At 63.2% G+C, this 113,926-nt stretch carries 101 protein-coding genes (2 of these 101 only partly in view); 57 read left to right on the top strand and 44 right to left on the bottom strand.

Features of this window, described 5'->3' with window-relative positions:
* Positions 1–365 carry the 5' portion of a glutathione transferase gene (yfcF, locus tag AC54AG_RS18735; RefSeq protein ID WP_496631247.1) on the bottom strand. Its footprint begins 274 nt before the window's first position, so the window shows 365 of its 639 coding nt (coding positions 1–365); the start codon lies at positions 363–365; its stop codon lies beyond the left edge, outside the window.
* Positions 366–473: 108 nt separating this feature from the next.
* Between yfcF and gcvA the strand changes: the two genes are divergently transcribed.
* Positions 474–1,379, top strand: a complete 906-nt coding sequence (gcvA, locus tag AC54AG_RS18730; RefSeq protein WP_034752490.1) for a transcriptional regulator GcvA — start codon at positions 474–476, stop codon at positions 1,377–1,379.
* Here gcvA and AC54AG_RS18725 read toward each other — a convergent pair.
* The 3 genes from AC54AG_RS18725 to AC54AG_RS18715 all read right to left on the bottom strand — a co-directional run bounded on the left by AC54AG_RS18725 (position 1,372) and on the right by AC54AG_RS18715 (position 4,454).
* Entirely contained in the window at positions 1,372–1,668 is a 297-nt protein-coding gene (locus tag AC54AG_RS18725; RefSeq protein WP_034752493.1) for a DUF493 family protein, read from the bottom strand. The genes gcvA and AC54AG_RS18725 overlap by 8 nt on opposite strands.
* 316 nt (positions 1,669–1,984) lie before the next feature.
* On the bottom strand, positions 1,985–3,709 hold the full coding sequence (locus AC54AG_RS18720; protein WP_496631246.1) for a DUF6600 domain-containing protein: 1,725 nt from the start codon (positions 3,707–3,709) through the stop codon (positions 1,985–1,987).
* A gap of 103 nt (positions 3,710–3,812) precedes the next feature.
* Positions 3,813–4,454 carry a LysE family transporter gene (locus AC54AG_RS18715; RefSeq protein ID WP_319991935.1) on the bottom strand — a complete coding sequence of 214 codons (642 nt, stop codon included), beginning with the start codon at positions 4,452–4,454 and terminating at the stop codon, positions 3,813–3,815.
* 193 nt (positions 4,455–4,647) lie between these two features.
* Between AC54AG_RS18715 and AC54AG_RS18710 the strand changes: the two genes are divergently transcribed.
* From AC54AG_RS18710 to AC54AG_RS18645, 14 genes are all read left to right on the top strand, one after another.
* Positions 4,648–5,595: a DUF808 domain-containing protein gene (locus AC54AG_RS18710; protein WP_034752497.1), complete on the top strand. Its 948-nt coding sequence runs from the start codon at positions 4,648–4,650 to the stop codon at positions 5,593–5,595.
* Positions 5,596–5,679: 84 nt separating this feature from the next.
* Positions 5,680–6,111, top strand: a complete 432-nt coding sequence (gene yiaA, locus AC54AG_RS18705; RefSeq protein ID WP_034752499.1) for an inner membrane protein YiaA — start codon at positions 5,680–5,682, stop codon at positions 6,109–6,111.
* Positions 6,112–6,156: 45 nt separating this feature from the next.
* Positions 6,157–8,265 carry an EAL domain-containing protein gene (locus AC54AG_RS18700; RefSeq protein WP_072456125.1) on the top strand — a complete coding sequence of 703 codons (2,109 nt, stop codon included), beginning with the start codon at positions 6,157–6,159 and terminating at the stop codon, positions 8,263–8,265.
* Positions 8,266–8,460: 195 nt separating this feature from the next.
* On the top strand, positions 8,461–10,128 hold the full coding sequence (locus tag AC54AG_RS18695; protein ID WP_331778142.1) for a methyl-accepting chemotaxis protein: 1,668 nt from the start codon (positions 8,461–8,463) through the stop codon (positions 10,126–10,128).
* Positions 10,129–10,152: 24 nt separating this feature from the next.
* Positions 10,153–11,601, top strand: coding sequence for an oxygen-independent coproporphyrinogen III oxidase (gene hemN, locus AC54AG_RS18690; protein ID WP_496631245.1), 1,449 nt, complete (start codon positions 10,153–10,155; stop codon positions 11,599–11,601).
* A gap of 9 nt (positions 11,602–11,610) precedes the next feature.
* A complete protein-coding gene (locus AC54AG_RS18685; protein WP_319991938.1) occupies positions 11,611–12,378 on the top strand; it encodes a sulfite exporter TauE/SafE family protein in 768 nt (255 codons plus the stop codon).
* 22 nt (positions 12,379–12,400) lie between these two features.
* On the top strand, positions 12,401–14,839 hold the full coding sequence (locus AC54AG_RS18680) for a heavy metal translocating P-type ATPase (protein WP_496631244.1): 2,439 nt from the start codon (positions 12,401–12,403) through the stop codon (positions 14,837–14,839).
* Between the two features lie 2 nt (positions 14,840–14,841).
* Complete coding sequence (ccoS, locus tag AC54AG_RS18675; protein WP_034752510.1) at positions 14,842–15,018, top strand: cbb3-type cytochrome oxidase assembly protein CcoS; 177 nt, start codon at positions 14,842–14,844, stop codon at positions 15,016–15,018.
* A 221-nt stretch (positions 15,019–15,239) separates the two neighbouring features.
* The gene (ccoN, locus tag AC54AG_RS18670; RefSeq protein ID WP_034752511.1) at positions 15,240–16,667 is read left to right on the top strand and encodes a cytochrome-c oxidase, cbb3-type subunit I; all 1,428 of its coding nucleotides are present in this window, start codon (positions 15,240–15,242) and stop codon (positions 16,665–16,667) included.
* Positions 16,668–16,682: 15 nt separating this feature from the next.
* Positions 16,683–17,297: a cytochrome-c oxidase, cbb3-type subunit II gene (gene ccoO, locus AC54AG_RS18665; protein ID WP_034752513.1), complete on the top strand. Its 615-nt coding sequence runs from the start codon at positions 16,683–16,685 to the stop codon at positions 17,295–17,297.
* Between the two features lies 1 nt (position 17,298).
* Positions 17,299–17,502, top strand: coding sequence for a cbb3-type cytochrome oxidase subunit 3 (locus AC54AG_RS18660; RefSeq protein WP_034752515.1), 204 nt, complete (start codon positions 17,299–17,301; stop codon positions 17,500–17,502).
* Positions 17,495–18,415, top strand: coding sequence for a cytochrome-c oxidase, cbb3-type subunit III (ccoP, locus tag AC54AG_RS18655; RefSeq protein ID WP_034752517.1), 921 nt, complete (start codon positions 17,495–17,497; stop codon positions 18,413–18,415). The genes AC54AG_RS18660 and ccoP overlap by 8 nt, the downstream gene beginning before the upstream one ends.
* 4 nt (positions 18,416–18,419) lie before the next feature.
* A complete protein-coding gene (gene ccoG, locus AC54AG_RS18650) occupies positions 18,420–19,802 on the top strand; it encodes a cytochrome c oxidase accessory protein CcoG (protein WP_496631243.1) in 1,383 nt (460 codons plus the stop codon).
* A gap of 54 nt (positions 19,803–19,856) precedes the next feature.
* Positions 19,857–20,381 carry a FixH family protein gene (locus AC54AG_RS18645; RefSeq protein WP_070303170.1) on the top strand — a complete coding sequence of 175 codons (525 nt, stop codon included), beginning with the start codon at positions 19,857–19,859 and terminating at the stop codon, positions 20,379–20,381.
* 3 nt (positions 20,382–20,384) lie between these two features.
* Here the strand turns inward: AC54AG_RS18645 and fnr are convergent, their stop codons facing one another.
* On the bottom strand, positions 20,385–21,143 hold the full coding sequence (gene fnr / locus AC54AG_RS18640; RefSeq protein WP_034752524.1) for a fumarate/nitrate reduction transcriptional regulator Fnr: 759 nt from the start codon (positions 21,141–21,143) through the stop codon (positions 20,385–20,387).
* Positions 21,144–21,382: 239 nt separating this feature from the next.
* On the opposite strand from fnr, the gene AC54AG_RS18635 reads away from it, so the two are divergent.
* The gene (locus AC54AG_RS18635; RefSeq protein ID WP_496631242.1) at positions 21,383–24,463 is read left to right on the top strand and encodes a response regulator; all 3,081 of its coding nucleotides are present in this window, start codon (positions 21,383–21,385) and stop codon (positions 24,461–24,463) included.
* Positions 24,464–24,554: 91 nt separating this feature from the next.
* Here AC54AG_RS18635 and AC54AG_RS18630 read toward each other — a convergent pair whose 3' ends face one another.
* The 4 genes from AC54AG_RS18630 to modA are packed head-to-tail and all read right to left on the bottom strand — an operon-like array spanning position 24,555 to position 27,527.
* On the bottom strand, positions 24,555–25,322 hold the full coding sequence (locus tag AC54AG_RS18630; protein ID WP_128140927.1) for a TOBE domain-containing protein: 768 nt from the start codon (positions 25,320–25,322) through the stop codon (positions 24,555–24,557).
* A 40-nt stretch (positions 25,323–25,362) separates the two neighbouring features.
* Positions 25,363–26,064 (bottom strand): sulfate/molybdate ABC transporter ATP-binding protein, encoded by a 702-nt coding sequence (locus AC54AG_RS18625; RefSeq protein WP_496631241.1) that lies wholly within the window; start codon positions 26,062–26,064, stop codon positions 25,363–25,365.
* A gap of 11 nt (positions 26,065–26,075) precedes the next feature.
* Positions 26,076–26,753 (bottom strand): molybdate ABC transporter permease subunit, encoded by a 678-nt coding sequence (gene modB, locus AC54AG_RS18620; protein ID WP_034752530.1) that lies wholly within the window; start codon positions 26,751–26,753, stop codon positions 26,076–26,078.
* Positions 26,754–26,768: 15 nt separating this feature from the next.
* On the bottom strand, positions 26,769–27,527 hold the full coding sequence (gene modA, locus AC54AG_RS18615; protein ID WP_496631240.1) for a molybdate ABC transporter substrate-binding protein: 759 nt from the start codon (positions 27,525–27,527) through the stop codon (positions 26,769–26,771).
* A gap of 137 nt (positions 27,528–27,664) precedes the next feature.
* Here modA and AC54AG_RS18610 point away from each other — a divergent pair, with 137 nt between their 5' ends.
* Positions 27,665–28,897, top strand: coding sequence for a putative DNA modification/repair radical SAM protein (locus AC54AG_RS18610; protein ID WP_034752533.1), 1,233 nt, complete (start codon positions 27,665–27,667; stop codon positions 28,895–28,897).
* Positions 28,894–30,357: a UdgX family uracil-DNA binding protein gene (locus AC54AG_RS18605; protein ID WP_496631239.1), complete on the top strand. Its 1,464-nt coding sequence runs from the start codon at positions 28,894–28,896 to the stop codon at positions 30,355–30,357. Before AC54AG_RS18610 ends, AC54AG_RS18605 begins: the two co-directional genes overlap by 4 nt.
* On the opposite strand, the gene AC54AG_RS18600 is transcribed toward AC54AG_RS18605, so the two are convergent.
* The 3 genes from AC54AG_RS18600 to AC54AG_RS18590 form a co-directional block, all read right to left on the bottom strand.
* Positions 30,309–31,322, bottom strand: coding sequence for a bile acid:sodium symporter family protein (locus AC54AG_RS18600; protein WP_496631238.1), 1,014 nt, complete (start codon positions 31,320–31,322; stop codon positions 30,309–30,311). The two genes, AC54AG_RS18605 and AC54AG_RS18600, sit on opposite strands and share 49 nt — an antisense overlap.
* 146 nt (positions 31,323–31,468) lie before the next feature.
* Positions 31,469–32,764, bottom strand: coding sequence for an L-rhamnose catabolism isomerase (gene rhaI / locus AC54AG_RS18595; protein WP_072456103.1), 1,296 nt, complete (start codon positions 32,762–32,764; stop codon positions 31,469–31,471).
* 52 nt (positions 32,765–32,816) lie between these two features.
* Entirely contained in the window at positions 32,817–34,925 is a 2,109-nt protein-coding gene (locus AC54AG_RS18590; RefSeq protein ID WP_496631237.1) for a bifunctional rhamnulose-1-phosphate aldolase/short-chain dehydrogenase, read from the bottom strand.
* Positions 34,926–35,238: 313 nt separating this feature from the next.
* Here AC54AG_RS18590 and AC54AG_RS18585 point away from each other — a divergent pair, with 313 nt between their 5' ends.
* The 7 genes from AC54AG_RS18585 to AC54AG_RS18555 all read left to right on the top strand — a co-directional run bounded on the left by AC54AG_RS18585 (position 35,239) and on the right by AC54AG_RS18555 (position 42,571).
* Positions 35,239–36,069: a DeoR/GlpR family DNA-binding transcription regulator gene (locus AC54AG_RS18585; protein ID WP_496631236.1), complete on the top strand. Its 831-nt coding sequence runs from the start codon at positions 35,239–35,241 to the stop codon at positions 36,067–36,069.
* Between the two features lie 103 nt (positions 36,070–36,172).
* Entirely contained in the window at positions 36,173–37,159 is a 987-nt protein-coding gene (gene rhaS / locus AC54AG_RS18580; RefSeq protein ID WP_374106851.1) for a rhamnose ABC transporter substrate-binding protein, read from the top strand.
* A 141-nt stretch (positions 37,160–37,300) separates the two neighbouring features.
* The gene (locus AC54AG_RS18575; protein ID WP_257620346.1) at positions 37,301–38,851 is read left to right on the top strand and encodes a sugar ABC transporter ATP-binding protein; all 1,551 of its coding nucleotides are present in this window, start codon (positions 37,301–37,303) and stop codon (positions 38,849–38,851) included.
* Entirely contained in the window at positions 38,839–39,837 is a 999-nt protein-coding gene (locus AC54AG_RS18570; protein WP_070303179.1) for an ABC transporter permease, read from the top strand. Before AC54AG_RS18575 ends, AC54AG_RS18570 begins: the two co-directional genes overlap by 13 nt.
* On the top strand, positions 39,834–40,871 hold the full coding sequence (locus AC54AG_RS18565) for an ABC transporter permease (protein WP_496631235.1): 1,038 nt from the start codon (positions 39,834–39,836) through the stop codon (positions 40,869–40,871). Before AC54AG_RS18570 ends, AC54AG_RS18565 begins: the two co-directional genes overlap by 4 nt.
* A 3-nt stretch (positions 40,872–40,874) precedes the next feature.
* Positions 40,875–41,189, top strand: a complete 315-nt coding sequence (rhaM, locus tag AC54AG_RS18560) for an L-rhamnose mutarotase (protein ID WP_496631234.1) — start codon at positions 40,875–40,877, stop codon at positions 41,187–41,189.
* Between the two features lie 8 nt (positions 41,190–41,197).
* Entirely contained in the window at positions 41,198–42,571 is a 1,374-nt protein-coding gene (locus AC54AG_RS18555) for an FGGY-family carbohydrate kinase (RefSeq protein WP_496631233.1), read from the top strand.
* A gap of 160 nt (positions 42,572–42,731) precedes the next feature.
* Here the strand turns inward: AC54AG_RS18555 and AC54AG_RS18550 are convergent, their stop codons facing one another.
* From AC54AG_RS18550 to AC54AG_RS18535, 4 genes are all read right to left on the bottom strand, one after another.
* Positions 42,732–43,094, bottom strand: a complete 363-nt coding sequence (locus AC54AG_RS18550) for a BON domain-containing protein (RefSeq protein WP_034752546.1) — start codon at positions 43,092–43,094, stop codon at positions 42,732–42,734.
* A gap of 267 nt (positions 43,095–43,361) precedes the next feature.
* Positions 43,362–44,729 carry a sigma 54-interacting transcriptional regulator gene (locus AC54AG_RS18545; protein ID WP_034752548.1) on the bottom strand — a complete coding sequence of 456 codons (1,368 nt, stop codon included), beginning with the start codon at positions 44,727–44,729 and terminating at the stop codon, positions 43,362–43,364.
* Positions 44,726–45,268: a hypothetical protein gene (locus tag AC54AG_RS18540; protein WP_496631232.1), complete on the bottom strand. Its 543-nt coding sequence runs from the start codon at positions 45,266–45,268 to the stop codon at positions 44,726–44,728. Before AC54AG_RS18540 ends, AC54AG_RS18545 begins: the two co-directional genes overlap by 4 nt.
* Positions 45,265–46,677 (bottom strand): HAMP domain-containing sensor histidine kinase, encoded by a 1,413-nt coding sequence (locus AC54AG_RS18535; protein WP_496631231.1) that lies wholly within the window; start codon positions 46,675–46,677, stop codon positions 45,265–45,267. The genes AC54AG_RS18540 and AC54AG_RS18535 overlap by 4 nt, the downstream gene beginning before the upstream one ends.
* A gap of 283 nt (positions 46,678–46,960) precedes the next feature.
* Here AC54AG_RS18535 and AC54AG_RS18530 point away from each other — a divergent pair, with 283 nt between their 5' ends.
* On the top strand, positions 46,961–49,831 hold the full coding sequence (locus tag AC54AG_RS18530) for an insulinase family protein (RefSeq protein ID WP_496631230.1): 2,871 nt from the start codon (positions 46,961–46,963) through the stop codon (positions 49,829–49,831).
* A gap of 60 nt (positions 49,832–49,891) precedes the next feature.
* Here the strand turns inward: AC54AG_RS18530 and AC54AG_RS18525 are convergent, their stop codons facing one another.
* Complete coding sequence (locus AC54AG_RS18525; protein ID WP_034752558.1) at positions 49,892–50,296, bottom strand: VOC family protein; 405 nt, start codon at positions 50,294–50,296, stop codon at positions 49,892–49,894.
* 57 nt (positions 50,297–50,353) lie between these two features.
* A complete protein-coding gene (locus tag AC54AG_RS18520) occupies positions 50,354–51,244 on the bottom strand; it encodes a helix-turn-helix transcriptional regulator (protein ID WP_496631229.1) in 891 nt (296 codons plus the stop codon).
* A gap of 128 nt (positions 51,245–51,372) precedes the next feature.
* On the opposite strand from AC54AG_RS18520, the gene AC54AG_RS18515 reads away from it, so the two are divergent.
* The gene (locus AC54AG_RS18515) at positions 51,373–52,404 is read left to right on the top strand and encodes a methyltransferase domain-containing protein (protein WP_496631228.1); all 1,032 of its coding nucleotides are present in this window, start codon (positions 51,373–51,375) and stop codon (positions 52,402–52,404) included.
* 117 nt (positions 52,405–52,521) lie between these two features.
* Positions 52,522–53,274 (top strand): SDR family oxidoreductase, encoded by a 753-nt coding sequence (locus AC54AG_RS18510; RefSeq protein WP_496631227.1) that lies wholly within the window; start codon positions 52,522–52,524, stop codon positions 53,272–53,274.
* Here the strand turns inward: AC54AG_RS18510 and AC54AG_RS18505 are convergent.
* Positions 53,271–54,170 carry a LysR substrate-binding domain-containing protein gene (locus AC54AG_RS18505; protein ID WP_034752566.1) on the bottom strand — a complete coding sequence of 300 codons (900 nt, stop codon included), beginning with the start codon at positions 54,168–54,170 and terminating at the stop codon, positions 53,271–53,273. The two genes, AC54AG_RS18510 and AC54AG_RS18505, sit on opposite strands and share 4 nt — an antisense overlap.
* Before the next feature lie 112 nt (positions 54,171–54,282).
* Between AC54AG_RS18505 and AC54AG_RS18500 the strand changes: the two genes are divergently transcribed.
* Entirely contained in the window at positions 54,283–55,548 is a 1,266-nt protein-coding gene (locus tag AC54AG_RS18500) for an MFS transporter (RefSeq protein ID WP_496631226.1), read from the top strand.
* Here the strand turns inward: AC54AG_RS18500 and AC54AG_RS18495 are convergent.
* Positions 55,545–56,204 (bottom strand): helix-turn-helix transcriptional regulator, encoded by a 660-nt coding sequence (locus tag AC54AG_RS18495; protein ID WP_496631225.1) that lies wholly within the window; start codon positions 56,202–56,204, stop codon positions 55,545–55,547. The two genes, AC54AG_RS18500 and AC54AG_RS18495, sit on opposite strands and share 4 nt — an antisense overlap.
* A gap of 123 nt (positions 56,205–56,327) precedes the next feature.
* On the opposite strand from AC54AG_RS18495, the gene AC54AG_RS18490 reads away from it, so the two are divergent.
* From AC54AG_RS18490 to AC54AG_RS18470, 5 genes are read left to right on the top strand one after another with little or no spacing between them, the layout of a single operon-like run.
* Positions 56,328–56,810, top strand: a complete 483-nt coding sequence (locus tag AC54AG_RS18490; RefSeq protein ID WP_496631224.1) for a DUF2165 family protein — start codon at positions 56,328–56,330, stop codon at positions 56,808–56,810.
* A gap of 46 nt (positions 56,811–56,856) precedes the next feature.
* On the top strand, positions 56,857–57,969 hold the full coding sequence (locus AC54AG_RS18485) for an efflux RND transporter periplasmic adaptor subunit (RefSeq protein WP_496631223.1): 1,113 nt from the start codon (positions 56,857–56,859) through the stop codon (positions 57,967–57,969).
* A 15-nt stretch (positions 57,970–57,984) separates the two neighbouring features.
* Positions 57,985–61,077, top strand: coding sequence for a MexW/MexI family multidrug efflux RND transporter permease subunit (locus tag AC54AG_RS18480; RefSeq protein WP_496631222.1), 3,093 nt, complete (start codon positions 57,985–57,987; stop codon positions 61,075–61,077).
* Positions 61,074–62,462, top strand: a complete 1,389-nt coding sequence (locus tag AC54AG_RS18475; RefSeq protein WP_496631221.1) for an efflux transporter outer membrane subunit — start codon at positions 61,074–61,076, stop codon at positions 62,460–62,462. The genes AC54AG_RS18480 and AC54AG_RS18475 overlap by 4 nt, the downstream gene beginning before the upstream one ends.
* A 24-nt stretch (positions 62,463–62,486) precedes the next feature.
* On the top strand, positions 62,487–63,062 hold the full coding sequence (locus tag AC54AG_RS18470) for a DUF1349 domain-containing protein (protein WP_331778167.1): 576 nt from the start codon (positions 62,487–62,489) through the stop codon (positions 63,060–63,062).
* A gap of 22 nt (positions 63,063–63,084) precedes the next feature.
* Here the strand turns inward: AC54AG_RS18470 and AC54AG_RS18465 are convergent, their stop codons facing one another.
* From AC54AG_RS18465 to AC54AG_RS18445, 5 genes are all read right to left on the bottom strand, one after another.
* On the bottom strand, positions 63,085–63,501 hold the full coding sequence (locus AC54AG_RS18465) for an Imm44 family immunity protein (RefSeq protein WP_034752584.1): 417 nt from the start codon (positions 63,499–63,501) through the stop codon (positions 63,085–63,087).
* Positions 63,502–63,574: 73 nt separating this feature from the next.
* Positions 63,575–64,471 carry a ZIP family metal transporter gene (locus AC54AG_RS18460; RefSeq protein WP_496631220.1) on the bottom strand — a complete coding sequence of 299 codons (897 nt, stop codon included), beginning with the start codon at positions 64,469–64,471 and terminating at the stop codon, positions 63,575–63,577.
* Positions 64,472–64,495: 24 nt separating this feature from the next.
* On the bottom strand, positions 64,496–65,404 hold the full coding sequence (locus tag AC54AG_RS18455) for a manganese catalase family protein (protein WP_496631219.1): 909 nt from the start codon (positions 65,402–65,404) through the stop codon (positions 64,496–64,498).
* Between the two features lie 29 nt (positions 65,405–65,433).
* The gene (locus tag AC54AG_RS18450; protein WP_436482132.1) at positions 65,434–65,790 is read right to left on the bottom strand and encodes a hypothetical protein; all 357 of its coding nucleotides are present in this window, start codon (positions 65,788–65,790) and stop codon (positions 65,434–65,436) included.
* A gap of 119 nt (positions 65,791–65,909) precedes the next feature.
* Positions 65,910–66,377 (bottom strand): hypothetical protein, encoded by a 468-nt coding sequence (locus AC54AG_RS18445; protein ID WP_496631217.1) that lies wholly within the window; start codon positions 66,375–66,377, stop codon positions 65,910–65,912.
* A gap of 77 nt (positions 66,378–66,454) precedes the next feature.
* Between AC54AG_RS18445 and AC54AG_RS18440 the strand changes: the two genes are divergently transcribed.
* Positions 66,455–67,765, top strand: a complete 1,311-nt coding sequence (locus AC54AG_RS18440) for an SDR family oxidoreductase (RefSeq protein WP_496631215.1) — start codon at positions 66,455–66,457, stop codon at positions 67,763–67,765.
* Positions 67,753–68,217 (top strand): DUF2269 family protein, encoded by a 465-nt coding sequence (locus AC54AG_RS18435; RefSeq protein ID WP_496631213.1) that lies wholly within the window; start codon positions 67,753–67,755, stop codon positions 68,215–68,217. Before AC54AG_RS18440 ends, AC54AG_RS18435 begins: the two co-directional genes overlap by 13 nt.
* 21 nt (positions 68,218–68,238) lie before the next feature.
* Here the strand turns inward: AC54AG_RS18435 and AC54AG_RS18430 are convergent, their stop codons facing one another.
* The 3 genes from AC54AG_RS18430 to AC54AG_RS18420 all read right to left on the bottom strand — a co-directional run bounded on the left by AC54AG_RS18430 (position 68,239) and on the right by AC54AG_RS18420 (position 70,323).
* Entirely contained in the window at positions 68,239–68,412 is a 174-nt protein-coding gene (locus AC54AG_RS18430) for a hypothetical protein (RefSeq protein ID WP_161781496.1), read from the bottom strand.
* Positions 68,413–68,500: 88 nt separating this feature from the next.
* Positions 68,501–68,905, bottom strand: coding sequence for a DUF4440 domain-containing protein (locus tag AC54AG_RS18425; RefSeq protein ID WP_496631211.1), 405 nt, complete (start codon positions 68,903–68,905; stop codon positions 68,501–68,503).
* A complete protein-coding gene (locus AC54AG_RS18420) occupies positions 68,902–70,323 on the bottom strand; it encodes an MFS transporter (protein WP_496631209.1) in 1,422 nt (473 codons plus the stop codon). The genes AC54AG_RS18425 and AC54AG_RS18420 overlap by 4 nt, the downstream gene beginning before the upstream one ends.
* A gap of 125 nt (positions 70,324–70,448) precedes the next feature.
* Here AC54AG_RS18420 and AC54AG_RS18415 point away from each other — a divergent pair, with 125 nt between their 5' ends.
* The gene (locus tag AC54AG_RS18415) at positions 70,449–71,351 is read left to right on the top strand and encodes a LysR family transcriptional regulator (protein ID WP_496631207.1); all 903 of its coding nucleotides are present in this window, start codon (positions 70,449–70,451) and stop codon (positions 71,349–71,351) included.
* Positions 71,352–71,466: 115 nt separating this feature from the next.
* Positions 71,467–72,282 carry a hypothetical protein gene (locus tag AC54AG_RS18410; RefSeq protein WP_496631206.1) on the top strand — a complete coding sequence of 272 codons (816 nt, stop codon included), beginning with the start codon at positions 71,467–71,469 and terminating at the stop codon, positions 72,280–72,282.
* Between the two features lie 25 nt (positions 72,283–72,307).
* On the opposite strand, the gene AC54AG_RS18405 is transcribed toward AC54AG_RS18410, so the two are convergent.
* From AC54AG_RS18405 to AC54AG_RS18390, 4 genes are all read right to left on the bottom strand, one after another.
* Positions 72,308–73,363 carry a bifunctional nicotinamide-nucleotide adenylyltransferase/Nudix hydroxylase gene (locus tag AC54AG_RS18405; protein WP_072456057.1) on the bottom strand — a complete coding sequence of 352 codons (1,056 nt, stop codon included), beginning with the start codon at positions 73,361–73,363 and terminating at the stop codon, positions 72,308–72,310.
* A complete protein-coding gene (locus AC54AG_RS18400) occupies positions 73,360–75,075 on the bottom strand; it encodes an NAD+ synthase (RefSeq protein WP_496631205.1) in 1,716 nt (571 codons plus the stop codon). The genes AC54AG_RS18405 and AC54AG_RS18400 overlap by 4 nt, the downstream gene beginning before the upstream one ends.
* Positions 75,076–75,171: 96 nt before the next feature.
* Positions 75,172–75,684 (bottom strand): ClbS/DfsB family four-helix bundle protein, encoded by a 513-nt coding sequence (locus AC54AG_RS18395; RefSeq protein WP_496631203.1) that lies wholly within the window; start codon positions 75,682–75,684, stop codon positions 75,172–75,174.
* A complete protein-coding gene (locus AC54AG_RS18390; protein WP_496631202.1) occupies positions 75,684–76,328 on the bottom strand; it encodes an ArsR/SmtB family transcription factor in 645 nt (214 codons plus the stop codon). The genes AC54AG_RS18395 and AC54AG_RS18390 overlap by 1 nt, the downstream gene beginning before the upstream one ends.
* Before the next feature lie 59 nt (positions 76,329–76,387).
* On the opposite strand from AC54AG_RS18390, the gene AC54AG_RS18385 reads away from it, so the two are divergent.
* Positions 76,388–76,876: a DUF2938 domain-containing protein gene (locus AC54AG_RS18385; RefSeq protein WP_496631200.1), complete on the top strand. Its 489-nt coding sequence runs from the start codon at positions 76,388–76,390 to the stop codon at positions 76,874–76,876.
* 10 nt (positions 76,877–76,886) lie between these two features.
* Here AC54AG_RS18385 and AC54AG_RS18380 read toward each other — a convergent pair whose 3' ends face one another.
* Positions 76,887–79,310, bottom strand: coding sequence for a DUF3772 domain-containing protein (locus AC54AG_RS18380; RefSeq protein ID WP_331778179.1), 2,424 nt, complete (start codon positions 79,308–79,310; stop codon positions 76,887–76,889).
* Positions 79,311–79,578: 268 nt separating this feature from the next.
* Between AC54AG_RS18380 and AC54AG_RS18375 the strand changes: the two genes are divergently transcribed.
* On the top strand, positions 79,579–81,246 hold the full coding sequence (locus AC54AG_RS18375) for a methyl-accepting chemotaxis protein (protein WP_496631198.1): 1,668 nt from the start codon (positions 79,579–79,581) through the stop codon (positions 81,244–81,246).
* 352 nt (positions 81,247–81,598) lie between these two features.
* Here the strand turns inward: AC54AG_RS18375 and AC54AG_RS18370 are convergent, their stop codons facing one another.
* From AC54AG_RS18370 to msuE, 3 genes are read right to left on the bottom strand one after another with little or no spacing between them, the layout of a single operon-like run.
* Positions 81,599–82,624, bottom strand: a complete 1,026-nt coding sequence (locus AC54AG_RS18370; protein ID WP_331778181.1) for a methionine synthase — start codon at positions 82,622–82,624, stop codon at positions 81,599–81,601.
* A 27-nt stretch (positions 82,625–82,651) separates the two neighbouring features.
* On the bottom strand, positions 82,652–83,629 hold the full coding sequence (locus tag AC54AG_RS18365) for a DUF1852 domain-containing protein (protein WP_331778182.1): 978 nt from the start codon (positions 83,627–83,629) through the stop codon (positions 82,652–82,654).
* A gap of 60 nt (positions 83,630–83,689) precedes the next feature.
* Positions 83,690–84,271 carry an FMN reductase gene (msuE, locus tag AC54AG_RS18360; protein WP_496631196.1) on the bottom strand — a complete coding sequence of 194 codons (582 nt, stop codon included), beginning with the start codon at positions 84,269–84,271 and terminating at the stop codon, positions 83,690–83,692.
* 127 nt (positions 84,272–84,398) lie between these two features.
* Between msuE and AC54AG_RS18355 the strand changes: the two genes are divergently transcribed.
* Entirely contained in the window at positions 84,399–85,280 is an 882-nt protein-coding gene (locus tag AC54AG_RS18355) for a LysR family transcriptional regulator (RefSeq protein WP_331778184.1), read from the top strand.
* A 13-nt stretch (positions 85,281–85,293) separates the two neighbouring features.
* The gene (locus AC54AG_RS18350; RefSeq protein ID WP_331778293.1) at positions 85,294–86,160 is read left to right on the top strand and encodes a methylenetetrahydrofolate reductase; all 867 of its coding nucleotides are present in this window, start codon (positions 85,294–85,296) and stop codon (positions 86,158–86,160) included.
* Positions 86,161–86,227: 67 nt separating this feature from the next.
* Here the strand turns inward: AC54AG_RS18350 and glmS are convergent, their stop codons facing one another.
* Positions 86,228–88,057, bottom strand: a complete 1,830-nt coding sequence (gene glmS / locus AC54AG_RS18345; RefSeq protein ID WP_331778185.1) for a glutamine--fructose-6-phosphate transaminase (isomerizing) — start codon at positions 88,055–88,057, stop codon at positions 86,228–86,230.
* A 161-nt stretch (positions 88,058–88,218) separates the two neighbouring features.
* On the opposite strand from glmS, the gene AC54AG_RS18340 reads away from it, so the two are divergent.
* Entirely contained in the window at positions 88,219–88,692 is a 474-nt protein-coding gene (locus AC54AG_RS18340; protein ID WP_331778186.1) for an Lrp/AsnC family transcriptional regulator, read from the top strand.
* 652 nt (positions 88,693–89,344) lie between these two features.
* On the opposite strand, the gene glmU is transcribed toward AC54AG_RS18340, so the two are convergent.
* A complete protein-coding gene (gene glmU, locus AC54AG_RS18335) occupies positions 89,345–90,721 on the bottom strand; it encodes a bifunctional UDP-N-acetylglucosamine diphosphorylase/glucosamine-1-phosphate N-acetyltransferase GlmU (protein WP_496631193.1) in 1,377 nt (458 codons plus the stop codon).
* A gap of 26 nt (positions 90,722–90,747) precedes the next feature.
* Here glmU and AC54AG_RS18330 point away from each other — a divergent pair, with 26 nt between their 5' ends.
* The 5 genes from AC54AG_RS18330 to AC54AG_RS18310 all read left to right on the top strand — a co-directional run bounded on the left by AC54AG_RS18330 (position 90,748) and on the right by AC54AG_RS18310 (position 93,970).
* Positions 90,748–91,644 (top strand): DUF6279 family lipoprotein, encoded by an 897-nt coding sequence (locus AC54AG_RS18330; RefSeq protein WP_496631192.1) that lies wholly within the window; start codon positions 90,748–90,750, stop codon positions 91,642–91,644.
* 69 nt (positions 91,645–91,713) lie between these two features.
* Positions 91,714–92,373, top strand: a complete 660-nt coding sequence (gene rsmD, locus AC54AG_RS18325; protein WP_139248451.1) for a 16S rRNA (guanine(966)-N(2))-methyltransferase RsmD — start codon at positions 91,714–91,716, stop codon at positions 92,371–92,373.
* Between the two features lie 112 nt (positions 92,374–92,485).
* Positions 92,486–92,983, top strand: coding sequence for a pantetheine-phosphate adenylyltransferase (coaD, locus tag AC54AG_RS18320; protein ID WP_034752633.1), 498 nt, complete (start codon positions 92,486–92,488; stop codon positions 92,981–92,983).
* A gap of 14 nt (positions 92,984–92,997) precedes the next feature.
* Positions 92,998–93,261 (top strand): YfhL family 4Fe-4S dicluster ferredoxin, encoded by a 264-nt coding sequence (locus AC54AG_RS18315; protein WP_070303217.1) that lies wholly within the window; start codon positions 92,998–93,000, stop codon positions 93,259–93,261.
* Positions 93,262–93,373: 112 nt separating this feature from the next.
* Positions 93,374–93,970: a chalcone isomerase family protein gene (locus tag AC54AG_RS18310; protein WP_070303218.1), complete on the top strand. Its 597-nt coding sequence runs from the start codon at positions 93,374–93,376 to the stop codon at positions 93,968–93,970.
* Between the two features lie 60 nt (positions 93,971–94,030).
* Here the strand turns inward: AC54AG_RS18310 and AC54AG_RS18305 are convergent, their stop codons facing one another.
* The gene (locus AC54AG_RS18305) at positions 94,031–94,336 is read right to left on the bottom strand and encodes a hypothetical protein (protein WP_034752641.1); all 306 of its coding nucleotides are present in this window, start codon (positions 94,334–94,336) and stop codon (positions 94,031–94,033) included.
* 206 nt (positions 94,337–94,542) lie between these two features.
* Between AC54AG_RS18305 and AC54AG_RS18300 the strand changes: the two genes are divergently transcribed.
* Positions 94,543–95,523 (top strand): LysR family transcriptional regulator, encoded by a 981-nt coding sequence (locus tag AC54AG_RS18300; protein WP_034752642.1) that lies wholly within the window; start codon positions 94,543–94,545, stop codon positions 95,521–95,523.
* Between the two features lie 51 nt (positions 95,524–95,574).
* Here the strand turns inward: AC54AG_RS18300 and AC54AG_RS18295 are convergent, their stop codons facing one another.
* Together AC54AG_RS18295 and AC54AG_RS18290 are read right to left on the bottom strand one after the other, a co-directional pair.
* Positions 95,575–97,134, bottom strand: coding sequence for a methyl-accepting chemotaxis protein (locus AC54AG_RS18295; protein ID WP_485880837.1), 1,560 nt, complete (start codon positions 97,132–97,134; stop codon positions 95,575–95,577).
* A 203-nt stretch (positions 97,135–97,337) separates the two neighbouring features.
* The gene (locus tag AC54AG_RS18290) at positions 97,338–97,793 is read right to left on the bottom strand and encodes an Lrp/AsnC ligand binding domain-containing protein (RefSeq protein ID WP_010393827.1); all 456 of its coding nucleotides are present in this window, start codon (positions 97,791–97,793) and stop codon (positions 97,338–97,340) included.
* A 207-nt stretch (positions 97,794–98,000) separates the two neighbouring features.
* On the opposite strand from AC54AG_RS18290, the gene putA reads away from it, so the two are divergent.
* Positions 98,001–101,654, top strand: coding sequence for a trifunctional transcriptional regulator/proline dehydrogenase/L-glutamate gamma-semialdehyde dehydrogenase (putA, locus tag AC54AG_RS18285; protein WP_496631189.1), 3,654 nt, complete (start codon positions 98,001–98,003; stop codon positions 101,652–101,654).
* A 75-nt stretch (positions 101,655–101,729) separates the two neighbouring features.
* Here putA and AC54AG_RS18280 read toward each other — a convergent pair whose 3' ends face one another.
* The gene (locus tag AC54AG_RS18280) at positions 101,730–102,488 is read right to left on the bottom strand and encodes a 5'-methylthioadenosine/adenosylhomocysteine nucleosidase (protein WP_496631279.1); all 759 of its coding nucleotides are present in this window, start codon (positions 102,486–102,488) and stop codon (positions 101,730–101,732) included.
* Positions 102,489–103,967: 1,479 nt separating this feature from the next.
* On the opposite strand from AC54AG_RS18280, the gene AC54AG_RS18275 reads away from it, so the two are divergent.
* From AC54AG_RS18275 to AC54AG_RS18245, 7 genes are all read left to right on the top strand, one after another.
* Positions 103,968–105,593 (top strand): GMC family oxidoreductase, encoded by a 1,626-nt coding sequence (locus tag AC54AG_RS18275; RefSeq protein WP_496631187.1) that lies wholly within the window; start codon positions 103,968–103,970, stop codon positions 105,591–105,593.
* A 143-nt stretch (positions 105,594–105,736) separates the two neighbouring features.
* The gene (locus AC54AG_RS18270) at positions 105,737–106,507 is read left to right on the top strand and encodes an ABC transporter ATP-binding protein (protein WP_034752653.1); all 771 of its coding nucleotides are present in this window, start codon (positions 105,737–105,739) and stop codon (positions 106,505–106,507) included.
* Complete coding sequence (locus AC54AG_RS18265; protein ID WP_034752656.1) at positions 106,507–107,235, top strand: ABC transporter ATP-binding protein; 729 nt, start codon at positions 106,507–106,509, stop codon at positions 107,233–107,235. Before AC54AG_RS18270 ends, AC54AG_RS18265 begins: the two co-directional genes overlap by 1 nt.
* 84 nt (positions 107,236–107,319) lie before the next feature.
* Positions 107,320–108,528, top strand: a complete 1,209-nt coding sequence (locus tag AC54AG_RS18260) for an ABC transporter substrate-binding protein (RefSeq protein ID WP_034752659.1) — start codon at positions 107,320–107,322, stop codon at positions 108,526–108,528.
* A 159-nt stretch (positions 108,529–108,687) separates the two neighbouring features.
* Positions 108,688–109,572 (top strand): branched-chain amino acid ABC transporter permease, encoded by an 885-nt coding sequence (locus tag AC54AG_RS18255; RefSeq protein ID WP_034752662.1) that lies wholly within the window; start codon positions 108,688–108,690, stop codon positions 109,570–109,572.
* 31 nt (positions 109,573–109,603) lie between these two features.
* Positions 109,604–110,584 carry a branched-chain amino acid ABC transporter permease gene (locus AC54AG_RS18250; RefSeq protein ID WP_496631184.1) on the top strand — a complete coding sequence of 327 codons (981 nt, stop codon included), beginning with the start codon at positions 109,604–109,606 and terminating at the stop codon, positions 110,582–110,584.
* Between the two features lie 76 nt (positions 110,585–110,660).
* Positions 110,661–112,721, top strand: coding sequence for a 3-hydroxybutyrate oligomer hydrolase family protein (locus tag AC54AG_RS18245; RefSeq protein ID WP_496631182.1), 2,061 nt, complete (start codon positions 110,661–110,663; stop codon positions 112,719–112,721).
* A gap of 46 nt (positions 112,722–112,767) precedes the next feature.
* Here the strand turns inward: AC54AG_RS18245 and AC54AG_RS18240 are convergent, their stop codons facing one another.
* Together AC54AG_RS18240 and AC54AG_RS18235 are read right to left on the bottom strand one after the other, a co-directional pair.
* Positions 112,768–113,559, bottom strand: a complete 792-nt coding sequence (locus AC54AG_RS18240) for an EAL domain-containing protein (RefSeq protein WP_496631181.1) — start codon at positions 113,557–113,559, stop codon at positions 112,768–112,770.
* 44 nt (positions 113,560–113,603) lie between these two features.
* Positions 113,604–113,926, bottom strand: the 3' portion of a protein-coding gene (locus tag AC54AG_RS18235; protein WP_496631179.1) for an iron-containing alcohol dehydrogenase. 835 nt of this gene lie beyond the right edge of the window; 323 of the gene's 1,158 nt are visible here — the last part of the coding sequence; the start codon falls outside the window, past its right edge; its stop codon occupies positions 113,604–113,606.

The raw sequence follows: 113,926 nt of genomic DNA, 5'->3' as shown, positions 1-113,926 counted from the left end.
ACGACGGTGGAATCGCGCTCGTTGCGCAGCGCCAGCAGATCGCTGCGCAGCCATGCCTGCACTTGCCGCGCCCGCGCCCGCTGGCGTACGTCGCGCGGCAGCACCGATGGATAGTCGGGCGCGGCAAAGACGTCGTCGAGATAGTCGGCGATCGCGTTTGATTCCGTCAGGACAAAGCCGGCATGCTCGATGGCGGGCACGCGCTGCGTCAGGCTCAGAGTGCTGAACGGCGGCTGGCGCGCCGCGCCCGCGTCCAGGTCGACGTCCTGCACGGTGAAGGAAACCCGCTTTTCGCTCAGAGCGACAAAGGCGGACAGGGCGTACGGGCTGATGCGGTTGCGGTCGATATACAAAATGAGGGACATGGCGGATTCCTGTGGATAAGTGAACAGGATTCATCATAAAGCGCCGTGTGAAGCTAACAAAACGAGTTATATTCGTTGTTGTTGTTACTTTTATTCACATCAAACGCCATGTCCAGACTGCCTAATTTTTCAGCATTGCGCGCCTTCGAGGCGGCCGCCCGCCACGGTAATTTTTCGCGCGCGGCCGAGGAGCTGCACCTGACGCATGGCGCCATCAGCCACCAGGTGCGCAAGCTGGAAGAAGAGCTGGGCTTGCCGCTGTTCCTGCGCAACGGCCGCCACGTGACGGTCACGCCGCAGGGACGGCAATTTGCGCTGGTGCTGGGCAAGGCTTTTACGGAGATCGCCACGGCGGCGCAAGCGCTGCGGCCCGCGCCCGCCAATACGCGGCTGACGATCACGGCGATTCCCTCGTTTGCGGCGCGCTGGCTGGCGCCACGCCTCGGGCATTTCATCGAACGCCATCCCGGCATCGAAGTGGTGCTGCAAACGAGCGGCGCCCTGCAGGACCTGGAAGGCGAGGGCATCGACGTGGGGATCCGCTTCGGCCGCGGCCATTATCCGGGCCTGCTGGTGCAGCCGCTGATGGGTGACGTGTATTACCCCGTCTGCAGTCCCCATTACCGGGGCGGCAACTTGCCGGCCACGCCGGGCGAACTGGCGCAGGCGACCTTGCTGCGCTCGCTCGAACCGTGGCGTCCATGGCTGGCGGCGGCCGGCTTGCCATTGGCCGAACCCGTGGGCGGCGTACTGTACGAGGATTTGTCGATGCTGATACGCTCGGCCATCGATGGCGACGGCGTGGCGCTGGTGCGCCATGTGGTGGCGCTGCAGGAGGTGGCGGCGGGGCGGCTGGTGCGCCTGTTCGACATGGCCGTGCCCTGCGCCGACGCGTATTACCTGGTCAGCCCGCCCGCTGCGGCGCAGCGCGAGCCCGTGCGCGCCTTCCGTGCCTGGCTGGGCGAAGAAATCGCCGCCTTCCAGGCACGCGAAGCGCCCACCTTGCTTACATGACGATCTTGACCATCGGGTGGCCCGACAGCGCCGTGTACAGGGCGTCGAGCTGCTCGCGGCTGATGGCGCGCACGGTGACGGTCAGGCCCGTGTAATTGCCCTTGCCCGATGGGCGCTCTTCCATGCGGCCCGCGTGGAAGGTCGGATCGTGGCTGATGACCAGCTCGAGCATGGTCGGCGCGAAATCGACATGCGTCGGGCCCATGATCTTGATGGGAAAATCGCTCGGGTATTCGATCAGCGATTCGCTAGGGGGAATCGTCACTTCGGTCGGTGGGGTCGTTTGCATGGGAAATCCAATCAGTGCCGGTCAGAACAGGCAGCGCTTATCGCGCGGCGGCTGCATAAAAGCGTATTGTAGCCAACTTTGAGGGCGGCTGCGCCAGCCGCCATGGCGCAGACGGCAAGGCAAAAAAAAAGCCAGCTGGGTAAGCTGGCGGAAAACTATTTCGTTTGGACAAAATAGCCGGAAAAGCGATGCTGTCACTTGGAGGATAAGCAGTGGTCGTACTGTAGACAAACGACGGCGGCTTTACCTCCGGTATGTGACGAACTGCGCATTTCGCGGCGTGAATGTCGATACGGGGCGACAGACGGCGCGGCCGTCAGCGCTCCACTTCCTGCATCCGGCCATTGCGGCCGGGACCGCCGCGCTCGTTGTTACGCTCATGGTTGCGCTCACGCGGCGGATTGGCGCGCTCGGCACCGCGCACCTCCTGGGACGGACGGGCGGCCGGGGCAGGCATCGGCGGCGGCGCAGGCCGCGGCTGGGCCACGGGCGGCGGGGCAGGCAAGGACGGCGGCGGCGCCGTCTGCAGCACCTCGCGGCGGGGAGCACGCTCGGCGCGGGGCCGCTCCTCGCCACGCCACCCGGGGCGGGCCACATGATCTTGCACGGGCGGCAAGGCCGGCATCGCCGGCATCAGGGGCTGCGGCGGCACCGGCGGCTGGGCCGGCACGGGCGGCCGGTTCGGCTGCATGGGACGCGGCGCCATGTGCGTCAGTCCATCGTCCGTCTGCAAGCGGCCGGGACGGTTCACCCAGTCGCGCCGGGGCTCCCTCGGCTCGGCGGGACGCTGCCAGTTGCCAGCCGGCGCAGGCGCCGTGCTCAACGGCAAGCTTTGCATGACGGGCGGCGGCATGGTGGTGCGGTTGCGGCGCGGCACGTCGACCGTGCGCGAGCCGCCAAAACGCTCGCCGGGCAGCATCGTCATGCCTTCGCGCCGTTCGCGCTCGCCCGCCATGGGGCGGCGCCCCTCGGCCATCCGGTTGATGCGGCGTTCATAGTCCGCGCTGGCGCGGTAGCCGGGCACGTAGCGCTCGTGCGGCGACAAAGGAAACCAGCCGACGCCGGGGCGCTGGCCATGCTGTGGTCCGTTATGTGGTCCATGATTACCGCCGACCCAGCCCACCAGCGCCGGCGCCCAGGGCACGCGGCCGCGTTCGCGGCCCGGCGCCCAGCCCCAGCGGTGGCCCAGCAGCACCCAGCGGCCGTAGTGCGAGGGCGCATAGCCCCACGGCGCATTGTCGACCCAGGTCCAGCCCCACGGCGCGATCCACGTCCAGCGCCCGTCGCTGTACGGCGCCCAGCCGGCCGGGACCGCGCTGGGCAGCCACAGGGGGCCGTATTGCGCGTCTTCCTGCCAGGCGCCGTAGCGGTCCAACTCTTCATAGCCGGTCGTATCGTCGGTGACATAGCGCAAGGCCGGCGCGGCGGCGGGCAAGGCTTCGGGCCAGTTGTCGAAGGCGATCCGGTGCAAGGCGCCCGTGCGCAATTCCTCGTCCGTCAGCTCGGCGCGCTTGCCTGCGCGCAAGGTCACGCTGCCTGTCGCGCCATCCACGTCGGCCGCGCCGTCGAGCACGCTGACGACGCTGGCGCCGGGCTGGCGGCCCGCCTCGATGCGCACCCAGCCCGGCTGGGTCAGGATCACGCGGGCCTGGGCGGTGGTCAGCTCGAAGCCGCGCAGCGCATCGGGATTGCGCACGCGCACGCTGACCGTGCCATAGCTGAGGTGCAATTTGAAACTGTCGTCATCGAGCTCGCTCACTTCCAGTTCGGAATCGCCATCGAGGCGCACGGCGGCCGCGCCCACGCGAAACTCGGCCAGCGCGCCGCGCATGGTGCTCAAACGGTTATCCGTCGTGACGGGCCAGTTCAGCAGGGCGTTTTGCGCGTCGCCATCGCCGGCGCGCACCAGCACCTGCCCTTCGACGGTGGAAATACGCCCCACGCGGGCGGGCGGATCCTCGGCCAAGGCCAGGGAACACGCCGACGACAGCAGCACGGCGCACACGGTGTTGAGCAGAGGGAAAGACAGGATAGGACGCATGGCAGCGCTCCAGGCAGGACTTACAAGGACAACATGCTCCGATTACATCCGCATCAGGCGGACATCGCAAGCGGGCTTACAAATGTTTGCATATTGACTTCGTTCAGGATGTCGTCTGGCCGCCGCGCTTGACGAAGAACAGGGCCGCGCCGACGGCCATCAGCAAGCCGCCAAAGAAGCGGTTCTGCTTTTTCACGGCCTTGGCGTCGCGGAAAAAGCGCTGCATTGACGAGGCGAGGAAGGCATAGCTGTGCATGACGATCTGGTCGATCGTGCACATGGTGACGGCCAGGATCAGCAGTTGCGGCAGCAAGGGCGCGGTAGGGCTGATGAATTGCGGCAACACCGCCACCATGAAGATGATGCCCTTCGGGTTCGTCACGTTCGTCAAAAAACCCGTCAGCACGCGCCGGCGCCAGGACGGCACCACGGCGTCGGCGTGCAGGTCGCCGGCCACCGCCACCTTGGCGCGCCACTGCGACAGGCCCAGGTAGATCAGGTACAGGGCGCCCACCGTCTTGACGATATTGAACGCCACTTCGGAAGCCAGCAGCAAGGAGCCCACGCCGGCGCCGGCGATACCGAGCACCACCAGCAGCCCCAGTTGCAGGCCGAGAATCGTGGCGCTGGCCTTTTTCACCCCGTACGACAGGCCGTGCGACATCGACAGCACGGCGCCCGAGCCGGGCGAGACGGCGATGATGGAGGCGGCGACGACAAAGGTGATCCAGGTGGCAAATGGCATGCGGTTTCCAAAAAAATGGGAATGAGAGGCAATTTTAACCCGCTCAGTGCGGCCTTGCCGGCCCGCCCTGAGGTAAGATCGCAGTCATGCCTTACCTAGGCCATCCCTTGCCGTACAACCAAGAATAACATCATGAAAAACAACACTTTCCTCGCTCCCCGATTCCCTGTCACCAAAGCGGGAGCGCGCTGAGATGGCCGGCTCCAGCCTGTTGGCCCTGCTCGACGACATCGCCAGCATCCTCGATGACGTTTCCCTGATGACCAAAGTGGCCGCCAAGAAGACGGCCGGCGTGCTCGGTGACGACCTGGCCCTGAACGCACAGCAAGTGGCCGGCGTGCGCGCCGAACGCGAATTGCCCGTCGTCTGGGCCGTCGCCGTCGGTTCGCTGAAGAACAAGGCCATCCTCGTGCCCGCCGCGCTGGCCATCAGCGCGTTTGCGCCATGGGCCATCACGCCGCTCTTGATGGTGGGCGGCGCCTACCTGTGCTTCGAGGGTTTTGAGAAGATCGCGCATAAATACCTGCATCCGGACGACAGCCACAAGGCCGAGCTGGCCCAGGCGCTGCGCGACCCGCAGGTCGACCTCGTCGCGCTGGAAAAAGACAAGATCAAGGGCGCCATCCGCACCGATTTCATCTTATCGGCGGAAATCATCGTCATCGCGCTGGGCACGGTGGCCGCGGCCACCTTCGCCGAGCAGGTGGCTGTCGTCGTCGGCATCGCCCTCATCATGACGGTCGGCGTGTACGGCCTGGTGGCCGGTATCGTCAAGCTCGACGACGCGGGCTTTTACCTGGCGGCGCGCAAGGGCGCGGGCGCGCTGATGGATGGCGTGCGCGGCTTTGGCCGCATGCTCGTGTCGGCGGCGCCGAAACTGATGAAATTTCTCTCCGTCGTGGGCACCCTGGCCATGTTCATGGTCGGCGGCGGCATTCTGACGCACGGCTGGCCGTGGGCCAGCGGCATGCTGCATCACGCGGAAGCAGCCGTCGGCGGCGTGGCCGGCATCGGCCCCGTGCTGGCAGCCGTCACGCCCAGCCTGATCAACGCGGTAGCCGGCCTCATCGCCGGTGGCCTGGTGCTGGCCGGCGTCACGGCCGTGTCGGCTTTGTTGCGCATGGTCAAGCCAAGCAAATAGGCTTTCTGGTCTGATGGGGCGGCAGGCGCATCCGTGCCTGCCGCCCCGGCCATGCCGGCGGCGCCGTCCGTCCATGGAGACCCTATGCAGACTTCCCCCATCCAACGCCCCAGTAGCGCCTTTATCGGCGCCTCCTGGGCGGCATTGCTGATCGGCGTCATCACCTATCTGTCCGGCCTGTGGAACACCAGCATGGCGCTCAACGAGAAGGGCTATTACTTCACGATCCTCATGTACGGCCTGTTCGCCGCCATCTCGCTGCAAAAATCCGTGCGCGACCGCGCCGAAGGCATCGCCGTGACGGGCATCTATTTCGGCCTGTGCTGGATTTCCGTCCTGCTGGCCTTGCTGCTGCTGACGGTCGGCCTGTGGAACGCCACCCTGCAGAACAGCGAGAAGGGTTTCTATGCGATGGCATTCCTGCTCAGCCTGTTTGCCGCCGTGGCCGTGCAAAAGAATGTGCGCGACGTGGCGCGCGCCTCGGCCGCGACGCCCGCCGAGATACCGGGAACTTAAACACCAGCCGCGTATCTATCCTTGTATCCATCTCAGGAGAGGACGATGAGCGACCAGCAAAAACGTTTGCAGATGGCGCTGGAGGCGGCGCACATGGCGATCTGGGATTCGCGCCTCATCGACGGCCAGGTCATCGACGGCACGGTCAGCTGGTCGGCCAAGGGGGCTGCCTTGCTGGGCCTGGAAGAGCGGGCCCTGACACAGCCATTTCGCACCTTTCTCGGCTTCGTCCATGTGGATGACCAGGGCCCGCTGCTCGAGGTGATGCAGGAAGCCGTGCGCCAGCGCGACGGCTACGCCCTGCAATACCGCGTCGTCTGGCCCGATGGCAGCGAACGCTGGCTGGCGGCCAAGGCGCAAGTGTTCACGGATGCGGATGGCCAGCCCGACCGCACCCTGGGCATCATCTGGGATATCACCGAGCACATGCTGCGCGAACTGCTGATCGCCGAGCGCAAGGAACTGGCCGAAGTGACACTCAGCTCCATCGGCGACGGCGTCATCACCACCGATCCGTACGGCAAGACACGCTACCTGAACCGGGTGGCCGAGCAATTGACGGGCTGGAGCAACGAACTGGCACGCGGCATGGATATCAGCCAGACCTTGCCGCTGGTCGACGAACGCACGGGCGAAGCGCTCGAACACGTGGCATACAAATGCCTGCAGCAGCGCCAGGCCATCGGCATTTCAGCGCATTCGCAGCTGGTCACGCGCGATGGACGGCACATCGCCGTGGAAGACTCGGCCGCGCCGATCTGGTCGCGCGACGGCGACATCCTCGGCGCCGTCGTCGTGTTCCGCGACGTCAGCCATGAGCGCAAGCTGAGCCAGCAACTGTCGTGGCACGCCACGCACGATACCCTGACGGGCCTGATCAACCGGCGCGAATTCGAACACCTGGTTGCCGGCGCCCTGCACACGGCCAAGCAGGATGGCCACGTGCATGCGCTGCTGTACCTGGACCTGGACCAGTTCAAGGTCATCAACGATACCTGCGGCCATGGCGCCGGCGACGTGCTGCTGCAGCTGCTGGCGAAAATGCTGCAGGCACAAATGCGCGACAGCGACATCCTCGCGCGCCTGGGCGGCGACGAACTGGGCGTGCTGTTGCCGCACTGTCCGCTCGACCATGCACGCCAGATCGGCGAACAGCTGCGCCAGTCCATCCGCGATTTCCGTTTCGCCTGGGATAGCCGCAGTTTTGAGCTGGGCGTGAGCATCGGCATGGTCGAAATCAGCCAGGACAGCAAGTCCATGAGCGAGCTGCTGAGCGCCGCCGACCAGGCCTGCTACCTGGCCAAGGAGCAGGGCCGCAACCGCATCCATGTCTACCAGGAGTCCGACGTCATGCTGGCCCAGCGGCACGGCGAAATGCTGTGGATTTCGCGCCTGAACGAAGCGTTCGCCCACGATTACTTCCGCCTGTACGCCATGCCCATCGTGCACCTGAACGACAGCCAGGAACACCACGACGAAGTGCTGATCCGCATCCGCAACAGCCAGGGCGACCTGATCTTGCCGGGCGCCTTCATCCCCGCCGCCGAGCGCTACGACATGATGCTGTCCATCGACCGCTGGGTCATCCGTGCCGTCTGCGCGCATATCGAGAGCGTGCGCGACAGCCTGCCGCCGATCGAAGCGATGGCGGAAAGCCGGCGCCGCGCACCGGCCCTGTATTCCGTCAACCTGTCGGGCATGTCGCTGGCCGATGCCGGCTTGCACGACTACATCACCGAGCAGTTCGTGCAATTCGCCATCGCGCCCGAGCAGCTCTGCTTTGAAATCACGGAAACGGCCGTTATCGCCAACCTGCCCAAGGCACAAGTGTTCATGCGCCAGCTCAAGGCCATGGGCTGCCGCTTCTCGCTCGACGACTTCGGCAGCGGCTTTTCCTCGTTCGGCTACCTGAAGGCCCTGCCCGTCGACTATCTGAAGATCGACGGCGTCTTCGTGCGCGACATCGCCAGCAACGCCATCAACCGCGCCATGGTCAAGGCCATCAATGAAGTGGGCCACGTGATGGGCTTGAAAACGGTGGCCGAATACGTGGAAGACGAAGCCACCCTGGCCGTCATCCGCGAGCTGGGCATCGACTACGCGCAAGGCTACGCCGTGGGCAGCCTGCGCCCGCTGACGGCGGGCGTGGATTAGCCACCAACGGCAACCAGTAGCTTTAAAACAATGCCGCATTGCTATCGCTAAATGCGTGCAAGCACGACCAATCTGGAGGATTTTGATCTACATCAATAAATTTGCGCAGGCGACTCCTTACACTGATCTCCATTCTTGCAATCGTGCAAGTCTTACTCACCAATTAGCTATTCAACTGATCAGGAAGCCGCGACCATGCGACAAAATTTGCCAGTGACTAACCGTGAAGTCCTCGTCCTGGACGATCAGGCCATCGTGTCGAAAACGGATATGAACGGCAATATCGTGTATGTGAATCCGTACTTCAGCCAGGTCAGCGGCTTCAGCGAGGCCGAGCTGCTCGGTTCGCCTCAGAACATCGTGCGCCACCCGGACATGCCGGCCGAAGCGTTTGCCGACCTGTGGGCCTCGGTCCAGGCCGGCACGCCGTGGACGGGCCTGGTCAAGAACCGCTGCAAGAACGGCGATTTTTACTGGGTGCGCGCCAACGTCACGCCCATCCGCGAAGCGGGCAAGACCATCGGCTACATGTCCGTGCGCGTGAAAGCGGACAAAGATCAGGTGAAAGCGGCCGAGGAAGCCTACGCGGCCATCCGCAACAAGGAAGGCGGCAACATCATCATCAAGCACGGCCAGATCGTGCGCCCGGGCTTGGCGCACCTGCTGCACAACCTGACGCACATGTCGCTCAACCTGCGCATCTGGGCCGCCACCTCCATCGTCAACTGTCTGCAACTGCTGGTGTGCGTCATCAGCCTGTTCGCCAGCGGCGGCAAGATCACCAATTACGCCATCTTCGGCGCCACCCTGTTCGGCTTCCTGATCAACGTCTTCCTCTGGTACACCTTGCGCATGTCCGTGCTCAAGCCGCTGGGCAAGGCCCTGAACGGCGCGCGGGCGATTGCCGCCGGCGACCTGTCGGGCAGTTTCGAGACGGACAGCACGGATGAAATGGGGCAATTGCTGCGCGCGCTGCAACAGATGAACAGCAACCTGATCGCCACCATCCGCGACGTGCGCATCAACGTGGAAACCATGGCCGTGGCCACCAGGCAAATTGCCGTCGGCAATATGGACCTCTCGGGCCGCACGGAATCGCAGGCGGCCAGCCTGGAAGAGACGGCTTCGAGCATCGAGGAATTCTCGTCGACCGTGAAACAGAACGCGGACAATTCGGTACAGGCAAATGAACTGGCCGTGGCTGCCTCGAAAGTGGCCGTGCAGGGCGGCGAGATCGTCTCCGAAGTGATCACCACCATGGACGACATCAACACCTCGTCGAAGAAAATCGTCGACATCATTGGCTTGATCGAAGGCATCGCCTTCCAGACCAACATCCTGGCCCTGAACGCGGCCGTGGAAGCGGCGCGTGCCGGCGAGCAGGGCAGGGGCTTTGCCGTCGTGGCGGGCGAAGTGCGCAACCTGGCGCAGCGCTCGTCCGTGGCGGCCAAGGACATCAAGCAACTGATTGAAATTTCCGTCGGCAAGGTGGGTGCCGGCATGCTGCAGGTGAACCGCGCCGGCGCCACCATGGAACAGGTGGTCAGCTCCGTCAAGCAGGTGACGGCCATCATGCAGGAAATTTCCATTGCTTCGCGCGAACAGAGCATCGGCGTCGACCAGGTCAACCAGGCCATCGCCCATATGGACCAGGTGACGCAGCAGAACGCGGCCCTCGTGGAAGAAGCCGCCGCGGCCGCCACGCGCCTGGCGGAAGAAGCGGCCAGCCTGTCGCAAGCCGTGAGCCTGTTCAATTTCGGCAAGATGCCGCCACCGCGCCGCGTCGCCACGCCCGGCGGCAAGTCGGGTGCTGCGGGTGCCGCGAATGCCGGCAAACCCGCCATGAAACGCCTGGCCGCCTAAACCTTTCAAGACTTCATACACATCATGCCTACACTACTCAGCAGTGCTTCCGCCGACCTGGACGCCGTCGTCGAATTCGACCCGGTCATCATCGGCAAGATGAGCCAGTCCGGCCCCCGCTACACGTCCTACCCGACCGCCGACCGTTTCCATGCCGACTTTGGCTATGGCAACTTCCTCGAAGCGCTGGCCGCCCTGCGCATGCGCGGCGGCCGCCGTCCGCTGTCGCTGTACGTGCACGTGCCGTTCTGCGACACCCTGTGCTACTACTGCGCCTGCAACAAGATCATCACGAAAGACCGCAGCAAGGCCGCCACCTATCTCAGCTATTTAAAGCAGGAAATCGCCATGCAGGGCAAGCTGTTTGCCGGCATGAACCAGATCGAGCAATTGCACTTCGGCGGCGGCACACCCACCTACCTGAGCGAAAAGCAGATGGACGAACTGATGGCGCACCTGCGCCAGCATTTCGAGTTCGCTTCCGATGAAGACGGCGAGTATTCGATCGAGATCGATCCGCGCACCGTGTCGCGCGAACGCGTGTTTTCGCTGCGCGCGCAAGGTTTCAACCGCATCAGCCTGGGCGTGCAGGATTTCGACGCCGACGTGCAGAAGGCCGTCAACCGCATCCAGCCGGAAGCGGAAACGGTAGCCATCATGCAGGCGGCGCGCGACGCCGGTTTCCGCTCGATCAGCATCGACCTGATCTACGGCTTGCCGAAGCAAAACCTGGAAACGATGACCGAAACCCTGCGCAAGGTGATCAACGCCAGCCCGGACCGCATCGCCCTGTACCACTACGCGCACATGCCGCATCTGTTCAAGCCACAGCGCCGCATCCTCGACGCCGACATGCCCGACAGCGCCACCAAGCTGGCGATGCTGGGCCTGTGCATCGCGCGCCTGACGGCCGCCGGCTATGTCTACATCGGCATGGACCATTTTGCCAAGCCGACGGACGACCTGGCCGTGGCGCAGCGCCAGGGCCGTTTGCACCGCAATTTCCAGGGCTATTCGACGCGCGCGGAAGCGGACCTGATCGCCTGCGGCGTGTCGGCCATCAGTTCCGTCGGCGCCGTCTACAGCCAGAATGAAAAGACGCTCGACGCGTACTATGAAAAGCTCGACGAAGGCGTGCTGCCGATCGCGCGCGGCATCAAGCTCGACACGGACGATTTGTTGCGCCGTATCATCATCCAGATGCTGATGTGCAATTTCGAATTGTCGATCGCCAGTATCGAGCAAGCACACCCCGTGAAATTCCGCAGCTATTTCGCCGCCGAGCTGGACAAGCTGCGCGAACTGGCCCGTGACGGCTTGCTCGTCATCGAGGAAGACTGGCTGACGGTGACGCCGAAAGGGCGCTTGTTGATTCGCAATATCTGCATGGTCTTCGACCGCTACCTGACCCTGGCGCGCGCGAACACGGCGCCCGACGCGGTGCAGCCGCTGCGCTACTCGAAAACGGTGTAGCGCCACGCGATGAACGCCCTCAGCCTCGTGCCCATGTTCCTCGTCGGCCTGGCCGGCAGCGTGCACTGCATCGGCATGTGCGGCGGCATCGTGGGCGCGTTGTCGCTGGGCGGCGGCGCACCGGCCCCAACACGGCCCGTGATCGCCATCGCCGTGGCACGGCCGGCATTGCAGACAACCTTGCAAACGAACGTGCTGCGCGTGCTGGCCTACAACGGCGGGCGCATCGGCAGTTACATGCTGGCCGGCGCCCTGGCCGGCAGCCTGGCGGGCGCGGGCATGCTGCACCTGGCGTCACTGCAAGTGGCCGGCTACTGGCTGGCCAACCTGATGCTCGTTGCCTTGGGCCTGTACCTGATGGATGCCTGGCGCGGCCTGGCCCATCTGGAAGCGGCCGGCAACGTCGTCTGGCGCCGCGTGCGCCCCCTGCTCAAACCGTTGATGCCCATGGATACGCCGTTAAAAGCGCTGGCCGTGGGTGGGCTGTGGGGATGGGTGCCGTGCGGCATGGTCTATAGCGCGCTGCTGACGGCCATGATGCAGGGCTCGGCCCTGAACGGCGCGGCCACGATGGCCGCCTTCGGCCTGGGCACCCTGCCCACTTTGCTGGGCATGGGTTTGCTGGGCACGCGCTTGCGCACGCAGATGCAGCGCCGTCCCGTGCGCATCGCCAGCGGCTTGCTGGTGCTGGGCTTTGGCCTGCTGGGCCTGCTGCGCGCCGCGAATGGCGTCTCGCTGGGCTGGCTCGATGCCCTGTGCGTCACGGGCCATCCATGAAAAGACGCATGAAAACAAACCTATGAATGCTGTTTTACAACCCTCCGCCTGCTTCCATTGCGGCTTGCCCGTGCCAAGCGGCTCGAGCTGGAACGTCACCATCGACGACGTGCCGCGCGCCATGTGCTGCCCCGGCTGCGAAGCGGTGGCGCAAACCATCGTCGACATCGGCCAGAGCGCGTATTACCGCGACCGCGACGAATATGCCGTCAATGCGGCCGATGCGACCATGGTACCGCCCGAACTGCGCCTGTACAGCAATGACGACGCGCAATTCGCGCGCGACGCCAGCAGCTGCGAAGCGACCCTGTCCGTCGAAGGCATCCGCTGCGCCGCCTGCGTCTGGCTGATCGAGCGTCAACTGACGCGCCTGCCCGGCGTGCAGGCGGCCAGCCTGAACGTCGCCACCGAGCGCCTGTACGTGCGCTGGAGCCGCGCCCAGTGCGAGCCGGGCGACATCCTGCAAGCTGTGCGCCAAGTCGGCTACACGGCCTATCCGTATGACGCCGTGCGCCATGGCGAGCGCCTGCAAAAAGCCAGCAAGACCCTGGGCCGCCAGCTGTTCGTGGCCGGCCTGTCGATGATGCAGGTGATGATGTACGTGGCGCCCGCCTACCTGGCCGAGGATGGCACCTTGGACGACAATATGGCCAGCCTGATGCGCTGGGCCAGTTTGCTGCTGACCCTGCCCGCCATCTGTTACTCCGCCATGCCATTCTTCCAGGGCGCCTGGGCCAGCTTGCGCGCGCGCACCCTGGGCATGGACGTGCCCGTCGCACTGGGCATCCTGGCGGCCTTCTTCGGCAGCGTGGTGGCGACCTTTACGGGCCGCGGCGAGGTGTATTACGACTCGGCCACGATGTTCATCTTCCTGCTGCTGTGCAGCCGCTATTTCGAGCTGCAGGCACGCCGCAAGGCCGCTTCCGCGCTCGAACGGTTACAGCACGCCTTGCCTGCCTCCGCGTCCTTGATGGCGGGCTTTCCCGACAACCGCGCCACCACCCTGGTGTCGGCCGGCAGCTTGGCCGTGGGCGACATCATCCTGGTCAAGCCGGGCGAAGCGATCGCCGCTGACAGCGTCATCATCGAGGGGAGCAGTGCGCTGGACCTGTCGCTGCTGACGGGCGAAAGCGCGGCCCAGCGACGCAAGACAGGTGAACAGGTGCCGGGCGGGGCGATCAACGCCAGCGCGGCGCTGATCCTGCGCGTGCTGAAACCGGCACGCGAAAGCACGCTTTCCGATTTATTGAAACTGATCGAGCGGGCCGGCAGCGGCAAGCCGCAGATCGCGCAGTGGGCCGACAAGGTCGCCGCCTGGTTCGTGCTGGGCCTGCTGCTGTTCGCCGTCGCCGTGTTCGCCTTCTGGAGCTGGCACGACCCATCGCAAGCGTGGCCCGTGGCCATTGCCGTGCTGGTTGTCTCGTGCCCGTGCGCGCTGTCGCTGGCCACGCCGACGGCGCTGGCGGCCGCCACCGACAGCCTGCTGCGGCGCGGCGTGCTGATCGTCCAGCCCCACGTCCTGGAAACCCTGCACCGCGCCACCCACGTCGTCTTCGACAAGACGGGCACCTTGACCCTGGGCCGGCCCGTGCTGCGGCAAATCGAGGGGCTCGGCAGCCTGAGCGAGGACGATTGCCTGCAAGTGGCCGCCGCGCTGGAAGCGGGCAGCGCCCATCCGCTGGCGCAGGCGATCCTGGCGGCAGCGGATGGGTTGCCAGGACAGCAACCGCGCGCGCATGCGGAACAGTTGCAGGAAGTGCAAGGCCAGGGCCTGGAAGGCATCGTCGACGGCGTACGCTACCGCCTGGGCAATGCGGCCTTTGTCGCCGCCATCGCCGGGCCGCCGCTGGGCGACACGGCCGTCGGCATGCAGGGCATGACGCCGCTGTACCTGGGCACCCAGGGGCGCTGGCTCACGCGTTTCCTGCTCAGCGACGCGCTGCGCCCGGAAGCGCGCGACGTCGTCGCGTATTTCCACCGGCGCGGCAAGCAGGTCGTGCTGCTCAGCGGCGACCAGGAAGCGCTGACGCAAAGCGTGGCGACGGAACTGGGCATCAATACGGCCTGCGGCGAATGCCTGCCCGATGAAAAGCTCGATTTCGTGCAGCAATTGCAGGCGACGGGCGCCGTCGTGGCGATGGTGGGCGACGGCATCAACGACGCGGCCGTGCTGAGCGGCGCCGACGTCTCCTTCGCCATGGGTTCCGGCGCCGCCCTGGCGCAGGCGCATGCGGACACGGTGCTGCTGTCGAGCCAACTGGTGTCCGTGCTCGACACGGCGAAGACGGCCGCGCGCAGCATGCGCATCATCCGCGAAAACCTGGGTTGGGCTACCCTGTACAATCTGACGGCCATCCCGGCCGCCGCGCTGGGTTTCTTGAACCCCTGGCTGTCCGGCGTCGGCATGGCTGCCAGCTCGGCCGTCGTCATCGCCAACGCCCTGCGCCTGCGGAAAGCCTGAACATGGAAGCACTGTATCTCCTCATCCCCTTGAGCGTCGTGGTCGTCTTCATCGCCCTGTGGGTGTATTTCACGGCCTCGGACGGCGGCCAGTTCGACGACCTCGTCGGACCTGGCCTGCGCGTGCTGCAGGACGACGACACGCCGCCCCAGCCGGCGCCCGGCGAACCGCATCCCTGACCGCACCAGCCCGGCCGGCGCGTCTGCCCCCAATCCGCCCGGATTGCAGGGATCTTGTATGGCTTTTTTGAGCGGAATTTGACCGAAATACCGCTTTATTTCGATGCCAGTTCGCTACGCTTATTTCATCCGGGGAATTTTGATCCACATCAAAGTTTTTTCACGGTCAAACACTTACTCTCTGGCCACCATCATAAATAGTAATTCCAGGGAGAGTCTTTGTGGATCAATCGCTGAACTATAACTACAAGATCGTGAAGCAATTCGCGGTCGCTACTGTGGTATGGGGCATCATCGGCATGCTGGTTGGCGTTATCATCGCCGCTCAGCTGGCCTGGCCTGCCCTGAACCTCGACATACCATGGCTGACATACGGACGCCTGCGTCCGCTGCACACGAATGCGGTGATTTTCGCCTTCGGCATCTGCGGCCTGTTCGCTACTTCGTACTACGTTGTACAACGCACCTGCCAGGTGCGCCTGTTTTCCGACAAACTGGCCGCCTTCACCTTCTGGGGCTGGCAAGCCGTGATCCTGTGCGCCGTCGTTACCCTGCCCATGGGCATGACGCGCGGCAAGGAATACGCGGAACTGGAATGGCCTATCGCCATCCTCATCGCCGTCGTCTGGATCGCCTACGCCATCGTGTTCTTCGGCACGCTGATCAAGCGCAAGGTCAAGCACATCTACGTGGCCAACTGGTTCTTCGGTGCCTACATCCTGGCCGTGACGATTTTGCACGTGGTCAATGGCGCCGTCATGCCAGCCTCGTTCACGAAATCGTATTCCGCCTATGCGGGCGTGCAGGACGCCATGATCCAGTGGTGGTACGGCCATAACGCGGTGGGTTTCATCCTGACCGCCGGCTATCTGGGCATGGTCTACTACTTCATCCCGAAGCAGGCCGAGCGCCCCGTGTACTCGTACCGTCTATCGATCGTCCACTTCTGGGCACTGATCTTCACCTACATGTGGGCGGGCCCGCATCACCTGCACTACACGGCATTGCCTGACTGGACGCAATCGATCGGCATGGTCTTCTCGCTGGTCCTGCTGGCGCCAAGCTGGGGCGGCATGATCAACGGCATCATGACCCTGTCGGGCGCCTGGCACAAGCTGCGCACCGACCCGATCCTGAAATTCATGATCGTCTCGCTGTCGTTCTACGGCATCGCCACCTTCGAAGGTCCGATGATGTCGATCAAGACCATCAACTCGCTGTCGCACTACACCGACTGGACCGTTGCCCACGTGCATGCGGGCGCTCTGGGCTGGGTGGGCTTCATCACCATGGGTTCGATCTACTACCTGCTGCCGCGCCTGGCTGGCCGCACGCAGATGCACAGCACGCGCCTGGTCGACGTGCACTTCTGGGTGGCCACCATCGGCATCGTGCTGTACATCGCCGCCATGTGGATCGCCGGCGTGATGCAGGGCCTGATGTGGCGCGCGGTCAATCCGGACGGCACCCTGACCTACACCTTTGTCGAGAGCGTGAAAGCGACGTATCCGTACTACGTGGTGCGCGTGGCCGGTGGCCTGCTGTACCTGTCGGGTATGTGCATCATGGGCTACAACACCTGGATGACCCTGCGCGGCAGCAAACTCCCCGTCGCCCGCATTCCGGAACTGAACGCGGCGCACGCCTGATAGGAGCGAAAGCAAATGAAATTTTCACATGCATGGATTGAGAAAAACCCCTGGCTGCTGATCGCCCTGGTCACGGTGGTGATCAGCATCGGCGGCGCCGTCGAGATCGTCCCCCTGTTCTTCCAGAAGAGCACGACGGAACCGGTCGCCGGCCTGAAGCCGTATTCGCCGCTGCGCCTGGCGGGCCGCGACATTTACGTGCGCGAAGGCTGCTACAACTGCCACTCGCAGATGGTGCGTCCGCTGCGCGCGGAAACGGAACGCTATGGCCACTATTCGGTCGCCGGCGAGTTCGTCTATGACCGTCCGTTCCAGTGGGGTTCCAAGCGCACGGGGCCCGATCTGGCCCGCGTGGGCGCCCGCTACAGCGACGAATGGCACCGCACGCACTTGAACAACCCGCGCGACGTGGTGCCCGAGTCGAACATGCCGTCCTACCCCTGGCTGGCGAAGACCAAGCTGGTGCCTGACGAGATCGTGCCGAAGATGCGCGCCCTGAAACGCCTGGGCCAGCCGTACAGCGAGGAAGAAATCGCCGCCGGCCCCGCGCAGCTGCAGGACAAGACGGAAGAAGACGCCCTGGTCGCCTATCTGCAAGGCCTCGGTACATTAATCAAAACAAGGAATTAGCATGGCAATCGAAAACCTGTTTGACAGCGCCAGCAGCGTCATGACGGTGGTTTCCTTTACGACGTTCGTGGGCATCCTGTGGTGGACGTTCAGCCGCAGCAACAGCGACTTCGACGCGGCGGCACGCCTGCCGTTCGCCGACGACGCGCTCGACTATCCGGCCGAGGCCGAGATGAACCTGGCGAAGGAGCATAACCATGGCTGACTTTACCAATGGCTTCTGGAATATCTACATCATCGTGCTGTCCCTGCTGGGCATCATCGGCTGCGGCGTGCTGCTGTACTCGCAGTCGAAAGTGAAAGTGGTCGCCGGCGCCCCTGCCGACGGCACCACGGGCCACGTCTGGGACGAGGACTTGAAGGAACTCAATACGCCGATGCCGCGCTGGTGGATGTGGCTGTTCTACATCACCATCGTCTTCGCGCTGGCCTACCTGTTCCTGTATCCGGGCCTGGGCAACTATGCCGGCAGCCTGGGCTGGAAATCGACGGGCCAGTACGAGGAAGAGCTGAAGAAGGCGGAAGCCGACTACGGTCCCCTGTTCAACAAGTACCTGAGCCAGGACTTGAAGACGGTGGCCGCCGACCCGCAGGCGCAAGCCATCGGCCAGCGCCTGTTCCTGACCTACTGCGCGCAATGCCACGGTTCGGATGCGCGCGGCAACAAGGGCTTCCCCAACCTGACGGACAAGGACTGGCTGTATGGCGGCGAACCCGACATCATCAAGACCACCATCCTGCACGGCCGCAATGGGCAGATGCCTCCGATGGGCGCCGCCCTCGGCTCCGAAAAGGATGTCGAGAACGTGGCCCATTATGTGCTGAGCCTGTCGGGTTCGACCTCGGATCCCGTCAAGTCCGTGCTGGGCAAGGCCAAGTTTGGCGCCTGCATGGCCTGTCATGGCGCCGATGCGAAGGGCAACCAGATGCTGGGCGCGCCGAACCTGACGGACAAGGTCTGGCTGTACGGCGGCAGCGCCGATACCATCATGGAAACCGTACGCAAGGGACGCAGCAACACCATGCCGGCCTTCAGCGATTTCCTCGGCGAATCCAAGGTGCACGTGCTGTCGGCGTATGTCTGGAGCCTGTCGAATCCTCAGACGCCCGTGAAATGATGTAATGGAACCTCAAGTCATCAAGATGTATGCGGCCCGCGAGCAGATCTACCCTCGCGAGGCCAAAGGACGCTACGCTACCTGGCGATGGGTATGCGTATGGCTTACCCAGCTCGCGTTCTACGGCTTGCCGTGGTTGACCTGGAATGGCAGGCAAGCCCTGCTGTTCGACTTGACCACGCGCAAGTTCTACATTTTCGGCGTCGTGCTGTGGCCCCAGGATTTCATCTATCTAGCGGCCCTGCTGATCATCTGTGCGTATTTGTTGTTCCTCGTCACGGCCATTGCCGGGCGGGTGTGGTGCGGGTTCTCTTGCCCGCAAACGGTATACACGGAAATTTTCCTGTGGGTCGAACGCCGCATCGAGGGCACGCGCAGCGCGCGCATGGCCCTCGACAAGCAAGGCCCGTCCGTGCGCAAGGCGTTCAAGAAGACGGCCAAGCACCTGGTGTGGGGCGCCATCGCCCTGTGGACGGGCTTTACCTTTGTCGGCTACTTCACGCCGATCAAGGAACTGGCGCGCGAGGTGACCACCCTGAATTTCGGTCCCTGGGAATGGTTCTGGGTCTTGTTCTACAGCCTGGCAACCTACGGCAACGCGGGCTGGCTGCGCGAGCAGGTGTGCAAATACATGTGTCCCTATGCGCGCTTCCAGAGCGCCATGTTCGACCAGGACACCCTGATCATCACCTACGATGCCAAGCGCGGCGAACCACGCGGCGCCATGAGCAAGAAGGCCGGCCACAACGACAAGCTGGGCGATTGCATCGACTGCACCCTGTGCGTGCAGGTGTGTCCGACCGGCATCGATATCCGCAACGGCCTGCAGTATGAATGCATCGGCTGCGCCGCCTGCGTCGATGCCTGCAACAGCGTGATGGACAAGGTCGAGCGGCCGCGTGGCCTGATACGCTACAGCACCGACCATGCGATGGAAAACAACTTCAATTCGAAGCAGATACGCCAGCGCGCCATGCGCCCGCGCGTCTTGATCTACACTTCCATCCTGGCCCTGATCATCATCGCCGTATGTACCTCGCTGGCCCTGCGCACGCCCCTGAAAATGGACGTGATCCGCGACCGCGGTTCGATGGGACGCGAAGTGGAAGACGGCATGATCGAAAACGTCTACCGCCTGCAGATCATGAACACGTCCGAGCAAAGCCAGCATTTCAAGATCAGCGCTTCCGGCTTGCCGGGCCTGACCTTGCTGACGCGCGAAGAAGTGACCTTGCAGCCGACGGAAACGCTGGGCTGGCCGATCCGCCTGCGCGTGCCGCACGGCGTGGGCGAGAAGGGCTCGAACAAGATTGCGATCGAATTGCAATCGCTGGACGACCCGTCGCTGCATGTGCGTGAAAGCGCGGTCTTCATCGTGCCGCGTTAATGCAGGAAGGCCGGTCCCCGCATGGGGGCTGGCCGTTTACACAGGAGAAATACCATGTCCGACAGTCTGAAACTGCAGCCTCCCGTTGCACCGTGGTACAAGCATCGCTGGCCATGGCTGCTGATGATCGGTCCCGGCCTGTCCGTGGTCGTCGGCAGCTTCATGGGCTATATCGCGTTTACGCAGCCCGACGCGCTGGTGGTGGGCGATTATTACAAGCAGGGCAAGGCGATCAACCAGGATTTGAAGCGCGACACGATCGCCAGCGACCTGGCCATGGATACGAGCCTGGCGTACGACGTGGCGTCAGCGCGCCTGACCGGTTCCGTGCACAGCTTCGGCAAGGCCTATCAGGGGCCGTTGCAGCTGCACCTGGCGCATGCGACTTTGCCGGAAAAGGATATCAAGCTGCTGGTGCAGCCCGATGCGGCCGGCAATTTCTCGGTCGCGCTGCCGATGCTCGAGCGCAGCCGCTGGCAGGTGCTGGTGGAAAACGACAAGCGCGAGTGGCGCCTGTCCGGCATCTGGACCTGGCCCGTGCAGCGCAGCATCGCGCTGCATGCGGATGAAGAGCTATAAGCCTTACTTGCAGACGTCGGTACCGGCTGTAATGGCTTTCAGCTTGGCAGGCTGCAGGATCTCGATCTCGCGGTTCGAGACGCGCAGCCAGCCTTCCTTCTTGAATTTCGACAATAAACGGCTGACGCTCTCGATGGTCAGGCCCAGGTAGTTGCCGATTTCCTCGCGCGACATGCGCAGCTGGAATTTGCTGCTCGAATAGCCGCGCGCCTCATAGCGCGACGCCAGGTTGACGATGAAGGCGGCAAAACGCTGCGTCGCCTGCATATTGCCCAGCAACAGCATCACGCTTTGCTCGCGCGTGATTTCCTGGCTCATCATGCGGTGGAAATGCCGCAGCAGGGTCGGCATATTGCCCAGCAATTGTTCCAGGCTGGAAAACGGGATTTCACACACTTCGCTGTCTTCCAGCGCCACCGCATTACAGTGGTGGCGGTCGGCGCTGATGGCGTCCATGCCCAGCAGTTCGCCGGCCATCTGGAAACCCGTCACCTGCTCTTCGCCGCCCGGATTGATCTGGTACGTCTTGAAGTGTCCCAGGCGGATCGCGTACAGGTTCTGGAACGAGTCGCCGATGCGGAACAGCGAGGCGCCGCGCACGATCTTGCGGCGGCGGCCGATGATCTGGTCCAGCCTGTCCATGTCGCCCATATCGAGGCCCATCGGCAGGCACAATTGATGCATGCTGCAGGTCGAGCATCGCGCACGCAACGCTTCCACGGTCACTGTGGGCAAGGTTGGAGTGAGTAGCGCTTCAGTCATGTCGGTACCTTTTAGAAAATGCAACAACAAGTTTACTGCATACAGGGTTGCCGTGTGCCAATTTCACGGCAATTTCGGCGAATAAACGACGTTCCGACTTTAATTATATGGCAACATCGTCAAAAGCCCATGCGGGGAGGGCCATTTGCGCGGCGCCGCTTGCCAACTTGATGTATTGATAGGAAAATTCCTAACAGCATTATCTGCCGCCTGTGCCGCCCGGTACTGAAAAGGAAATCATGAAGCCTCTCGGCATCAAAGCAAAAGTCGCGCTGGCCACCAGCCTGACCTCGATCGCCATGATCGCGCTGGTCACCATGATCCAGGTGCAGCATATGCGCGACGACTTCACGCGAGTACTGCTGAGCCAGCAGTCGTCCCTGATCAGCCGCACCGCTGCCGAGCTCGACGACAAGCTGGGCATGCTGCTGCAGATCGTCACCCTGACGGCCAGGCAGCAGCCGCCGGAACTGATGGCCCAGCCGGCCCAATTGCGCGAATACTATTCGCGCCGCTCGATGCTGGTGCTGTTCGACGACGTGCTGGTGCTCGATGCACATGGCGCCGTCGTGGCCGACATGCCGGAAGTGGCGGGGCGCGCCGGCATCAACGTTGCCGAGCGCGAGTATTTCCAGACCGTGCTGCGCACGCGCCAGCCCATGATCACCGAGCCGATGCTCGGCAAGTCGAGCGGCATGCCCATCGTGCAGATGGTGGCGCCCGTGCTGGCCGCCGATGGCCAGGTGGCCGGCGTGGTGATCGGCGTGCTGCGCCTGTACAAGGACAACCTGCTGGGGCGTCTGCGCTCGGAAAAGATCGGCAAGAGCGGCTATTACTTCATCCTCACGCGCGGCGCCGTGCCGCGCTACGTGCTGCACCCCGATACCAGCCGTTTGCTGCAGCCGCGCCAGCCGAGCGCCAACCTGACGACCACCCAGCTGCTGAAGGAAGATGGCGAAGGCAGCATGGTCAGCACCAACAGCCGCGGCATCACGGCCGTCAACAGCTTCAAGCGTTTGAAATCGGTGAACTGGCTGCTGGCTACCTCGCTGCCCGTCGCGGACGCCTTCGAACCGTTCGATGGCGTGCTGTACCGGCTGGTGCTGTGGAGCATCCTCGCTTCGCTACTGGCCGCATTTGTTCTGGGCTGGGTCACCGTGCGCCTGCTGTCGCCGCTGGTGCGCCTGCGCGACACCCTGCTGGCCCTGCGTACCAGCGGCAGCCGTTTCACCCCCGTGCCGGTGCAGCAGCGCGACGAGATCGGCGAACTGACGGAGGCGTTCAACGGCCTGATGAGCGAGCGCGACCGCCTGCAGCAGGAACTCGAATCGCGCGCGGCGGAACTGGAGCAGGAACGCGACCGGGCCGAGGCCGCCAACCGCGCGAAGAGCGATTTCGTGGCCAACATGAGCCATGAAATCCGCACGCCCCTCAATGCCGTGCTGGGCATGGTGTATTTGCTGGGCAATACCAAGCTCGATACGGAACAGCGCAAGTATCTGACCATGGTGCGCGTGGCGGGCCAGTCGCTGCTGGGCATCCTCAACGACGTGCTCGACTATTCGAAGATCGAGGCGAGGCGCATGGAACTGTCGCCCGTCGAATTCGACCTCGACGAAGTCATGAATACCCTGGCCACGACGATGACGATGAATGCGGGCGAAAAGGAGCTGGAACTGGCCATCGCCGTCGAGCCCGACGTGCCGCGGCGCCTCGTGGGCGACGCCCAGCGCCTGCAGCAAATCCTCGTCAACCTGGCCGGCAACGCCATCAAGTTCACGGAGAACGGCGAAGTGGTGGTGGCCGTCAGCCTGGCCGAGAGCAGGAGCGAGAGCGGCCGCGCCTGGCTGCGCTTCGAAGTGCGCGACACGGGCATCGGCATGACGGAACTGCAGCAACAGCAGCTGTTTGCCGCGTTTTCGCAGGGCGACCAGAGCATCACGCGCCGCTTCGGCGGCACGGGCCTGGGCCTGGCCATCAGCAAGCAGCTGATCCACATGATGGGCGGCGACATCGCCGTCGCCAGCAGCGAAGGCAAGGGCAGCCGCTTCTGGTTCAGCGTGCCGTTCGAGATGCTGGCGCAGCCGGCCGAAACGCGGCGCACGCCGGCACTGGGCCAGCTGCGCCTGCTGGTGGCCGACGATAACCGCACCACGCGCGAACTGATCGTCAAGCTGATCGAGGCGTGGGGCTGGCTGGCCGACGAAGTCGATTCCGGCTTTGCCGCCATCGAACTGTACCGCGAACGCCTGGCGCAGCAGCAACCGTACGACGTGGTGCTGGCCGACTGGCACATGCCCGTCATGGACGGCCTGGCCACGGCCAAGGCCATCCGCCAGGCGGCCAGCGGCCAGCGCCAGCCCATCGTGGTGATGGTCAACGCCTTCGCCCGCAACCACCTCGAGGAAATTTCCAGCGCGGCCGAGGCCGACGTCGTGCTGATGAAACCGATCACGGGATCGAGCCTGTTCGATGCCCTGCACCAGGCACTGATCACCAAGAACGACGGCGGCGAGCAGCGCATCCTGCACCAGCCACTGGGCACGGAACTGGCCGGCGTGCATTTCCTGCTGGTGGAAGACAATCATTTGAACCAGGCCGTGGCGCGCGGCATCCTCGAACACATGGGCGCCACCCTCGACGTGGTGGGCGACGGCTTGCAGGCCGTGGAACGGCTGCGCACGGAAGCGCTGCGCTACGACATCGTGCTGATGGACATGCAGATGCCCGTCATGGACGGTTTCAGCGCCACCCACATCATCCGCACGGAGCTGCGCCTGAGCCTGCCCGTGATCGCCATGACGGCCGGCGTGCTGGCGTCCGAGCGCGAGCGCTGCATGACGGCCGGCATCAGCGACTTCATCGCCAAGCCCGTGGTGGTGGAAGAGATGATGGAAGTCATCCTGCGCCACCTGCCCAAGCGCCCGCCAGTGCAGACGGCCGAGCCCGTACGCGTCGCCGATGAAGAGGTGTTTTCCATGGCGCCGCTGATGCGCGTGATGGGACGTGACGCGAAGGGGCGCGGTGTACTGCGGCGCATGGTCGAAGACGCGCTGAACAAGGGCATGACGCCCGTGCGCGACGCGGAAACGGCATTGCAGGCGGGCCGCCACAGCGACGTGGCGCGCATCCTGCACAGCGTGCGCGGCTCCGTGGGCACCCTGGGCACAAAACGCCTGATCCGCGCCGCGTTCGCCACCGAGGAAGCCATCGACGCGGGTCGCCTGGACGAAGTCCCAGGCCTGCTGGCGCACACGGCGCAGGAGCTGGAACTGGCGCTGGCGGCCGCGGCGGATTGGTTGTCGCGGTTGAAGGATTAAAAGGGTAGGTCGGATTAGCGCTACGCGCGTAATCCGACAGGACGCGCCAACAATGTTGTCGGATTACGCTGCGCTAATCCGACCTACGCACTTATGCGGGTACACCGAGAATCACGCTCGACGCCTTGAACATCGCCGTCACGCTGCCGCCAAGTTCGATACCCAGGTCCGTGCTGCTCTGATTGGTGATGATGGCGGCGATCGTGCCGCCGCGCGGCAAGTCCAGCACCACTTCCGTGTTGACGGCACCTGTCTGCACGCGCGTGACCGTGCCGGCCAGCTGGTTGCGGGCGGAAAAGCGTGCGCCTTCGCTGTCGGCCACGAGGATGATGGACGAAGCCTTGATCAGCGCAAACGCTTCCGCGCCCGGCACCAGGCCCAGGCTTGCGCTGCTGCCCTGCGTGACGATGGCCACGATGTGCTGGCCGCCCGGCAATTCCAGGGTGACTTCGTCGTTGACGGCGCCCTGTTTCAGTTCGGCCACCTTGCCGAGGAATTGATTACGCGCCGTCGTTTTCATGGCCATTCTCCGTATGAGTAAAAGATCGTCGGCGATGCCTTCGGCCTGGCTGCCCAGCTGGCGCAGGTAGCGCGCATGCTCGCGCTCGATGATGCGGAAATTGTCGACCAGCTGGCGTCCCCGTTGCGTGAGCCGCGTGCCGCCGCCGCCCTTGCCGCCCGTCAGGCGCTCGACCAGCGGTTCGCCGGCCAGGTTGTTCATCGCGTCGATGGCATCCCAGGCCGCCTTGTAGCTCATCTTTACCAACTTGGCCGCCTGCGTGATGGAGCCGCATTCGGCGATGGCGCCCAGCAATTCCACCCTGCCGGCGCCGCCCAGGTTTTCTCCACCCACCGTCATCCATACCGAGCCTTCTAGGCCGATTTCCGCTGCCGCTGATTTATCCAATGCGTTCACCCAATGCCATGTGGTCTTCCCTGTTATCGATCTGTCCGTCGCGCAAGTACAGCACGTGCTCGCCCAGGATGCGCGCATCTTCCGGATCGTGCGTGATCAGGATTATGGGCACGTCCAGGCGCTGTTGCCACTGGCTCAGTTCCAGCCGCATTTTGACACGCAGGGCCGGATCGAGGGCGGCAAACGGCTCGTCGAGCAGCAGCGCGGACGGCTCGGCCACGAGCGCCCTCGCCAGCGCCACCCGTTGGCGCTGGCCTCCGGACAACTCGTCGGGGAACTGGTGCGCCAGTTCCTGCAAGTGGAAGGCGTCGAGCCAATGCTCGACCTTCTGTAATTTTTCGCGCGCGCGCGGATTGAACCAGCCGCGGCTCAGGCCAAAGCCCACGTTCTGGCGCACCGTCAGGTGCGGGAACAGCGCGTAATCCTGGAACAGGTAGGCGACATTGCGCTGCTGCGGCGGCAAATTGATGCCGGCGGCCGAGTCGAACAAGGTGCGCCCGTTCAGGCGGATATGGCCTTCGTTCGGCGTGAAGAGTCCGGCAATGGCTTTCAGGGTCATGCTCTTGCCGGCGCCAGACGGGCCATACATGGCGATGCGCTGGCTGCCGGACGTACATTGCACCTGCAGGTCGAAGCGGCGTTTGCCGGAGCGCAAGGTGGCGCGGATGTCGAGGTCGAGTTGCATGGGCGTCATCCTCAGCGTCCTTTGTGCGCGACGCGCCCGGGCGCCAGGCGGCCAGCCGACAGCAGCACCACGATGCAGACCACCGAGATGATCACGACCAGCGTATTGGCCACGTCGTCCTGGCCCGCCTGCACGGCTTCATACACGGCCACCGACAGGGTCTGTGTCTTGCCGGGAATGCTGCCGGCCACCATCAGGGTGGCGCCAAACTCGCCCAGCGCGCGCACGAATCCCAGCAGCACGCCGGCGAGGATGCCGCGCCAGGCCAGCGGTAACGTGACGCGAAAGAAAATCGCCATTTCCGAAATGCCCAGCACGCGGGCCGCCTGCTCGAGCTGGCCGTCGACGGCCTCGAAGGCGGCGCGCGCGGGCTTGAAGACGAGAGGGAAAGCGACCACGGTGGAAGCGATCACGGCACCCTGCCACGTAAAGATGAGGTTGATGCCGAAGTTGTCCTGCAGCCAGATACCCAGGGTGCCGCGCCGGCCCAGCAGCACCAGCAGGTAGTAGCCGAGCACGGTGGGCGGCATCACCATCGGCAGGGTCAACAGGGCGTCGAGCAATTCGCGCCCGGGAAAACGCGTGCGCGCCAGCAGATAGCCCGTACCGATGCCGAGCAACAAGTTGAGCGCCGTGGCCCACGCCGCCACTTTGAGCGACAGGGCCAGCGCGGTCCAGGCGATATCCATGCGCGTTCGTTTGCTTTATGGCTTTTTAAAGCCGTACTTGGCCAGGATGGCTTGCGCCGGCGTCGTCTGCAAATAGCTGACGAAGCGCTTCGCTTCGGCCGCATTGCCGCTGCCCTTGATGGTGGCGATCGGGTACAGCACGGGCGCGTCCAGCGGCACGTCGAGCACCACGTTGACCTTGTCTTTCATGATGGCCGCGTCAGTGGCGTAGACAAAGCCCGCATCGACTTCGCCGCGCGCCACGTAGTCGAGCGACTGGCGCACGTTCTGCGTGCCGATGGCTTTCGGTTGCACGGCGTCCCACAGCTTCGCCTTCTTCAGTGCGCCTTCCGAGTAACGGCCGACGGGCACGCTGGCCGGATTGGCGATGGCCACGCGGGTCACGCCCTTGTGCGTCAGGTCAGCCAGGCTCTTGATGCCCAGCTTGCTATCGTGCGGCACGATCAGCACCAGGCTGTTGCCGACGAAGTCCATGCGCTCGGCCGGCAAGACGAAGCCCTGCTTTTGCGCCGCATCCATGGTTTCCTGGTCGGCCGAGGCAAACACGTCCACGGGCGCGCCCTTGACGATCTGCTGCAGCAGCACGCCCGAGGCGGCGAAGTTCAGGGATACCTTGCTGCCCGGATACTGCGCCTCATAGCCCTGCGCCGCCTCCTTGAACGCATTCGTCAGGCTGGCCGCGGCCGACACGACCACTTCACCGGCAAGGGCGGACGAGGCGGCGGTGGCGAAGAGGGCGGCGCCGAGCAGTGTGGCGAGGGAGGTGAGGCGCATGATCGTATCCTTGATGAGAAGAGAACCTGGTCCGTAATATACACCGATATATAGCGCTCTGCCATCGCACAGGTCAAGCCAGCGCAAGCTGCATTCCCTGATATACTGTATATAAACACAGTATATTGAGGTGAGCCATGGAATTGACGGACAAGCTGGAAATCCTGGCCGACGCGGCCAAGTACGACGCGTCCTGCGCCAGCAGCGGCGCGCCCAGGCGCGATTCCATCGGCAAGGACGGCTTTGGCGCCACCTCGGGCATGGGCATTTGCCACAGCTACACGCCGGACGGACGCTGCGTCTCGCTGCTGAAAGTATTGCTGACGAATTACTGCCTGTACGACTGCCAGTACTGCGTCAACCGCCGCACGTCGAACGTGCCGCGCGCGCGCTTTACCGTGGCCGAAGTGGTGAAACTGACGAGCGACTTTTACCTGCGCAACTACATCGACGGCCTGTTCCTCAGTTCCGGCATCATCCAGTCGGCCGACTACACGATGGAACAACTGGTGCAGGTGGCGCGCGAATTGCGCGAGGTGCATCAGTTCCGCGGCTACATCCATTTGAAAACCATCCCTGACGCCGACCCCGCGCTGATCGCGCAGGCGGGCCGCTATGCCGACCGGCTCAGCGTCAATATCGAACTGCCGACACAGGACAGCGTGCAAAAGCTGGCGCCGGAAAAAAGCGTGCATACGATCAAGCTGGCGATGGGGTCGATACGCCGCAAGCTCGACGAGAAAGCGGAAGAACCGCGCGCACCGCGTTTCGCGCCGGCCGGGCAAAGCACGCAGATGATCGTCGGCGCCGACGCCAGCGACGACCAGCAGATCCTCTCCACGGCCGAGACCCTGTACGGCAGTTATAAACTCAAGCGCGTGTACTACTCGGCCTTCAGCCCGATCCCCGACAGTCCGAAAAGCGTGCCGCTGGCGCCGCCGCCGATGCTGCGCGAACACAGGTTGTACCAGGCCGATTTCCTGCTGCGCAGCTATGGTTTCCAGGCCAGCGAACTGCTGCCCGCCACGGGCGGCAACCTGGCGCTCGATATCGACCCAAAACTGGCGTGGGCGCTGGCCCACCGCGAACATTTTCCGCTGGACTTGAACCGCGCGGCGCAGCACATGATCGCCCGCGTGCCCGGTATCGGCTTGCGCAATGCCCAGCGCATCGTCGACCTGCGGCGGCTGCGGCAGGTGCGCTACGCCGACCTGTCGCGCCTGCGCTGCAGCATGAAGAAAATCGCGCCGTTCATCATCACGGCCGACTACTTTCCCGCGCGCGACACCACCGCCTCCGAACACCTGCGGCGCGCCATGGCGGAAGCGCCGCAGCAGATGAATCTGTGGCCGGAGCTGCAGGCCGCATGAGTACGGCGGTGCGGCTGGCGCAATCGTTCGACGAGTGGCGCGCGGCAGCAAGGGAACTGATCGCGCGTGGCGTGCCACCTGCCGACGTTGCCTGGCAGTGTCAACACGGTGAGGGCGACCTGTTTTCCGCCACGCCGGATGCCACGGATGCCAGCGCGCCACTGCTGCGCCTGCCCCGTCCACTGGTGGAATTGCTGGAAAGCGCCGCCTGTTTCAACGTGCATGACCGCTGGGCCTTCCTGTACCAGGTGCTCTGGCGCTGGCAGCAGGGCCAGCACGACGTGATGTCGCCGGCCGACGCGGACGGCGCGCGCCTGCACGCCATGGTCAAGGCCGTGCACCGCGAAGAGCACGACATGCATGCGTATGTGCGCTTTCGCGAACGCAGCGAAGCGGAAGGGGCACCGCGTTTTGTTGCCTGGTTCGAACCCGTGCACGACGTGCTGCCGCAGGTGGCGCGCCACTTCGCCCGCCGCATGGGAGCTACCAGCTGGATGATCGCCACGCCCGCCGCCAGCATGCTGTGGGATGGCACGACCTTGCACGCGGGACCGGCCCTGCTGCGCGGCGCGGCCGACATCGACGATGCGGGCGAAGCGCTATGGCTGACCTACTACCGCAGCATCTTCAACCCCGCGCGCGTGAATGCGGATTTGCTGCACAGCCATATCCCCTCGCGCTTCTGGAAAAACCTGCCGGAAGGCGCCATCGTGCCCGCCATGCTCAGCGGCGCCGCCAACGGCGAACGCCGCACGGGCCAGACGGCCAGCGTGGGCCAGCGCAGCGGCGCGGCCATGATTCCGATTGTCGCCGAGCGCGCCCAGCCAGTGCGCGAAGTAGCGACAAGCCTGGACCAGTGCCGCCGCTGCGAACTGTGGAAAAGCGCCACGCAAGCCGTGCCCGGCATTGGCCCGGCACAGGCGCGCATCATGCTTGTGGGCGAGCAGCCGGGCGACCAGGAAGACCTGGCCGGCTTGCCGTTCGTAGGCCCGGCCGGGGTGCTGCTCGAGCAAGCCATGCAGGAAGCGGGCATGGCGCGCGACAGCATCTATCTGACCAACGCCGTCAAGCATTTCAAGTGGGAGCCACGCGGCAAGCGCCGCCTGCACAAGACGCCCGCGCAGCGCGAGATCCTCGCCTGTCATGGCTGGCTGGAAGAAGAGATTGAGCGCGTCCAGCCGCAGGTGATCGTCGCGCTGGGCAGCACGGCCTTGAAGTCCATCCTGCAGGATGGCGCGGCAAGCATGACACCGCTGATCGGCACGCTGATCGAGCATGCGGGACGCTCGGTGATTGCCGTGTATCACCCGGCGTACGTGCTGCGCGCGCCCGATGCGGCCAGCAGGCAACAGGCTTACGCGGTCATAGTGGCGGGGCTGAGGCAGGCGCTGCGGCTAGAGCAGGATCGCCATCACAGCGTTGTCGCCGGCACGTCCTGTCCCTCATCGCGCCTTGCATAACGCTGCGCGATCACGGCGCAGATCATCAGCTGAATCTGGTGAAACAGCATCAGCGGCAGGATCACCATGCCCAGCGAACGGGTGGAAAACAGCACCTTGGCCATCGGTACGCCGCTGGCCAGGCTTTTCTTCGAAGCGCAAAAGACGATGGCGATTTCATCTTCCTTGTTAAAACCCAGACGGCGGCTGACGAAGGTGGAGATGCCCAGCACCAGCGCCAGCAGCAAGGTGCTGATCAGGCCCAGGGCGACCAGGGTTTCCACCGAGATCGTATGCCACAGGCCTTCGCTGACGGCTTCGCTGAAGGCCGTGTAGACCACCAGCAAGATCGAACCCTGGTCGACGTATTTCAAGGTGGCTTTATGGCGGTCGACCCAGCGGCCGATCCAGCGGCGCAGGCACTGGCCGGCCAAAAACGGCAGCAGCAGCTGCATGACGATGGACAGCACGGCGTCCACGGACGATTTGCTTTCCGCGCCCTTGGCCACCAGCAAGCCGACGAGGATGGGGGCGAGGAAGATGCCGATGAAATTCGAAGCCGAGGCGCTGCAGATGGCGGCCGGCACGTTGCCGCGCGCCATGGCCGTCATGGCGATCGAGGACTGCACGGTGGACGGCAGCGCGCACAGGAACAAGATGCCCATGTACAGGTCGGGCGTGAGGAAGGTCAGCGCCAGCGGGCGCAGGGCCAGGCCCAAGAGCGGAAACAGGACAAAGGTGCTGGCCAGCACCAGCAAGTGCAAACGCCAGTGCATGGCGCCGGCCACCACGGCTTCGCGCGACAGCTTGGCGCCATGCAGGAAGAACAGGGCGCCGATGGCGACGGTGGTGATGTTGCCGAAGACCACGGCCGTCTGGCCCGTGCAGGGCAGGAAGGTGGCCAGCGCCACGGTGACGAGCAGGGCGATGGTGAAATTATCGGGTTTCAGATTGCGCAGCAGGGCAGTGGGAGAAAAAGAAGACATGCGGTAGCCTGGTAACGGCGCAGCCTTGCAACAGAACGCTGTGCCGGGGATGACAAACGGCGCCGGGAACGGCGCCAGTGCCAGCCATTCTACCTGCTTCCAGGCAGCTTGCCCGGAAGCAGCACGGCTCCCACTCGCTACCCGCCTTACACGATGCCGCTGCTGCTGGCGCCCGCCTTGGGGGGGCGCGCCACGCCGCGCTGCTCCCGATAGCCGCTGCTGCGGTAGCAGGCCACAGGATCGATGGCGGCGCCCGAACGCTGGCGTGCCATGGCCAGGATGGCGCTCACATCAGTGCGGAACGCCTGTTTCAGTGCTTGCGCCGAGGCGTGCACGTCGTTGGCTTCCTGGTAATGGCGCAGGGCGGCGCGGTCGACCAGTGCGGACTGGATGAAAGCGCGCTGCACTTCGACGGCACTGCTCATCAGGCTTTCGATGGGGTCCGTCACATTGTGCGACTGGTCCAGCATGTAGGCAGGGTTGAAGGCGGCGCCCTCGCGCGCGGCCGCATCGGCCAGCTCGTTGAACACGAGGAACAGCTGGAAAGGGTTGATGCTGCCCGAATCGAGGTCGTCGTCGCCGTACTTGCTGTCATTGAAATGGAAGCCGCCCAGTTTGCCGAACTGCGCCAGGCGCGCGACGATCATTTCGATGTTCGTGTTCGGCGCATGGTGGCCCAGGTCGACCAGGCATTTGGCCTTCGGTCCCAGCGCGCTGGCGCAGGCAAAGCTGGTGCCCCAGTCGGCAATCGTGGTGGCATAGAAGGCTGGCTCGAACAGCTTGTGTTCAATGAATAATTGCCAGTCGGCCGGCAGGGCGCCGTAGATGTCGCGCATGCTGTCGAGGTAGCGCTCGAGCGCGCCGCGCAGATTGTGCTGGCCCGGAAAATTCGCGCCATCGCCCACCCATACCGTCAACGCCGTCGAGCCCAGCGTACGCCCCAGTTCGATGCATTCGATATTGTGCTCGACGGCCTGCGCGCGCACGGCCGCGCTGTGCGACGTCAGGCTGCCGTATTTGTACGACTGCGCCTGTCCGGCCTGGTCCTGGAAGGTATTCGAATTGACGGCGTCAAAGCCCAGGCCGTAAGCCTGGGCGGTCTCGCGCAGGGCGGCCGTGTCGCTGACCTTGTCCCATGGAAAATGCAGCGAGACGGCGGGCGTCGCTTGCGTCAGCTGGTTGATGACGGCGCAATCTTCGAGCTTTTCAAACACGTTGCGCGGTTCGCCCAGGCCGGGGAAACGGGCAAAGCGCGTGCCGCCCGTGCCGGTGCCCCAGCTGGGTACGGCCACGGCGAAGGTTTGCGCCAGCGCCGTCAATTGCTCGATATCCTGGCCGCGGCGGGCCAGCACGCCGCCCAGGGCCGCATAGTCGGCGTCCAGGTTCGCTTGCAGCTTGGCATTGTGGTCGGCCACAAGGCCGCTATCGATCATGGTATGCATCTTGTCTCCTTGCGCGCAGCGGCGCCATGGCCGGCTGCGTCGTTTTTTTAGATTAACGTGTAAATGCGGCCGCGTTGCCCGCGTCGACATTGATGATATTGCCCGTGCTCTTGGCAGCCTTGTCGCTGGAAAGGAAATACACGGCTTCGGCAATATCTTCCGGCAGCACGCTACGCTTGAGCATGCTGCGCTGGCGATAGAATTCCTCAATGTCGCCCGTCTCGATCTTGTTCGAGGCGGCCCGCTCTTCCTTCCACTTGCCATCCCAGATGCGCGAACCGCGAATGACGGCATCGGGGTTGACCACGTTGACGCGGATGCCGTGCGGCGCCCCTTCGAGCGCGATGCAGCGGGCCAGATGGATTTCCGCCGCCTTGGCGGTGCAATAGGCCGAGGCACCGGCCGATGCCACTAGGCCATTCTTGCTGGCGACAAACACCATGCTGCCACCGAGCTTCTGCTGCTGCATGATGCGGAAGGCGGCGCGACTGACGAGAAAATAGCCGGTCACCAAAATCGACTGGTTGCGTTCCCACATCTCCAGGGTCGTTTCTTCCAGCGGCGCCGAGGAAGCGATGCCCGCGTTCGACACCAGCAGGTCGATGCCGCCAAAGCGCAGCGCGGCCGCATTCAGGATGGCCTCGACGTCGTTTTCGGCCGTGATGTTCGCCCGCACCGTGGCGATATTGTCGCGTCCCGCCACCTTCAGCAGGCTCTGCTCCGCCTCTTCCAGCGCGGCGCCGTCGATATCGGTGAGCATCACGCAAGCGCCTTCCTGCAGCAGCTGGCGCGCCACGGCCTGGCCGATGCCGCCGCCGCCGCCCGTCACCAGCGCAATGCGTCCGGCCAGGCTTTTGGGTTTGGGCATGCGCTGCAGCTTGGCTTCTTCCAGCAGCCAGTATTCGATATCGAACGCTTCCTGTTCCGGCAAGCCCACATAGGTGTCGACGCCATTGGCGCCGCGCATCACATTGATGGCATTGACATAGAACTCGCCGGCGATGCGCGCCGTGGCCTTATCCTTGGCGAACGACAGCATGCCCACGCCGGGGATCAGATAAATGATGGGGTTGGCGTCGCGCACGGCGGGGCTGTTGTCGTGCTTGCAGCGCGTGTAATAGGCGAGGTAGTCGGCGCGGTAGGCGGCCAGCGCCTCGTCCAGGCCGGCGACCAAACGGTCAAAATCAGGATAGGCCGGATCGAAGTCGATGACGAAGGGGCGGATCTTGGTGCGCAGGAAATGGTCGGGGCACGAGGTACCGAGCGCGGCCAGCGGCAGCAGGTCGGCGCTGCAAACGAACTCGAGCACGTTGGCGCTGTCGTCGAAGTGGCCCAGCTTGTACTCGTCCTGGCTGATCTTGCCGCGCAGCACAGGCATCAAACGCTGCGCCAGGGCCGCGCGCTCGTGCGCCGGCAACGGCGCGGATTTGGCGCCGCCGAACGCCGGCTGCGTCGTGTTGGCGGCCAGCCAGTCTTCCGCGCGCTTGATGATGGCCAAGGTGGTTTCATAGCAGGACTTGGCCGTATCGCCCCACGTAAACAGGCCATGGCCTTCGAGGATGATGCCTTTCAAATGCGGCTGCGACTGCGACAGCGCTTCGAGTTTGAGGCCCAGGTCGTAGCCGGGACGCTGCCACGGCAGCCAGCCCAGTTCGCCTTCGAAAATCTTGTGCGTCAGTGCCTGGCTGTTGGCGCAGGCGGCGATCGCGATCACGGCGTCCGGGTGCATATGGTCGACATGCTTGCGCGCGATATACGCATGCAGGGGCGTGTCTATGCTGGCCGCGCGCGGGTTCAAATTGAAAGTGCAATGGGGCAGGTAGGCGACCATTTCATCTTCCAGCGCCAGGCCACGGTAGCGGCCCTTCAGCGCGCGCAGCTTGTCCATGTACAGGGTGGAAAAGCCGTCGAGCTTGATGCTGCCCAGGTCGCCGCCGGAGCCTTTCACCCACAGCACCTCGACCTCGTCGCCGGTCAGGTGATCCGTCATGCGGATCTTGGCCGAGGTATTGCCGCCGCCGAAATTGGTGATGCGCATGTCGGAACCGAGCAGGTTGGAACGGTACAGCAAAAGCTCCGGTTCGCTCAAGGTCGCGGCGTGCGCATCGTCCCATAGCGAGGCCATGGGTGCAGGTGGTGTGATGTCCATCGTGGCGGTCATACAGTGTCTCCATTCTTGGTTGTGCGTGCGGATCGCCATGGCCGCATCTGTGTGCGGGATGCCATGACGGCAGCACTCAGTAGAAGCCAGCGTGCCAATCATGTCAATCAACAAGCAATCAAAAACGTGAGAGAAACGCAAATAATCACCAGGTTGATTGGAACTCCGATCACGCATTTGCGCGCTATCCAAATAATCACGATGTTGATTGATTGATTGTTGACATGCACTGCTCAACTGCTTAGGCTGGCTCACCGATAAAGAAGTCGTCCCCGGGCAGCTGGTACGGGAGAGGACTCAAAAAGGAGACAACGTGGTTAATCACAAACGCCGCAAAGGCTTGCTGAAACTACTCGCCGAACATAGCGTGGCGAGCGTCGACCAATTGGTCGACTGGCTCAATTCCTCGCCGGCGACGGTGCGGCGCGATATCGCCTGGCTGGCCGAGCGCAGCCTGCTGGTGCGCACCCGCGGCGGCGCCGAGAGCCTGCCGCAAAAAAAACAGCGTACGTTTGCGCTGTCGGGTGAAACCTTTCAAAACAACCTGGACCGCTGCGCCGCGCAAAAGCGCGCCATCGCCCGCCACGCCTGCGGCCTGTGCGCCGATGGCGACACCATCATCATCAATGGCGGTACCACCACCTACCGCATGGTCGAGTTCCTGGTCGACAAGCGGCTGAAAATCCTCACCAATTCCTTCCTGATGGCCGAGCGCCTGCTGATGTCCAGCGAGAATGAAATCATCCTGCCCGGCGGCAAGGTGTATCGCGAGCAAAACGTCATCCTGAGTCCCTTCGACAACGACATCAGCCAGCATCATTACGCGGGAAAAATGTTCATGGGCGTGTACGGCCTGTCGATGCTGGGCTTGATGGAAGCGGATCCCCTGCTGATCCAGGCCGAGAAACGCCTGATCAGCCAGGCCGAGGAGTTGATTGTCCTGGCCGACAGTTCCAAGTTTGCCAGGAAGGCAGGCCTGATCCTGTGCGGCCTGAACCGTGTGTCCTGCGTCATCACGGACACGGGCGCTTCGGACGCGGCCGTGCAGATGCTGGAGCAGTCGGGCGTCAAGGTACTGGCTGTCGTCCCCGAGGCGATGGCGGCGCCGCTGTCGCCGGCGGAGCAGGCGTGGCAAGAGCAATAGGCAATACCTAGTCAGTGGCAAAAACAGAGGGCTGGAGACATGGTGTCTACCGCCCCGGCAGCAACAATAAAAAAGGAGACGCGGCATGAAATTGAACAAAATGATGGTGACGGCATTGAGCATGTGCATGATCGGCTGCCTGGCCGCCAGCGCGCAGGCGGCGGAAAAAATCAAGATCGCCATGGTCGTCAAGAGCCTGGGCAACGGCTTCTTCGACGCCGCCCACGAAGGGGCGAACGAGGCGGCCAAGCAGCTGGGCGACGTGGAAGTCATTTACACGGGGCCCACCACGGCGACGGCGGAAGGGCAGATCGAAATCATCAGCTCGCTGATCAGCCAGAAGGTCAGCGCCATCGTCATTTCCGCCAACGATGCCAATGCGCTCGTGCCGATCACCAAGAAAGCCATGCAGCGCGGCATCAAGGTCATTTCCTTCGACAGCGGCCTGGCCAAGGAGGGGCGTTTGATGCAGCTGAACCCGTCCAGCCCGGCCCTGATCGGCCAGAAACAGATTGAAATGGCGGCCGACGCCATCGGCGGCACGGGCGAGATCGCCATCCTGTCGGCCACGGCGCAGGCGACGAATCAGAACATCTGGATCGGCGAAATGAAAAAAACGCTGGCCCAGCCTGCGTACGCCAAGATCAAGCTGGTGGCCACCGTGTATGGCGACGACCAGTCCGACAAGAGCTACCGCGAAGCGATCGGCCTGCTGCGCAGCAACCCGAACCTGAAAGCCATCATCGCGCCAACCACCGTGGGCATCAATGCGGCCGGCAAGGCCGTGGTCGACGAGAAACTCGTGGGCAAGGTGTATGTGACGGGCCTGGGCTTACCGTCGGAAATGGCCGGCCACGTGAAGAGCGGCGCCGTGAAAAGCTTTGCCATCTGGAACCCGATCGACCTCGGTTACGCCGCCACGTATGCCGCCCATCAATTCGTCACCGGCAAGGCCAGCGGCAAGCCGGGCGAAAGCATCGCCGTCGGCCGCATGGGCAAGCTGACACTCGATGCGGGCGGCGAAGCGGCGCTGGCGCCGCCGTTCACCTACAACAAGGATAACGTCGACAAGTTCTCGAAGATATTCTGATTTGTTTGTGTACCGACGGCCGTGGGTCGGATCAGGCGCGAAGCGCCGTAATCCGATATCACCGGTAAAGCCAACAATGTTGTCGGGTTACGCGCTGGCGCGCTAACCCGACCTGCGAATATCTCTCAAGTGTGAATGGCTATGTCACAGAATCCCCCTATTGCGCAGAACGCGGCGCCGGTGTTGCGCCTGCATGGCATCTGCAAGCACTTCCATGGCGTCACCGCGCTGAAAGACGTGGCGCTGACCGTACGCGCCGGTGAAGTCATGGCGCTGATCGGTGAAAACGGCGCCGGCAAGTCGACCCTGGTCAAGACGTTGACGGGCATTTATCAACCGGATGCGGGCAGCATGGAACTGGGCGGCAAGGCTGTGCTGTTTTCCAATCCGCAAGATGCGATGGATGCCGGCATTACCGCCGTGCACCAGGAAACCATGATGTTCGACGAACTGACGGTGGCCGAAAACATCTATATCGGGCGCCAGCCGCAAACGGGTTTCCCGCCGCGCATAGACTGGCCACGCATGGCGGCCGAGGCCGAGCAGATCTTCGCGCGCCTGGAAGTGCAGTTACCCGTATTGGCCAAGGTCAAGGAATTGAGCGTGGCGCAACGCCACTTCGTGGAAATCGCGCGCGCCCTGTCGCAAGAGGCGCGCGTGGTGATCATGGACGAGCCCACCGCCTCGCTGTCGCAGCGCGAAATCCATGAGCTGTACCGCATCATCGCCCAGCTGCGCGCGGCGGGCACGGCGGTGATTTTCATTTCGCACAAATTCGATGAAATCTTTACCGTCGCCGACACCTATACAGTGCTGCGCGACGGCCATTTCGTCGCCGCCGGCGCAATGGCCGACATCAGCGAACCGCAGCTCGTGTCGCTGATGGTCGGGCGCACCATTCAGCAAGTGTTTCCCAAGGTCGACGTCCCCCTGGGACCAACCTTGCTGGAAGTGTCGCAACTGTGCCATGCGACGGAATTTCACGGCGTCAGTTTCTCCGTGCGGCAAGGCGAGATCGTCGGCTTCTACGGCCTGGTCGGCGCGGGCCGCTCGGAAGTGATGCAAGCGCTGTTCGGCTTGACCGAGGGCGTGCGCGGCACGATCACCATCGCCGGCGAGAAAGTGCGCATCGGCTGCGCCAGCGACGCCATCCGGCACGGCATCGCGTATGTGCCCGAAGACCGCCAGCACCAAGGCGCGCACCTGTCGATGTCCATCGTGCAAAACATCACCTTGCCGATTCTGGACAGCATCGGCTTTTTCCTGCGGCCACGGCGCGCGCAGGAGACGGCCATCGCGCGCCACCTGAGCGAGCAGCTGGAATTGAAGGCCAGCCACTTTACGCAGATGGTGTCGGAACTGTCGGGCGGCAATCAGCAAAAAGTCGTGCTGGCCAAGTGGCTGGCCACCAAGCCCCGCGTGATCATTCTCGATGAACCCACGAAGGGCATCGATATCGGCTCCAAGGCGGCCGTGCACCGCTTCATCAGCGAGCTCGTCACGCAAGGCCTGTCCGTGATCCTCGTCTCGTCCGAGTTGCCGGAAGTGCTGGGCATGGCGGACCGCATCGTGGTCATGCACCAGGGCCATATCCACCGCGTCTTTCCGCGCGCCCAGGCGACCCCGGAAAACGTCGTCGCCGCCGCGTCCGGCAGCGGCCATCCGATCGAGGAATTGACATGCGCTATCTGAAGCAACGTGAAATCCAGCTGGCACTGCTGATCGTGCTGCTGGTGCTGCTGGTGGGCCTGCGCTCGCCCGTTTTCCTGACCCCGGGCAGCCTGGCCAACCTGCTCACCGACAGCACCTTGCTGATCATGCTGGCGCTGACGCAGATGTTCGTCATCATTACGCGCGGCATCGACCTGTCGGTGGCATCCAATTTGGCGCTGTCGGGCATGCTGTCGGCCTTGCTGGCCGTGCAGTATCCGCACTTGCCGCTGCCGCTGGTGGTGCTGGCGGCGCTGGGCATCGGCCTGCTGCTGGGCCTGATCAACGGTTACCTGATCGGCTACCTGGACCTGCCGCCCATCGTCGTGACCCTGGGCACCATGAGCGTGTACCGGGGCCTGGTATTCGTGCTGTCGGGCGGCGCCTGGGTATCGTCGCACCAGATGCCGGCCGCCTTCATCGACTTTCCGCTGGCGCGCCTGCTGGGCGTGACGCACCTCGTGTGGATCGCGCTGGCGGCCATCCTGGCAACCTGTTTCCTGGCCCGCTACACGCGCTTCGGCCGCGACCTGTATGCGATCGGCAACCAGCCGCAGGCGGCCCGCTATGTCGGTATCGCCACGGCGCGCCGGCTGCTGTGGACGTATGGCCTGTCGGGCCTGATGGCCGGCCTGTGCGGCTATCTGTGGGTGGCGCGCTACGCCGTGGCGTATTCGGAAATCGCATATGGCTTTGAATTTACCGTGATCGCCGCCTGCGTGATCGGCGGCATCAGCATCGCCGGCGGCGCCGGCACGGTGGGCGGCGCGGTGCTCGGCTCGCTGTTCCTGGCCGTCATCAACAATGCCTTGCCCATCGTCAAGGTCTCGCCCTTCTGGCAAAGCGCGCTAACAGGGATCGTGATCCTCACGGCCGTGCTGCTCAATGCGCGCGGCACCAGGAACATGGGCCGCCAGATCTTGCCGCTCACGCTACAAGCCCCCTCGACCCGCAGGAGCGCCGCATGAACGCCACTTCACAGACCTTGCATAGCGAAGCGCCGGACAGCGTACCCGTGCGCTCGCGCTACACCATCCTCGACCGCAAGGCACACCGCATCGGCCAGTATTTTGCCCATTGGGAAGCGTTATTGGCGCTGCTGCTGATCGCCGTCTTCGCGGCCAACAGCGTGCTGCTGCCGAATTTCCTCGACGCCTACAATCTGGCCGACAGCACCTTCAACTTCAGCGAGAAGGCGTTGATCGCGCTGCCAATGGCCTTGCTGATCATTTGCCGCGAGATCGACATTTCCGTCTCCGGCATCCTGGCGCTGTCCTCGGTGGCGATGGGGTTTGCGCATCACCACGGCGTGCCGCCGCAAGGCTTGCTGTTCGTCGCGCTGGCCATGGGCGCCCTCTGCGGCTGCCTGAACGGCGTGCTGGTGACGCGCTTCGCCCTGCCGTCGATCGTCGTGACGATCGGCACCGTGGCCCTGTTCCGCGGCCTGGCCAGCGTGATCCTGGGCGACCAGGCCTACACCGGCTATCCGCCACTGCTGATCGACTGGGGGCAAGGCTATTTCTTCGATATCGTGCCGCGCCCCTTCGTTATCTTGCTGGTGTTTTGCGCGCTGTTTGCCGTGCTGCTGCATGCGACCAGCTGGGGCCGGCGCATCTTTGCCATCGGCTGCAATCCGGGCGCGGCGCGCTTTTCCGGTGTGGCCGTGGACCGCTACCGCTTCGCCCTGTTCGTGGCCACCGGCGCCATGGCGGGCCTGGCCGCCTGGCTGCTGACGGGACGCATCGGCAGCACGCGCCCAAACATCGCCATGGGGTGGGAACTCGAAGTGATCACCATGGTCATCCTCGGCGGCGTGAGCATCGCCGGCGGCAAGGGCAGCATCGGCGGCGTGCTGCTGGCCGTGCTGCTGCTGGGCATGGTCACGTATGGCCTGGCGCTGCTCAATATTCCTGGCGTCATCATGACGATCGTCGTCGGCATCTTGCTGCTGATCACGATTGCACTGCCACGCCTGTTGAACCGCAAGCACACACGGAAATAAACCATGCAACAGATCGCTTTCAAGATGCAGTTGAAACCCGGCCATGCCGCCGAATACCAGCGCCGCCACGACGCCATCTGGCCCGAGCTGGCCAGCCTGCTGCACGAGTCCGGCGTGCGCGACTACAGCATCTTTCTCGATGAGGCTACGGGCGCGCTGTTCGCCGTGCTGCGCCGCATGGACGGCCACACGATGGAGGCGCTGCCGCAGCATCCCGTGATGCGCCGCTGGTGGGCACATATGGCCGACCTGATGGAAACGCAGGCCGATGCCTCGCCCGTCGCCGTGCCTTTAACCCCCATGTTTCACCTCGCATAAGGACGGCCGTGACCATCGACGCCACCGTAGTATTCGATATCGGCAAGACGAATGCCAAGCTGACCCTGCTGGACGCCGCCGGCGCCATCCTGGCCGAGCAGCGCCGCCCGAACAGCATCGTGCACGCGGGGCCGTATCCGCACCACGATACGGAAGGGCTGTGGGACTGGCTGCAAACGGGCCTGGCCGCTTTTGCGCGCCTGGCGCACGTCACCGCCATCGTGCCCGTCACGCACGGCGCCACGGCGGCGCTGGTCGACGATGCCGGCCTGGTGCTGCCCATCCTCGATTATGAATCGACCTTGCCGCAATCGCTGGCGGCAGAGTATGCCAGCTTGCGGCCCGCGTTCGGCGACAGCCTGTCGCCGCAATTGCCCTGCGGCCTGAACCTGGGCTTGCAGCTGTTCTGGCTCGCCAAAACCTACCCGCAGGAATTTGCCCGCGCGCGCCATATCCTGACCTATCCGCAATACTGGGCCTGGCGGCTATCGGGCGTGGCCGCCAGCGAAGTGACCTCGCTCGGTTGCCATACGGATTTATGGCGGCCGCAGCAAGGGGCCTATTCGTCGCTGGTGGAGACCATGGATTGGGCGCCGTTGTTTCCCCCACTGCAAGCGGCATGGACGGCGCTGGGACCCGTGCTGCCGCAGTGGCGCGAGAGCAATGGCTTGCTGCCCGATTGCCAGGTGCTGTGCGGCATCCATGACAGCAATGCCTCGCTGCTGCGTTATCTCGATGCGCAGGAGCAAGCCCAGCCGCGCACGGTCTTGTCGACCGGCACCTGGGCCATTGCCGCCGCCTTGGGCGCGCCCCTCGGCCGGCTCGATGAAACGGCCGACATGCTGGCCAACGTGCATGCGCTGGGCCAACCCGTGGCTTGCATGCGCTTCATGGGCGGGCGCGAATTTGCCGTGCTGGCGGGCAGCGAACCTCAAGTGTGCGGCGTGGACGATATCGCCCGCCTGGTCAAGCAGGGTAGCCTGGCGCTGCCCTGTTTTGCCGAGTCCGGCGGCCCCTTCGTCGGGCAGGCGGGGCGCATCGTCGGGCCGGCACCACGTACGGCCCAGGAACGCTATGCGCTGGCCACCCTGTATTGCGCGCTGATGAGCGATTATTGCCTCGATGCCCTCGATGCCCAGGGGACCGTGACGGTGGAAGGCAGTTTCACGGACAACCCGCATTTCGCCGCCCTGCTGGCGGCCTTGCGGCCAGGGCAGGAAGTGAGCGTGTCGCAAGACGCCAGCGGCACGACGTGCGGCGGCTGGATGCTGCACCGCTGGGGCGAGGTGCCGGCGATGGAGGCGACGGTGGAGCCCATGATGGAAGTGGATGGTTTGACCGCGTACCATGCGCAATGGAGGGCGATTTGCAGGCCGGATTAGGTCCGCAGGATCGTCATCGGACAACACCACCAGCGCTGGCCAACAATGTTGTCGGATTACGCGCTGCGCGCTAATCCGACCTACGTAATGTTTTCAACCAGGCAAAAAAATGCCCTGTCCGCAGACAGGGCAACCCGGAGTAAAGTACAGCGCGAGGGGATTAACCGGCGGCTTTGACTTTCAGCTCGTTCTTGATTTCTTTCACGCCGCTCACGGAAGCGACGATCTGCACGACGCGGTCACCCGCTTCGGCGCTCGGCACGTCGCCCGACAGGACGACCACACCTTGCTGGGTTGCTACCTTGACTGGCAGGGCGGCGGCTTGCGCATCGGCGCTCAGGGCGGCCTTGGCCGAGGAAGTGATGGTTTCATCAGGGACGGCTGCGGCAGCGTTGGCGGCCACGACGGTGTCAGCAGGAGCTTGTGCTTTTGGTGCGGAGTCAGCGGCATGCGAAGCGGTGATCGAGGCGCCCGACAGTACGATAGCGGCAACCAGGGTATTGAACAGTTTCGATGTTTGCATGGTAGTTCCTCTCAATGAAGTTAAAAGCTTCTTACTTGGATAAAGCAACACTTTGAAGCGTCACATCTACCCATACAGCAAGCGCCGTGCCAGCTTTTAAATTTCATTCAAAATCAAGGACTTACATTCCATCTCGATTTTTCCGGCCCGTTTCGCGGCGATCTGGCCCGGAAAACGGGGCTTTTTGTCGCCTGACAGCGACAGATTGTGGCAAGACCGTCAATATTTTGCGCCAAGCCCCTGATTTTTAACGCTTTATTTTTGTCGCTATTCAGCGACAGGGTCGCCATCGGCCCGGAACAGGGCCGGCGTCAGCTCGTATTTCTGCAATAAGCGGTAGAACTCCGTGCGGTTGCGGTCGGCCAGGCGGGCGGCATCTGCCACGTTGCCGTCCGTCAAGCGCAGCAACTGAATCAGATAGTCGCGCTCGAAGCGCTGCTTGGCTTCGTTGTAGCTGAGCGCTTCCAGCGACGGCACGCGCAGCGCACGCTGCACCAGCGACAAGGGCACCAGCGGCGCCGTGGCCAGCGCGCACACTTGCTCGACGACATTGACCAGCTGGCGCACATTGCCGGGCCATGGCGCGGCCACCAGGGCAGTCAAGGCATCGGGCGCGAAGCCGTTCAACGGTTTTTGATACTTGGCTGCCAGTTTCTGCAGGAAATGGTTCGCCAGCAGGGCGATGTCTTCGCGGCGCTCGGCCAGCGGCGGCAAGGTCAAGGTCACCACGTTGAGCCGGTAATACAGGTCTTCGCGGAATTGCCCCTCGGCCATCGCCACGTCGAGGTCGCGGTGCGTGGCCGACAGCAAGCGCACGTCCACCGGACGCGTCTGGTCGGCGCCGACGGGGCGCACGGCCCGCTCCTGCAGCACCCTCAGCAGTTTCACCTGCAGCGGCAAGGGCATGTCGCCGATCTCATCCAAAAACAGGGTGCCGCCATCGGCCGCCTGGAACAAGCCTTCGCGGTTGCCGACGGCGCCCGTAAACGATCCCTTCACGTGGCCGAACAGTTCCGATTCCAGCAGCTGCTCGGGAATGGCGCCGCAGTTGACGGCGATAAACGGCGCCTTGGCGCGGCGGCTGGCGTTGTGCAGCGCGCGCGCCAGCAATTCCTTGCCCGTGCCGCTGGGGCCGCGTATCAGGATGCTGGCGTCGGAGCCCGCCACCAGCTTGGCTTCGGCCAGCAGCTCGGCCATCTGCGAACTGCGGCTGATCAGCTCGGCACGCCAGCTCTCGTCGCCGGACGCTTGCGCCGGCATGACGGTGGACAAGTTGATGGCATACGCCACTTTTTCCATCAGCAGCTTGCCGTCGAACGGTTTCGTCAGGTAGGCAAACGCGCCACGCGCCGTCGCGTCGACGGCGTCGGGAATCGTGCCGTGGGCCGTCAGCAGGATGACGGGCAGGGCCGAATGCTGGCGGCGGATTTCATCAAACAGGGCCAGGCCGTCGCGGCCCGGCAATTGCACGTCGGTAATGACCAGGGCCGGCAATTCCACGGCCAGGCGCGCCAGGGCCGCTTCCGCGCTGCCCACGGCCGTCACCCGATAATTGCCCGCCTTGAGGCGGATGGTCAGCAGGCGCAGCAGGTCGGGATCGTCGTCGACCAATAAGATGTGGGCGTGCTCGCTCATTTCGGCGCTCCCGCGGCAGGGCGCACGGACAGGCTGCGCTCGATATTCTTTAACGCTTCGAGTTTTTCATTGAGCAAGTCGATGCGGCGCTGGGCGTCGCGCAACTGCGTGTTGAGCTTGTCGATGCTCTCTTCCTGGCGGCGCAGTTCCGCATACTGGCTGCCCAGCAATTGCGCCAGCGGCGCCAGCAGTTGCGCATCCTTGCCCGTGGCCGTGGCCAGCGGTTCCAGCGAGGCTTGCGCGCGGGCCAGGTCGCCCGGACCGTGCAAGGCCGCTTGCAGCATGGCACGGCGTATGGTGTTGTGCGGCGCATGGTCGGCTTTTGCCAGGTCCAGTTGCGCTTTTACCAGTTCCGACGGCGTCATCAGGCGCAGGGCGCTTTGATACGCGAGCAGTTCGGTCAGCTGGGGATCGGCCACTACCACGACGCGCGGCGGCGTTTGCACGAGCACGGGCGTCTGGACGGGGGGCTTGGCGGCGCAAGCGCCCAACAGCAATACGCAGGCGGCCATGGCGGCCAGGGAAATTCTCGTCATCATAAGGGCAGTTCTATCCGAAAATGCGCGCCGGCGGGGCGCGGTAAAAGAGTGACGCTGCCATCGTGGGCGGCGATATATTCGCGCACGATGGACAGGCCGATGCCATTGCCGTTACGCGCGCCGGCCGCCTGGCGCACTCCCTGGTAAAACGGTTCAAAAATACGCGCGGCATCCTCGGGCGCCACGCCGGCGCCCTCGTCGATGCAGTCGATGCGCACGCGGCCGCCTTTGCAAGACAGGGCAAACCGCACGGTGCCGCCTTCCGGGCTGAAGCGTACGGCATTCGACAGCAAATTGGCCAGGGCCGTCGCCAGCTTGTCGCGGTCGACCTGCACGATCAGGGATACACCCTGCACTTCGACCGTCAAACGGCGCGCCAGCCATTGCAGGCGCTGCCCGGCCACCACATCTTGCAGCAAGACCAGCAAATCGACCTTGCTGTGCGCCAAGTGCTGGGCGTCAAAAGCGGCGGTATTGTAGCGCAGCAAGTCCTCGATTTGCGTTTGCAGGGACGCCGTGTTTTGCTGCAGGATGCCGGCGATTTCGCGCTGGCTATCGCTGAGCTTGCCCGCCACCTCGTCTTCCAGCAAGGCCACGCCTTCGCGCAGGGCCGCCAGCGGGGTCTTCAGTTCATGCGAAATGTGGCGCAGAAAACGTTCCTTGTCGGCATCGAGGTCGGCCAGGCGCTGGCGCAGCCAGTCCAGCTGCTGGCCCAGGCGGCGCGTGTCGGCCGGGCCGCCGACGACGATGGGCTGGTCGTAGCGCTTGTCACCGAGGCGCTCGATGGCCGTCTCGATGCGGCGCAGCGGACGCGACAGCAGGAAGCCGAAGCAGGTGGCCAGCACGGCCGCCAGCAGCACGGCGCCGCCGACCAGCACGCCCAGCAGGCGGCGCTGGCGTTCCAGCTCGGCCAGCAGGGCGTCGTTGCGGCTGCCGATTTCCGTCTTGCTTTCGCGCGCCAGGCTGTCATTGATCTGCGTCATGCGGGCAAACGCGCGGTACACGACGGCGTGGCCATCGCGCTTGCGGCGCTTGCCTGCCTGTAAAACTTCCCAGGCCGATTGCGCCTGCACCGTCCATTCGTCGGCCAGCTGGGGAGCGAACTCGGGCGTGGCACGGTTCAGCACTTGCAGCGCCGCCGTCGCTTCGTCGCGGGCCGCCGCGAAGCGCTCGCGGAACACGGGGTCGTCGAGCACGAGGAATTGGCGCGCGCTGCGCTCCATGGCCAGGGTGCGCTCGGACAGGCGCTGCGACTGTTCCGTCAGGGCAATCGCCTGCGCCGCCGTCTCACGCCCCAGCCGCGCCAGGTGTTCGAGGGTCAGCAGGGCTTGCACGGAGGTGGCCGTCAAAATGCCCGTCGTCAAAATGAAGGCGGCAAATAACAGTTGGCGAAAGGAAAGTCGGGACAAGGTAGGCGCCTTCGGTTCAGTCTGGAATGCAAAAGGCGCATGGTACGCTAAGCCTCCATTGCGGGGCGCCAGCTGTCAAAAATAGCCGATTTGGCAACCTTGTTGCTTTTGCGTCCCACAAGCAAGCGTCGGCGGCGGCGCGCAGATACTCCTAGTACAATAGGGAAAAACTTCATACAGGCATCAAAGTGGCCGCCGGCCCTGGCATTGCGCCACTTTGCCCCCACATGTGATGCAGCCCCACCGACACTCCGAATCACCTACCGCAGAGATCCCATACCGCATGAGCACATTTGAAAAAGTCAGCAGCAACTTCATTCCAGTCTTGCAGGCAACCATCGAGCAATATGTCGAGCCAGCAACGGGCATGCGCCATATCCACATGCATACCGAGCAGGCTGAGATGGTGTTCCTGGTGGCCTTTCCCACTGTGCCGGAAGTGAGCGACGGACGCGCCCACATTCTCGAACACCTGGCCTTGTGCGGCTCGTCGCGCTACCCGGTGCGCGACCCGTTCTTCTCGATGCTGCGCCGCTCGACGGCCACGTTCATGAATGCGATGACCTATGCGGACCGCACCGTGTACCCGTTCGCCAGCACCGACCGCAAGGATTTCTTCAACCTGCTCGACGTCTACCTGGACGCGGCCTTCTTCCCGAACCTCGATTACCTGAATTTCCGGCAGGAAGGCTGGCGCCATGCGTTCGAAGGCGACAAGCTCGTGTACCAGGGCATCGTCTTCAATGAAATGAAGGGCGCTTTCAACAGCCCCATGCGCGCGCTCGACAGCGGCATCGCCAGCGCCTTGCTCAAGGGCACGACGTATGAAGTGGAATCGGGCGGCGACCCGCTCGACATCCCCGAGCTGACACATGACATGCTGAAAGCATTCCACGCCAGCCACTATCATCCGTCGCAAGCCGTGATCATGACCGCCGGCAATATCGAAGCGTCGGCCGTGCAGGAACAAGTCGCCGAGCGCGTGTTGTCCAAGCTCAGCGGTTTCTCCGAACGCCGCCTGCCGCAGCTGGCGCCCGCATGGACGGCGCCACAGGAAAATATCGTCAAGATTCCGTCGCAGGAAGCGCGCGACGATGAGTTCGGCCTGCAATTCGCCTGGCTGATGGGTGAGTCGAGCGACCCCATCGCCTACTACCACGCACATCTGCTGTCGCACGGCTTGCTCGGCGAATCGTCGGCGCCCGTCATGCGGGCCATGGAATCGGCCGGCTATGGCCGCCCATCGGACATGAATGGCCGCGACGCGGGCATCCGCCAGATGGTGTTCCACATCGGCATGGAAGGGTTGACCAAAGAACAGATCGCCGATGCGCACCAGCGCATCTGGACGGCCCTGGAAGAGACGGCGGAAGAGGGCATTCCCGCCGCCGTGCTGCACGCCGCCTTGCGCGACATCAAGTACAGCCAGCGCGAAATCAGCAGCGGCCGCATGCCTTACGGCCTGGGCCGCTTGCTGCACGCCTTGCCGCTGGCCATGTATGGCGGCGACGTGATGGACGCGTTCGACAATGCGGCCATCCTGGAAACCCTGGAACAGCAGATCGAGGATCCGGAATTCTTCAAACAGCTGGTGCGCGAGCTGATCGCCAATCCGACCCGCCTGACGACGCACGTGGTGCCCGACAGCGCCTACTTCACGGACCGCGCCGCCCAGGAAGACGCCAAGCTGGCGGCCCTGCAAGCGACGCTGACGGATGCCGAGCGCGAGCACATCGTGGCCGAGTCCGCCGCGCTGGAAGCACATCAGCAACTGCCATCGAATTCCGAAGTCTTGCCGCGCATCCGCCCTGGCGACGTCAGCGCCTTGCCGCGTCCGGCCTTGCCGATTCCGGCCGCCGTCGACGGCGCCGTGGCGTTCAGCATTGCTTCCAACGGCATCAGCTATGCCAACGTGCTGTACGACGTGTCGAGCCTGCCGGAAGCGTCGTGGCCATGGCTGCGTTTGTACACGGACCTGGCGCCGGAACTGGGCGTGGGCGACATGTCGTTCGACGACGCCAGCGCCTGGCGCCAGAGCATGGTGCCCTCGTTCCACATCGGCCTGGAAGCCATTCCCCGTCCGCAACAAGCGATGCGCGTGGAACTGTCGTTCTCGGCCAGCGGCTTGCGCGAAGAACACGCGGCGATTGCCGCCGTGCTGTCGGCCTGGATCGCCAAGCCCCGCTTCGATGAAGAAGAGCGCCTGGCTTTCCTGATCGAAAGCCTGGTGCAAGACAAACTCTCCAGCCTGGCCGAGTCCGGCAACCGCTACGCCATGCTGGCCTCGGCAGCTCCCCTGTCGCCCACGCGCCGCTTCGACGACATCGTCGGCGGCCCAGCCGCCTTGCCGTTCTACCGCCGTTTGCAGCAGCTGAGCAAAACGTTGGCAGGCTTGCAGGAAATCGCGCGCGAACTCGACACCTTGCACGCGCACATCATCGCCCAGCAGCCAACCGTGCTGTGCGCCGGCCTGGAACAGGATGGCATCACCCTGGCGCGTTTGCTGGAATTGCCGGCAGCGAGCACAGATGCCATCGCACCGGCGGAAACCGTCGCACCTGCCGCTTTGCCGCTGGCCAACACGGCCCTGCATGCGACAAGCCAGATCAACCATTGCTTCGTTTCCTGGGCCGTGCCGGGCGTGCACAATCCGGACGCTTCGGCCCTGGCCGTCGCCGCCGAACTGATGACCAACCAGGTGCTGCATACGGCCCTGCGCGAAAAAGGCGGCGCGTATGGCGGCAGCGCCAGCTATGCGGCCGGCGCCGGCACGTTTACATTGAGTTCCTACCGCGATCCGCGCCTGGCCGGCACGTTCGCCGACTTCGGCACGACGCTCGATCAAATCCTCGACGGCGATTTCTCGCAAGAACAAGTGGAAGAAGCCATCATCTGCGTCATCAAGGGCCTCGACAAGCCGCATTCGCCGTACGCGGAAGCGCTGACGGCGTGGAACATGCAGCAGCGTGGCACGACGGAAGCCGTGCGCCAGCAGTTCCGCACCGGCGTGCTCAATTGCACCCTGGCGCAGATCAAGGAAGTCACGCGCACCTGGCTGAAAAACGGCCAACCGAGCCGCGCCGCGTTTGCGGGCAATACGACGCAAGACCTGGCCGGGCTGGAAGTGGTCGATTTGCTGGCGCTGGCTTCTTAAGCTGGGCAGGCGGATCGTGTCGGATTACGCGGCGTGCCGCCGCTAATCCGACCTACGATGCTATTGGGGGACAGAATTAGGTTCCATATACATCAATTCCCACTGATGCCCATCGGGATCCTGGAAACTATGCCCATACATGAAGCCGAAATCCATCGGCTCCTTGTAGATGCTGCCGCCCGCCTGGACGGCCTTCGCCACCAGCTCATCGACTTCACCGCGGCTCTCTGCCGACAAACACACGAGCACTTCCGTCGCCACCTTGGTGTCGCACAGCTGCTTGGGCGTAAATTGCTTGAATTTTTCGTGCGTCAACAGCATGACGAAAATGTCGTCGGCGACGATCATGCACGTCGCCGTTTCATCCGTGAAATGGGCATTGAAACTGAAGCCCAGCGCCGTGAAAAACGCGACGGAGCGTTCCAGCGACTGGACGGGCAGATTGACAAAGATTTTGCGGGCCATCATGTCTCCTTGTGGGTCGTATGAATATGTGCTGCTCGCCGATTCTACACCGGCTATTCAGCCCTTCGCGCGCGCCACGGTCTTCGGCGCGTAGCCGAAATAGCGGCTGAAGGCGGCGCTGAAATTGGCCGGGTGGCGATAGCCGGTTTGCCAGCCAGCCTGCGCCACCTGGCAACCATTTTCCAGCAGTAATTTTGCCCGCTGCATGCGCAGCGCCAGCAGGGTGCGTTGCGGGCTGTCGTTGTAGCGGTAGCGCCATCCCTGCTTGAGCTTGAACAAGCTCAGCCCCGCTTGCGCGCACAGGTAATCGAGCGTCAGTTCCTGCGCCATCTGTTCCTGCATCAGCGCGTGGACGCGTTCCAGTCTGGCGATATCGGTCTCGGACCAGCGCGGCACGGCAAAGGGCACCGGCCGCAGTGCCCGCAGTTGCTCCGCCAGCAGGCTGAGCACGCCGATATGCACGGCCAGCGGGTCCGTCGCGCGCAGCAGCGAGCGCGCGTGCAGGGCACAGGCTGCCGTCGTGGCCGTATGCGCCAGCTGGCGCGCGCCGCCGTCGGGCGGCAAGGACGCCAGGCCTTCCGGCCAGTAGCGCGCCAGCGCCTCTTCCCCCACCAGCACGCGCAATTGCGCCGCCCGCTGATTCGCCTCGAAACGGCGCTCGCCACTCGTGTGGCGAAACGCCGTCACCGTCGTATGGCCGCCCCGGAAACGCAATGATTCGCCATCGCGCGTGACGTAGGCGGACGCGCCTTCCAGGCCGATGGTGATCACCATGCCGCCCCCGTCGTCATGCTTCGATTGCTCGACGAGCGCCAGCCGCGGGCGGTAATCGGAATGCACGAGCAGCAAGCCCTGGTCGACCTGACGCTGGTCGGCGCGGCATTCGCCCATCCCCGGGTCCAGCTGGCGCCGCGTCCAGCCTGCCGCTTCCCTGTCCTGTTCCCTCATCGCTCCTCCCTGTCCTTGCGCGCCGTCGCGCATACGAAATGCGCCGTGCCGCATACAAACGCAAATGATAATTATTCTCATTGTTGCATAAAATAGCTTCCATGCCCATCTCGCCGAAAGGAAGCGCCATGCCGTTCACGTCGCAACACACTTTGCAACCGTACTGGGACCTGGCCGTCGCGCCCGTGCAGGCGGACGGGCTGGCCGCCGCCCTGGAACTGGGCATTTTCGATGTGCTGGCCACACCGCACACACCGGCGCAGCTGGCCGACACCCTGTCGCTGCATGCGCCGCACACGGCGCTGCTGCTGGAACTGCTCTGGAGCATGCAGGTGCTGGAGCGCGACGGGGCCGACGCAGATGCCCAGCGCTACCGCTGCACGGCCGCCACCTTGCAGTATTTCTGCCGCAACTCCGTGGCCTTTTGCGGCGACGCCTGGCTGTACCGGCTGCATGCGCTGCGCCACTTCGCCACGCAGCTCAGTACGCTGGTGCGCGACGGCGGCAAAGCAGCGCCGTACAGCACGGCCAATGGCATCAACTGGGCCGCCGCCGCGCAGCAGCAAATTGGCCAGGAACAACGCGCCGTCACCATGCGCGCGGCCCTGTCCGTGATGCAGCGCATCGCCCCGTTTGCGGACGACAACACGCCCTTGCGCCTGCTCGACGTGGGCGGCGGGCCGGGCTGGGTTGCCATTGCGCTGGCGCAAGCCCATGCGGGCTTGCACGGTTGCGTTTTCGACTGGCCGGAAACGGTGGCTGTGGCGGCCGCCAACATTGCCCATGCGCAACTATCCAACCGCCTGGAAACGGTCGGTGGCGACCTGGGCTGCGACGATATCGGCAGCGGCTACGACCTGATCTGGTGCTCGTCCGTGCTGCATTTCGTGCCCGACATGGCGGGCGCCCTGCGCAAGATGCAGGCGGCGTTAAAACCCGGTGGCGTACTCGTCTGCGTGCAGGCGGAAATCGCCCCGGCGCCTAGCGATGCGGCGCGCGTGCTGCCGTACTACTTGCCGATGCGCATGCTGGGCCGCACGGTGACACGGCATGGTGAATTGGCGCAGCTGCTGCGCGACACGGGCTGGAAGCAAGTGGAGCAATACGACGCCAGCGATTTTCCTATGGCGCCCGTGCAAGTGCTGATTGCTCGCGCCTAACAATTACCATTTAGTAATTATCTTTTTTATAGCAAAAAAGGATGCAAATGCGCTAAGCTGTGGCAGCATTGATCGATGTCATCCGCAGCACTCCGCTGCCTCCACAGGGAATCCATCATGAGTCTACATATCGCAGGGAAAGTCGTTGTCATCACCGGCGCCAGCAGCGGCCTGGGCGAAGCCACGGCGCGCCATCTGGCTGCGCTGGGCGCTTCTGTCGTGCTCGGTGCGCGCCGCATGGACTTGCTCACCACCATCGCCGAGGAAATCACGGCGGCCGGTGGTCAGGCCGCCATCGCCCAGACCGACGTCACGGTGCCTGCCGACGTCAAGAATCTGATCGACACGGCCCTGGCCGTGTTCGGCAAGGTCGACGTGCTGATCAACAATGCGGGCCTGATGGCCATCGCACCGATGAGCGCCTTGCAAGTCGACGAGTGGAACAACATGATCGATATCAACATCAAAGGCGTGTTGAATGGCATCGCCGCCGTGCTGCCGTATTTCCAGGCGCAAAACAGCGGCCACTTCATCAATATCTCGTCGGTGGCGGGACAAAAAGTCTTCAGTCCGGGCGGCACCGTCTACAGCGGCACCAAGTTTGCCGTCAGCGCCATTTCGGAAGGCTTGCGCCATGAGCTGGCGGCCAGCGGCGGCACCATCCGCACCACCACCATCTTGCCGGGCGCCGTGGACACGCCATTGAGCGAGGGCAGCAGCCACGCCGAGAGCGCCAAGGCCGTCAAGGAGTTCTACGAGATTGCCATCCCCGCCGCTTCGGTGGCGCGCGCCATCGCGTATGCGATCGAGCAGCCGGACGACGTGAGCATCAATGAAATCGTGCTGCGCCCGACGGCGCAGTCGTTCTAAGCCGCGTCTTGCTGCAGCGACTCGATGATCAGGTCCGCCAGCCGCTCGACGGGCGGCCTGCTCACTTGTGACGCACGCAGCAGTTCCAGCGACAGCGGGGGCAGGGCGGGCAAGCCGGCCGCCACGTGATCGAGCGCGCATACGGAAGACGGCAAGCCCAGGCCCGTGCGCACCGTCACGCCCAGCCCCGCTGCTGCGGCCGCCCACAGTCCGGCCAGGCTGGGACTGGTAAACGCCGTGCGCCAGGCGATGCCGGCCCGGTCCAGCGCCTGCGTGGCGCAGCGCTGGAACAGGCATTCGCGGTCGAACGCAATGAGCGGCAAGGGCTCGCCCGACTCGGGCCGCCAGGCCAGGCTGGACGAGGCGATCCAGCGCATGGCCGGTTCGGCGATATGCTGGCGCTGCTGCGGCGGATACTCGGCCACGTCGGCGATGCACGCGCCGCCCCACAGCAGGGCCAGGTCCAGCTGCCCCATGGCAAGCCCTTCCATCAAGGCCGTGTTGCGCGCCACGTGCGCCTCGATCCGCACTTTCGGATGCGCGCGGGCAAAACGTCCCAGCACGTCGGGCAGCAAGGCTTCGCCAAAATCCTCCTGCAAGCCCAGCCTGATCCACCCTTCCAGTTCCGCGCCGCGCAAGGCGACGGCCGCCTCGTCGTTGAGTTCCAGCAGGCGGCGCGCATAACCGAGCAAGACTTCGCCGGCCGGCGTCAACGCCAGTCCCCGTCCATCCTTGCGAAACAGGGGCATGCCCGCCTGCTCCTCGAGTTTTTTCAGCTGCGCGCTGACGGCCGAGGTGGAACGCCCCACCTTGTCCGCCGCGCGGGCAAAGCTGCCCAGCTCGATGCCAGCCACATAGCTGCGCAGAAAGGCGATGTCGAAATTAAGCAAGCTCATGGCATCAATACAATCGTCCGGTTTTATGGGATGGTTTAACGTAAATTATCTGATATTCAGAATGATCGTACTGCGCAACACTGTCAGGGTCAACCACTTTCCTGTCCTTGCCATGAGCACCAATTGCCAAGCTGTTCCTGTTCCTGTCCCCGTCACCACGCCCGCCTTGGGCGATGCACACCGCTGGAAAGTGCTGGCCGTCGGCGTGGCGGCCAATGCCAGCTTTTCCGCCGCCGCCAATGGCATGCCGACCACAGCCATCTGGCTGCGCAGCGGCTATCACCTGAGCAATACGGAACTGGGGGTGGCGCTGGGCGCCATGGGTCTGGGCGTGGCCCTGACCGAATTGCCGTGGGGCATGGCCACCGACCGCTGGGGCGACCGCCCCGTGCTGCTGACCGGCTTGCTGGGCACCATGCTGGCCTTGCTGACCTTGCTGTTGTGGATCACGCCCGCTGACGGCGCCGTGCCGCCCCTGTGGGCGCTGGCGGCCGGGCTGGCGCTGGTGGGCGTGCTGGGCGGCAGCGTGAATGGCGCCAGTGGCCGCGCCGTGATGCGCTGGTTCGGCGCCGGCGAACGGGGTTTCGCCATGAGCATCCGCCAGACGGCCGTGCCGTTCGGCGGCGGCCTCGGCGCCCTCGTCCTGCCCAGCCTGGCTTCACGCTATGGCTTCATGCCCGTGTTTGGCGCCCTGGCCCTCGTATGCGGCCTGTCGGCGTTTTTTACGTGGCGCTGGATGCATGAGCCCGATTTCTCTGCCGAGGCCGCCACGGGGCCGCACAACGCTTCCACGGGGCTGATTGCGGTCCAGCCTGCGCCGCCCCTGCAGAATCGTAAAGTCTGGCGCATGGTGGCCGCCATCGGCTTGCTGTGCGTGCCGCAGTTTGCCGTGCTCAGCTATGCCACCGTGTTCCTGCACGACCATGGCCACCTGGGCCTGGCGGGAATCACGGCCGTGATGGTGGCCTTGCAAGTGGGCGCCATGGTGATGCGCATCTGGAGCGGACGCCACACGGACCGCCACGCGAACCGGCCCGCCTACCTGCGCGGCTCGGCCCTGGTGGCGCTGGCCACGTTCATGCTGCTGGGCATGGCCGCCGCGTGCGATGCGCCGGGCTGGGTCTTGATGAGCGCCGTGGTGCTGGCCGGCATCGCCGTGTCCGCCTGGCATGGCGTGGCCTACACGGAGCTGGCCACGGAAGCGGGCGGCGCCAACGCGGGCACGGCGCTGGGCATGGCAAACACGGCCGTCTACGTGGGCTTGTTCCTCACGCCAATTGCCATCCCGCATTTGCTGGCGGCCAGCAACTGGCCCGTCGTGTGGTGGCTGGCGGGGCTGGTGGCGCTGCTGGCCCGCCCGCTGTTTCCGAAAGCCTAGGGCAGCGCCCGGATCCGGTACACGCAGCGCATGGCATTGGCCAGCACGTGCTGCTCGCGCACGATGCTGGCGTTCGGTCCCACCACTTCCTGGAACAGCTGCAATTCGGAGCGGCAAAAGCCCTGGCAGGTGCGCGCGGCGGCGCAGATGGGGCAGTGGTCTTCGATCAGCAGCCAGTCGTCGCCGTCCGCCTCCACGCGCGCCATATAACCCTCTTCGTCGCGCACGGCCGCCAGTTGCCGCAGCCGCGTGGACAAGTCCGGCGCCGAGCACGCCTGCGCATACGCGCCGCGGCTTTCCTCTTCGCGCTGCGTGATGAGTTTATCCAGGCCCGCCTCGCCGAACAGCTGGCGCACGGAACCGATCAGCTTGATCGTCAACTGCGCATGCGTGTCGGGAAAGCGCGCATTGCCCGCTTCCGTCAAGACCCAGTTCTGGCGCGGCCGGCCGGCGCCCGCTTGCGCTTCCTGCCGTCCTTCAATCAAGCCCGCCGCCACCAGCTTTTGCACTTGCTGGCGCGCCGCCTCGCCCGTCATGTCCAGGGTCTTGGCCAGGATCGCCGTGGAGACGGGTCCCTTGGTCTTGATGAAATACAGGATGCGCTCCGTCGTTTGCGGCGCCTCGCTATTATCCAAACGTTTACTTGTGTAATTCATTTCGCTCAACTATCATGGGGCCAGTTAACCAACTAATTGCTTGCATAATAGGCCGGTAGCTCCCCGCTGTCGAGGAGTTTCCACGTCCGCATGCCAGCAAGACACTCTTTGGACGGGAATCCCATGCAGCTGCAGCACTCGATCTGGCTGTTTCACGCCATCCTCGCTACCGGCCTGGCCACCTGGCTGACCCTGGCCGCCATCAACAACCTGCACGCCTTCCACGGCTCTGTCTGGGCCATCGGCAACACCATGCGCATGGACCCGCTGCGCCAGGACCCGACCATCCAGACGCCGCTGCTGCGCCGTGCGCTCACGTCCTTGACCTTGCACCGGCTGTCGCTGGGCGTGGTGCTGACCTTGCAACTGCTGGCCGCCATCGCCGCCTGGACGGGCGTGGCGCTATTTGCCGGAGGCGGCCTGACCGCTGCCTTGCCCTGGCTGAACCTGGCCCTGTGCGCCATGGCCGCCTTTTTGCTGCTGATGCACCTGGGCGGCCTGTGGTTCGGCTACTGGATCGCACAGGAAGGCTTGCAGACGACGCACCTGGTGCTGCTGCTGTGGACCATCGGCCTGTTCTTTCTTTTCAACGCGCAGCGGACCTGATCAGCCTCCGCTGCGCCTCTTCTTCCCAGTTGTAAAGGACTTCATCATGAATACGAAAATCGTCGGCGCCTGCGCGCTGGCCATCGCCCTGGCCGTCGCGGGCGCCGTACTGTATCCGCGCGCTGAATCACAAGCCGCTGCGCATGCGGCCGATGCCGCCGCCTACCCCGCCACCAAGGTGGCGCTGGTGCCCGTCCTGCTGGGCACGCAGGAGCGCTTTTTTGCGGGCGTGGGTGAACTGGAAGCGGCGCGCCAGGTGCAGGTGGCGGCCGAAACGGGCGGGCGCATCACGCAGATCCGCTTCGCATCGGGGCAAAGCGTGGTGGCCGGCGCCGTGCTGGTCCAGCTCAATGATGCGCCGGAACAGGCGGCCCTGCTGCGCCAGCGCGCGCAGCTGAAGAATGCGGAAAGCAGCCATGCGCGCACCGCGCAGATGGTCAAGGAAAAGGCGGCCACGCAGGAACAGCTCGATAGTGCGCTGGCCGCGCGCGATGCGGCGCTGGGCGACATGCGCCAGACGGAGGCGCTGATCGCGCAAAAGACCATCCGCGCGCCGTTCGCCGGGCAGCTGGGTATCCGCAAGGTCCACGCGGGCCAGTACCTGAACGCGGCCGATACGGTGGCCAGCCTGATCGACACGAAGTCGCTGATGGTGAACTTCGCGCTCGATGAACAGAGCAGCGCGAAGCTGGCGCCGGGCCAGGCCGTGCAAGTGCTGGTGGACGCCTATCCCGGTGACATCTTCACGGCCAAAATCAACGCCATCGATCCGCTGATCGCCCGTTCGCGCATGGTGCAGGTGCAAGCGGCGCTCGCCAATCCGCGCGGCGCGCTCAAGGCGGGAATGTACGCGAACGTGCGCGTGGCGCGCGAGGCGGGCCAGCAGCTGACGGTACCGGAAACGGCCGTGACCTACAGCGCGTATGGCGACACGGTCTTTGTCGCGCAGCAGGAGGGAAAACAGCCGCTCACCGTCAAGCGCGTGGGCGTGAAACTGGGCGAGCGGGCAGGGGGCCGGATCGCCATCCTCGACGGCTTGCGCGAGGGCCAGCGCGTGGTCGCTTCGGGCCAGCTGAAACTGGCCGATGGCATGGCCGTGCAAGCGGTCGCCAATACCCTGGACGAAGTAAAACGCGCCGCGCCCAAAGCCGGCTCGTAAAGGAAAGACATCACCATGAAATTTACCGATTTATTCGTACGCCGCCCCGTGCTGGCGCTGGTGATCAGCACCTTGATACTGATGCTGGGCGTGATCGCCATCCTGCAGCTGCCGATCCGTCAATACCCGATGCTCGAATCGTCGACCATCACGGTGAAAACCACGTATCCGGGCGCTTCGGCGGAACTGATGCAGGGCTTTGTCACGCAGCCGATCGCGCAAGCCGTATCGTCGGTGGAAGGCATCGATTACCTCACTTCGTCGTCGGTGCAGGGCAGCAGCACGGTGACCGTGCGCATGGAACTGAACCGCGATTCCACGCAGGCGTTGACGGAAGTGATGGCCAAGGTCAACCAGGTGCGCTACAAGCTGCCCGAAGGCGCTTTTGACCCCGTCATCGAGCGCTCGGCCGGCGATTCCTCGGCCGTCGCCTATGTCGGCTTTGCCAGCGAGAGCGTGTCCGCGCCCGCGCTGACGGATTACCTGGCGCGCGTCGTGCAACCGATGTTCGCCACCATCGACGGGGTGGCCAAGGTCGACGTGTATGGCGGCCAGCAACTGGCCATGCGTTTGTGGATCGACCCGGCGAAACTGGCGGCGCGCGGATTGACGGCGGCCGACGTGGCCGACGCCGTGCGGCGCAATAACTACCAGGCGGCGCCCGGCAAAGTCAAAGGACAATTCGTCGTCTCGAACATCAGCGTCAACACGGATCTGACCAGCGTGGCGGAGTTCCGCGACATGGTCATACGCAAGGGCGGCGATGACAGCGCGTCGCTCGTGCGTCTGAAAGACGTGGGCACGGTGGAACTGGGCGCGGCGGCCACGGAGACGAGCGGCATCATGGATGGCGTGCCGGCCGTGTACCTGGGCCTGTCGCCCACACCGGGCGGCAACCCTTTGGTGATCGTCGACGGCATCAAAAAACTGCTGCCCGAAATCCAGAAAACCCTGCCACCGGGCGTGAAAGTCGAACTGGCGTTCGAGACGGCGCGCTTCATCCAGTCGTCCATCGACGAGGTGGCGCATACCCTGCTCGAAGCACTGCTGATCGTCGTCATCGTCATCTACCTGTGCATGGGTTCCTTGCGCTCCGTGCTGATACCCGTCGTGACGATCCCGTTGTCGATGCTGGGCGCGGCGGCGCTGATGCTGGCCTTCGGCTTCAGCATCAATTTATTGACCCTGCTGGCCATGGTGCTGGCCGTGGGCCTGGTGGTCGATGATGCCATCGTCGTGGTGGAAAACGTCCATAGGCATATCGAGGAAGGCAAGACGCCCGTGGCGGCCGCCCTCGTCGGCGCGCGCGAAGTGGCCGGCCCCGTGATCGCCATGACGATCACCCTGGCCGCCGTGTATGCGCCGATCGGCATGATGGGGGGACTCACGGGTGCGCTGTTCAAGGAATTCGCGCTCACGCTGGCCGGCGCCGTGGTGGTGTCGGGCGTGGTGGCCTTGACCTTGTCGCCCGTGATGAGCTCCCTGCTGCTGCAGCCCAAACAATCGGAAGGGCGCATGGCACGCGCCGCCGAGCATTTCTTCGAAGGCTTGACCAGCCGCTATGCGCGCCTGCTGGACCGCTCGCTGCACCACCGCTGGCTCAGTGCCGGTTTCGCCGCGCTGGTGATGGTCAGTTTGCCGTTTTTATACCTGCTGCCGCAGCGCGAACTGGCGCCGGCGGAAGACCAGGCCAGCGTACTGACGGCGATCAAGGCGCCGCAACACGCCAACCTCGATTACGTCGAGCGCTTTTCCTACAAGCTCGATGCCATCTACAAAAATATCCCGGAAACGGACTCGCGCTGGATCATCAATGGCGGTGAGGGCCCGGCATCGAGCATCGGCGGCATCAACCTGACGCCGTGGGCCGAACGTTCGCGCAACGCGGCCGTCATCCAGGCCGAATTGCAGCATGCCGTGGGCGACGTGGAAGGCACGAGCATCTTCGCCTTCCAGCTGGCGCCCTTGCCGGGATCGAGCGGCGGCTTGCCCGTGCAGATGGTACTGCGCAGCGCGCAGGATTACGCCACCCTGTTCCACACCATGGAAGACGTCAAGCAGCGCGCGCGCGACAGCGGCCTGTTCGCCGTCGTCGACAGCGACCTCGATTACAACAACCCGGTGGTCAAAGTGCGCGTGGATCGTTCAAAAGCCAACAGCCTGGGCATCCGCATGCAGGATATCGGCGAGTCGCTGGCCGTGCTGGTGGGTGAAAATTACCTGAACCGCTTCGGCATGGATGGCCGCGCGTATGACGTCATCGCGCAAAGCCCGCGCGAACAGCGGCTCACGGCGCAAGCCCTGACGCAGCAGTACGTGCGCGCCGACGATGGCAGCCTGCTGCCCCTGTCCGCCGTTGTCTCGGTGACGGAACAGATCGAGCCGAACATGCTGACGCAATTCAACCAGCAAAATGCGGCCACCTTCCAAGGCGTGCCAGCGCCGGGCGTGACCCTCGGCGACGCCGTCGCCTTCCTCGATGGCGTGGCCAAGACCCTGCCGCCGGGCTTCAGCTACGACTGGCAATCGGACGCGCGCCAGTTCGCCACGGAAGGCAATGCGCTGCTGCTGGCCTTTTTGGCCGCCGTCGTCGTGATCTACCTGGTGCTGGCGGCGCAGTATGAAAGCCTGACGGACCCGTTAATCATTTTGATTACGGTGCCGCTGTCGATCTGCGGCGCGCTGATTCCGCTGGCCCTGGGCTACGCCACCGTCAACATCTACACACAGATCGGTCTCGTGACCCTGATCGGCTTGATCAGCAAACACGGCATCCTGATGGTGGAATTTGCCAACGAATTGCAGGTGCATGAACGGCTCGACCGCATCACGGCCATCCGCAAGGCGGCGCAGATCCGCTTGCGCCCGATTTTGATGACGACGGCCGCCATGGTGGTGGGCCTGGTGCCGCTGCTGTTCGCCTCGGGCGCGGGCGCCAACAGCCGCTTCGGCCTCGGTGTGGTGATCGTCTCGGGCATGTTGATCGGCACCTTCTTTACCCTGTTCGTGCTGCCCACCGTGTACACCTTTCTGGCCCGCCGCCACACGGCCGACCATGCCACGCCGCGTGCGCGCGATTTGTCGCAGGCGCTGAAGGAATCCCCATGAAACATTACCGTTATCTTATCGCCCTTTTCCCCGTGCTGGCCGGCTGCGCCGTCAGCCCCGCCTATGTCACGCCGGGCACGCCCGCCATCCATTTGGCCAGTCCGCAGCAAGCGCTATTCGCACCCGGCGCGAGCGCCGTCAGCGAGGCCGCCTGGTGGACGTTTTTCGACGATGCGCGCCTGTCGCGGCTGATCGCCAGCGCGCTCGAACACAACCTCGATATCGCCCAGGCGCAAGCGAATCTGCTGGCCGCGCGTGCCGTTTTCGACGAACGCCGGCTCGATGAACTGCCCACCGTCACGGGCCAGGCAGGATGGCAGCGCGCAGTCAAGCAGGACACGCCAGACAGCCGCGCCGCCAGCGCCAGCACGCGCATAGGGTTCGACGCGCAATGGGAGATCGACCTGTTCGGCCGCCTCGGGCACATGAGCCGTTCGGCGCAGGCCCGCGCCGACGCGGCGCAGGCGGACTTGCGGCAGGTGCGGCTGACGATCGCCGCCGAAGTGGCCCGCAATTACTATGAGGCGCTGGGCTACCAGCAAAACCTGGCGCTGACGCAGGCGCAGGTGCAAAGCTGGCGCGATACGGTGGCATTGACCGATGCGCGCATCCGCGCCGGCAGCGGCTTGCCGGAAGAGCGCCACAATGCGCTGGCCAACCTGGCGCGCAGCGAAGCGATGCTGCCGCCCTTGCAAGCGGGTTTACTCCAGGCGCAGTACCGGCTCGACGTGTTGAGCGGTCAAACCCCGGGGGCCATCGCGCTGGCCACCACGCCGCGGCAACAGGCGCCGCTGGCGGGCCAGCTGCCGCTCGGCGACGTGAACCGCCTGATCAAGCAGCGTCCCGACGTGGTGCGCGCCGAACGCCTGCTGGCCGCCTCCAGCGAAGACGTGGGGGCCGCCACGGCCGACCTGTATCCGCGCCTGAGCCTGGGCGGTTTCCTCGGCTTTTTTGCGCTGCGCGGCAGCGGTGTATTCGACGGCGGCGCGCGCGCGTTCGAGGTGACGCCATCGGTCAGCTATCCGGCCTTCCGCCTGGGCAGCGTCAAGGCACGCTTGCGCGGCACGCAGGCAGAAGCGCAGGGCGCGCTGGCGCGCTATGAGCAGACGATGTTATTGGCGCAGGAAGACGTGGAAAACGCCGTCACGCAACTGGCGGAAAACCAGACGCGATTGGCGTCCCTGCTGCAGTCGGCGCGCCATGGCAACGCGGCCCTCGGCATCGCCAGCACGCGCTATCACGGTGGTTCCGGCAGCTACCAGGCCGTGCTGGAAAACCAGCGCGCCTTGTACGATATCCGGCGCGAAGCGCTGCTGGCGGAAACGGCGTCCTACATCGATGCGATTGCCCTGTACAAGGCGCTGGGATGGGGGCAAACTATGTAGTATTTTCGATCAAAAGGAGAGACGATGTTCACGCAAGGCAGCTGGCTCAATGCACCGGAAAACTGGTCCGCCGACGGCGCGCAATTGCGCGTGACGACGGACGCCAACACGGATTTCTGGCGCAAGACCTCGTATGGTTTTATCCGCGACAGCGGCCACTTTTTCGGCACCGGCATCGAGGGCGATTTCACGGCGCAGCTGCATGTGTCGGCGCAGTACGCAGCGCTGTACGACCAGGCGGGCCTGATGGTGCGCATCGATGCGGAAAACTGGATCAAGTGCGGCGTCGAATTTTCCGACGGTCAGCTCTTGTTGAGCACCGTGCTGACGGTCGATACATCCGATTGGGCCGTCAGCCTGGCGCCCGCCATGCCGGACGGTTTCTGGCTGCGCGTGACGGTGGAAAAAGGCGCCATCCGCGTGCAGTATTCGACCGATGGCAAGCTGTGGCCGCTGCTGCGCCTGGCGCCGTTTCCCGTGGCATCGCGCTACCTCGTCGGCCCCATGTGCTGCACGCCGGAACGCGCTGGACTTGAAGTCGTGTTTTCGCAGTTTTCCACCGGCCCGGCGCTGCAAAAAGACTTGCACGATCTAAGTTGAGTGGCCGTGTGTGCGTGGTGGATCAGGCGGCGGAATCGAGCCACTGATTCTCGACACACCATTGCCGCACGTCGGCGGTCAATTGTGCTGAAACCGGCTGGAGTCCCGGGAGTTTTTTCTCGTATTTCCGGATGCTGGCTGCAAAAAAAGTGAAGAAAGCGGCGCCGATCAATTTGCGTTGCCCCGGCGTGTCTTTTTTCACCGGCACGAAGTCTTCTTCGTCCATGGCGATATCGAGGCCGAACATATTGTCGCTGGCGTAGTAACGGCAAAATGTTTTTCTCTGCAAGTCTTTCGGCACGCAGCGCAGGCACACAAACAATTCCCAGTCGAGGGCAGGATATTTTTCTTCCATCAAGGGACCAAGCTGCCGCAGTTCATGACCAATGTCAAAGACCTTGGTCCAGCTTGGCGAGTCCGATGTCGTGTCTATGCGCATCTTTGTTTTCTCCGAGTGCAAGAAGCCCATGATACGCACATCGACCTCCCGGCAGCGCACACGCACAGTGCCATCAGCTCAAGGCCGTATCGAGCACCATCATCAGGAGAAAACCGAACACCAGCGCGATACTGGAAAAACCGCCATTGCCGCTGCGCTGCGCCTCGGGAATGGCGTCGTGCACGATGACGAACAGCATGGCGCCGGCGGCGGCCGCCAGTCCCCACGGCAGCAGGGCGGACGAGAGGCCGATCAGGGCCAGGCCCGCCAGCGCCGCCACGGGTTCAACCAGTCCGGAGGCGGCGCCCATGGCCACCGACAGACGCCGGCTGTAGCCCACGCTGCGCAGCGCCAGCGCCACGACCAGGCCTTCGGGCACGTCCTGGATAGCGATGCCGGCCGCCAGCGCATTGGCGCGTTCCAACTCCACGCCGGCATAGCCGACGCCGATCGCCAGTCCCTCGGGCAGGTTGTGCAAGGTGACGGCCAACACAAAAATCCACACTCTTTTCAGGCTGCTGGCGGCGACGGGCGCGCCGTGCTGCACGCGTTCGCGCACCACCAGGTTGAGCGCCACGATCAGCAGCATGCCCAGTCCCATGGCAAAGGCCACCAGCAGGCTGGCGTCCATGGGCGTTGCCACGCGCTGCCTGGCCGCCGCCAGCGCCGGCAGCACCAGTGAAAACGCGGTGGCCGCCAGCATCACGCCGGCTCCAAAACCGAGGAAGCAGTCGTAGTTGCGCTGCGAAAATTTGTGCGACAGCAGCACCGGCACGGTCCCCAACGCCGTGGCGGCTGCCGCCATGCTGCCGCCGATCAGGGCCGGCTCCAGATGGGCATGGCGCAGCGCCAGCTCGGTCGTCAGCGCGTACAGCAACCACAGCGCGCCACCGCCGCACAAGGCAAAGCCCAGTGCCTGGGGCCAGGACCAGTGTCTGGCCAGGGCCTGCAGCGCGCGCGGCGTGTTCACGCTGGCGGTACCCAGCCTGCCGCGCTACAAGGGCATGGACGAGGTGCCGCCATCGCGCCCGTTGGGCCGCATGCCCAGTTCCGCGCCCGTCAGCGGGTCGGCATCGGGATTCGATGCCGTGCGCGCGGCCATCTGCTGCACGGTGGCCAGTTCATCCTGCGGCAATTTCACTTCCGCTTCGCCCGTGCCGCCATCGACGGCCATCTGCTGGCGCGGGTCGGAAATGTACTGCCACTTGCCGCCCTGGTTCCACGGTCCCCGTTCCTCGCCCGGCCCCTGCGACATATTGAAATACACGTCCGCGTACTGCGGGTCGCCCGGCAGTTTGCCCGGCGGGAAATTGGGCTCGATCGAATACAGGGCTTTTTCAAACGACTTCTGGTGCGCCACTTCGCGCGTCATCAGGAAACCCAGCGCTTCCTTCACGCCCGGGTCGTCCGTCAGGTTGATCAGGCGCTCGTAGACGATCTTGGCGCGCGCCTCGGCGGCGATATTCGAGCGCAGGTCGGCCGTCGGTTCGCCGATGGTGTCGATGTAGGCGGCCGACCACGGCACGCCGGCCGAGTTGACCAGCGGTGCGCCGCCGCCGTACAGCACCTGGGTCACGTGGCTGTCGTTGCCCGCGCCCGTGATATTGCGGTACAGCTCCGCCGCCTGGTCGACGCCCTCGGCCAGCCGCCCCTTGGCGCCCTTGTTGAGCATGACGACGATATTGCCGATCACTTCCAGGTGGCTCAGTTCTTCCGTGGCGATATCGAACAGCATGTCCTTGCGGCCCGGATCGTCCTCCGACAAGGCTTGCGTGAAGTAGCGGCAGGCGGCCGCCAATTCGCCCTGCGGGCCGCCGAATTGTTCCAGCATCAGGTTGGCCAGCCCGGGATTGGGCTGCTCCACCCTGACCGTGTATTGCAGTCGCTTGTTGTGTGCAAACATGGGGTTCTCCTCGTTCGCAGCACGCCGGCCTACTCGTGCTGATTCAGTGATCTGTGGATGTCCTTCGACTCGTTGCGGCCCGGCCGGTCGTCAGCCAGCTTGCCCGCTTCGCTTTGCGGCCGCTGCGCCGCGCCCTTGACGTGGGCATTGCCATCGGGCTGCGTCAGGGTGGGCAGGTTTTCCTGCTCCACCGGGTCGGGCCCGCCCTGCGGCGTGATGACGTCATTGGCCCAGTGGCCGCTGTTGGCATTGCCGCTGGCCAGCTTGCCGCCGCCCTGGTTCGCATACGCATCGCCCTTGGCCTTATCGGCATCGGTCTTGTCCATGCGCGTGTTGCGCCCCTGGTCGGCGGGATGCTGCGGGGTGTTGCCGTGTTCGTCCTGCATGCGCTTCTCCTCGGTTGGTGGATGAAGTTCCATGCTACTGGCGCGCAGCGGCCGGCAAGATAGGCGCGCGGCGGGCCGGCGTGTAGGAAAGTGACTCGCGAAACGCCGCGCGCAGCGCCTCAGCGCCGCCGCAGCCACAGCGCGCCGGCGGCCAGGCCGATGCCGAAGGCGCCGTACACCAGCAGCAGCGAGGGCCGCGACAGCCGCATCTCGTAGCCGGGCTGCAAACGGTGCGGCGTCAGCTGGTAATCCGTGAAACAGGCCACGGCCGTGGCGCCAGCCGCCGCCGCGACGGTGGACGCCACGCGGCGCCGGTCGAGGATGCGCGCCGCATAGCGCTCGAACAGCACGCCCCAGAACATGGCGCTGCAATGGTGGATGACATAGCCGACCAGGGTGTGCCTGAGCGAGGCATCGTTGCGGCGCGCCGCCTCGTCGCCCCACAGCCAGTGGCTGACGGCGCTGACGGCAGCGAACACGCTGCCCGTTTCGCGCCGCCCGCACAGGGCCAGGGCGGCGGCGGACAAAAGGGAGGCAAGGCTGCCCGACAGGGCGCCATGACGCAGGGTGGCAGGCAAGGATGGCATGGTGGTCTCCTATGGTGAATGCGGCAATGAACTGAAACGCAAAAGACGAATCCAACTCCCATCAGGAAAGGGCATCGATGCGCATACTGCTGACGGGGGCGAGCGGTTTCATTGGAACGCATGTTTCGACCGCGCTGCTGGCCGAAGGTTTCCAGCTCGCGTGCACGACACGCCACGCGCCGCCCCACGCACGCAGCGGCAAGGAGCCGCGCGTGCGCCTGATCGAGGCCGATTTTGCGCGCGACACGGCCAAGGCCGCTTGGCTGCCGCGCCTGGACGGTATCGATGTCGTCATCAACTGCGTCGGCATCATCGCCGAGCATGGCACGCAGACGTTTGCGGCCCTGCACACGCGGGCGCCGCGCGCCCTGTTCGCCGCCTGCGCCGAGAGCGAGGTGCAGCTGGTGATACAGCTGTCTGCCCTGGGCGCCGACGAAGGCGCCGTCTCGCCCTACCATCTGAGCAAGAAGGCGGCCGACGATTTTCTCGCCAGCCTGCCGCTGCGCGCCGTCATCGTGCAGCCTTCGCTCGTGTATGGCGACGATGGCGAAAGCGCGCGCCTGTTCCGCATGCTGGCCAGCCTGCCCGTGTATCCCCGCTTCGGCCGCGCGCCGCAGCCGGTGCAACCGGTGCACGTGGACGACTTAAGCGACCTGATCGTCGCGCTGGTGCGCGGCGCGGGCGCGCTGGGCGGCCAGAAGACGCGCCGCGTGCCCGTCGTGGGGCCGCAGGCGCTGCCGTTTGCGGCCTACCTGGCGGCCCTGCGCGCGGCCATGGGGCTGGGACGCCTGCGCGTCATGCCGCTGCCCCGGTGGCTGATGCCGCCCGTGCTGCTGCTGGCCAGGCTGCTGGGCTTTGCCATGCCGGACCGCGCCACCCTGGGCATGCTCGAACGGGGCAATACAGCCGATGCGGGGCTCACGCGGCGTTTGCTGGGGCGCGCGCCGCGGCCCGTGGCGCAGTTCATCAGCGACGCGCGCGGCGCGGCCGTGCGCGCCCAGCTGGACTGGCTGCTGCCCGTGCTGCGCCTGTCGATTGCCATCGTATGGATCGCCACGGCCATCGTCTCGTCCGGCATCTATCCAGTCGAAGACAGCTATGACCTGCTCGAACGCAGCGGCGTGCCGCCAGCCTGGGCACCACCGCTGCTGGCCGGCGCCTGCCTGTTCGACCTGCTGCTGGGCATGGCCACCCTGGCGCTGCGCCCGCCGTGGCGGCGCTGGCTATGGCCGCTGCAAGCCGCGCTCATCGTGTTCTATACCGTCTGGATCGCCGTATTCCTGCCGGAATTCCTCTGGCACCCCTACGGTCCCCTGACGAAAAACCTGCCCATGCTGGCGGCCCTGTGGCTGCTGTACCAACTGGAGGAACATCCATGGAATACCTGATCGTCAAATGGCTGCACATCGTCTCGTCGACCCTGCTGTTCGGCACCGGCATCGGCTCGGCCTTCTACCTGCTGTTCACGAGCCTGAGCCGCGACGTGCGCGCCATCGCCGTCGTCAGCCGCCACGTGGTGCGCGCCGACTGGCTGTTTACGGCCACCACGGTGGTGTTCCAGCCCCTGAGCGGCTTTTACCTGGCCCATCTGGCCGGTTATCCCTTGGGCAGCCGCTGGATCGTCTGGTCCGTGGTGCTGTACCTGGTGGCGGGCGGCTGCTGGCTGCCCGTCGTGTGGCTGCAGATGCGCATGCGCGACATGGCGCAGGCCAGCGCGCGCGACGGGCTAGCCTTGCCGGCGCTGTACTGGCGCTACCTGCGCATCTGGACGGCACTGGGCGTGCCCGCCTTCTTCGCCCTCATCGTCGTGTTTTACCTGATGACGGCCAAGCCGGCTTGAACACGCATCACGGGATTTGCGTCAGTGCTTGCGGCCTTGCTTCTTGCCGCCGCCGGCACCCTTGCCGGAACCGGCCTTCGTATGGCTGGCCGCATCCTTGCCGCGCTTGCCAACATCATTGTCGGTGCTGCTTTTGTCTTCCGTGGGGCCGGCCGACTGACGGTTCTGGCCGGCCTGCGATTTTTGCTTGGTCATGAGGCGCTCCTGATGAACGAGGGGACCTTGTCAGCCTAGCCGCCACAGCGCCATTGTCCATCGGCGCGCCTGCCGCCACGCTGTAGGATCAATCCGCCCGCACCGCCCACGTTTCATGCAGGTGGCGCCACAGCAAGGCGCCATCGGGCGTTTTGTCATACACGACGGTGGACCAGCGCTCGGTGTTTTCCGCCCCCGGCAGCGACTGGAATTCGCGGTAGGAGACGGTGGCGCCGGCGGCGCTTTCCTGGATCAGCTGCAAGTCCGTGATGCGCATGGCGAGGCCCGGACGGCTGCCGCCGGCGCCCTGGAAAAACCTGGTCAAGCCAAAGTGATCGAGCCGCATCCCGCCCGGCGCCACCATCGTAAAGCCGGGCGAAAAACGCGCCAGAAATTGCGCGCAGTTTTCCGCTGCCGCCTCGCCGGAAAGCCATGCGCTGATCAGCACATGCGTGGATAAAACGTCGTCAAAATAGGGATTCGTTGCAGTCATTTTTTTGCTACTCCATGGTGTTGTAAAAGGTCGAGAACGGCGCGGTTGTCGATGCGCAGGCACAGTGCCAAAGGCAGTAAGCACGAGGCGGCGGCCAGCGCAAAGCACCAGTGAAACACCTGCGCCGCACGCAGATGCTGGGCGGGGTCGTCAAGGCTACTGATGCCCTGCGCCGCCAGCAAGCCATTGAGCAGTACGCTGAGCAGCGCCACGCCCAGACAAAAGCCCAGCTGGCGGTTGATATTCCACACGGCGCTGGCCTGGCTCAGCTGCGCGTCCGGCGTGCGCAAGAAGGCCGTGCTTTGCGCCGTGCTGCTGCACAAGCCGCCGCCAAAGCCCATCACGGCATACGCACCGGCCAGCCAGAACAGCTGATCGGCCGCAGCCACGCGCAGCAGCATCAGCATGCCCGCCGCCTGCAGCAGGGCGCCCGCGATGAACAGCGGTTGCGGCCCCACGCGGCGGTAGCTTTTGCCGGTCAGCGAAATGGCCGCAAACGAGGCCAGCGCCCACGGCAGCATCAGCGCGCCCGCCTTGGACGCCGGCATGCCCAGCACGCCCTGCAGGTACAGCATGGCCAGCAGGCTCACGCCCATGAAAACACCCGGCACCAGCAGATACATCAGCATGGCAATGCGCAGCAGCGGTTCGGTGGCCAGGCGCAGGTTGAGCAGCGGCGTCGACTTGCGCAGCGCACCGCGCACGTAGCCCCAGGCGCAGGCGGCACCCAGCGCCAGCACGCCGGCGCCGGCCAGCAGCTCGTCCGGCGTGCCCAGCATGGTCAAGCCCAGCAACAGCAGCAAAATCGCCGTGCTGCCCGCCAGCAGGCCGGCCACGTCGAGACGGGGCACGGCCCCGCGCGGCGGGTCGGGACGCAGCCAGCAGGCGGCCAGCAGCAGCGCCAGCGCGGCAAACGGCACGTTCAAATAGAAAATCCAGCGCCACGACAGGCTGTCGACGATGACGCCGCCCAGCGCAGGCGACAGGGCCGGCGCCAGCAAGCCCACGAGCATGATGACGGAGGATAGTCCCGGCCGCTCTGCAGGCTGATACAGCTGGTAGGTCATGCTTTGCCCCAGCGGAATGAGCAAGCCGCCGCCGAGGCCCTGTACGCAGCGCCAGGCGATCAGCGCCTCGATCGATGGCGCCAGGCCGGCGCCGATGCTGGCGACTAAAAAAGTTAGCAACGATGCCATGAACACGGTTTTGCTGCCATAATAGGCAGCCAGCCAGGCGCTGGCAGGGATGACGATGGTCAGGCCGAGGATGTAGGCGGTGCTGATCCAGGCCAGCTGCGCCACCGAAGCGTGCAAGGCATGGCCGATGTCGGGGTAGGCGACGCTGGTGATGAACATGTTGATCAGGTCAACGAAAAATCCCAGCAGATAGATGGCCGCGACCTTTTTGCGATAGTCCATGGTGCTCCAAATGGCAAACGGCCAGCTTAAGCGCCAACCGCCATTTGCGTAACGGGCCAGCCCCGATTACACTGTCAAATCTATTTTGACAAAGCCCTGTAACCCGCCTCTCCTCACTTCAATCCATGATCAGTCTTGACCGTTTGGGTATTTTCATCGCCATCGTCGACGCCGGTTCGCTGACGGCGGCGGCCGCCGTGCTGGGCCAGAGCAAGGCCGTCGTCAGTTTTAATTTGAAACAGCTGGAAGCGGAGCTGGGCGTGTCTCTGCTCACACGCAGCACGCGCAGCCTGGCGCTGACCGACGTGGGGCGGCGCTTTTATGAAGATTGCCAGCGCGTGCTCAGCGAAGCGCAAGGCGCCATCGAAACAGCGCGGCAGGGCCACCAGGGCTTGCGCGGCACCCTGCGCCTGACCACTACCGTCGAATACGGCAGCCGCACGGTGATCCCCGCGCTGATCGCCTTTGCCGCCGCCCACCCGCAGTTGCAGATCCAGCACTCGTCGTCATCCTCGCATGAAGACCTGATCTCGGGCGGCTACGACCTGGCCATCCGCATGGGTTCCCTCAACGATTCAAGCTACCGCGCCGCGCTGATCGAGCCGTACGCGATCTGGCCCGTCGCCTCGCCCGCCTATCTGGCCAGCCTGCCTGCCAAGGGCATCGCCACCTTGGACGACTTGCAGCGCGCGCGCTGGCTGGCGCACAGCCGCCTGGCCGCGCCGCTGCGCTGGGACGTGCAGACACAAGACGGCCCCGCCGCCTTCACGGCGCAGGACGACGCCGCCATCCATTCCGACTCCGCTTCGGCCCTGCTGGGCTTTGCCCTGGGCGGCTGCGGCGTGGCCCTGCTGCCGCAATGGCAGGTGGAGGGGGAAGTGCGCGCGGGACGCCTGCGTCGCCTGCTGCCCGACGTCGCCTTCCCGGAGCAAGGCGTGTATGCCGTGTATCCGAACACCCAGCATATCGCGGAAAAGGTGCGCGCCTTTATCGACTTTTTGCGCGCCTTCGTGGGCACGCCGGACTGAGGTTTCACGTCGTCAATACTTGTTGAATACAACGATTTCCAGGGGGCAAACGAGCGCCACTTTCGTTTTTCCCGGCCTACACTGGAAGGACGTTGTTCACCGATTGGAGACCATCATGGCACATACATTGGCAGCAGTTTTCGCCGTGCGCGATATGGCCGAGCGCGCCCGGCACGACCTGATCACGGCTGGCTTCCCCGGCGCCAGCATCCGCCTGCATGATGCGGGCAGTGACGATTTTTCCGCCACCGAAAACATCCGCCGCGACGACAGCGACAGCCTGCTCGACAGCGTCAAGCATTTCTTCACCGACCTGTTCGGCAGCCACGCCGACCGCCACATCTATGCGGAAGCCGTGCGGCGCGGGCATGTCGTGCTGACCCTGGAAGAGGCCAGCGACGCCGATATCCAGCGCGCCACCGACATCGTCGAACGCTACGCGCCGCTCGACATCGATGCGCACGCCGATCACTGGCGCGCCGGCGGCTGGCAAGGCGCGCCGCAAGACGCCAGCGCGATGCGCCAGGGCGCCAGCATGCAGTCGGATACTTCATCGCAGCAGGGCAGCATGAACGAGGCGCCAGGGTCGCAGCAATTTGCCAGCGACATGGCCCCGCCGCCGTCCAGCGCGGGCGCCAACGTGCGCCGCTATCCCAGCGCCGACAACCTGCCCGGCACCAACTACGACGACGAGCAGTACTACCGCAGTCACTGGAGCGCCACCTATGTCGCCACCGGCGCGCGCTTCGAGGATTACGATCCCGCCTACCGCTATGGCCATTCGATGGCAAGCAGCGACAGCTACCGGGGCCGCCCATGGGACGACGTGGAAGCGGACCTGCGTTCCACGTGGGAGCACACGTATCCGCAATCGGCGTGGGACAAGTTCAAGGCGGCCGTCAAGCATGGCTGGGAACGCGTGACGTCCTGACGCGCGGGGAGGGGGAGTGCCCCCCTCAGCGCCCCTCGTGCGTGAGCTTGAGGAAGTGGTTCAGGATGTGGAAGTGGTCTTCGAAGAATTGCTCTTCCATGGCCGGCAGCGCGGCCACGGGCACCCACTGCGCCAGCGCCGCATCGTCGGCCGCCGTCACGGCCGGCAGCTGGCGCGTCTTCAAATCGAAGTAATGCGCATGCGTGATGGTGCGCCCGCGCTGGCTGCGGTCCGGGTGGTCGAACACGGCCACGCCGACCAAGGCCTCGACGAGGGTGGGCGCCAGCACGCCCAGCTGGGTTTCCTCCGCCAGTTCGCGCAGGGCGCCCTGCAGCAGGCGTTCGCGCGGCTCCAGGAAGCCGCCGGGCAGCGCCCACAAGTCCTTGCCCGGATAGCCGCCGCGGCGCACAAGCAGCACATGGCCGCCCGTCTGCACCAGCGCGTCGACGGTGGTGAAGATGGGCGGATACGGCGCCGCGCGCCAGCGCGCTTTATACGCTTCGATGGCGCGGTATTCCTGCACCAGCGGCGCGTACCACGGCAGCAAGGTCCACGCCTTTACATACTGGCCGATGGCCGCCGGCAGCAGCTGCGCCACGGCGCTCAGCGACACGTCCACGTCTTGCGCCTCGAACAGCACGTTGCGAATGGCCGTCGCGCCGATGGGCGCGCCAGGGTCGATCTCCAGGTTTAGCAGCTGCCAGTGCGGGAAGTGGTGCAGGTAGTAGCTGGTGGCGTCCTTGAAGCAGGCCACCAGCATCACGCGCTGCGCCTTCGGCACGGCGCCCGCCACGGCGTGCCGCACGGCGTCGGCCCACAGGCCATCATCGTAGTAGTCGCGCACAGCTACGTAATGCACGCGCGCGCGCTGCGCCTCGGGCAAGGTCGCGGCAATCATGGCGGCCCGCTCCTGCCATGTAAACGGGTTCTTCGGGCTGCGCGCATGGAAGGCCGAGCCGAGCACCACCACCACTTGCGCGGCCGTCGTCAGGGCCTTTTGCAGCAAGCCCGCATGGCCATTGTGAAAAGGCTGGAAGCGGCCGATCAGGATGGCCGCGTCGGCAGGGTAGGATGGGGTCATGCGTCGTCTCCGGTGGGGTAGTGGGCGGCGATCGGCAATTGACGCCCGCTGCCAAAGGCGCGCGAACGCACGCGGATGATGGGTGCCGCCTGGCGCCGCTTGTATTCATTGCGGGCGACCATGCCGAGGATGCGCGTCACGAGGGCGCGCCCTTCGTCCGTCTCGCGCAGCTGGTCGACCAGGGTCAACGCCTGCGCGCTTTCTTGCGCAGGCAGGCGGCGTCCCTCGATATGCCATTTGAGAATGTCATCGAGCACGGGATACGGCGGCAAGCTGTCCGTGTCGCGCTGGCCCGGCGCCAGTTCCGCCGACGGCGGTTTATCGAGCACGGCGACGGGGATCAGTTCGCGCCCGGCGCTGGCGTTGATGTGGCGCGACAGGGCGAACACCTCCGTTTTATACAGGTCGCCGATCAGGCCCAGTCCCCCATTCGTGTCGCCGTACAGGGTGCAGTAGCCAACCGAGATTTCGCTCTTGTTGCCGGTGGTGAGCAGCAGGGCGCCAAACGCGTTCGAGTATTCCATCAGGATCGTGCCGCGCACGCGCGCCTGCAGGTTTTCCAGCGGCAGTCCCTGCAGCTTGCCGTCGAAGGCTTGCGCATAGCCGGTTTCGTATTGCGCCACGATGTCGCGGATCGGATGCGTGTAGAGGGCGATGCCCAGGTTGGCGCACAGGGCGACGGAATCGGTGACGGAGCCGGTGCTGGAAAACACGGATGGCATGGTGATGCCCACGACGTTGTCGGCGCCCAGCGCTTCGACGGCCAGGGCCAGGGTCAGCGCCGAATCGATGCCGCCCGAGCAGCCGACGACGACTTGCGTAAAGCGGCAGCGGCGCGCGTAGTCGCGTAACCCCAGCACGATCTGGCGCCGCGCAAATTCCACGGCGGGGATGCCGTCCGGGTCGGGCACGGGAAACGCGGCACCGTCGGTACGCGTAAAACGGCCGTCGGCAAAGCGCAGCAATGGAAAATCTTCGACGAAGCGGGCCGCCTCGAATTGCACGCCCTGGCTCGGTGACATGGCGAACGAGGCGCCGTCGAACACGAGCTGGTCCTGGCCGCCCACCTGGTTGACGAACAGCAGGGGCAGATCGACGCGCTTGCAGGCGGCGCCAAACACGGCGTGGCGCTGCGCGCGCTTGCCGATGTCGGACGGGCTGGCGTTGATGCTGACGATCAGGTCGGGCCGCGCCGCGTGCAGGGCGTCGAAGGGGTTGACGGCGTAGGCGCGGCCATCGTCGTTCCAGCCATCCTCGCAAATCATGAAGCCGACCTTGCAGCCGGCGATAGTCAAGGTGCAGGCGCCGGGCGGGCCCGGCTCGAAATGGCGGCCCTCGTCGAAGATGCCGTAGGTGGGCAGCAGCTGCTTGTAGTATTCGGCGACAATGCGCCCGTCGCGCATCGCCAGCAAGGCGTTGTACAGGGGCTTGCCGATGCCGGAATTCGGCCGCGCCGTGCCGATGACGGTGACCAGCTCCGGCCAGCGCGTGGATGCTTGCAGCACGGTGTCGAGCGCCTGCTGCATGCCGCGCAGGAAGGCGGCATCTTCAAACAGGTCGCCCGGGTAATACGCACACAGCGACAGTTCGGGACAGACGAGCAGATCCGCGCCTTCCTCGCTGGCGCGCTGCATGCGCGCGATGATGGCGGCGACATTGGCGTCGAAGTCGCCCACGGTGGGATTCATCTGGGCGAGGGCGATGGTCAGCATGGTGATCCTTCAATCGGTTGCGCTTGAAACCACTATCCTGCCTGAAAAGTTTTCCGAGCGTACTGATGCAATCGTGCAAGCCTGCCGCTGCGGGTGCTACAAGGTCTTGAGCCAGGCCCGCAAGCGCGTGCGCGCGTTCGCATACGGCGACGCCGTGTTGAACTGGATCATGCGTCCCATCGTGTAATGCGTGTACCAGGGCCGGCCATACAATTGCGCGTCATCGTGCGCGTCGATCAGCGCCAGCAACTGGTCTTTCGCCTGTTCCAGGCGCTGCAGCAACTCGTCCATGCTCAGTTCAGCATAGTCGGCATAGAAGCGCTGCGCCAGTTTTCCCAGAGCGTTCCACGTGAAACCTTCGGCGGGAAAGGCGATGTCCTCGATGCGTTTGCCGTCGCGCAGCTGCGCGTGCCAGTGCAAGACCAGCTCGTTCCAGCCGACCAGATAGGCGAGCAGATCGCACACGCTCATGCGCGTGCCGGCCACTTGCCCTTCCAGCACGGGCTCCCGCGATAGCGCCGGCGGCACGCGCGCCAGCTCCTGCGCCAGTTTCGCATACGTGGTGGTAATCGCTTCGATCAGTTCCGACTTGCTGTTGGGGACCGCCATCACGCCGCCTTGACGACAGGCAAGCCGGCCGCCTGCCAGTCGTCGTAGCCGCTGCCGAGACGGCGCGCCTGCAAGCCGTGCTGGCGCAGGGCCGCCACGGCCTGCACGGACAGCACGCAATACGGGCCACGGCAGTAGGCGGCGATCTCTGCGTTCGCAGGCAATTCGTCGAGGCGGCGCTGCAAGTCATCAAAAGGAATATTGACCGCACCGGGCAAGTGGCCGGCAGAAAATTCCTGCGCGGGCCGCACGTCGAGCACGGTGATGCTGGCTTCGCGCATGCGCTCGAGCAGTTCGTCGCCCGTGATCGCTTCCACGTGGTCGCCCCGGCCCAGCGCCTGCAACTCGCTGCGCTGGTGCTGCGCATACACGTCCAGCGCGGCCAGCAGTTGCACGATGGGTCCGCTGCCGAGCCGGTACAGCACGCGCTTGCCGTCGCGCCGCGCCTGCACGAAACCGGCACGCCGCAATTGCTGCAAATGCTGGGAGGTGTTCGCCACGGACAAGCCCGTCAACTCCACCAGCTGCTCCACCGCGTACTCGCCATGCACGATCTGCTCGAGCAGACGCAAACGCGGCGCGCTGCCTAAAATATGGGCAAAAACGGCGGGACTGGCAAGGGTATCGATTTCTGCATTGTTCATTGACACGATGCTAGCACCCTTATAACATTCAAGCAATTCATTGAATGTTAGGGGCGGCAATGCAAATACTTTGGCTCGATGCGCTGGCGATCGGCGTGGGCGCGACGGCGGTGATGGATGTGTGGGCAGTAGCCTTGAAACGCTTCTGGTGCATTCCCTCGCTGAACTTTGCGATGGTGGGACGCTGGCTCGGCCATTTGCCGCGCGGCACCGTGACGCACACCAATATTGCCCAGGCGGCGCCCGTGCGCGATGAAGCCATCCTGGGCTGGACGGCCCATTACATGATCGGCGTGCTGTTTGCGGCCGTGCTGCTGGCGCTGGTGGGACAGGAGTGGGCGCAACAGCCGACGTTCGCGCCGGCGCTGCTGGCGGGCCTCGTGAGCGTGGCCGCGCCATTTTGCATCTTGCAGCCGGGCATGGGTGCCGGCCTGGCAGCCAGCAAGACGCCGCACCCAAACGCCGCCCGCCTGCGCAGCCTGATGGCGCACACGGCGTTCGGCGTCGGCCTGTACCTGGCGGCCCTGCTGTGGTCGACCGTGCGCTGACTTGTGCCGACTAGCTCGTCAGCGGCGGCACCGGTGTGGGCGCCGGCGCAACGGCTGACATGGCCGGCGCCTCGGGCTGCGCCGGCACCGTACTCAGCACCATCGTGCTGGGTTTGGCGATCGCGATGTGCGCCTCGTCCAGGCGCTTGAGCAGTTCGAACAGCAGCGCGCTGCGGATGCCCGACGTCAGGCGCGGCGACGAGGCAAAGCCGGTGGCGTTGAACAACAACAGGCCATTGTCGATGCCGTCCAGCTGCACATTCGGCGCCGGCGTGTCGAGCACGTCGGGATTGTCGACAAAGACGGACAGGATCAGCGCGCGCGCCACCTGCGCATCCGTGCCCAGCGGCAGCGGCAGCTTGACTTGCACCAGGCCCAGCGGATTGGCCAGGGTCACGTTGCGCACCGTCTTGGTGATGAATTCCGAGTTCGGCACGATCACCGTGGAACGGTCGCCCAATTGAATTTCCGTGGCGCGCACATTGATGCGGCGAATGTCGCCCTCTACGCCGCCTAACGACACCCAGTCGCCCACTTTCACGGGGCGCTCGGCCAGCAGGATCAGGCCGGAAACAAAGTTCTGCACCACGGCCTGCAAGCCAAAACCGATACCCACCGACAAGGCCGACGCCACCCACGCGATGCGCTCGAGGCCGATGCCGGCCGCCGACAGGGCCAGCGCCACGGCCAGCACGCCGCCGATGTAGCCGAACAGCGTGATGAACGACACTTGCATGCCCGTATCGAGATTGGTGGTCGGCAAATAACTGTTTTGCAGCCAGCGCTTGAACAGGCCCAGCGCGATAAAGCCGACAACCAGCACCAGCAGCGCCTGGATCATGGCGGCCGGGCGGATCGCCACTTCGCCGATGGCCAGGCCATCCTGCAGCTTGCCGACGCGCTGGAACAGCTCGCCCGGACCTTCGCCAAATGGCGCCAAGAGCAACATCAGAGCCAGCAGCACGACGATGGCGCGGCCGATGCCCGACAGCAGCACGGCCGCCTGGTCGCGCGCCTTGGGCGTGGCCAGCACGGGGTGAGCGGCGTCTGGCGGCGGCGGCGTGGACGCCAGCAGCATGCAGATATCGTCAACCAGCACCGTCAGCAAATAGGTGCTGCACACCACGATGATGACCCAGGCGATTTGCTTGGCGACAAAGCTGCCGAACGCCACATAGCCGACCAGCAAGCTGATGACGCTCGACGCCAGCGCCAGCCACAGCAGCACCGTGACGCAGCGCAGCCACAGCGGCGTGACGAGGGTGGCGGGATCGGCCTCGCGCAACTGGCGCCAGCAGCGCTCGGCCCGCATCAGGCCGTAGGCGATGGTCGTGCTCATCACGAGGGCGACGATGCAATTGACGGCCACGGCCGTCGACAGGCCCGCATTGATGACGATGGTGACCCGTTCCGTCGCCCACACAAGCACGACGATGAAGGAAAACATCGACGGGAAATTGCGCATGCGGTGCGCCAGCGCATCGGGCAGGGGCAGCAAGCGCCACGACACGCGGCGCGGCGACAGCAGCGCGTGGCCCAGCCCTGCCGTAAAGCCGGCAAAACAGATGATGCCGATCAAGCTGCTGAGGAAAGTCGAGGTTTTTTCGGACAGGCCGCCCTCCCAGCGCAAGCCCATGGCCAGCAATTCCGCCACCAGTCCTGGCGTCGCCAGCGCCAGCACCAGCACAGCGAGCGCATGCAGCGAGCGGCGCAAGCGGCCATGCGGCACGCGCGTGGACGTGACCACCAGCAAATAGCGCGAAATCCAGACGCTGGCGCCGATCACGGCCACGATGGCGGCCAGCAAGCCGCCCCAGGCCGACCACGGCGTGGCGCTTGCCGCATTCGCCAATTCAAGCTCCAGCGCCCGCAGGCGTTGCAGGTTCTGCGGCAATTCCGCATGCAGCTGCTTCCAGAACGAGCCGGCGAGTATCGACGCCGTGCGCTCGCCCAGGCGCGCCTGCAACTGCGCGCGGCGCACCGTCGACACCTGCTCCGACGCCTGCGTCGCTTCCACGGCCAGCAGGCGCGCCAGTTTTACTTGCGCATCGAGCGCGCTGCTGGTGCGGTCCAGCTGGCTGCGCTGCGCCGCCACGTCGGGGGCATCTTTGATCCCCGCCGCCGGCTTGCCCAGCTCGGCCAGCCGCGCCTGCACGCTGGTGAGCGTGGGCGCGAGCGCGTCGGCCACCTTGTCCGCCTCGGCGCTGGCCGCCAGCGCATCGGCGCGCATCTGCGACAGGGTCGCGTCATCGAGCTCCGCCTCGCCATCGAGCGCCTTTTGAATACCGGTGATCTGCTTGCGCAAGCCATCGAGTCGCTGGTCGGCCGTGGCGGCATCGTCGACGGGCTGCGACCAGGCGGGCGGCGGGGCCAGCGAGCAGGCCAGCAACAACGCCAGCAGGAAGGGGAAGAAACGGAGACGGAAAGAAGTCATGCGGACCTAAGGCTGAAAATGGAAAAAATTGCCGAATCGGCGGCGACGCCGGTCATGGCCTGCTGCCCGGCGGGTGCCTGCCAATATAGCTGAAAACACGCGCAAGCCGCAGAACAGGCGGAACCGGCGTGCATCCAAGGGGGCGACTAGGTATATTGCCCTATGGAAATATCACCTGAAAAGGTCTAGGATCGTCCTCCGCTTGGCGGCGCGGCCCCCAATCCGCAGCCGCCGACCTTTTGACCATTCCCTCCGTATTGAGACCGCCATGAAGTTTTTATCCAACCTGACCATCGGCACCCGCCTCGCCGTGGGCTTTGGCGCCATCGGCGCCATGCTGATCATCATCTCCTGCCTGGGCATTGCCATGCTGGGCAAGATCAACCAGGGCACCGGCCATATCGTGCATGACAGCATGCCGAAGATTGAGCTCGCCAACAGCGTATCGGCCAACATCAACGACATCGCCATTGCCTTGCGCAACATGATGCTCAGCGCCGATCCGGCCGACCAGCGCAAGCAAACGGACGCCATCCTGGCCGCGCGCCAGGCGGCGGCCGGCAATCTCGGCAAGCTCGCGAACATGCTCGATTCGGAGCGTGAACGCGCGCTGCTGGCCAAGATGAACGATGCCAACACGCGCTACGCGCAGGGGCAGGAGGCCTTGCTGGAACTGATCAGGAGCGGCACGCCGGACGACAGCAGCGCCTACCTGTACGGCCAGCTGCGCCCCGTCTTGCTCGTCTACAAGCAATTGATTGCTGAACAGATCAGCTTGCAAAACACCCTGGCCAACACGGCGGGCGACAATGCCAATGCGACCTATGCCAACACGCGCACCTTGCTAATCGGCATGTCGCTGGCGGCCTTGGCCATCGCAGCGGCCTTGGCGTATGGCATCACGCGCTCGATCACCGGCCCCGTCGCCACGGCGCTGCAAGTGGCCAACACGGTGGCCGCGGGCGATTTGCGCAGCCACATCACAGTGCAGTCGCGCGATGAAATGGGACAGTTGTTGCAGGCGCTCAAGCGCATGAACGACAACCTGGCGCAAACGGTGGGCACGGTGCGTGCCGGCACGGAAACGATCGCCTCGGCCTCGTCCGAAGTAGCGGCGGGCAGCCTGGACCTGTCTGCGCGCACGGAGCAGCAAGCCAGTTCGCTGGAAGAGACGGCGTCATCCATGGAAGAGCTGACCTCGACCGTCAAGCAGAATGCCGACAATGCGCGCCAGGCGCATGTGCTGGCCGACACGGCTTCCGGCGTGGCGCAACGGGGCGGCGCCGTCATCGCGCAAGTGGTGGCGACCATGCGGCAAATCGACGCCTCGTCGAACAAGATCGCGGACATCATCGGCGTCATCGATGGCATCGCCTTCCAGACCAACATTCTGGCCTTGAACGCGGCCGTGGAAGCGGCGCGTGCGGGCGAGCAGGGCCGTGGCTTCGCCGTCGTGGCCACGGAAGTGCGCAGCCTGGCGCACCGCTCGGCTGCCGCGGCCAAGGAAATCAAGACCCTGATCGACGACTCGACCCGGAGCGTGGCGGCCGGCAGCGAGCTCGTGCATCAAGCCGGCAACACCATGACCGATCTGGTCGACAGCGTGCGCCGCGTTACCGACATTATGGAAGAAATCACCTCGGCCAGCGCGGAACAGACGGCCGGCATCGAGCAAATCAACCAGGCCATCAGCGAAATGGACAACGTCACCCAGCAAAACGCGGCCCTGGTGGAAGAGTCGGCGGCAGCAGCAGCGGCCATGCAGGAGCAGGCGGCCACCCTGGCGCAGGTGGTGAGCGCATTTAAACTGGGCGGCGTGCCAGCGGCGACCTTGCCAACGCCTGCCGCGCGGCCAGCGGCCGGCACGGCAATGCGCGTGGCCGTGACAGCGGCGCCGCAACGCGCCTGCGCGCCGGCACAGTGGGAGGAATTCTAGAATAGCGCGACGACGGATCACATGAACATAAGATTGAATTTAATCGTATTAAATTCAGTTTTATGTTCACTTTAAAAATCAACTGCGGCGTTCATACTCTTCCAATTAAAGACCACAATCCGCCGGCCGCCGCGACATCACGCGCGACGCCATGCTGCGCGACGTGGCCCGTTTCGGCTTCGCCAGGTACCAACAGGCGGAAGAGTATGCCGATGCCCTGCTGGCGCGCATCAAGAAAGCTCTTCGCAGGTGGCGCCGCTGCTGAACGCAGCCTTGCGGGCACGGATGGGGGAGCGCTTGCGGGTGATGCTGCTGCGCCTGGCTTAGGCGCAGGCGTAACTTCACCAGCCGGCTAGGAAAGCTCTCCGCGAATGATTGCCGCGCCTGCGCTGAGCGCATTCAACTTGCCTCTTGCTACCCGGCGAGCCAAGGGCGCCATGCCGCAGTTGGTCGAAGGATAGAGTTTGTCGGCATCGACAAAGCGCAGCGCTTTGCGCAAGGTGTTGGCGACTTCCTCCGGCGTTTCAATCGTATTGCTGGCCACGTCGATGGCCCCGACCATCACCTTCTTGCCGCGAATGAGTTCAATCAGGTCGATGGGCACACGCGAGTTGTGGCATTCGAGCGAGATGATGTCGATATTCGATTTCTGCAGCTTCGGGAAAGACTCTTCATATTGACGCCACTCGGACCCCAGCGTATTTTTCCAGTCCGTATTGGCCTTGATGCCGTAGCCGTAGCAAATATGGACGGCCGTTTCGCACTTGAGTCCTTCGATCGCCCTTTCCAGGGTGGCAATCCCCCAGTCATTGACCTCATCAAAGAAGACATTGAATGCGGGTTCGTCAAACTGGATGATGTCGACGCCGGCCGCCTCCAGTTCCCTCGCTTCCTGATTGAGTATCTTGGCAAATTCCCAGGCCAGTTTTTCACGGCTCTTGTAGTGGCTGTCATACAGCGTATCGATCATCGTCATCGGGCCTGGCAGGGCCCATTTGATCGGCTGCTTGGTTTGCTGGCGTAAAAACCTGGCGTCGTCCACGAAAACCGGCTTGGTGCGGCTCACGGCGCCCACGACGGTCGGCACGCTCGCATCGTAGCGGTCACGTATCCTGACGGTCTCGCGTTTGTCAAAATCCACGCCGCTCAGATGCTCGATAAACGTGGTGACGAAATGCTGGCGGGTTTGCTCGCCGTCACTGACGATATCGATGCCTGCCTGCTGCTGTTCCTGCAGTGACAAACGCAGAGCATCCTGTTTGCCCTCGATCAATTCCTCGTCCTGTAATTTCCACGGCGACCACAGCTTTTCAGGCTGTGCCAGCCAGGAAGGTTTGGGCAAGCTGCCGGCAGTGGAAGTAGGCAATAATTTTTTCATGATGAATGCTTTCGTTTATTTTTTTAATCAGAGCGCGTAGTTGGCAGACCATTGTTCAAGAATATTCTTGTATGGCTTGATGAAGTGCTCTTCCGTATATTTGCCCTGCTTGACCGCCAGCTGGCTGCGCTCTTCCCGGTCATAGACAATTTGCGTCAATGAGTAATCCTGGTTCTTCAGGCTGGGCTGATACAACTTCCCCGCCGCGGAATTGGCGTTGTAAATTTCGGGCCGGTAGATCTTTTGGAACGTTTCCATCGTGCTGATGGTGCCGATCAGCTCAAGATTGCTGTAGTCGCCCAGCAGGTCGCCGATAAAATAAAAAGCCAGCGGCGCGGAGCTGTTGGGCGGCATGAAATAGCGCACCTGCATCCCCATCTTTTCGAAATATTCATCGGTCGACGAGAACTCATTTTGTTGGTACTCGACGCCCAGGATGGGGTGCTGGTTTTCAGTGCGCTGATAGGTCTTGCTGCTCGAGGCGCTGATGCAGATAACGGGCGGCTTGCTGAAGTGCGCTTTATAGGTGTCTGACCTGACAAAGTGCTTGAACAGCTTGCCATGGAAATCGCCGAAGTTGTCCGGCGTGCCAAACGTGGATTTATTATTGTTGTGCTCTGGCAGCAGCACGCTGAAGTCGTAATCGCGCACGTAGGAGGAGAAGTTATTCCCGGCAATGCCATCGATGCGCTCATTGGTTTTTTTATCGATGATGTTCGGCTTCAATATCTCGATCAATGGAATATTGTCGCCTTCGGCATCGATATTCAACGCGACGGAAATGATTTCAAGCTCGACGGAGTAGCGGTCTGCCTTCGGGTTGTCCCAATGCGCCAGATTGTTGAAGCGGCTGTCGATCATTTTCAAGGTATTGCGCAAGTTCTCCTGGCGACGCTCTCCCCGGGCCAGATTGGCAAAGTTGGTCGTCAATCGCGTGCTGTCCGATGGGTGATAGTTTTCATCGAAAACAATGCTCTTGATGCTGAATACAAAATCTTTGCTCATGGTGATCTGTCCTGATGTCTGCGAAAAGATGAATATGTTGATTGACCGTGGTGATGCGTATCAGGCCGCGACCAGCTCTTCAGCGGTGGCGGATCTCGCATGGCGCGTCAAGCCGATCAAGGGCAATGCCCGTTGCACCGCCAAGGTGGCGCGCTGGATCAGGGCCTCGTCCTGCAGGCGGTAGTTGGTAAAGTCCTTGTCGGTCGCGTAGACGCCCAGCGGCAATGTGCGTGCCTGGAAAAAGCTGAACAGCGGCCGCAACTGGTGGTCGATCATCAGGGCATGGCGCTCGCTGCCGCCGGTGGCCGCCAGCAAGACGGGCTTGTCGATCAAGGCGTCCTGGTCAATGAAATCGAAGAAGTGCTTGAACAGGCCAGTGTACGAGCCGCGATAGACCGGTGTCGCCACCACCAGGATGTCCGCTTGCTCGACCGCCGCGAGTTCCCGCTCCACCGCCTCGGGCAGATGGGAGCGCCAGGTTGCGCCGGCCAGCTGCGGCGCGAGCTGCCCCAGTTCGACCAGGCGTTGTTCGCACAGCACTTCCTCAGCGATCAGGTCCATCAGGTGCTCGGTCAGGGCTGCTGCCTTGGAAGGGCGTTGCAGCCCGCCGGAAACGGCGACTAAGCGAAGTGGACGTGTCATGTTTGCTTTCAAATGGGTGATGCGGGCGGGCCGACAAATGCCAGCAGCAAGGGTAGGGATGATAACGGCGGGGATCGATGAAGTATAATGGTCTTATTTCATACATCCATGAATATGGCTCATTCCAATGCTTGAACGCATTCACCTCAGCATCGTCCAGCAAGTCGAAAAGCAAGGGTCCTTGACGGCCGCCGCAGGCGTGCTGAACCTGACCCAGTCGGCCTTGAGCCACAGCATGAAGAAGCTGGAGCAGCAACTGGGCACCGACGTCTGGCTGCGCGAAGGGCGCAACCTGCGCCTGACGCAGGCCGGCCAGTATTTGCTGGCGGTGGCGAACCGGGTGCTGCCGCAACTGGACCTGGCCGAAGAGCGCCTGGGCCAGTTCGCGCAGGGCGAGCGCGGCGCGCTGCGCATCGGCATGGAATGCCATCCTTGCTACCAGTGGCTGCTCAAGGTAGTGTCTCCCTATCTGGCCGCATGGCCCGACGTGGATGTGGACGTCAAGCAGAAGTTTCAGTTCGGCGGGATCGGCGCGCTGTTCGGCTACGAGATCGACTTGCTGGTCACGCCCGACCCGCTGTACAAGCCGGGGCTGGCATTCGAGCCCGTGTTCGACTACGAGCAGGTGCTCGTCGTGGCCAAGGGTCATGCCCTGGCGTCGGCAGCCTATGTGAAGCCCCAGCAGCTGACACAGGAAGTGCTGATCAGCTACCCCGTGGACATCGAGCGCCTGGACATCTACAACCAGTTCCTGTTGCCGGCCGGCGTCACGCCCAAGCGCCACAAAGCCATCGAAACGACCGACATCATGTTGCAGATGGTGGCCAGCGGCCGCGGCGTGGCCGCCCTGCCGCGCTGGCTGGTCGAGGAATACGCTACCAAGATGGACGTGGTGCCTGTGCGGCTGGGCCCGCGCGGCATCGCCAAGCAGATCTTCCTGGGGGCACGCGAGACGGACACCGCCATCGACTACGTCAAGGCCTTCATCGCCATGGCGCAAGGAAGCTAAGGTAAAACCCTTGATGCATCACGATATGCGCAAGCCGGTCAGCAACATCACGCACGCCTATTCGATGGAAGCCAGTACGAAGGACATTGCTGCTTTGAGCGCGGCGGCGCCCCGGATATTGCCCGGGTCCACCATTGCCATTCCCTACCTGGCTCGCGAGGATGACGACGCGCGGCTGGCCGCGGCGCGGGCTGTGCGCAGACTCGGCTTTGAGCCCATGCCGCACTTGTCAGCGCGCCGTATCGCTTCGCTCGCCGGCTTGGAGTCCTTCGTGCAGCGCGCGGCCGTTGAAGCAGGCGTCGAGCGCTGCTTCGTCATCGCTGGCGATCCACCCACACCGATGGGGCCGTTTGCCGACAGTGCCGCGCTGATCGACACAGGCGTTTTCGAGCGCGCGGGCATGAAGGTGATCGGCGTGGGTGGCCACCCGGAAGGCCATCCGGTGATGAGCAAGGCTGAACAGTGGGAGGTGCTTGAACGCAAGTGCCACAACATCGAGATGCGCGGCATGACGCCCTTGATCGTCACCCAGTTCGCCTTTGATGCCGACATCGTGTTGACGTGGCTGGAAGCGCTGCGCGCGCATGGCATCAACCATCCCGTGCGCGTGGGCGTACCAGGCCCCGCGAGCATCGCGGTGCTGGCGCGCTATGCCGCAGTATGCGGCGTGGGCGCCTGCGCATCGATGTGGTCCAAATACGGCGTCTCGATCGGCAAGCTGTTCGGCACGGCAGGCCCCGATCTGTTTGTAGATCGCCTGGCCGCCGGCCTGACAGCAGCACATGGCGAGGTCAGCCTGCATTTCTTTCCATTTGGCGGCATCGTACAGTCGGTGAAGTGGATAGAGCAATACCGTGCTCGTACCGACCCAGGCCTTTGAGCATCCTGTGCGACGACCGCCGCTCTGGTGACATTGCGCCACCAGAGCAATACACCATCGGCCCTGCTTACTCCACCGTCACCGACTTGGCCAGATTGCGTGGCTTGTCCACGTCCGTACCGCGTGCCAGCGCCGTGTGATACGCCAGCAATTGCAGCGCCACCACGTGCAGGATCGGCGACAAATCGCCGTAGTGCTCAGGCAGGCGGATGACGTGCAGGCCTTCGCCGGAGCTGATGCGCGAATCGACGTCGGCGAAGACGTACAGTTGGCCGCCGCGGGCGCGCACTTCCTGCATGTTCGATTTCAGCTTTTCGATCAGGGCGTCGTTTGGCGCGATGGTGACGACCGGCATTTCATTTGTCACCAGGGCCAGCGGGCCGTGCTTCAATTCGCCGGCTGGATACGCTTCGGCGTGAATGTACGAGATTTCCTTCAGTTTCAGCGCGCCTTCCAGGGCGATCGGGTAGTGCATGCCGCGACCGAGGAAGAGGGCGTTTTCCTTGCGCGCGAATTCTTCGGACCAGGCGATGATTTGCGGTTCCAGCGCCAGCACGGAAGCAATCGCGACGGGCAGGTGGCGCATGGCTTTCAGGTGCGCCGCTTCCTGCTCTTCGGAGAGGTGGCCATTGACTTGCGCCAAGCACAAGGTCAGCAGGAACAAGCCGGCCAGCTGCGTCGTGAACGCTTTGGTGGATGCCACGCCCACTTCCACGCCAGCGCGCGTGATGTAGGCCAAGGCGCATTCGCGCACCATGGCGCTGGTGGCCACGTTGCATATGGTCAAGGTGTGCAGCATGCCCAGGCTGCGCGCGTGTTTCAGGGCGGCCAGGGTGTCGGCCGTTTCGCCGCTTTGCGAAATGGTCACCACCAGTGTATTCGGATTCGGCACGCTGTCGCGGTAGCGGTATTCGCTGGCCACTTCCACGCTGACGGGTACCTTGGCGATCGACTCGATCCAATATTTCGCCGTCATGCCCGCGTACGAGCTGGTGCCGCAGGCCAGGATCAGCACGCGGTCGATCTGCTTGAAGATTTTATAGGCGCCGTCGCCGAACAGTTCCGGCATGATGCCCGTCACACCTTCCAAGGTGTCGCCGATGGCGCGCGGCTGCTCGAAGATTTCCTTCTGCATGTAGTGGCGGTACGGGCCCAGCTCGGCCGCGCCCGTGTGCGCATGCACGGTTTTCACTTCGCGCTCGACGGGTTTGCCATCGACGTCGACGATCCAGCAGCGCGACAGTTGCAGGTCGACCACGTCGCCTTCTTCCAGGTAAATGATCTGGTCCGTCGTGCCGGCCAGCGCCATGGCGTCGGACGCGACAAAGTTTTCACCATTGCCCAGGCCGACGATCAGGGGCGAACCCTGGCGCGCGGCGACCACGCGGTGTGGTTCGTCGCGGCAGAACACGGCAATCGCATACGCGCCATCAAGGCGTTTCACGGCTTGCTGCACGGTCTCGAACAGGTCGCCGTTATACATGTGCTCGACCAGGTGGGCAATCACTTCCGTGTCCGTCTGGCTCTGGAAGACGTAGCCGAGGGCCGTCAGTTCGGCGCGCAGTTCGTCGTGGTTTTCGATGATACCGTTATGCACCAGCGCCACGCGGGCGTTCTCTTCCGTTGGTGAGAAGTGCGGGTGGGCATTGAAGGAGACAGGGGCGCCGTGCGTGGCCCAGCGCGTATGGGCGATGCCCGTAAAACCGCTCAAGCCTTCTTCGGCGATCTGCTTTTCCAGCTCGGCCACGCGCGAGGTGGAGCGCGAGCGCTGCAAGCGGCCATCCGCATGCAGGGCGATGCCGCAGGAATCGTAGCCGCGGTATTCCAGGCGCTTCAAGCCTTCGACCAGGATGGGAGTGATATTACGTTGCGCTACTGCGCCGACGATGCCGCACATGGAAACCTCTGTCTAAAAATTCATCAATGCATGCATGCTAATGCAGAGCGCGTGAAATATGCTTTCTAAATCCGTGTATATTTGACTGAATATTTCACCTCTATTTTATGATGAAATATTATTTCATTTAAACTCGATATATTATCTAATTCATCAAGACCATGAGCGAAGACAACATTACCCTCGACGAAATCGATCATCGCATCCTGAACGCCTTGCAAATTGATGCATCGCAAACCAACAGTGAACTGGCGCGCTCGGTGCACGTCTCGGCGCCCACGTGTTTGCGGCGGGTCAAGCATTTACGGGAAAGCGGCGTCATCGAGCGGCAAGTGGCCATCGTCGCGCCGCAGCTGGTGGGCGCGCGCTTGACGGCCATCGTGGAAATCACGCTCGACGTACAGGCGGCGGAGCGCATGGCGGAATTCGAGCAGCTGGTGGCGCAGGAAGCGGCCGTGCTGCAATGCTACCGCGTCTCGCCCGGGCCCGACTTCGTGCTGATGGTGCAAGTGGCCGACATGCCCGCCTACCACGCGCTGGCGCACCGCCTGTTTGCCGCGCACGCGAATGTGCGCAACGTGAAAAGCTATTTTTCCACCTTTCGCAGCAAATTCGAGACGCGCATCGCGGTATGAAGCAAGCGGACAGAGAAGTTATCCCTGCTTATCCTTCGCTTTTCACGTGCTTATACACAAGTTTATCCACAGTATAAAAATCGCGGATTTTCACGGCTGCCACATCCGGCCTCGCAGGAGGCCGTTCAATAAATGTGTAGCTACTGCCGTGTAAAAACTTATCCCGGCTTATCCATCGCTTGTCCATGCTTTAAGCACAGGCTTTTGCACAGCTTTACCCACAGCCAGCATTGACGAATAACTCTTGAATATCCTTATAATACAATGACTTATAAGTTATCCATCACTTATCCGCAGATTGCACACAAGCTTATCCACAGTCCAGGCAAGCAAAAAACCAGCGATACTTTTTCAGCCTGCCCGGACTGGCTTGTACGCTGGAACGGCAAGCTGGGCCAGAAAACTTATCCCGTCTTTTCCACAGGTTCTTTACCGTTTATACGCAGCTTATACCGGGCTTATCCATCACTTGTCCGCATGCTTGTTCACATGCTTATCCACACACAACAATACGGAGAAAATACGGGATGGGAAAAATGGTCGGACTTATCCCGGGTTGTCAGCTAACTCTCCACAGGATTATCCACAGGCGTAAAAAAACGCCGTCAGCCCGGACAGGCTGACGGCGTCATGCGTACCGAGGGCGGTGCGCTTACTTCTTGATTTTCACGGGACGCGTCCAGCCGTCAATCGTGACCTGGCGCGCGCGCGAGACGGTCAGCTTGCCCGCTGGCGCATCTTTCGACAAGGTCGTGCCGGCGCCCAAGGTAGCGCCTTTGCCGACGGTGACGGGCGCGATCAGCTGGCTGTCGCTGCCAATGAAGGCGTCGTCTTCAATCACCGTGCGGAACTTGTTCACGCCATCGTAGTTGCAGGTAATCGTGCCGGCGCCGATGTTGACCTTCGAGCCGATGGTGGCGTCGCCGATGTAGGCCAGGTGATTCGCCTTGCTGTGCGCGGCGATCTGGCTGTTTTTCACCTCGACGAAGTTACCGATGTGCACGTCTTCCGCCAGGACCGTGCCCGGGCGCAGGCGCGCGTACGGGCCGATGATGGAAGCGGCGCCGACGATGGCGTCCTCGATATGGCAGAAGGGCTTGATGTGCGCGCCGGGCGCCACCGTGGCGTTGATGAAGACGTTGTTGGCGCCCACGCGCACGCCGTCGCCCAGTTCGACTCTGCCTTCAAATACGCAGCCGACGTCGATGGTGACATCGCGGCCGCAAATGAGTTCGCCGCGCACGTCGATGCGGGCCGGGTCAAACAGGGTCACACCACGCTCGAGCAGCGCTTGCGCGATATTGTTCTGGTGGATGCGTTCCAGCTGGGCCAGCTGCACCTTGCTGTTGACGCCCGCCACTTCCCACACGGCGGCAGGATGCGCCGAGGTGACGGCCACGCCGTCAGCGACTGCCTGGGCAACGATATCGGTCAGATAGTATTCCCCTTGCGCATTGTCATTCGACAAGGCCGACAACCATTGCTTCAGGGCCACGGTGGGCGCGACCATGATGCCGCTGTTGATTTCCTTGATGGCGCGCTCTGCTGGCGTGGCATCTTTTTCCTCGACGATGCGCACGATGGCGCCGTGCTCGCGCACGATGCGGCCCAGGCCGAAAGGATCGTCCTGTTCCACGGTCAAAATGGCCAGCTTATCGTTACCAGCCGCCTGCACCAGCTGCTGCAGGGAAGCGGCGCTGGTCAGCGGCACGTCGCCGTACAGGATCAGGGTCGGCACGCTGTCGTCCAGCAAAGGCAGCGCTTGCTGCACGGCATGGCCTGTGCCCAGCTGCTGCGCCTGCTCAGCGGCATCGATCTGCACGGCATGGTTCACCTTGTAGCCGTCGAGCAACTTCAGCACCGCTGCGCCCCCATGCCCGTAAATCACGCATAATCGGGACGGCGCCAGGCCGCGCGCCGTGTCGATGACGTGCGACAACAATGGCTTGCCCGCCAACGGGTGCAATACCTTGGGCAGTGCCGACTGCATGCGTTTGCCCATACCGGCAGCGAGAATGACAACGTTCATAGACCGTAATTTTATAAGTTAAGAATATGAAAAAGTTTAACACGCAGGCCCCGTTCTCCAGCCGCTTTCGTTACGCCGTGCTGGCCATGCTTTTCATTATCGTCGCAGGCTGCAGCGGCTTACGCCTGGCCTACAACAATGGCGATACCGTGCTGTACTGGTGGCTGAACGCGTATGTCGACCTGGACCGCGACCAGAAGGGCTGGGTGCGCGAGGATATCGACAAGCTGTTCGACTGGCACCGCAAGACGCAACTGAAGGATTACGTGGAAATCCTGCGCACGGGCCAGAAGCAGCTGCAAGGCAATATCACGCAGGCGGACCTGATGGCCGATTACAGCGAGATCAAGCAGCGCACCCAGGCGCTGCTGCTGAAAGCGGCGCCCGAGCTGGCCGACCTGGCGCGCTCGCTCAAGCCCGAGCAGATCGCACAGATGGAAAAGAAGTTCAAGTCGAACAACGATGATTACCGCAAGAAATATCTGAGCGGCGACCAGGAGAAGCGCCAGCAACTGCGCTACAAGAAGGCCATGGAGCAATTCGAACTGTGGTTCGGCAGCTTCAGCAGCGAGCAGGAAGCCATCATCCGCAAGGCGTCCGACGCGCGTCCGCTGAACAATGAGATCTGGCTCGATGAACGCATGCGGCGCCAGCAGAATGTGTTGAACCTGGTCAAGAAGGTCCACCAGGAAAAACTCGGCAAGGACGCCACAATGGGCTTGATCACGACCCTGATCAAGGACAGTTTCGAGCGCCTCGAACATTCGGAGCGCAAGGCCTTCTTCGATGCCTACGAAAGCAGCACGGCGCAGATGGTCTTGACGGTGATCAAGATCGCCACGCCGGCGCAAAAGACCCACGCCGTCAAGCGCATGCAGGGCTGGATCGACGATTTCAATTCCCTGGCCACGCAACCAAAATAGCGAGGCAGCGCCAGCAGGGGGGAGGGGGCCATATGCTATAGTGGCCGCCATCGAATTGAAGAAATCCCCATGCAAAAGAAGATTAAAAAACCCGCCAAAGTCCCCGTCCACCACGCGCCGCCACCGAACCAGGTGCGCATTATCGGCGGCCAGTGGAAACGCTCCGTGCTGCCTGTTTTGCAGGCACTCGGTTTGCGCCCGACACCGGACCGCGTGCGCGAAACCGTATTTAACTGGATCAATCACTTGCGCGACGGCGACTGGGCCAACGCCCAGGTGCTGGACCTGTTCGCCGGCAGCGGCGCGCTGGGCTTTGAAGCGGCCAGCCGCGGCGCCGCGTCCGTCACCATGGTCGACACGCACACGCCCGTGATCCGCCAGCTGGAAGAGAACAAGACGAAATTGCGCGCTGATAATGTCCAGCTGCTGCGCGGCGACGCCCTGCTGACGGCGCAGGGCCTGGCAGCGCGCGGCCAGCGCTTCGACCTGATCTTCCTCGATCCGCCTTACCAGCAGGATTTCCTCGCAAAAGTGCTGCCGCTGTGCGCCAATCTGCTCAAGGAAGGCGGCATGGTGTATGCCGAATCGGGCTTGCCGCTGGTCTTCGATGAAGCGAGCGCACTGGAAAAGCCGGAATGGATGGCGCCGTGGGAAGTCATCCGCGCCGACAAGGCGGGCACCGTTTATTATCATTTGCTAACTTACAACAAAGTGCCGGCAACTGCCTGAATCTGCCTATAAATGAGGCAAAAAGGTTCCCTGGCCCGAGGCGCAGCACCAAGGTGGTCACCAATTTCAGGCATAATGCGCGTCTATATTGGTGCATCGTCAGGGAGCCGCAATGGTTGTAGCCGTTTATCCAGGAACATTCGATCCGCTCACGCGTGGTCATGAAGATTTGGTGCGCCGCGCATCGGGTCTGTTTGACAAGCTGATCGTCGGTGTGGCCGACAGCAAGAACAAGCAACCGTTTTTCTCGCTCGACGAACGCCTGGAAATCGCCAACGAAGTGCTTGGCCACTATCCGAATGTGCAAGTGGAAAGCTTTTCCGGCTTGCTCAAGGATTTCGTGCGCAAGCACGAGGCGCGTGTCATCGTGCGCGGCTTGCGCGCCGTTTCCGACTTCGAATACGAATTCCAGATGGCGGGCATGAACCGCTACCTGTTGCCCGATGTCGAAACCATGTTCCTGACGCCGTCCGACCAGTACCAGTTCATTTCGGGCACCATCGTGCGCGAAATCGCGGCGCTGGGCGGCGACGTCTCCAAGTTTGTCTTCCCCTCGGTGAACCGCTGGCTGCAAAACAAGATTGCCGCCAACGCTGCCTCATCGCAATAAGTAAGAGTGAAATCATGGCATTACTGATCACCGACGAATGCATCAATTGCGACATTTGCGAGCCCGAGTGCCCGAATGACGCGATCTACATGGGCGCGGAAATCTACGAAATCGATCCTAACAAGTGCACCGAATGCGTGGGCCACTTTGACGAGCCGCAATGCCAGCAAGTGTGCCCCGTCAGCTGCATCCCCTTCAATCCCGCCTGGCGCGAAAGCCCGGAACAATTGATGGCCAAGTACGAACGCCTGCAGGCGGAACTGCCTGCCAAACCTTAAGCATTTCCCCCGCGCCACTTCTGGACCACTTCTGCGTGGCGCCAGCTTCTGCCAACTGTTCTACACTGTGTGCTGACTTATCCACAGCCCATGGTTTCCACGGAGGTAGAAGATGCAAATACGCACATCCCGTTTCGGCTGTTCCCTCACTGCCGCCTGCCTGTGCGCCTGCCTGGCACAAACGGCGCTTGCCGTCGAGGTGGGCGGCGTCAAGCTGGACGACACGGTACAGCTGGCCAGCCGCGAGTTGAAACTCAACGGCGCCGGCGTGCGCTACAAGGTCATCTTCAAGGTCTATACGATCGCGCTGTACCTGCCGGAAAAGAAAACCCAGCTGGCCGACATTTTGGCGCTGCCCGGACCGCGCCGCCTGGAAATCGTCATGCTGCGCGACATCACTTCCGACGAGCTGGGGCAAGCCTTCATGCAGGGCTTGAAGCGCAGTTCCGACCAGGCCGACCGCACGCGCCTGCTGAGCCAGACGATGCAGTTCGGCGCCATGTTCGAAATGGTACCGGGCCTGAAAAAGGGCGATATTCTCACCGTGGACTGGCTGCCGGAAGAGGGAACCTTGTGCAAACTGAACGGCAAGCAGGTGGGCGACATGGTGCCGGACCTGGCCTTTTACAATGCGCTGCTGAAAATCTGGATCGGCGCCCATCCGGCCGACACCTTGTTGCGCGCGCATTTGCTGGGCGATATGGCCTGAAGCACAACGCGGGCGTAAAAAAAGCCGGCGTATGCCGGCTTGTCATCTGCAACAGCGAGCTTATGCGCGCGTCGACAGGGCGCGCAATTCGGCGGCGTTGCTTGGCGACACGCCATCCATCTTGCCCAAAGTGCGCTTCAAGGCTTGCGCTTCGCGCATCTGCTGGCGCGCCAGACGCTCTTCGCGGCTCAGCTTGGGACGCACCACCAGCATCATGGCACGGGCGATCCCCACCAGCAAAGGCTTGAACAGCAGGGCGAACGCGCCCACGGCAACGATCACCAGCACGAGTTGCAGGGCGTTCAGCAGAGAAATCTCCAGCACGGGTGCGGATACTGCGTACAGGGCGGAGGCGAAGGTAGACATAGTGTTCCAGTGCATTATAGAATTTGCCAGTACTATAGTGCAGTGCAACATATAAATCTAATTCCATTTCTTGATACCAATTATATGAATCGTGAATGGAAAACTGTAATATTTTTTAACGAGTGAAAATATTCGCGCCCGGCGCGGTTTACACTCCTAAGTAATCAATTTTAAGTAATCAATTCAACTTTTATCTTGGGCTTTCCATGAGTTTTCTGACGCTGGATCTGAACTTGCTGCGTGTTTTCGACGCCGTCATGACGGAACAAAACCTGACGCGCGCAGCCGGCCACCTGGCGATGACGCAGCCGGCGGTATCGAACGCCATCAAACGCCTGCGCGAGAGCCTCGGTGACGAATTGCTGATCCGCACGGCGTATGGCGTGAAACCCACGCCCCGCGCCGAAGCACTGTGGCCATCCGTACGCTCGGCCCTGGCCAGCCTGGAAGCGGCCGTCACGCCGGAAACCTTCGACGTGTCGAAGACCCACGCCACTTTCCGCATGGCGATGGCCGATGCGACGGCCGCGTTCTGGCTGCCCTCGCTGATGCGCTCGATCGAACGGGAAGCACCGGGCGTCAACGTGCGCATGATGCCGCTGACGACGCGCGAACCGCGCCCCATGCTGCTACGCGGCGACATCGACCTGGCCGTGGGCTTCTTTCCCGGCGTGGCAGCGCAATTGTCGAGCGAAACGGGTTCGCCCATCCGCCACGAGCGCCTGTATTCCGGCAAGTATGTATGCGTGATGCGGCGCGGCCATCCGCTGGCCGACAAGGAATTGACTCTGGATAACTACTGCGCGGCCAACCATTTACTGGTCAGCTTTTCCGGCCGCGCACATGGTTTGATCGACGAAGCCCTGTCGCAGATCCACCGCGAACGACGCATCTTGTTGACGGTCAACCAGTTCTTCACGGCCGGGCGAGTGGTCGCCAATTCCGACCTGATCACGGTCTTGCCGCGCCATTTGATCGCCTCGACGGGCATGACGGAGTCCCTGCTGTACAAGGATTTGCCATTGACCTTGCCGGCCGTCCACCTGGACATGCTGTGGCACGAGCGCGACGCCCGCAGCCCCGCCCACAAATGGCTGCGTAATCATCTGGAAAGCATGAACACGCCCACCCTGCGCACGGCTACGGCGGCCGGCGGCGGCGTGGCGCCCAAGCCGCATATCGAGTAAGCGTCACCTGTACAAGAAAAAACGCCTGATGATTTCTCATCAGGCGTTTTGCTATGCATGATTGCTGGATCGGTAACCGATCCGGAAACCGCCCCAGTGCTTACCCTCGACGTGGATGGGCACGGACAAATCGTGCATGACCTCGCCCGTGTCGCGTTTATACGTCTGCAACAGGAAGGCCTTGGTGTTGCTGCCGCAGCGCTTGCCCGTGCGGTCGCTGAAGATGCGCTTGGTGCGGTTATTGACCATATCGGTGGCGTAGTCGCCCGTCAGCGGCTGGGAAAACTTCTTGTTGTGCGTCGGAAAATAGCCATTGTTGTCGACGGCGCCCGCATACGCCAAATGGGGCAGGGCGGCCAGCACGCCTTCCTGCAGGTCGGGCAGCACCTTGTCCGTAAACGCGTCGAACTTCGTGTTGTGCTTGGGCGGATTGGTGTTCGGAATCGGGCGGTAGTGGCGGTCGAACAGGGCTTCGCGCGTGATGCGGCCCGACGCGATCGCTTGCTCGAACAGTTTGCCCACGTCGCGCGCGGCGCGCTGGGCCGCCTCGCGGATCTCGTCGTGCGGCGTGGCCACGCTCGATTCACCGAGGGCGCCGGCGATCACTTCGGCCCGCTCGGCCAGGGCCATGGCCGATTGCGTGGCGCGCGGCAATTCGGCATTCGTCGACAGCATGCTGTCGCGGATTTGCAGGATGGCGTCGGCGATCACTTGCGTCGTATCGACGTGTTCGCGCGAGGCGCGGGCGATTTGCCCGATCTCGTCTTCCGATTCGCCCGACGATTGCTCGATATGGCTCAGCGAGGCATGCACGCTTTCCACGTTGCGCGCCGCTTCCGTCACACCGGCCGCCAGCGAACTCATGCCCCGTGCGGCCTTTTCCGACTGTTCATTGATTTCGCGCACCATCACGCTGATTTCATCGGAAGCTTCCTTGGTGCGCTGCGCCAATTGCCGCACTTCACCGGCCACCACGGCAAAACCGCGGCCATGTTCGCCGGCACGGGCCGCTTCGATGGCGGCGTTCAGCGCCAGCAAGTTGGTACGCGCGGAAATATCGGAAATGGCTTCCGTGAAGCCCGTGATGCGTTTGGATTTTTCCTGCAGGCTCAGCATCGTGCTGGACGCGCCTTGCGCTTCCTCGCGTGCCGTATTGATGCGGCGCAAGCCTTGGTCCACTTCGGCGCGCGCCGCCACGCTTTCCACGCGCACGCCGGCGGCCACCTTGGCGGCCCGCTCCGCATTGGCGGCGATCTTTTCCGTCATCGCGGCATTTTGTACGGAACTGTCGGCAATGTCGCTGGCCGTGCGGACATCAAGTTCCACCTTCTGTTTGACGGAATCGACAAAATACGAGGTTTCCGCCGCACCGATCATGATGGCATCGATGGCATTGCCCACCGTGTCGGCGAACTGGTGCAAGCCCGGTTCGCCGCGCGGACGGCCGGCAAACGCCAGCAGCGCGGCGCCGATAGCGGCGGCCACGCAGGCGATCAAATAAGGATGGTCGCCGCCCGACAGCAGCAGCAGATAGGCCAGGCAACAGGCAACGGCCATGGCCAGGATCGTGAATACAAAGAAACGCACCAGCTGATGCTGCAACTGCTTCATTTGTCCCCCGCTGCGCGAACCCGTCACGTCCCTGGAGGGACGTGCTGTAACCGTATGCGGATGGGCACGATTGCCCACCTTGCACCCTGAACACAACGTCTGCGCGTGTTTTCAGGCCGGCTACCGGATAGCAGAATTGTAGTTCTACCCTACAACATTTGTTCCGATAGCTCAATCAGAAAAACGGGACGGCTACACCAGGGTCACTTAATTGGCAATTTGGTGGTGTTTTTGACCTCTTCCATGACGGCATAAGTGTGGGTTTCCCGCACACCTTTCTGCAGCAAGGTCTTGCCCAGGAATTCGCGGTAGGCGGCCATGTCCTTGACGCGCGCCTTGACCAGGTAATCGAAACCGCCAGCGACCATGTGACATTCCAGTACCTCTGGAATGATTTGTACGCTATGCTTGAAGGCGTCGAACACTTCCGGTGTCGTGCGGTCAAGCACCACTTCGATGAACACCAGCAGCGACACGTCGAGCAGCTGCGGGTTCAACTGGGCCGTATAGCCCATGATGTAACCGGATTCGTGCAGCTTGCGCACGCGCTCCAGGCAGGCGGCAGGCGACAGGTTCACGCGCGCGGCCAGCTCCACATTGCTGATGCGTCCATCGCTCTGCAATTCCATCAGGATTTTCTTACTGATCTTGTCCAGCATTCCCATCACCCCCAAATTAATATTATTTGGTTAAATTGTCGCATCAAAAACTATCTATTGCTAGTCCCCTGTATTACCAGAATTAATCCATAAGAATCCCCTTTACAATCGAATCATCTTAACGTCCGACTTTCTGTATTTTTTTGCACCAAAAAAGAGCAAGAATTACGTCAGTTTTCGTCCCCTTTTTCCTTGTAAAGAGCACTTATGCACCCTGCAGGCCCCTCGGCTTTTACCCCGATTCCTTTTGCTGCGTTCCAGGCAGAAATCCTGCCCGAAGCGACTCCACAACGCGCCGCCATCACCGCCGCCTATAGGCGCGACGAGGTTTCCGCCGTGCAGTGGCTGTTGCAACAAGTGCGCCCCAGCAGCACCGAAACGACGGCCGAAGGGCAAGCGCTGGCGCACCGCCTGGTCTCGAACGTGCGCCAAAAACGCACACGCGCGTCCGGCGTCGATGCACTGATGCACGAGTTCTCGCTATCGTCGGAAGAGGGTGTTGCATTGATGTGTCTGGCTGAAGCGCTGTTGCGTATACCCGACAGTCAGACGGCCGACCGTTTGATCGCCGACAAAATCAGCAAGGGTGACTGGAAAAAACACCTGGGCGAATCGCCGTCGCTGTTCGTCAACGCGGCCACCTGGGGTTTGCTGATTACGGGCAAACTGGTCAGTACCAGCAGCGAATCGGGCCTCGGTTCGGCCATGACCAAGCTCATCGCCAAAGGCGGCGAACCGCTGATCCGCAAAGGCGTCGACCTGGCCATGCGCATGCTGGGCAACCAGTTTGTGACGGGTCAAACCATCGAGGAAGCGCTGAAGAACAGCCGCGAGAATGAAACGCGCGGCTACCGCTACTCGTACGACATGCTGGGCGAGGCGGCCCTGACGCAGCAGGACGCAGCCAACTACTACGCCTCGTATGAAACGGCGATCCACGCCATCGGCAAGGCGTCGAATGGCCGCGGCATCCGCAACGGTCCCGGTATTTCCGTGAAACTGTCGGCCCTGCATGCACGATACAGCCGCGCCCAGCGCGCCCGCGTCATGGAAGAATTGCTGCCGAAAGTCAAAGCGCTGCTATTGCTGGCCAAACAGTACAACATCGGCTTCAACATCGATGCGGAAGAAACGGACCGCCTGGAACTGTCGCTCGACCTGATGGAAGCACTGGCCTTCGATGCGGACCTGGCCGGCTTCGACGGTATCGGCTACGTGGTGCAGGCGTATCAAAAACGCTGCCCGTTCGCCATCGATTTCCTGATCGACCTGGCGCACCGCAGCGGCCGCAAGTTCATGGTGCGCCTGGTCAAGGGCGCGTATTGGGATGCGGAAGTCAAACGCGCGCAAGTCGACGGCCAGGAAGGCTATCCCGTCTACACGCGCAAGGTCTACACGGACGTCTCTTACCTCGTGTGTGCGCAAAAACTGCTGGCCGCGAGCAAGTTGATCTATCCACAATTTGCCACGCACAACGCGCAAACCCTGTCGACCATTTATACCTGGGCGAAACGCGACGGCATCACCGACTATGAATTCCAGTGCCTGCACGGCATGGGCGAGACCCTGTACGACCAGGTCGTCGGCCCCGAGAATCTCGACAAGCCGTGCCGCATCTACGCGCCCGTCGGCTCGCATGAAACCCTGCTGGCCTACCTGGTGCGCCGCCTGCTGGAAAACGGCGCCAACTCGTCGTTCGTCAACCAGATCGTCGACGAAAGCGTGGCCATCGATAGCCTGATCCGCGATCCGCTCGAGCAGGCACGCCTGCAGGGCGGCTTGCCGCATCCGTCGATTCCGCTGCCGCTGGACATGTTTGGCAGCGAACGCAGGAACTCGGCCGGCCTGGACCTGTCGAATGAAGATACTTTGCGCACCTTGGCCACGGGCCTGGCGCAGCAGCAGGCATGGCAGGCCGCGCCGCTGATCGATGGCGCCGTCAGCCTGAATGGCCCCACGCACATGCTGCACAATCCGGCCCAGCACGACGATGTCGTGGGCAAGGTCATGGAAGCCGGCCCGGCCGACGTGGAAACGGCGCTGGCCAGCGCCAGCGCCTACGCCATGGATTGGCAAACCACGGAGCCGTCGATCCGCGCGCAAGCGTTGCTGCGCGCGGCCGACCTGTTCGAAGAACACCACATCGAGCTGATGGCCCTGGCCGTGCGCGAAGCGGGCAAGTCGCTGCCGAACGCGATCGCGGAAATCCGCGAAGCCGTCGACTTCCTGCGCTACTACGCGGCGCAGGTGGAACACGCGCCAAATACCCTGGCGCTCGGTCCCGTCACCTGCATCAGCCCGTGGAACTTCCCGCTGGCCATCTTTACGGGCCAGCTGGCCGCCGCCCTGGCCGCAGGCAATGTGGTGCTGGCCAAACCGGCCGAGCAAACGCCGCTGATCGCCCACCGCGCCGTGCAATTGCTGCATGCGGCGGGCGTGCCGCGCGGCGCGCTGCAATTCTTGCCCGGCAGCGGCGAAGTCGTCGGCGCCGGCCTGTGCAATGACGTGCGTGTGAAAGGCGTGATTTTCACGGGCTCGACGGAAGTGGCGCAATTGATCAACCACAACCTGGCCGCGCGCGCCGTGGCCGAAGGCATCGACATTCCCCTGATCGCCGAAACGGGCGGCCAGAATGTCCTGATCGTCGATTCGTCCGCCTTGCCGGAGCAAGTGGTGCAAGATGTGATGTCGTCCGCCTTTGACAGCGCCGGCCAGCGCTGCTCGGCCTTGCGCGTGCTGTTCCTGCAAACGGAAATCGCCGACAAGACCATCCACATGCTCAAGGGCGCCATGCAGGAATTGCGCGTCGGCAATCCTGACCGCCTGGCCACCGATATCGGTCCCGTCATCGATGCGGAAGCGCAAGGTAACTTGCTGGCACACATCAACAAGATGAAAACCATGGCCATCGACCATTATTCGCTCGATTTGCCGACCGTCAAAGGCACGTTCGTCGCCCCGACCGTGCTGGAAATCAAGTCGCTGGCGCAATTGACGCAGGAAGTCTTCGGCCCCGTGCTGCACGTGATCCGCTACAAGCGCTCCGAGCTGCCGCAACTGGTGCAATCAATCAACGACAGCGGTTACGGCCTGACCCTGGGCATCCATACACGCATCGATGAAACGATCGATTTCATTACCAAGCGCGCGCACGTAGGCAATATTTATGTGAACCGCAACATCGTCGGCGCCGTCGTCGGCGTGCAGCCGTTCGGCGGCGAAGGCAAATCAGGCACCGGCCCCAAGGCGGGCGGCCCCCTGTACCTGAAACGCCTGCAGCGCAATGCGCCGGCCGGCGCGCAGCATCAACGCCAGGCGCCGCCAGCACTCGACGCGCTGACCGTGTGGGCAAAGATGCATGGCCACGACAAGGTAGAGCAACTGGCGCAGGAATACGCACGCACCACCTTGCTGGGCAGCACCACCGTCTTGCCAGGCCCGACAGGCGAGCGGAATACCCTGAGCTTTGCCGCGCGCGGCACGATTCTGTGCGCGGCCGCCACGTCCGGCACGCTGATGAACCAGCTGGCCGCCGTCCTGGCCACCGGTAACGAGGCCCTGGTGCTGGCACAATCGCCGGAACTGATCCCGGGCGACTTGCCGGCCGCGCTGAAGGACCGTATCCAGATCATTACAAGCCTGGAGTCGGTCAAGCATGATTTCCAGATCGCCATGATCGAGCCTAGCCTCGATGGCCAGCTCAAACCGCTGCTGGCGGCACGGGAAGGGGCCTTGGTGGGCACCATCGCCACCACGCAAGAGGGTGCCATCCCCCTGTGGCGCCTGGTTGCTGAGCGGGCGCTGTGCGTGAATACGACGGCGGCCGGAGGGAATGCCAGCCTGATGATGCTCAGTGTCTAACATTTAAGCAGGCAGTCAACGCAAAAGGGCAGAACCAGTGGTTCTGCCCTTTTTTTATGCACGCTGGATGAAAAATCAGCCAGCCAGGCGCTGGCACAATTGCTGGATCACCGTAAACGCATACGGCGAAGCGACGGTTTGCACGAAACGCATGAAGTCGACGGCCGCCTCTTCGTTGGCGTTGTCGGAAATGGTGCGCATGACCGTAAACGGCACGCCCAGTTCAAAACACACTTGCGCCACGGCGGCGCCTTCCATTTCGACGGCCAGCAAGTCGGGGATATCTACTTTGAGCTGGTTCAGATGCGCGGCGCTGCTGATGAACTGGTCGCCGCTGGCGATCAGGCCGCGGTGCACTCGCGCGTGCTGCAAGCCAAATGCCGCGATATCGGCCGCCTTGAGCACGCTGGAAACATCGTCATGCAGGAAATCTTCTGCGGCGCCAGCCAGTTGCGTGCTCAGTTCCAAGTCCGTGGCAAAGCGCTGCAGGCCAGTCAACGGCACTTCGAAGCGGGGAAATAGAGGGCGAGCGTCCATATCGTGCTGCAACAACGATTCGGCCACGACGATATCGCCCACTTTCACGTGTTTATCCCCGCTGCCGGCCACGCCGGTGAAGACGATGTGGGTAACTCCGTACTTTTCCACAAGGATAGAAGCTGTCATGGCAGCGGCAACCTTGCCCAGACGCGACAGGACGCACACAGCGTCGATATTCCACAGGGTTCCCAGGGTGTAGTCGCGCATGCCGTGCGAATGCCTCTGGGGGCCTTGCATGGCTTCTACCAGCCCCTGCTGTTCTTCGTGCAAGGCACTGATGATGCCTAAACGCATTTTTTTATGTGTATGCATGCTGTTTTTACAGGTTTTTGGGATTGCAAAACGGTTTACATGGTGAAAACAGCCGTTTCGGCGACTTTTCCACCGTTCGCGTTTGTCTCTGTGTTTTAAATAAAGATGTATACATAAAAATAGTAGTGATAGTAAACGGCCATTTTTTTGTGGATAAGTCGGTATACCATCGAAAAATCATCGACTTAGCGCACAAAAAAGTAGGCGCACAAGCATTGTATCCACGGAGGACTTGTTTGGGATAAAAATTGGCTTGTGGACAAAGATCGACTTTTCCCACATCTCATCCTGTGGATATGCAGGCACTTATCCATACCAGTACGCAAAATCGCGTTTTTCTTGCTGTAGTGGCATGTTTAACGTGTTTCGTTGGCATAGGCCCATGTCTGCCAATCAACAGTGAGCGGGCGCGAGCGTTGTTCTTTCACCGACGTGAGCGTCCAGTTGATTCCTGGAAGACGGTTTGGTAGTGGGTCGCGATGTTGCCGTTGGCTTTTTTTTTGACGGTTTGACGTACTTTTTGGAAATATCCCCGGACTTCCGCTTTTTTTGTCGGTTTACAATAGCTCTATATATAAAAATAGTAGTAATAGTAAACGCGTTTTTTTCTGTGGATAAGTCGCTTTTTTTCAACAGGATCAATCGTTTACATGCAAAATAAAGCGTGCATAATCGCTGTATCACGCGAGGAGCAAAATTGTATAAAATGCGGGCCTGTGCAAAAGTTCGTGTTTACGCACAAGTCATCCTGTGGATATCAAGTGACTTATCCACAATCGTTTTAAATTTCCCCTTTTTTCGACATCGAACCGCCTGCTGGCACTGTCCTGCTCAGGTCTGTTGACGTTTCCATTTTGAAAAACGGTTTGGCAGTGCTGTGTGCGTGATGCCGGCCGTGCCGGTTTTCGTCGCGCAGTTGTTGGCGCGATTTTTTTTTGTCAGCCAACGCTGCTGCCCGGCTTTTTTTGAAGACAGGCTTGCGGAGGTTCGCTAAGGCGTAGGGCAGGCAAAGCGTGCGTTGTCGGGTTTACCTTAACAAGTTCGTATACAAGAATAGTAATAGTAGTTAACGGCGGCATCTTCTGTGGATAAGTCCCGATTTATCCTTGTAAACAATCGCTTGGCGTGCGGATAAGCGCTGAGTAAGGGTTGTATCTGCCTGGGATGGTTTCTGGACAAAAAAAAACCGCTGAAAAAATTTTTCGTTTACACACATATCGTACCTGTGGATATCCATACGCTTATCCACAGCTTGCCGCAGCTGATTTGATGCTTTTTTACCTTGCCGTGTCGCTTGTTCGTATCCCAGGCAACGATTAATGTCGCCCTGGTTCGGCACTGGTGGTAATCTCAAGGCGGCTCAGCAGCCATGCATGCATGAAGAAAGACAGACTCTGGTAGCGGAACGCGGCGGGGAGACACGCCGCGTGACAGCTTGATGGCATACCGAAAGGAGCTTCATTGGAATCGGCAGGCGAATACGACTACATCATCGTGGGCGGCGGCACGGCAGGTTGCGTGCTGGCCAACCGGCTCACACGCGACAAGGATGCCAACGTTTTGCTCGTGGAAGCGGGCGGCAAGGACGATTACGTGTGGATCCACATCCCCGTCGGCTATCTGCATTGCATCGGCAATCCCCGCACGGACTGGCTGTATTCCACGCAGGCGGACGCGGGACTGGGCGGGCGCAGCCTGATCTATCCACGCGGAAAGGTGCTCGGCGGCAGTTCTTCCATCAACGGCATGATCTATATGCGGGGCCAGGCCGGCGATTACGATCACTGGGCCGACCTGACGGACGACGCTTCCTGGCGCTGGGACAAGGTCTTGCCGCTATTTAAGCAAAGCGAGGATTATTACGGCGGCGCGTCGGAAAACCATGGTGTGGGCGGCGAGTGGCGCGTGGAAAAACAGCGCTTGTCATGGGATATCCTGAACGCATTCCGCGATGCCGCGCAGCAGGTCGGCATCCCGAAAACCAGCGATTTCAATGGCGGCGACAATAGCGGCAGCGCGTATTTCGACGTCAACCAGCGCCGCGGCATCCGCTGGAATACCTCGAAAGCATTTTTGAAACCGGCATCGCGCCGCTCGAATCTGACCATCATGACGGGCTGCCACGTGGAACGCCTGTTGATTGAAGCTTCGGAGTCGGGGCCCCGTTGCACGGGCATCGTGTTTACGGGCGGCGGCACGCAGTGGCAGGCGACGGCCAAGCGGGAAACCTTGCTGACGGCGGGCGCCATCGGTTCGCCGCAATTGCTGCAATTGTCCGGCATCGGCCCGGCCGCCTTGCTGCAGCAGCATGGCATCGCGCCCGTGCTGGACGCTCCTGGCGTGGGCGGCAATTTGCAGGACCATCTGCAGCTGCGCATGGTCTTTAAAGTCCAGGGCGTGAAAACGCTGAACATCATGGCGGGCAATATGCTGGGCAGGATGCAGATCGGCTTGCAATATGCGCTGTTTCAGAGCGGGCCCATGTCGATGGCGCCATCGCAGCTGGGGGCGTTCGCCAAGTCCGATCCGCAGCAAGCCACGCCGAACCTGCAATACCACGTGCAGCCCTTGTCGCTCGACAAATTCGGCGAACCCTTGCACGCGTTTCCCGCGTTTACGGCCAGCGTGTGCAATCTGCGTCCCACGTCGCGTGGTCACGTGCAGATCGCATCGGCCGACAGCTATGCGGCGCCAAAGATTATGCCCAATTACCTCAGTACGGAGCAGGACCGCGCCGTGGCGGCCGATGCCTTGCGCCTGACGCGGACCATCGCCGCCGCACCGGCCCTGAAAAAATTTGCGCCGGAAGAATACAAGCCCGGCGTGCAATTCCAGAGCCAGGAAGAACTGGCGCAGGCGGCCAGCCAGATCGGCACCACCATCTTCCACCCGGTGGGCACTTGCCGCATGGGATTGGCCAGCGATGCCTCGAGCGTGGTCGACAGCCAGTTGCGCGTGATCGGCGTGGCGGGCTTGCGCGTCGTCGATGCCTCGATCATGCCGTACATTACTTCTGGTAACACGAACTCGCCCACGGTGATGATCGCGGAAAAAGCGGCGCAAATGATACACGCGGCCTGGAAATAGCTGGAAATAACTGGGCAAAGGCACGAGTTTGCGCCATTCGGGCCGGCGAAAAATCCCCGTAGTTATACTGTATTGTGCGTTAAATTTAAGTTGTGTATTATAAAAATGACTAAGTAGTACAAAAAGTACAACTAGGAGACACGATGTCAAACGTAATCTTGGAAACAAGAAATTTGACCAAGGAATTCAAGGGTTTCACCGCTGTGAGCGACGTGAACCTGAAGGTAGAGCGCGGCCATATCCACGCCTTGATCGGTCCGAACGGCGCCGGCAAGACCACGTGTTTTAACTTGCTCACCAAATTCCTGGTCCCCACTTCCGGACAGATCCTGTTCAATGGGAAAGATATCACGGCCGCCAAACCGGCCCAGATCGCGCGCATGGGCGTGATCCGTTCCTTCCAGATTTCCGCTGTCTTCCCCCATTTATCCGTGCTGCAGAATGTGCGTATCGGCTTGCAGCGCCAGCTCGGTACCTCGTTCCACTTCTGGCAAAGCGAACGGGCATTGAACCAGCTCAACGACCGTGCCATGGCCTTGCTGGCCGAGGTCGACCTGACGGAGTTTGCCGATACCATCACGGTCGACATGCCGTACGGGCGCAAGCGGGCGCTGGAAATTGCCACCACCCTGGCGATGGAGCCGGAAATGATGCTGCTCGACGAACCGACGCAAGGCATGGGCCACGAAGACGTGCACCGCGTGACGGAACTGATCAAAAAAGTGTCGGCTGGCCGCACGATTTTGATGGTGGAACACAATATGAGCGTGGTCTCTGGCATCTGCGACAAGATTTCCGTCCTGCAGCGTGGCGCCATGCTGGCCGAAGGCAGTTATGCGGAAGTGTCGCGCAATCCGCAAGTGATGGAAGCGTACATGGGCACCACCCACGCGGAACTGGAAGGGGCGCATTGATGGCGACACAAGTGAATGGCGGCGCACCCGCGCTGGAAATTACGCAACTGCACACCTGGTATGGCGAATCGCACATCCTGCACGACGTGAACCTGAAAGTGGCGCAGGGCGAAGTGGTCACTTTGCTGGGCCGCAACGGCGCCGGCCGCACGACCACCTTGCGCGCCATCATGGGGCTGACGGGCGCCCGTACAGGCTCCATCAAAGTCAATGGCGTCGAAGCGATAGGTTTGGCCACGCACAAAATCGCCCACCTGGGCATCGGGTATTGTCCCGAAGAGCGCGGTATTTTTTCTTCGCTGTCGACCGAGGAAAACCTGCTGCTGCCGCCGACCCTGGCCAGCGGCGAGAAGGGCATGTCGGTGGAGGAAATCTACGCCATGTTCCCGAACTTGCAGGAACGCCGGCATAGCCAGGGCACGCGCCTGTCGGGCGGGGAACAGCAGATGCTGGCCGTGGCGCGCATCCTGCGCACGGGCGCGCGCCTGCTGCTGCTCGATGAAATTTCCGAAGGCCTGGCGCCCGTCATCGTGCAAGGGTTGGCGCGCATGATTACCACCCTGAAAGCGAAGGGCTACACCATTGTCATGGTGGAACAGAATTTCCGGTTTGCCGCGCCGCTGGCGGACCGGTTTTATGTGATGGAGCACGGTCAGATTGTCGAGACTTTTGCTGCATCCGAACTGGAGGCCAAGATGCCGGTATTGACCGAGCTGCTTGGCGTGTAGTCCCCTTGTAGTACGCGTATATCTTGTAAGCGTCCATCGTCAGCAATCGACTGAATAGCAAACAATAATCCCAACGGAGACACCATGAAACGTAACGCTATCGCCATTGCCACCGCCACTCTTTGCGCATTGGGCTTTTCCGCTGCCGCGCACGCCCAGGTATCGGGCGACACCATCAAGATCGGTTTTATTTCCGACATGTCGGGCGTGTATTCCGACGTCGACGGCCTCGGCGGCGCGGAAGCCATCAAGATGGCGATCGCCGATGCCGGCGTCGTACTGGCCGGCAAAAAGGTGGAATTCATTTCCGCCGACCATCAAAACAAGGCCGACATCGCCGCTTCGAAAGCGCGCGAATGGTTTGACCAGCAGGGCGTCGACATGCTGATCGGCGGCACCAATTCCGGCGCCAGCCTGGCCATGGCCAAGGTGGCGGCGGAAAAGAAAAAAATCTTCATCGCCATCGGCGCCGGCTCCTCGCGCCTGACGAATGAAGAGTGCACGCCGTACACCGTGCATTACGCCTACGACACGGTGGCGCTGGCGCGCGGTACGGGCGGCACCATCGTCAAGCAGGGCGGCAAGAACTGGTATTTCATGACGGCAGATTATGCGTTTGGCCACTCGCTGGAAAAAGACACGGCCGAGGTCGTCAAGGCGGCCGGCGGCAAGGTGCTGGGCAGCGTCAAGCATCCGCTGGGCGCTTCGGATTTCTCGTCCTTCCTGCTGCAGGCGCAATCGTCCAAGCCGCAAATCCTGGGCCTGGCGAATGCCGGTGGCGACGCCATCAACAGCATCAAGGCGGCCAACGAGTTCGGCTTGACGAAATCGATGAAACTGGCCGGCCTGCTGATCTTCATCAATGACATCCATTCGCTGGGCCTGAACCTGACGCAGGGCATGTACCTGACGGATGGCTGGTACTGGGACTTGAATGCGGACACGCGCGCCTGGTCGAAACGTTATTTCGCCAAGATGAAGAAAGAGCCATCGATGCTGCAGGCGGCCGACTATTCGGCGGCGGCCAACTACCTGAAAGCCGTCAAGGCAATCGGTACGGATGACACCGAGAAGGTCATGGCCTACCTGAAAAAGACCAAGATCAACGACATGTTCACCCAGAATGGCGAAGTGCGTCCCGATGGCCGCATGGTGCACGATATGTACTTGATGGAAGTGAAGAAACCGTCCGAGTCGAAATACCCATGGGATTACTACAAGGTAGTCGCCACCGTGCCCGGCGCGCAAGCATATGTGACCAAGGCCGAGTCGAAGTGTTCGCTGTGGAAGTAACGCTGTAGCAACCTCCACAGAGTGCCCGCCTGCGCGCGGGCGCTCTGTCCTGCATGCTTCGCCCGCAGGGTTCGCCTTGCGCCGCCGCACCCGTTTGCGGCGGCGCGTTTCCCTTGATACCACACCGCTATCCGGCGGTGCTTTTTATACTGTGATGCCATGGAAATTTTCGGCGTTCCAATACAAGCGATGATGAGCCAGCTGCTGCTGGGTCTCGTCAACGGCTCGTTCTATGCCATGTTGTCCCTCGGTCTGGCCGTCATCTTCGGCTTGCTTAACGTTATTAATTTCTCGCACGGCGCCATGTACATGATGGGCGCCTTCCTGGCCTGGATGGGCCTCAGCTATTTCGACATCAATTACTGGGCCATGCTCGTCATCGCCCCGATCCTCGTCGGCCTGGTCGGCATCCTGATCGAAAAGACCATGCTGCGCTGGCTGTATAAACTCGACCACCTGTATGGCTTGCTGCTGACCTTCGGCATCACCCTGATCATGGAAGGCGTGTTTCGCTCGTTTTATGGCGTCTCGGGCCAGCCGTATGCCGTGCCCGAAGCGCTGGCCGGCGCGACGGACCTCGGTTTCATGATCTTGCCGAACTACCGCGCCTGGGTGGTGATCGCATCGCTCTCCGTGTGCCTGGCCACCTGGTTCGTCATCGAGAAAACCAAATTAGGGGCCTACCTGCGGGCCGGCACGGAAAACCCGAAACTGGTGGAAGCGTTCGGCATCAACGTGCCGCTGATGGTGACGTTGACGTTCGGCTTCGGCGTGGCGCTGGCCGGTTTCGCCGGCGTGCTGGCGGCGCCGATCATCCAGGTTTCGCCGCTGATGGGCTCGAACCTGATCATCGTCGTGTTTGCCGTGGTGGTGATTGGCGGCATGGGTTCCATCATGGGCTCCATCCTGACGGGCCTGGGCCTGGGCGTGATCGAGGGCCTGACCCGCGTGTTCTACCCTGAAGGCTCGGCCACCGTGGTGTTCGTGGTGATGGTTATCGTGCTGCTGCTGCGTCCCGCCGGCCTGTTCGGCAAAGAAAAGTAATCCTCATCAGTCATGTATTGGAGCTACCACGATGAATAAGAATGTAGGCTACGCCATTGCCTTGCTGCTGGCGTTGGCGGCCCCGTTTTACGGCTATCCCGTCTTCCTGATGAAGTTGCTGTGCTTTGCCCTGTTTGCCTGCGCGTTCAACTTGCTGATCGGCTATACGGGCTTGCTGTCGTTCGGCCACGCGGCGTTTTTTGGCGGCGCCGGCTATGTCACCGGTTACGCGCTGCGCACCTGGGGCTGGCCAACGGAACTCGGTTTGCTGGCTGGTGTCGCCACGGGCGCCTTGCTGGGCCTGGTGATCGGTGGCCTGGCGATCCGCCGCCAGGGCATCTACTTTACGATGATCACCCTGGCGCTGGCGCAGATGGTGTACTTCCTGGCCTTGCGACTGCCGTTCACGGGTGGCGAGGATGGCTTGCAGGGTGTTCCACGTGGAACCTTGCTCGGCACGATAGACCTGGGCAACGACACCGTCTTGTACTACGTGGTGCTGGCCATCTTTGTCACCGGCTTCGCTTTGATCGTGCGCACCATCCACTCGCCGTTCGGCCAGGTGCTCAAGGCGATCAAGGAAAACGAACCGCGCGCCATCTCGCTCGGCTACGACGTCAACAAGTACAAGCTGATGGCCATCGTGTTGTCCGCTTCCTTGGCAGCACTGGCCGGCGCGACCAAGACCCTGGTGCTGGGCTTTGAAACCCTGACCGATGTCTATTGGGGCATGTCGGGCCTGGTCGTGCTGATGACCCTGGTGGGCGGCATGGGCACCTTGTCCGGCCCCATCCTCGGCGCCGTGCTGATCATTGCGCTGGAAAACAAGCTGGGCGATGTCGGTACCTATTTGGCCACGCACACGGGCATCGAGTGGTTCGGCACCCTGGGCGAATCGGTGGGCATGGTGACGGGCGTGATCTTCGTCATCTGCGTGCTGATGTTCCGGCGCGGTATTGTCGGCGAAGCCATCGCGCGCTTCGGCGGCAGGGCTGCCAAAGCCGCGGTCTGATTTTCAAGCAACGCCGGACGGATCGTCCGGCGTTTTTCATTGTGCGTCCACTGTTACTTCAACGGAGAGTACCACCATGCAAATGACGATCATGCGCGCGGGGAGCAGTCTGTGCACCGTGCTGGCGTTGGCAGCCTGCGGCAGCAACCATGCGCCGGAAGAACTGAACCAGATGCCCGGCTACCTGGGCACCATCACGCGGGCCGACTACGACGGCAAGACGAACGATCTGCTGACGGCTGGCCTCGGCAAGACGGGGCTGGCGGGCGCCGCGCCCGCGTATGCGAACGTGGAACAGCCGACGCCGCTTGAACTGCGTCGCAATGCCATCTACGCCAATTACCGCGCCGTGCTCGACATTGCCGCCAACAGCGGCTACGGCACCCTGTACGGACCGAACGTGGATGCGTCCGGCAACGTGGGTACGGGCGAGGGCCTGGTCGCGGGCAGTGAATACATCGCCTATGCCGATGATGGCACGGGCAAGAAGAATGTTACCTTGATGGTGCAGGTGCCGGCCAGCTTCGACCCCGACCATGCCTGCATCGTCACGGGCACGTCGAGCGGCTCGCGCGGCATCTACGGCGCCATCGGCAGCTCCGGTGAATGGGGCTTGAAAAAAGGCTGCGCCGTGGCGTATGCGGACAAGGGTTCCGGCACGGGCTTGTATGTGTTCGAGGACGACAGCGTCAACCTGCAGAACGGCCTGCGCGCGGGCAGGGTGGCCGCCGGCAAGAATGCGCTCTTCGCGCCGGACCTGAGCGACGCCGAGCGGCTGGCCTGGGCTGGCACCAACCCGAACCGCATCGCCTTCAAGCATGCGCACTCGCAGCAAAATCCGGAGAAGGAGTGGGGCAAGGTCACCTTGCAGGCCGTCGAGATGGCGTATTACGTGTTGAACGAGCGCTATGGCGTGCTGGCCCGCGACGGCAGTTCGCGCATCGTGCGGCTGACGCCGAAGAACATCATCACGATCGCCTCGAGCATTTCCAACGGCGCCGGCTCGGCCTTGCTGGCGGCGGAGCAGGATAGCAAGGGCTTGATCAGCGGCGTGGCGGCCAGCGAGCCGCAAGTCCAGCCGGCGGCATCGAGCGCCTACACCGTGCGCCAGGGCGGGGCGGCGGTGGCCAATCCCGGCCGTGCGCTGTTCGACTACGCCACCTATGCGGCCCTGTATCAGCCGTGCATTGCTTCCGTGGCGGGCAATGCGGGACGCTGCACGGCGCTCGTCGCCAAGGGGCTATTGAACGGCGCCGACCTGGCGGCGCAGCAGGCGGACGCCAAGCAGCGCTTGCGTGCATATGGCTGGCTGGCCGATTCCGATCCCTTGCAGGCAGCGCATGCGGGCACGAACATCCTCGTGGCCGTCACGTATGCGTATGCCTACGGCAAATTCTCCGTGACCGATAAAGTGTGCGGTTTCACGTTTGCGCAGACGGACGGCAGCGGCAATCCGATCGCGTTCACGTCGGTGCAAAAGGCGGCCAGCTTTGCCGCGCAAAACGGCATCCTCGGCAATGTCGTGTACGAGAACAGCGTGGGCGGCGCCAAGGTGTACACAGCTGGCGTGTCGCCGTCAAACAGCCTGGCGGACCAGTCGCTCGACGGCTTCCTGTGCCTGCGCAGCCTGGCGACGGGGCGCGACACCGCCAGCGGCGCCAACTTGCAAGGGACATTGGCCACGCAAAGCGTGCGCGTGCGGGCAGGCATGGCCGAGGTCGCGGCCAGCGGCAAATTGAATGGCAAGCCAGCCATCGTCGTGCACGGGCGCAGCGATACCCTGATACCCGTCAATCACGCGTCGCGCGCCTATCTGGGACTGAACGCCGCCGTGGAGGGGGCGAACAGCCAGTTGCGCTATATCGAGGTAACCAACGCCAACCATTTCGATTCTTTCAGTAGCGCCTTGCCGACCTTGATCGTGCCGCTGCATGTGTACCTGAACCGGGCGCTGGACGCCATGTATGCGCACTTGAATGCCAAGCAAGCCTTGCCGCCATCGCAGGTGGTGCGCACGGTGACGCGCGCCGATGCGTCGACCTTGATCACGAATGTCAACGTACCAGCGATCGCCACGGTGCCAGCGCCCGGCAATGTCATCAGTGTGGCGGGCACTGTCGTCGATATTCCCAACTAGGCTATATCGTATGTAGAAGCTGCGGCCACGTTTCACGTGGCCGTTTTTATTCCCAGGCCGACTCGGCGATGTGACCCAGTCCCTGGAAGACGGGCTTGGAAAACCAATAGCCCTGCATCAGGGAAATGCCGCAGCCGGAAAGAAAATCGCGCTCGGCGCGCGTCTCGATGCCTTCGGCCAGCACGCGGATACCGAGCTCCTGGCACAGGCTGGCGATGGCCCGCACGATGGCCTGGCGCGGCGTGTGCGTATCGATGCCGCGCACCAGGTCCATGTCGATCTTGATGATGTCGGGCTGGTATTCGGCCAGCAAGTTCAAGCCCGCATAGCCGGCGCCGAAATCATCGATGGCTGTCAGGAAACCGAAGCGGCGATAGGCGCGGAAGATCTCGACCAGGTGGGGACGGTCTTGCACCCGTTCGCCTTCCGTCACTTCAAAGATGATTTTATCGGTGGGGAAGTGATGGAGCTTGGCCGCTTCCAGAGTGCTGCGGATGCACACTTCAGGACGGTAGACGGCGTTGGGCAGGAAGTTGATCGACAGAAATCCCTGCATGCCCAGCCGTGCCGCACCGGCCACGGCCTTGACGCGGCAAGCCTGGTCGAAGCGGTAGCGGTTGTCGTCGTTCACTTGCGCCAGCACGCTGGCCGCGCTTTCACCGTTGGGGCCACGCACCAGCGCCTCGTGCGCATAGATGCTGCGCGTGGCCAGGTCGACGATGGGCTGATACGCATACTCGAAGGCGAACGGCAGCGGCGCGCTGTCGTGGCAGCCGGCACAGGCACCGTGTGGAAAGCTGGTGCTGTCAGGATGGATGGGGATGTCGGGAGGCGTCATGGCGGCAGTGTAGCAGGGTGGGTTGGCGGACTCCGTCTGCTGGCTCACAATGCGGCCGCATAGATGGCGCGCGTGTCGGCGCGCGTGACGGGGCGGGGATTGTTGCCTAGCAAGCGCGTCTGCAGCATGGCTTCATCGGCCAGCCGGTCCAGGTCGCCGGCTGCGATGCCCACTTCGCGCAGCGTGCGCGCGATGCCGGTGGCCACGGCAATGTCCTGCATGGCCTCGATCAGGGCCACGGCCCGCGCTTCCTCGCTACCAGTTATGCCGGGCTGCAGGATGGCCGCCAGTTGCGCATACAGCGGGGCCGCATGGGACAAGTTAAAACGCAGCACGTGCGGCAGCACCAGGGCATTCGACAGGCCAT

Source organism: Janthinobacterium sp. BCJ23 (assembly GCF_059617945.1).
Note: the sequence above shows the minus strand (reverse complement) of the source record. Positions and strands in the feature narration are given on the sequence as shown.

Coding starts and splice junctions, on each gene's coding strand:
- AC54AG_RS18550 (WP_034752546.1), bottom strand. CDS start 43,094: ATGCAAACATCGAAACTGTTCAATACCCTGGTTGCCGCTATCGTACTG.
- AC54AG_RS18715 (WP_319991935.1), bottom strand. CDS start 4,454: ATGCCATTTGCCACCTGGATCACCTTTGTCGTCGCCGCCTCCATCATC.
- AC54AG_RS18290 (WP_010393827.1), bottom strand. CDS start 97,793: ATGCTGGACAAGATCAGTAAGAAAATCCTGATGGAATTGCAGAGCGAT.
- rsmD (WP_139248451.1), top strand. CDS start 91,714: ATGCAAAAGAAGATTAAAAAACCCGCCAAAGTCCCCGTCCACCACGCG.
- AC54AG_RS18405 (WP_072456057.1), bottom strand. CDS start 73,363: ATGACCCCATCCTACCCTGCCGACGCGGCCATCCTGATCGGCCGCTTC.
- gcvA (WP_034752490.1), top strand. CDS start 474: ATGTCCAGACTGCCTAATTTTTCAGCATTGCGCGCCTTCGAGGCGGCC.
- AC54AG_RS18540 (WP_496631232.1), bottom strand. CDS start 45,268: ATGATGACGAGAATTTCCCTGGCCGCCATGGCCGCCTGCGTATTGCTG.
- AC54AG_RS18410 (WP_496631206.1), top strand. CDS start 71,467: ATGGCACATACATTGGCAGCAGTTTTCGCCGTGCGCGATATGGCCGAG.
- AC54AG_RS18420 (WP_496631209.1), bottom strand. CDS start 70,323: ATGGACTATCGCAAAAAGGTCGCGGCCATCTATCTGCTGGGATTTTTC.
- AC54AG_RS18310 (WP_070303218.1), top strand. CDS start 93,374: ATGCAAATACGCACATCCCGTTTCGGCTGTTCCCTCACTGCCGCCTGC.
- AC54AG_RS18600 (WP_496631238.1), bottom strand. CDS start 31,322: ATGTCTTCTTTTTCTCCCACTGCCCTGCTGCGCAATCTGAAACCCGAT.
- AC54AG_RS18685 (WP_319991938.1), top strand. CDS start 11,611: ATGAACGCCCTCAGCCTCGTGCCCATGTTCCTCGTCGGCCTGGCCGGC.
- AC54AG_RS18645 (WP_070303170.1), top strand. CDS start 19,857: ATGTCCGACAGTCTGAAACTGCAGCCTCCCGTTGCACCGTGGTACAAG.
- AC54AG_RS18390 (WP_496631202.1), bottom strand. CDS start 76,328: ATGAACAATGCAGAAATCGATACCCTTGCCAGTCCCGCCGTTTTTGCC.
- AC54AG_RS18385 (WP_496631200.1), top strand. CDS start 76,388: ATGCAAATACTTTGGCTCGATGCGCTGGCGATCGGCGTGGGCGCGACG.
- AC54AG_RS18370 (WP_331778181.1), bottom strand. CDS start 82,624: ATGAAAAAATTATTGCCTACTTCCACTGCCGGCAGCTTGCCCAAACCT.
- msuE (WP_496631196.1), bottom strand. CDS start 84,271: ATGACACGTCCACTTCGCTTAGTCGCCGTTTCCGGCGGGCTGCAACGC.
- AC54AG_RS18465 (WP_034752584.1), bottom strand. CDS start 63,501: ATGCGCATAGACACGACATCGGACTCGCCAAGCTGGACCAAGGTCTTT.
- AC54AG_RS18245 (WP_496631182.1), top strand. CDS start 110,661: ATGCAAATGACGATCATGCGCGCGGGGAGCAGTCTGTGCACCGTGCTG.
- AC54AG_RS18305 (WP_034752641.1), bottom strand. CDS start 94,336: ATGTCTACCTTCGCCTCCGCCCTGTACGCAGTATCCGCACCCGTGCTG.
- AC54AG_RS18295 (WP_485880837.1), bottom strand. CDS start 97,134: ATGAAGCAGTTGCAGCATCAGCTGGTGCGTTTCTTTGTATTCACGATC.
- putA (WP_496631189.1), top strand. CDS start 98,001: ATGCACCCTGCAGGCCCCTCGGCTTTTACCCCGATTCCTTTTGCTGCG.
- AC54AG_RS18720 (WP_496631246.1), bottom strand. CDS start 3,709: ATGCGTCCTATCCTGTCTTTCCCTCTGCTCAACACCGTGTGCGCCGTG.
- AC54AG_RS18725 (WP_034752493.1), bottom strand. CDS start 1,668: ATGCAAACGACCCCACCGACCGAAGTGACGATTCCCCCTAGCGAATCG.
- AC54AG_RS18355 (WP_331778184.1), top strand. CDS start 84,399: ATGCTTGAACGCATTCACCTCAGCATCGTCCAGCAAGTCGAAAAGCAA.
- AC54AG_RS18255 (WP_034752662.1), top strand. CDS start 108,688: ATGGAAATTTTCGGCGTTCCAATACAAGCGATGATGAGCCAGCTGCTG.
- hemN (WP_496631245.1), top strand. CDS start 10,153: ATGCCTACACTACTCAGCAGTGCTTCCGCCGACCTGGACGCCGTCGTC.
- ccoP (WP_034752517.1), top strand. CDS start 17,495: ATGGCTGACTTTACCAATGGCTTCTGGAATATCTACATCATCGTGCTG.
- AC54AG_RS18380 (WP_331778179.1), bottom strand. CDS start 79,310: ATGACTTCTTTCCGTCTCCGTTTCTTCCCCTTCCTGCTGGCGTTGTTG.
- AC54AG_RS18475 (WP_496631221.1), top strand. CDS start 61,074: ATGAAACATTACCGTTATCTTATCGCCCTTTTCCCCGTGCTGGCCGGC.
- AC54AG_RS18480 (WP_496631222.1), top strand. CDS start 57,985: ATGAAATTTACCGATTTATTCGTACGCCGCCCCGTGCTGGCGCTGGTG.
- rhaS (WP_374106851.1), top strand. CDS start 36,173: ATGGTGACGGCATTGAGCATGTGCATGATCGGCTGCCTGGCCGCCAGC.
- AC54AG_RS18350 (WP_331778293.1), top strand. CDS start 85,294: ATGCATCACGATATGCGCAAGCCGGTCAGCAACATCACGCACGCCTAT.
- AC54AG_RS18435 (WP_496631213.1), top strand. CDS start 67,753: ATGGAATACCTGATCGTCAAATGGCTGCACATCGTCTCGTCGACCCTG.
- AC54AG_RS18315 (WP_070303217.1), top strand. CDS start 92,998: ATGGCATTACTGATCACCGACGAATGCATCAATTGCGACATTTGCGAG.
- glmU (WP_496631193.1), bottom strand. CDS start 90,721: ATGAACGTTGTCATTCTCGCTGCCGGTATGGGCAAACGCATGCAGTCG.
- AC54AG_RS18545 (WP_034752548.1), bottom strand. CDS start 44,729: ATGAGCGAGCACGCCCACATCTTATTGGTCGACGACGATCCCGACCTG.
- AC54AG_RS18445 (WP_496631217.1), bottom strand. CDS start 66,377: ATGCCATCCTTGCCTGCCACCCTGCGTCATGGCGCCCTGTCGGGCAGC.
- AC54AG_RS18610 (WP_034752533.1), top strand. CDS start 27,665: ATGGAATTGACGGACAAGCTGGAAATCCTGGCCGACGCGGCCAAGTAC.
- rhaI (WP_072456103.1), bottom strand. CDS start 32,764: ATGCATACCATGATCGATAGCGGCCTTGTGGCCGACCACAATGCCAAG.
- AC54AG_RS18470 (WP_331778167.1), top strand. CDS start 62,487: ATGTTCACGCAAGGCAGCTGGCTCAATGCACCGGAAAACTGGTCCGCC.
- AC54AG_RS18250 (WP_496631184.1), top strand. CDS start 109,604: ATGAATAAGAATGTAGGCTACGCCATTGCCTTGCTGCTGGCGTTGGCG.
- AC54AG_RS18710 (WP_034752497.1), top strand. CDS start 4,648: ATGGCCGGCTCCAGCCTGTTGGCCCTGCTCGACGACATCGCCAGCATC.
- AC54AG_RS18590 (WP_496631237.1), bottom strand. CDS start 34,925: ATGACCGCCACGATGGACATCACACCACCTGCACCCATGGCCTCGCTA.
- AC54AG_RS18430 (WP_161781496.1), bottom strand. CDS start 68,412: ATGACCAAGCAAAAATCGCAGGCCGGCCAGAACCGTCAGTCGGCCGGC.
- AC54AG_RS18695 (WP_331778142.1), top strand. CDS start 8,461: ATGCGACAAAATTTGCCAGTGACTAACCGTGAAGTCCTCGTCCTGGAC.
- AC54AG_RS18365 (WP_331778182.1), bottom strand. CDS start 83,629: ATGAGCAAAGATTTTGTATTCAGCATCAAGAGCATTGTTTTCGATGAA.
- ccoG (WP_496631243.1), top strand. CDS start 18,420: ATGGAACCTCAAGTCATCAAGATGTATGCGGCCCGCGAGCAGATCTAC.
- modB (WP_034752530.1), bottom strand. CDS start 26,753: ATGGATATCGCCTGGACCGCGCTGGCCCTGTCGCTCAAAGTGGCGGCG.
- AC54AG_RS18605 (WP_496631239.1), top strand. CDS start 28,894: ATGAGTACGGCGGTGCGGCTGGCGCAATCGTTCGACGAGTGGCGCGCG.
- AC54AG_RS18525 (WP_034752558.1), bottom strand. CDS start 50,296: ATGGCCCGCAAAATCTTTGTCAATCTGCCCGTCCAGTCGCTGGAACGC.
- AC54AG_RS18570 (WP_070303179.1), top strand. CDS start 38,839: ATGCGCTATCTGAAGCAACGTGAAATCCAGCTGGCACTGCTGATCGTG.
- AC54AG_RS18260 (WP_034752659.1), top strand. CDS start 107,320: ATGAAACGTAACGCTATCGCCATTGCCACCGCCACTCTTTGCGCATTG.
- AC54AG_RS18490 (WP_496631224.1), top strand. CDS start 56,328: ATGCAGCTGCAGCACTCGATCTGGCTGTTTCACGCCATCCTCGCTACC.
- AC54AG_RS18660 (WP_034752515.1), top strand. CDS start 17,299: ATGGCAATCGAAAACCTGTTTGACAGCGCCAGCAGCGTCATGACGGTG.
- AC54AG_RS18565 (WP_496631235.1), top strand. CDS start 39,834: ATGAACGCCACTTCACAGACCTTGCATAGCGAAGCGCCGGACAGCGTA.
- yiaA (WP_034752499.1), top strand. CDS start 5,680: ATGCAGACTTCCCCCATCCAACGCCCCAGTAGCGCCTTTATCGGCGCC.
- AC54AG_RS18700 (WP_072456125.1), top strand. CDS start 6,157: ATGAGCGACCAGCAAAAACGTTTGCAGATGGCGCTGGAGGCGGCGCAC.
- coaD (WP_034752633.1), top strand. CDS start 92,486: ATGGTTGTAGCCGTTTATCCAGGAACATTCGATCCGCTCACGCGTGGT.
- glmS (WP_331778185.1), bottom strand. CDS start 88,057: ATGTGCGGCATCGTCGGCGCAGTAGCGCAACGTAATATCACTCCCATC.
- AC54AG_RS18450 (WP_436482132.1), bottom strand. CDS start 65,790: ATGCAGGACGAACACGGCAACACCCCGCAGCATCCCGCCGACCAGGGG.
- AC54AG_RS18510 (WP_496631227.1), top strand. CDS start 52,522: ATGAGTCTACATATCGCAGGGAAAGTCGTTGTCATCACCGGCGCCAGC.
- rhaM (WP_496631234.1), top strand. CDS start 40,875: ATGCAACAGATCGCTTTCAAGATGCAGTTGAAACCCGGCCATGCCGCC.
- ccoS (WP_034752510.1), top strand. CDS start 14,842: ATGGAAGCACTGTATCTCCTCATCCCCTTGAGCGTCGTGGTCGTCTTC.
- AC54AG_RS18495 (WP_496631225.1), bottom strand. CDS start 56,204: ATGAATTACACAAGTAAACGTTTGGATAATAGCGAGGCGCCGCAAACG.
- AC54AG_RS18630 (WP_128140927.1), bottom strand. CDS start 25,322: ATGACGGTGGGTGGAGAAAACCTGGGCGGCGCCGGCAGGGTGGAATTG.
- AC54AG_RS18515 (WP_496631228.1), top strand. CDS start 51,373: ATGCCGTTCACGTCGCAACACACTTTGCAACCGTACTGGGACCTGGCC.
- AC54AG_RS18270 (WP_034752653.1), top strand. CDS start 105,737: ATGTCAAACGTAATCTTGGAAACAAGAAATTTGACCAAGGAATTCAAG.
- ccoO (WP_034752513.1), top strand. CDS start 16,683: ATGAAATTTTCACATGCATGGATTGAGAAAAACCCCTGGCTGCTGATC.
- AC54AG_RS18500 (WP_496631226.1), top strand. CDS start 54,283: ATGAGCACCAATTGCCAAGCTGTTCCTGTTCCTGTCCCCGTCACCACG.
- AC54AG_RS18240 (WP_496631181.1), bottom strand. CDS start 113,559: ATGACGCCTCCCGACATCCCCATCCATCCTGACAGCACCAGCTTTCCA.
- AC54AG_RS18375 (WP_496631198.1), top strand. CDS start 79,579: ATGAAGTTTTTATCCAACCTGACCATCGGCACCCGCCTCGCCGTGGGC.
- AC54AG_RS18625 (WP_496631241.1), bottom strand. CDS start 26,064: ATGCAACTCGACCTCGACATCCGCGCCACCTTGCGCTCCGGCAAACGC.
- AC54AG_RS18415 (WP_496631207.1), top strand. CDS start 70,449: ATGATCAGTCTTGACCGTTTGGGTATTTTCATCGCCATCGTCGACGCC.
- AC54AG_RS18440 (WP_496631215.1), top strand. CDS start 66,455: ATGCGCATACTGCTGACGGGGGCGAGCGGTTTCATTGGAACGCATGTT.
- AC54AG_RS18520 (WP_496631229.1), bottom strand. CDS start 51,244: ATGAGGGAACAGGACAGGGAAGCGGCAGGCTGGACGCGGCGCCAGCTG.
- AC54AG_RS18400 (WP_496631205.1), bottom strand. CDS start 75,075: ATGCTGACCATCGCCCTCGCCCAGATGAATCCCACCGTGGGCGACTTC.
- AC54AG_RS18680 (WP_496631244.1), top strand. CDS start 12,401: ATGAATGCTGTTTTACAACCCTCCGCCTGCTTCCATTGCGGCTTGCCC.
- AC54AG_RS18485 (WP_496631223.1), top strand. CDS start 56,857: ATGAATACGAAAATCGTCGGCGCCTGCGCGCTGGCCATCGCCCTGGCC.
- AC54AG_RS18530 (WP_496631230.1), top strand. CDS start 46,961: ATGAGCACATTTGAAAAAGTCAGCAGCAACTTCATTCCAGTCTTGCAG.
- AC54AG_RS18395 (WP_496631203.1), bottom strand. CDS start 75,684: ATGGCGGTCCCCAACAGCAAGTCGGAACTGATCGAAGCGATTACCACC.
- fnr (WP_034752524.1), bottom strand. CDS start 21,143: ATGACTGAAGCGCTACTCACTCCAACCTTGCCCACAGTGACCGTGGAA.
- AC54AG_RS18300 (WP_034752642.1), top strand. CDS start 94,543: ATGAGTTTTCTGACGCTGGATCTGAACTTGCTGCGTGTTTTCGACGCC.
- AC54AG_RS18280 (WP_496631279.1), bottom strand. CDS start 102,488: ATGCGTTTAGGCATCATCAGTGCCTTGCACGAAGAACAGCAGGGGCTG.
- modA (WP_496631240.1), bottom strand. CDS start 27,527: ATGCGCCTCACCTCCCTCGCCACACTGCTCGGCGCCGCCCTCTTCGCC.
- AC54AG_RS18340 (WP_331778186.1), top strand. CDS start 88,219: ATGAGCGAAGACAACATTACCCTCGACGAAATCGATCATCGCATCCTG.
- AC54AG_RS18635 (WP_496631242.1), top strand. CDS start 21,383: ATGAAGCCTCTCGGCATCAAAGCAAAAGTCGCGCTGGCCACCAGCCTG.
- AC54AG_RS18575 (WP_257620346.1), top strand. CDS start 37,301: ATGTCACAGAATCCCCCTATTGCGCAGAACGCGGCGCCGGTGTTGCGC.
- AC54AG_RS18505 (WP_034752566.1), bottom strand. CDS start 54,170: ATGAGCTTGCTTAATTTCGACATCGCCTTTCTGCGCAGCTATGTGGCT.
- AC54AG_RS18455 (WP_496631219.1), bottom strand. CDS start 65,404: ATGTTTGCACACAACAAGCGACTGCAATACACGGTCAGGGTGGAGCAG.
- AC54AG_RS18330 (WP_496631192.1), top strand. CDS start 90,748: ATGAAAAAGTTTAACACGCAGGCCCCGTTCTCCAGCCGCTTTCGTTAC.
- AC54AG_RS18425 (WP_496631211.1), bottom strand. CDS start 68,905: ATGACTGCAACGAATCCCTATTTTGACGACGTTTTATCCACGCATGTG.
- AC54AG_RS18265 (WP_034752656.1), top strand. CDS start 106,507: ATGGCGACACAAGTGAATGGCGGCGCACCCGCGCTGGAAATTACGCAA.